This is a genomic window from Bordetella pseudohinzii (assembly GCF_000657795.2).
GTDB classification, from domain to species: domain Bacteria; phylum Pseudomonadota; class Gammaproteobacteria; order Burkholderiales; family Burkholderiaceae_B; genus Bordetella; species Bordetella pseudohinzii.
Genome location: NZ_JHEP02000007.1, coordinates 1 through 112,342 on the forward strand (window position 1 = coordinate 1; position 112,342 = coordinate 112,342).

The 112,342-nt window shown below is 66.5% G+C and carries 106 protein-coding genes, 3 tRNA genes, 1 CRISPR repeat array and 1 riboswitch (1 of these 111 cut by a window edge); of the genes, 60 read left to right on the forward strand and 49 right to left on the reverse strand.

The annotated features are described in order from the left end of the window. The 6 genes from L540_RS10470 to L540_RS10495 form a co-directional block, all read left to right on the forward strand. Positions 1–777, forward strand: a 777-nt coding sequence (locus L540_RS10470) for an HAD-IC family P-type ATPase (protein ID WP_048026267.1), incomplete at its 5' end; no start/stop codon positions are given. Between the two features lie 12 nt (positions 778–789). Then, positions 790–1,374 carry a potassium-transporting ATPase subunit KdpC gene (gene kdpC, locus L540_RS10475; protein WP_043213506.1) on the forward strand — a complete coding sequence of 195 codons (585 nt, stop codon included), beginning with the start codon at positions 790–792 and terminating at the stop codon, positions 1,372–1,374. Between the two features lie 34 nt (positions 1,375–1,408). Next, the gene (locus tag L540_RS10480; protein WP_043213504.1) at positions 1,409–4,129 is read left to right on the forward strand and encodes a DUF4118 domain-containing protein; all 2,721 of its coding nucleotides are present in this window, start codon (positions 1,409–1,411) and stop codon (positions 4,127–4,129) included. A 4-nt stretch (positions 4,130–4,133) separates the two neighbouring features. Continuing rightward, entirely contained in the window at positions 4,134–4,826 is a 693-nt protein-coding gene (gene kdpE, locus L540_RS10485) for a two-component system response regulator KdpE (RefSeq protein ID WP_043213502.1), read from the forward strand. Between the two features lie 138 nt (positions 4,827–4,964). Continuing rightward, positions 4,965–5,210: a hypothetical protein gene (locus L540_RS10490; RefSeq protein ID WP_043213500.1), complete on the forward strand. Its 246-nt coding sequence runs from the start codon at positions 4,965–4,967 to the stop codon at positions 5,208–5,210. A 10-nt stretch (positions 5,211–5,220) separates the two neighbouring features. Continuing rightward, positions 5,221–6,162 (forward strand): dihydrodipicolinate synthase family protein, encoded by a 942-nt coding sequence (locus tag L540_RS10495; RefSeq protein ID WP_068945294.1) that lies wholly within the window; start codon positions 5,221–5,223, stop codon positions 6,160–6,162. On the opposite strand, the gene icd is transcribed toward L540_RS10495, so the two are convergent. Then, positions 6,077–7,333 carry an NADP-dependent isocitrate dehydrogenase gene (gene icd / locus L540_RS10500; RefSeq protein WP_043213498.1) on the reverse strand — a complete coding sequence of 419 codons (1,257 nt, stop codon included), beginning with the start codon at positions 7,331–7,333 and terminating at the stop codon, positions 6,077–6,079. The genes L540_RS10495 and icd overlap by 86 nt on opposite strands. A 158-nt stretch (positions 7,334–7,491) precedes the next feature. On the opposite strand from icd, the gene L540_RS10505 reads away from it, so the two are divergent. Next, a complete protein-coding gene (locus L540_RS10505; RefSeq protein WP_043213496.1) occupies positions 7,492–7,917 on the forward strand; it encodes a DUF1841 family protein in 426 nt (141 codons plus the stop codon). 6 nt (positions 7,918–7,923) lie between these two features. Here L540_RS10505 and L540_RS10510 read toward each other — a convergent pair whose 3' ends face one another. Continuing rightward, entirely contained in the window at positions 7,924–8,280 is a 357-nt protein-coding gene (locus L540_RS10510; protein WP_043213494.1) for a c-type cytochrome, read from the reverse strand. Between the two features lie 12 nt (positions 8,281–8,292). Then, complete coding sequence (locus L540_RS10515) at positions 8,293–8,646, reverse strand: c-type cytochrome (RefSeq protein ID WP_043213491.1); 354 nt, start codon at positions 8,644–8,646, stop codon at positions 8,293–8,295. A 163-nt stretch (positions 8,647–8,809) separates the two neighbouring features. Here L540_RS10515 and L540_RS10520 point away from each other — a divergent pair, with 163 nt between their 5' ends. Then, positions 8,810–9,679, forward strand: coding sequence for an AAA family ATPase (locus L540_RS10520; RefSeq protein WP_043213488.1), 870 nt, complete (start codon positions 8,810–8,812; stop codon positions 9,677–9,679). A gap of 5 nt (positions 9,680–9,684) precedes the next feature. After that, a complete protein-coding gene (locus tag L540_RS10525) occupies positions 9,685–10,857 on the forward strand; it encodes a vWA domain-containing protein (RefSeq protein ID WP_043213486.1) in 1,173 nt (390 codons plus the stop codon). A gap of 9 nt (positions 10,858–10,866) precedes the next feature. On the opposite strand, the gene L540_RS10530 is transcribed toward L540_RS10525, so the two are convergent. Beyond that, a complete protein-coding gene (locus L540_RS10530) occupies positions 10,867–11,205 on the reverse strand; it encodes a hypothetical protein (protein WP_043213483.1) in 339 nt (112 codons plus the stop codon). 282 nt (positions 11,206–11,487) lie between these two features. On the opposite strand from L540_RS10530, the gene L540_RS10535 reads away from it, so the two are divergent. After that, a complete protein-coding gene (locus L540_RS10535; protein WP_043213481.1) occupies positions 11,488–14,244 on the forward strand; it encodes a M16 family metallopeptidase in 2,757 nt (918 codons plus the stop codon). Positions 14,245–14,328: 84 nt separating this feature from the next. Here L540_RS10535 and dnaJ read toward each other — a convergent pair whose 3' ends face one another. The 7 genes from dnaJ to hrcA form a co-directional block, all read right to left on the reverse strand. Continuing rightward, on the reverse strand, positions 14,329–15,447 hold the full coding sequence (gene dnaJ, locus L540_RS10540) for a molecular chaperone DnaJ (protein ID WP_043213761.1): 1,119 nt from the start codon (positions 15,445–15,447) through the stop codon (positions 14,329–14,331). A 109-nt stretch (positions 15,448–15,556) separates the two neighbouring features. Continuing rightward, positions 15,557–17,491, reverse strand: a complete 1,935-nt coding sequence (gene dnaK, locus L540_RS10545; RefSeq protein WP_043213479.1) for a molecular chaperone DnaK — start codon at positions 17,489–17,491, stop codon at positions 15,557–15,559. 88 nt (positions 17,492–17,579) lie between these two features. Beyond that, positions 17,580–17,954: a thioredoxin family protein gene (locus L540_RS10550; protein WP_043213477.1), complete on the reverse strand. Its 375-nt coding sequence runs from the start codon at positions 17,952–17,954 to the stop codon at positions 17,580–17,582. Positions 17,955–17,977: 23 nt separating this feature from the next. Then, positions 17,978–18,508, reverse strand: coding sequence for a nucleotide exchange factor GrpE (grpE, locus tag L540_RS10555; protein WP_043213475.1), 531 nt, complete (start codon positions 18,506–18,508; stop codon positions 17,978–17,980). A gap of 123 nt (positions 18,509–18,631) precedes the next feature. Then, a complete protein-coding gene (locus L540_RS10560) occupies positions 18,632–18,865 on the reverse strand; it encodes a hypothetical protein (protein ID WP_043213471.1) in 234 nt (77 codons plus the stop codon). Between the two features lie 74 nt (positions 18,866–18,939). Continuing rightward, entirely contained in the window at positions 18,940–20,040 is a 1,101-nt protein-coding gene (gene hemH / locus L540_RS10565) for a ferrochelatase (RefSeq protein ID WP_043213469.1), read from the reverse strand. A 47-nt stretch (positions 20,041–20,087) separates the two neighbouring features. After that, positions 20,088–21,092 (reverse strand): heat-inducible transcriptional repressor HrcA, encoded by a 1,005-nt coding sequence (hrcA, locus tag L540_RS10570; RefSeq protein ID WP_043213467.1) that lies wholly within the window; start codon positions 21,090–21,092, stop codon positions 20,088–20,090. Between the two features lie 109 nt (positions 21,093–21,201). Here hrcA and L540_RS10575 point away from each other — a divergent pair, with 109 nt between their 5' ends. Then, positions 21,202–22,101, forward strand: coding sequence for an NAD kinase (locus tag L540_RS10575; protein ID WP_043213464.1), 900 nt, complete (start codon positions 21,202–21,204; stop codon positions 22,099–22,101). A 17-nt stretch (positions 22,102–22,118) separates the two neighbouring features. After that, entirely contained in the window at positions 22,119–23,774 is a 1,656-nt protein-coding gene (gene recN / locus L540_RS10580) for a DNA repair protein RecN (protein WP_043213462.1), read from the forward strand. A gap of 66 nt (positions 23,775–23,840) precedes the next feature. Here recN and fur read toward each other — a convergent pair whose 3' ends face one another. Continuing rightward, positions 23,841–24,260: a ferric iron uptake transcriptional regulator gene (gene fur / locus L540_RS10585; protein WP_043213460.1), complete on the reverse strand. Its 420-nt coding sequence runs from the start codon at positions 24,258–24,260 to the stop codon at positions 23,841–23,843. A 220-nt stretch (positions 24,261–24,480) separates the two neighbouring features. Between fur and L540_RS10590 the strand changes: the two genes are divergently transcribed. Then, on the forward strand, positions 24,481–25,038 hold the full coding sequence (locus L540_RS10590; RefSeq protein ID WP_043213458.1) for an outer membrane protein assembly factor BamE: 558 nt from the start codon (positions 24,481–24,483) through the stop codon (positions 25,036–25,038). Between the two features lie 16 nt (positions 25,039–25,054). Further along, the gene (dapB, locus tag L540_RS10595) at positions 25,055–25,846 is read left to right on the forward strand and encodes a 4-hydroxy-tetrahydrodipicolinate reductase (RefSeq protein WP_043213457.1); all 792 of its coding nucleotides are present in this window, start codon (positions 25,055–25,057) and stop codon (positions 25,844–25,846) included. A 60-nt stretch (positions 25,847–25,906) separates the two neighbouring features. On the opposite strand, the gene murB is transcribed toward dapB, so the two are convergent. Continuing rightward, positions 25,907–26,926 (reverse strand): UDP-N-acetylmuramate dehydrogenase, encoded by a 1,020-nt coding sequence (gene murB / locus L540_RS10600; RefSeq protein WP_180961672.1) that lies wholly within the window; start codon positions 26,924–26,926, stop codon positions 25,907–25,909. Between the two features lie 211 nt (positions 26,927–27,137). On the opposite strand from murB, the gene L540_RS10605 reads away from it, so the two are divergent. The 11 genes from L540_RS10605 to L540_RS10655 all read left to right on the forward strand — a co-directional run bounded on the left by L540_RS10605 (position 27,138) and on the right by L540_RS10655 (position 41,723). Further along, positions 27,138–27,213 (forward strand) — tRNA-Gly (locus L540_RS10605). 288 nt (positions 27,214–27,501) lie between these two features. Further along, entirely contained in the window at positions 27,502–30,618 is a 3,117-nt protein-coding gene (cas9, locus tag L540_RS10610) for a type II CRISPR RNA-guided endonuclease Cas9 (protein ID WP_043213455.1), read from the forward strand. Positions 30,619–30,624: 6 nt separating this feature from the next. Continuing rightward, entirely contained in the window at positions 30,625–31,554 is a 930-nt protein-coding gene (gene cas1, locus L540_RS10615; protein ID WP_043213453.1) for a type II CRISPR-associated endonuclease Cas1, read from the forward strand. 29 nt (positions 31,555–31,583) lie between these two features. After that, positions 31,584–31,889: a CRISPR-associated endonuclease Cas2 gene (gene cas2, locus L540_RS10620; protein WP_043213451.1), complete on the forward strand. Its 306-nt coding sequence runs from the start codon at positions 31,584–31,586 to the stop codon at positions 31,887–31,889. Between the two features lie 70 nt (positions 31,890–31,959). Continuing rightward, positions 31,960–33,379: direct repeats of the CRISPR family, unit length 36 nt; unit sequence ATTCTAGATCACTGGGAATTGCGCTCTAGCCGGAAC. A gap of 165 nt (positions 33,380–33,544) precedes the next feature. Next, the gene (locus tag L540_RS10625) at positions 33,545–34,369 is read left to right on the forward strand and encodes a TlpA family protein disulfide reductase (protein ID WP_048026271.1); all 825 of its coding nucleotides are present in this window, start codon (positions 33,545–33,547) and stop codon (positions 34,367–34,369) included. A gap of 4 nt (positions 34,370–34,373) precedes the next feature. Then, the gene (dsbG, locus tag L540_RS10630) at positions 34,374–35,147 is read left to right on the forward strand and encodes a thiol:disulfide interchange protein DsbG (RefSeq protein ID WP_043213449.1); all 774 of its coding nucleotides are present in this window, start codon (positions 34,374–34,376) and stop codon (positions 35,145–35,147) included. A gap of 295 nt (positions 35,148–35,442) precedes the next feature. Continuing rightward, the gene (locus L540_RS10635) at positions 35,443–36,384 is read left to right on the forward strand and encodes a LysR family transcriptional regulator (protein WP_043213447.1); all 942 of its coding nucleotides are present in this window, start codon (positions 35,443–35,445) and stop codon (positions 36,382–36,384) included. 89 nt (positions 36,385–36,473) lie between these two features. Further along, positions 36,474–37,181, forward strand: a complete 708-nt coding sequence (locus tag L540_RS10640; RefSeq protein ID WP_043213445.1) for a GntR family transcriptional regulator — start codon at positions 36,474–36,476, stop codon at positions 37,179–37,181. Continuing rightward, on the forward strand, positions 37,178–39,793 hold the full coding sequence (gene acnD / locus L540_RS10645) for a Fe/S-dependent 2-methylisocitrate dehydratase AcnD (protein WP_043213443.1): 2,616 nt from the start codon (positions 37,178–37,180) through the stop codon (positions 39,791–39,793). Before L540_RS10640 ends, acnD begins: the two co-directional genes overlap by 4 nt. A gap of 54 nt (positions 39,794–39,847) precedes the next feature. Continuing rightward, complete coding sequence (gene prpF, locus L540_RS10650; RefSeq protein WP_043213440.1) at positions 39,848–41,032, forward strand: 2-methylaconitate cis-trans isomerase PrpF; 1,185 nt, start codon at positions 39,848–39,850, stop codon at positions 41,030–41,032. Between the two features lie 82 nt (positions 41,033–41,114). Then, on the forward strand, positions 41,115–41,723 hold the full coding sequence (locus tag L540_RS10655; RefSeq protein WP_043213438.1) for a LysE family translocator: 609 nt from the start codon (positions 41,115–41,117) through the stop codon (positions 41,721–41,723). Positions 41,724–41,845: 122 nt separating this feature from the next. On the opposite strand, the gene L540_RS10660 is transcribed toward L540_RS10655, so the two are convergent. From L540_RS10660 to L540_RS10680, 5 genes are all read right to left on the reverse strand, one after another. After that, the gene (locus L540_RS10660; RefSeq protein WP_043213435.1) at positions 41,846–42,871 is read right to left on the reverse strand and encodes a Bug family tripartite tricarboxylate transporter substrate binding protein; all 1,026 of its coding nucleotides are present in this window, start codon (positions 42,869–42,871) and stop codon (positions 41,846–41,848) included. Between the two features lie 63 nt (positions 42,872–42,934). After that, positions 42,935–43,687, reverse strand: coding sequence for an SDR family NAD(P)-dependent oxidoreductase (locus tag L540_RS10665; RefSeq protein WP_082149603.1), 753 nt, complete (start codon positions 43,685–43,687; stop codon positions 42,935–42,937). Beyond that, complete coding sequence (locus tag L540_RS10670) at positions 43,684–44,391, reverse strand: SDR family NAD(P)-dependent oxidoreductase (RefSeq protein ID WP_043213433.1); 708 nt, start codon at positions 44,389–44,391, stop codon at positions 43,684–43,686. The genes L540_RS10665 and L540_RS10670 overlap by 4 nt, the downstream gene beginning before the upstream one ends. A gap of 9 nt (positions 44,392–44,400) precedes the next feature. Continuing rightward, a complete protein-coding gene (locus tag L540_RS10675; RefSeq protein WP_043213431.1) occupies positions 44,401–45,294 on the reverse strand; it encodes an isocitrate lyase/PEP mutase family protein in 894 nt (297 codons plus the stop codon). 20 nt (positions 45,295–45,314) lie between these two features. After that, positions 45,315–46,037: a GntR family transcriptional regulator gene (locus L540_RS10680; protein WP_043213428.1), complete on the reverse strand. Its 723-nt coding sequence runs from the start codon at positions 46,035–46,037 to the stop codon at positions 45,315–45,317. A 297-nt stretch (positions 46,038–46,334) separates the two neighbouring features. On the opposite strand from L540_RS10680, the gene acnA reads away from it, so the two are divergent. From acnA to L540_RS10720, 8 genes are all read left to right on the forward strand, one after another. Then, positions 46,335–49,016 (forward strand): aconitate hydratase AcnA, encoded by a 2,682-nt coding sequence (acnA, locus tag L540_RS10685; protein ID WP_043213426.1) that lies wholly within the window; start codon positions 46,335–46,337, stop codon positions 49,014–49,016. A gap of 16 nt (positions 49,017–49,032) precedes the next feature. Next, entirely contained in the window at positions 49,033–50,394 is a 1,362-nt protein-coding gene (locus tag L540_RS10690; RefSeq protein ID WP_043213424.1) for a dihydroorotase, read from the forward strand. 19 nt (positions 50,395–50,413) lie between these two features. Next, on the forward strand, positions 50,414–51,136 hold the full coding sequence (locus L540_RS10695; RefSeq protein ID WP_043213422.1) for an isochorismatase family protein: 723 nt from the start codon (positions 50,414–50,416) through the stop codon (positions 51,134–51,136). Positions 51,137–51,140: 4 nt separating this feature from the next. Further along, positions 51,141–52,136: a CobW family GTP-binding protein gene (locus L540_RS10700; protein ID WP_043213421.1), complete on the forward strand. Its 996-nt coding sequence runs from the start codon at positions 51,141–51,143 to the stop codon at positions 52,134–52,136. A 53-nt stretch (positions 52,137–52,189) separates the two neighbouring features. Beyond that, a tRNA-Gly gene (locus tag L540_RS10705) sits at positions 52,190–52,265 on the forward strand. A gap of 71 nt (positions 52,266–52,336) precedes the next feature. Next, a tRNA-Cys gene (locus L540_RS10710) sits at positions 52,337–52,410 on the forward strand. Between the two features lie 283 nt (positions 52,411–52,693). Beyond that, complete coding sequence (locus tag L540_RS10715; RefSeq protein ID WP_180961662.1) at positions 52,694–53,005, forward strand: CYTH domain-containing protein; 312 nt, start codon at positions 52,694–52,696, stop codon at positions 53,003–53,005. 51 nt (positions 53,006–53,056) lie between these two features. Next, on the forward strand, positions 53,057–53,632 hold the full coding sequence (locus L540_RS10720) for a DUF2946 family protein (protein ID WP_043213419.1): 576 nt from the start codon (positions 53,057–53,059) through the stop codon (positions 53,630–53,632). On the opposite strand, the gene L540_RS10725 is transcribed toward L540_RS10720, so the two are convergent. Beyond that, a complete protein-coding gene (locus L540_RS10725) occupies positions 53,610–54,014 on the reverse strand; it encodes a DoxX family protein (RefSeq protein ID WP_043213417.1) in 405 nt (134 codons plus the stop codon). The genes L540_RS10720 and L540_RS10725 overlap by 23 nt on opposite strands. Before the next feature lie 117 nt (positions 54,015–54,131). Here L540_RS10725 and L540_RS10730 point away from each other — a divergent pair, with 117 nt between their 5' ends. From L540_RS10730 to L540_RS10750, 5 genes are read left to right on the forward strand one after another with little or no spacing between them, the layout of a single operon-like run. Next, positions 54,132–55,049: a LysR family transcriptional regulator gene (locus L540_RS10730; RefSeq protein WP_043213415.1), complete on the forward strand. Its 918-nt coding sequence runs from the start codon at positions 54,132–54,134 to the stop codon at positions 55,047–55,049. 10 nt (positions 55,050–55,059) lie between these two features. Then, positions 55,060–55,641 carry an NUDIX hydrolase gene (locus tag L540_RS10735; RefSeq protein ID WP_043213412.1) on the forward strand — a complete coding sequence of 194 codons (582 nt, stop codon included), beginning with the start codon at positions 55,060–55,062 and terminating at the stop codon, positions 55,639–55,641. After that, on the forward strand, positions 55,638–56,390 hold the full coding sequence (aat, locus tag L540_RS10740) for a leucyl/phenylalanyl-tRNA--protein transferase (protein WP_043213410.1): 753 nt from the start codon (positions 55,638–55,640) through the stop codon (positions 56,388–56,390). The genes L540_RS10735 and aat overlap by 4 nt, the downstream gene beginning before the upstream one ends. Positions 56,391–56,434: 44 nt before the next feature. Continuing rightward, entirely contained in the window at positions 56,435–57,154 is a 720-nt protein-coding gene (locus L540_RS10745; RefSeq protein WP_043213408.1) for an arginyltransferase, read from the forward strand. Between the two features lie 42 nt (positions 57,155–57,196). Beyond that, on the forward strand, positions 57,197–58,252 hold the full coding sequence (locus L540_RS10750) for a quinone-dependent dihydroorotate dehydrogenase (protein ID WP_043213406.1): 1,056 nt from the start codon (positions 57,197–57,199) through the stop codon (positions 58,250–58,252). A 181-nt stretch (positions 58,253–58,433) separates the two neighbouring features. On the opposite strand, the gene phaP is transcribed toward L540_RS10750, so the two are convergent. Beyond that, complete coding sequence (gene phaP / locus L540_RS10755) at positions 58,434–59,012, reverse strand: TIGR01841 family phasin (RefSeq protein ID WP_043213404.1); 579 nt, start codon at positions 59,010–59,012, stop codon at positions 58,434–58,436. Positions 59,013–59,366: 354 nt separating this feature from the next. On the opposite strand from phaP, the gene L540_RS10760 reads away from it, so the two are divergent. Further along, positions 59,367–60,344, forward strand: a complete 978-nt coding sequence (locus L540_RS10760) for a tripartite tricarboxylate transporter substrate binding protein BugD (protein WP_043213402.1) — start codon at positions 59,367–59,369, stop codon at positions 60,342–60,344. Between the two features lie 87 nt (positions 60,345–60,431). On the opposite strand, the gene L540_RS10765 is transcribed toward L540_RS10760, so the two are convergent. The 3 genes from L540_RS10765 to L540_RS10775 all read right to left on the reverse strand — a co-directional run bounded on the left by L540_RS10765 (position 60,432) and on the right by L540_RS10775 (position 63,001). Continuing rightward, positions 60,432–61,265, reverse strand: coding sequence for an IclR family transcriptional regulator (locus L540_RS10765; protein WP_043213399.1), 834 nt, complete (start codon positions 61,263–61,265; stop codon positions 60,432–60,434). A 109-nt stretch (positions 61,266–61,374) separates the two neighbouring features. Further along, positions 61,375–62,190 carry a competence/damage-inducible protein A gene (locus tag L540_RS10770; protein WP_043213395.1) on the reverse strand — a complete coding sequence of 272 codons (816 nt, stop codon included), beginning with the start codon at positions 62,188–62,190 and terminating at the stop codon, positions 61,375–61,377. Positions 62,191–62,209: 19 nt separating this feature from the next. Beyond that, the gene (locus L540_RS10775) at positions 62,210–63,001 is read right to left on the reverse strand and encodes an EI24 domain-containing protein (protein WP_231584772.1); all 792 of its coding nucleotides are present in this window, start codon (positions 62,999–63,001) and stop codon (positions 62,210–62,212) included. A 61-nt stretch (positions 63,002–63,062) separates the two neighbouring features. On the opposite strand from L540_RS10775, the gene L540_RS10780 reads away from it, so the two are divergent. Continuing rightward, the gene (locus L540_RS10780; protein WP_043213391.1) at positions 63,063–63,446 is read left to right on the forward strand and encodes a thioredoxin family protein; all 384 of its coding nucleotides are present in this window, start codon (positions 63,063–63,065) and stop codon (positions 63,444–63,446) included. 60 nt (positions 63,447–63,506) lie between these two features. Here the strand turns inward: L540_RS10780 and L540_RS10785 are convergent, their stop codons facing one another. From L540_RS10785 to L540_RS10795, 3 genes are all read right to left on the reverse strand, one after another. Beyond that, on the reverse strand, positions 63,507–64,946 hold the full coding sequence (locus tag L540_RS10785) for a DEAD/DEAH box helicase (RefSeq protein ID WP_109842486.1): 1,440 nt from the start codon (positions 64,944–64,946) through the stop codon (positions 63,507–63,509). 150 nt (positions 64,947–65,096) lie between these two features. Beyond that, positions 65,097–65,426, reverse strand: a complete 330-nt coding sequence (locus L540_RS10790) for an AzlD domain-containing protein (RefSeq protein ID WP_043213387.1) — start codon at positions 65,424–65,426, stop codon at positions 65,097–65,099. Further along, positions 65,426–66,097: an AzlC family ABC transporter permease gene (locus tag L540_RS10795; RefSeq protein ID WP_109842487.1), complete on the reverse strand. Its 672-nt coding sequence runs from the start codon at positions 66,095–66,097 to the stop codon at positions 65,426–65,428. The genes L540_RS10790 and L540_RS10795 overlap by 1 nt, the downstream gene beginning before the upstream one ends. A gap of 415 nt (positions 66,098–66,512) precedes the next feature. On the opposite strand from L540_RS10795, the gene L540_RS10800 reads away from it, so the two are divergent. Genes L540_RS10800 through L540_RS10810 form a run of 3 tightly spaced genes read left to right on the forward strand, consistent with a single transcriptional unit; the run spans position 66,513 to position 68,277 of the window. Further along, positions 66,513–66,716 (forward strand): zinc-finger domain-containing protein, encoded by a 204-nt coding sequence (locus L540_RS10800; RefSeq protein WP_029578974.1) that lies wholly within the window; start codon positions 66,513–66,515, stop codon positions 66,714–66,716. Positions 66,717–66,747: 31 nt separating this feature from the next. Further along, positions 66,748–67,170: a YybH family protein gene (locus L540_RS10805; RefSeq protein ID WP_043213382.1), complete on the forward strand. Its 423-nt coding sequence runs from the start codon at positions 66,748–66,750 to the stop codon at positions 67,168–67,170. 9 nt (positions 67,171–67,179) lie between these two features. Next, on the forward strand, positions 67,180–68,277 hold the full coding sequence (locus tag L540_RS10810; protein ID WP_043213380.1) for a YheT family hydrolase: 1,098 nt from the start codon (positions 67,180–67,182) through the stop codon (positions 68,275–68,277). Between the two features lie 13 nt (positions 68,278–68,290). Here the strand turns inward: L540_RS10810 and L540_RS10815 are convergent, their stop codons facing one another. Continuing rightward, positions 68,291–69,808 carry a M48 family metalloprotease gene (locus tag L540_RS10815; protein ID WP_048026276.1) on the reverse strand — a complete coding sequence of 506 codons (1,518 nt, stop codon included), beginning with the start codon at positions 69,806–69,808 and terminating at the stop codon, positions 68,291–68,293. 74 nt (positions 69,809–69,882) lie between these two features. Between L540_RS10815 and galU the strand changes: the two genes are divergently transcribed. After that, positions 69,883–70,722: a UTP--glucose-1-phosphate uridylyltransferase GalU gene (gene galU / locus L540_RS10820; protein ID WP_043213376.1), complete on the forward strand. Its 840-nt coding sequence runs from the start codon at positions 69,883–69,885 to the stop codon at positions 70,720–70,722. A gap of 13 nt (positions 70,723–70,735) precedes the next feature. On the opposite strand, the gene L540_RS10825 is transcribed toward galU, so the two are convergent. The 5 genes from L540_RS10825 to L540_RS10845 all read right to left on the reverse strand — a co-directional run bounded on the left by L540_RS10825 (position 70,736) and on the right by L540_RS10845 (position 77,597). Then, on the reverse strand, positions 70,736–71,596 hold the full coding sequence (locus L540_RS10825) for a cytochrome c oxidase assembly protein (RefSeq protein ID WP_043213375.1): 861 nt from the start codon (positions 71,594–71,596) through the stop codon (positions 70,736–70,738). Positions 71,597–71,668: 72 nt separating this feature from the next. Next, entirely contained in the window at positions 71,669–72,790 is a 1,122-nt protein-coding gene (locus L540_RS10830) for a porin (RefSeq protein ID WP_043213373.1), read from the reverse strand. After that, entirely contained in the window at positions 72,777–75,512 is a 2,736-nt protein-coding gene (gene mgtA / locus L540_RS10835) for a magnesium-translocating P-type ATPase (RefSeq protein WP_043213371.1), read from the reverse strand. The genes L540_RS10830 and mgtA overlap by 14 nt, the downstream gene beginning before the upstream one ends. 294 nt (positions 75,513–75,806) lie before the next feature. After that, positions 75,807–76,139, reverse strand: coding sequence for a hypothetical protein (locus L540_RS10840; protein WP_043213369.1), 333 nt, complete (start codon positions 76,137–76,139; stop codon positions 75,807–75,809). 459 nt (positions 76,140–76,598) lie between these two features. Beyond that, a complete protein-coding gene (locus L540_RS10845) occupies positions 76,599–77,597 on the reverse strand; it encodes a sodium:calcium antiporter (protein ID WP_043213749.1) in 999 nt (332 codons plus the stop codon). Between the two features lie 87 nt (positions 77,598–77,684). Further along, a riboswitch (yybP-ykoY riboswitch) is annotated at positions 77,685–77,809 on the reverse strand. A 97-nt stretch (positions 77,810–77,906) separates the two neighbouring features. On the opposite strand from L540_RS10845, the gene L540_RS10850 reads away from it, so the two are divergent. Continuing rightward, on the forward strand, positions 77,907–79,250 hold the full coding sequence (locus tag L540_RS10850) for an aminopeptidase P N-terminal domain-containing protein (protein ID WP_043213367.1): 1,344 nt from the start codon (positions 77,907–77,909) through the stop codon (positions 79,248–79,250). A gap of 13 nt (positions 79,251–79,263) precedes the next feature. Here L540_RS10850 and L540_RS10855 read toward each other — a convergent pair whose 3' ends face one another. Then, positions 79,264–79,713, reverse strand: coding sequence for a TM2 domain-containing protein (locus L540_RS10855; RefSeq protein ID WP_180961661.1), 450 nt, complete (start codon positions 79,711–79,713; stop codon positions 79,264–79,266). A 94-nt stretch (positions 79,714–79,807) separates the two neighbouring features. Here L540_RS10855 and L540_RS10860 point away from each other — a divergent pair, with 94 nt between their 5' ends. The 6 genes from L540_RS10860 (at position 79,808) to ruvA (ending at position 85,245) form a co-directional block, all read left to right on the forward strand. After that, positions 79,808–80,959: a UbiH/UbiF/VisC/COQ6 family ubiquinone biosynthesis hydroxylase gene (locus L540_RS10860; RefSeq protein WP_043213366.1), complete on the forward strand. Its 1,152-nt coding sequence runs from the start codon at positions 79,808–79,810 to the stop codon at positions 80,957–80,959. 142 nt (positions 80,960–81,101) lie between these two features. After that, a complete protein-coding gene (gene dusB, locus L540_RS10865) occupies positions 81,102–82,127 on the forward strand; it encodes a tRNA dihydrouridine synthase DusB (protein ID WP_043213363.1) in 1,026 nt (341 codons plus the stop codon). 41 nt (positions 82,128–82,168) lie between these two features. Then, on the forward strand, positions 82,169–82,408 hold the full coding sequence (locus L540_RS10870; protein WP_029578960.1) for a helix-turn-helix domain-containing protein: 240 nt from the start codon (positions 82,169–82,171) through the stop codon (positions 82,406–82,408). 65 nt (positions 82,409–82,473) lie between these two features. Continuing rightward, positions 82,474–84,063: a bifunctional phosphoribosylaminoimidazolecarboxamide formyltransferase/IMP cyclohydrolase gene (purH, locus tag L540_RS10875; protein WP_043213360.1), complete on the forward strand. Its 1,590-nt coding sequence runs from the start codon at positions 82,474–82,476 to the stop codon at positions 84,061–84,063. Next, positions 84,063–84,608 carry a crossover junction endodeoxyribonuclease RuvC gene (ruvC, locus tag L540_RS10880; protein ID WP_043213358.1) on the forward strand — a complete coding sequence of 182 codons (546 nt, stop codon included), beginning with the start codon at positions 84,063–84,065 and terminating at the stop codon, positions 84,606–84,608. The genes purH and ruvC overlap by 1 nt, the downstream gene beginning before the upstream one ends. Positions 84,609–84,672: 64 nt before the next feature. Then, complete coding sequence (gene ruvA / locus L540_RS10885) at positions 84,673–85,245, forward strand: Holliday junction branch migration protein RuvA (protein ID WP_043213357.1); 573 nt, start codon at positions 84,673–84,675, stop codon at positions 85,243–85,245. Between the two features lie 8 nt (positions 85,246–85,253). On the opposite strand, the gene L540_RS10890 is transcribed toward ruvA, so the two are convergent. Continuing rightward, entirely contained in the window at positions 85,254–86,012 is a 759-nt protein-coding gene (locus L540_RS10890) for a hypothetical protein (protein WP_109842488.1), read from the reverse strand. 94 nt (positions 86,013–86,106) lie between these two features. Beyond that, positions 86,107–87,024: a complex I NDUFA9 subunit family protein gene (locus tag L540_RS10895; RefSeq protein ID WP_043213353.1), complete on the reverse strand. Its 918-nt coding sequence runs from the start codon at positions 87,022–87,024 to the stop codon at positions 86,107–86,109. Positions 87,025–87,150: 126 nt separating this feature from the next. Here L540_RS10895 and ruvB point away from each other — a divergent pair, with 126 nt between their 5' ends. Beyond that, entirely contained in the window at positions 87,151–88,218 is a 1,068-nt protein-coding gene (gene ruvB / locus L540_RS10900) for a Holliday junction branch migration DNA helicase RuvB (RefSeq protein ID WP_043213351.1), read from the forward strand. A gap of 12 nt (positions 88,219–88,230) precedes the next feature. On the opposite strand, the gene recQ is transcribed toward ruvB, so the two are convergent. Together recQ and L540_RS10910 are read right to left on the reverse strand one after the other, a co-directional pair. Continuing rightward, positions 88,231–90,051, reverse strand: coding sequence for a DNA helicase RecQ (recQ, locus tag L540_RS10905; RefSeq protein ID WP_043213348.1), 1,821 nt, complete (start codon positions 90,049–90,051; stop codon positions 88,231–88,233). Between the two features lie 96 nt (positions 90,052–90,147). Then, positions 90,148–91,467 (reverse strand): fimbrial protein, encoded by a 1,320-nt coding sequence (locus tag L540_RS10910; protein WP_231584773.1) that lies wholly within the window; start codon positions 91,465–91,467, stop codon positions 90,148–90,150. A gap of 179 nt (positions 91,468–91,646) precedes the next feature. On the opposite strand from L540_RS10910, the gene L540_RS10915 reads away from it, so the two are divergent. Together L540_RS10915 and risK are read left to right on the forward strand one after the other, a co-directional pair. Further along, positions 91,647–92,348, forward strand: coding sequence for a response regulator (locus tag L540_RS10915; protein ID WP_043213343.1), 702 nt, complete (start codon positions 91,647–91,649; stop codon positions 92,346–92,348). Between the two features lie 11 nt (positions 92,349–92,359). Continuing rightward, a complete protein-coding gene (gene risK, locus L540_RS10920) occupies positions 92,360–93,826 on the forward strand; it encodes a sensor histidine kinase RisK (RefSeq protein WP_043213341.1) in 1,467 nt (488 codons plus the stop codon). Positions 93,827–93,839: 13 nt separating this feature from the next. Here risK and L540_RS10925 read toward each other — a convergent pair whose 3' ends face one another. Beyond that, positions 93,840–94,892, reverse strand: a complete 1,053-nt coding sequence (locus L540_RS10925) for a cytochrome d ubiquinol oxidase subunit II (RefSeq protein ID WP_043213338.1) — start codon at positions 94,890–94,892, stop codon at positions 93,840–93,842. Next, positions 94,889–96,226 carry a cytochrome ubiquinol oxidase subunit I gene (locus tag L540_RS10930; protein ID WP_043213336.1) on the reverse strand — a complete coding sequence of 446 codons (1,338 nt, stop codon included), beginning with the start codon at positions 96,224–96,226 and terminating at the stop codon, positions 94,889–94,891. The genes L540_RS10925 and L540_RS10930 overlap by 4 nt, the downstream gene beginning before the upstream one ends. 118 nt (positions 96,227–96,344) lie before the next feature. On the opposite strand from L540_RS10930, the gene L540_RS10935 reads away from it, so the two are divergent. The 4 genes from L540_RS10935 (at position 96,345) to minE (ending at position 100,311) form a co-directional block, all read left to right on the forward strand. Then, on the forward strand, positions 96,345–98,105 hold the full coding sequence (locus tag L540_RS10935; RefSeq protein ID WP_043213334.1) for a glutamine--tRNA ligase/YqeY domain fusion protein: 1,761 nt from the start codon (positions 96,345–96,347) through the stop codon (positions 98,103–98,105). A gap of 183 nt (positions 98,106–98,288) precedes the next feature. Further along, positions 98,289–99,125: a septum site-determining protein MinC gene (gene minC / locus L540_RS10940; RefSeq protein WP_043213332.1), complete on the forward strand. Its 837-nt coding sequence runs from the start codon at positions 98,289–98,291 to the stop codon at positions 99,123–99,125. Between the two features lie 94 nt (positions 99,126–99,219). Beyond that, positions 99,220–100,035 carry a septum site-determining protein MinD gene (gene minD, locus L540_RS10945; protein ID WP_043213744.1) on the forward strand — a complete coding sequence of 272 codons (816 nt, stop codon included), beginning with the start codon at positions 99,220–99,222 and terminating at the stop codon, positions 100,033–100,035. Between the two features lie 3 nt (positions 100,036–100,038). After that, positions 100,039–100,311, forward strand: a complete 273-nt coding sequence (gene minE, locus L540_RS10950; protein ID WP_029578944.1) for a cell division topological specificity factor MinE — start codon at positions 100,039–100,041, stop codon at positions 100,309–100,311. 79 nt (positions 100,312–100,390) lie between these two features. Here minE and L540_RS10955 read toward each other — a convergent pair whose 3' ends face one another. The 4 genes from L540_RS10955 to gadC form a co-directional block, all read right to left on the reverse strand. After that, positions 100,391–100,612 carry a glycine zipper 2TM domain-containing protein gene (locus L540_RS10955; RefSeq protein WP_043213330.1) on the reverse strand — a complete coding sequence of 74 codons (222 nt, stop codon included), beginning with the start codon at positions 100,610–100,612 and terminating at the stop codon, positions 100,391–100,393. A gap of 201 nt (positions 100,613–100,813) precedes the next feature. After that, entirely contained in the window at positions 100,814–101,347 is a 534-nt protein-coding gene (locus tag L540_RS10960) for an isochorismatase family protein (RefSeq protein WP_043213327.1), read from the reverse strand. 50 nt (positions 101,348–101,397) lie between these two features. Beyond that, the gene (gene ettA, locus L540_RS10965; protein ID WP_043213324.1) at positions 101,398–103,071 is read right to left on the reverse strand and encodes an energy-dependent translational throttle protein EttA; all 1,674 of its coding nucleotides are present in this window, start codon (positions 103,069–103,071) and stop codon (positions 101,398–101,400) included. A gap of 84 nt (positions 103,072–103,155) precedes the next feature. Further along, on the reverse strand, positions 103,156–104,652 hold the full coding sequence (gene gadC / locus L540_RS10970; RefSeq protein ID WP_048026280.1) for a putative glutamine/gamma-aminobutyrate antiporter GadC: 1,497 nt from the start codon (positions 104,650–104,652) through the stop codon (positions 103,156–103,158). Between the two features lie 347 nt (positions 104,653–104,999). Between gadC and hdeA the strand changes: the two genes are divergently transcribed. Continuing rightward, on the forward strand, positions 105,000–105,320 hold the full coding sequence (gene hdeA / locus L540_RS10975) for an acid-activated periplasmic chaperone HdeA (protein ID WP_043213323.1): 321 nt from the start codon (positions 105,000–105,002) through the stop codon (positions 105,318–105,320). Positions 105,321–105,368: 48 nt separating this feature from the next. Here the strand turns inward: hdeA and L540_RS10980 are convergent, their stop codons facing one another. After that, positions 105,369–106,247 (reverse strand): DMT family transporter, encoded by an 879-nt coding sequence (locus L540_RS10980; RefSeq protein ID WP_043213738.1) that lies wholly within the window; start codon positions 106,245–106,247, stop codon positions 105,369–105,371. A 151-nt stretch (positions 106,248–106,398) separates the two neighbouring features. On the opposite strand from L540_RS10980, the gene L540_RS10985 reads away from it, so the two are divergent. Then, the gene (locus L540_RS10985; RefSeq protein ID WP_043213321.1) at positions 106,399–106,926 is read left to right on the forward strand and encodes a hypothetical protein; all 528 of its coding nucleotides are present in this window, start codon (positions 106,399–106,401) and stop codon (positions 106,924–106,926) included. An 18-nt stretch (positions 106,927–106,944) separates the two neighbouring features. Here L540_RS10985 and L540_RS10990 read toward each other — a convergent pair whose 3' ends face one another. From L540_RS10990 to L540_RS11010, 5 genes are all read right to left on the reverse strand, one after another. Further along, positions 106,945–107,940, reverse strand: a complete 996-nt coding sequence (locus tag L540_RS10990) for an ABC transporter ATP-binding protein (RefSeq protein ID WP_043213318.1) — start codon at positions 107,938–107,940, stop codon at positions 106,945–106,947. After that, on the reverse strand, positions 107,937–108,911 hold the full coding sequence (locus tag L540_RS10995) for an ABC transporter ATP-binding protein (protein WP_043213315.1): 975 nt from the start codon (positions 108,909–108,911) through the stop codon (positions 107,937–107,939). Before L540_RS10995 ends, L540_RS10990 begins: the two co-directional genes overlap by 4 nt. Before the next feature lie 7 nt (positions 108,912–108,918). Next, the gene (locus L540_RS11000) at positions 108,919–109,833 is read right to left on the reverse strand and encodes an ABC transporter permease (RefSeq protein ID WP_043213314.1); all 915 of its coding nucleotides are present in this window, start codon (positions 109,831–109,833) and stop codon (positions 108,919–108,921) included. Then, on the reverse strand, positions 109,833–110,822 hold the full coding sequence (locus tag L540_RS11005; protein WP_043213313.1) for an ABC transporter permease: 990 nt from the start codon (positions 110,820–110,822) through the stop codon (positions 109,833–109,835). Before L540_RS11005 ends, L540_RS11000 begins: the two co-directional genes overlap by 1 nt. A gap of 61 nt (positions 110,823–110,883) precedes the next feature. Next, on the reverse strand, positions 110,884–112,342 hold the 3' portion of the coding sequence (locus L540_RS11010) for an ABC transporter substrate-binding protein (RefSeq protein WP_043213311.1). The gene runs 113 nt beyond the window's last position; the window shows 1,459 of its 1,572 coding nt (coding positions 114–1,572); its start codon lies off the right edge, out of view; the stop codon is at positions 110,884–110,886.

Below are 112,342 nucleotides of genomic sequence, written 5' to 3' on the forward strand. Positions count from 1 at the left end.
CGCCGCGGCGGCACGCCCCTGGCGGTGGCCGAAAACGGCCGCGCCCTGGGCGTCATCGAACTCAAGGACATCGTCAAGCCCGACATCCAGCCGCGCTTCGCCGAACTGCGCCGCATGGGCATCAAGACCGTGATGATCACCGGCGACAACAAGCTGACCGCGGCCTCCATCGCGGCCGAGGCGGGCGTGGACGACTATCTGGCCGAGGCCACGCCCGAAGCCAAGCTCAAGCTCATCCGCGCCTACCAGGCCGAAGGGCGGCTGGTCGCCATGACGGGCGACGGCACCAACGATGCGCCCGCGCTGGCCCAGGCCGATGTCGCCGTGGCCATGAATTCCGGCACCCAGGCCGCCAAGGAAGCCGGCAACATGGTGGACCTGGACTCCAATCCCACCAAGCTGATCGAGATCGTGGAAATCGGCAAACAGATGCTGATGACGCGCGGCGCGCTGACCACGTTCAGCGTGTCCAACGATGTCGCCAAATACTTCGCCATCATCCCGGCGGCCTTCACCAGCGTCTATCCGCAGCTGGGCGCCCTGAACCTGATGGCGCTGACCACGCCGGCCTCGGCCATCCTGTCGGCGGTCATTTTCAACGCGCTCATCATCGTGATGCTGATCCCGCTGGCCTTGCGCGGCGTGCGCTACCGCCCCCTGGGCGCGGCCGGCCTGCTGCGCCGCAATCTCCTCATCTACGGCCTGGGCGGCCTCATCGTCCCGTTCGCGGGCATCAAGCTCATCGACATGGTGCTGGCCGCGCTCGGCTGGGCCTGAACGGAGATCATCATGCAAACCAAGACCACCGCTCTCATCCGTCCGGCGCTCACGCTGTTCGTGGCGCTGTCCCTGGCCACCGGCCTGCTCTACCCCTTCGCGGCCACGGGCCTGGCGCGCGTCTTCTTCCCCGAGCAGGCCGCCGGCTCCCTGGTCGAGCGCCACGGCCAGGCCGTCGGCTCCAGGCTGATCGGCCAGTACTTCAGCGAACCGCGTTACTTCTGGGGACGGCCGTCGGCCACCGCGCCCATGGCCTATAACGGAGCATCCAGCGGCGGCTCCAATCTGGGCCCGACCAATCCGGCGCTGGCCGAGGCGGCCCGCGCGCGCGCCGAGGCCCTGCGCCAGGCCGATCCCGGCAACCCGGCGCCCATCCCGGTGGACTTGCTCACGGCCTCGGGCAGCGGACTGGATCCGCACATCAGCCCCGAGGCGGCGCGCTACCAGGCCGCTCGCGTGGCGCGCGAACGCGGCCTGCCGCTGGCCCGGGTGCAGGCCCTGATCGACCGTCATGTCGAACGCCCCTGGCCGACCATCCTGGGCCAGCCTGTCGTCAATGTGCTGGCCCTGAATCTGGCGCTGGATGCCGGCGTATAGTAGGCGCGTTGCCTCTGAACAATCTCCCGACCCCATGGCCGAACCCGGCGCCGAGCGCCCCGATCCCGACCGCCTGCTGCAATCGCTGCGGCAAGCGGAACAGGCAGCGCGCCGTGGCCGCCTGCGCATCTATTTCGGCGCCTCGGCCGGCGTGGGCAAGACCTACGCCATGCTGGCCGGCGCGCATGCCCAGATGGCCCAGGGCGCCGATGTGCTGGCCGGCGTCGTCGAGACTCACGGCCGCAAGGAAACCCGGCAGCTGCTCGAAGGCCTGCCGCAGCTGCCGCCGCGGCAACTGCCCCACCGCGGCCGCATGCTGGCCGAGTTCGACCTGGAAGGCGCCCTGCGCCGCCGCCCCGGCCTGGTGCTGCTCGACGAGCTTGCCCACAGCAATGCGCCGGGGGCCCAGCACGCCAAGCGCTGGCAGGACGTGCAGGACCTGCTGCACGCCGGCATCGACGTCTGGACCACGCTCAATGTCCAGCATCTCGAAAGCCTGAACGAAGCCGTGGGCGGCATCACCGGCGTGCGGGTCTGGGAAACCGTGCCCGACGACATCTTCGACCAGGCCGACGAAATCATCCTGGTCGACCTCTCGGCCGATGAATTGCTGCGCCGGCTCAAGGACGGCAAGGTCTACGTGCCCGAACAGGCGCGCCACGCCACGCGCAACTTCTTCCGCAAGGGCAATCTCATCGCCCTGCGCGAGCTGGCCCTGCGCCGCACCGCCGAGCACGTGGACGAGGACGTCCAGGCCTATCGGCGCGACGCGGCCATCCAGCCGGTGTGGCGCACGCGCGAAGCCCTGGCCGCCTGCATCGGGCCAGACAACGACGCCGAACACCTGGTGCGCAGCGCGCACCGCCTGGCCCAGCAGCTCGATTGCGAATGGCATGCCATCACCATCGAGGGACTGCGGGTGCAGCCGGCGCCCGACGGCCAGGCCCGGCGGCTGGAACAGGCGCTGGCCTTGGCCGAAAGCCTGGGCGCGCATTGCGAAACCCTCGCCGGCGCCGACATGGTGGAGGCCACGGCGCGCTATGCGCGGCGCCACAACATCACCAAGATCGTGGTCGGCCGCGCGCGGGGCGGCTGGGCGCGCGCGCCCTGGCTGGACCGCCTGCTCACCCCCGGCCGCCTGTGGCACGGCCGCGGTTTTGCCGAGCAGCTGGCGCGCGCCTGCCCCGATATCGACATCCTGCGCGTGGCCGCGCCCGCCCATGCGCCGGCGCCGCCGACCGGGCGCGAAGCGCCGGCGCGCACCGCGCCTCGCCGCGGGTCAGGCTATGGCTGGGCCCTGGCCTATTGCGCGCTGGCCACCGCCGCGTCGCAGGCCGCCTTTCCGCTGCTGCACCAGACCAATATCGTCATGTTCTACCTGCTGGCCGTGGTCGGCGTGGCGCTGCGCCACGGACGCGGCCCGGCCGCGCTGGCCTCGGTGGTGAGCGTGGCTTTGTTCGACTATTTCTTCGTCCAGCCCATCTCCTCCTTTGCGGTCTCCGATGTGCAGTATGTGCTGACCTTCGCCGTGCTGCTGGGCGTCGGCCTGCTCATCGGCCAGCTCACCGCGGGGCTGCGCGCGCAGGCCGAGACCTCGGTCAAGCGCGAGGCCGATGCGCGGGCGCTCTATGAGTTCGCCCGCGAGCTGTCCTCGGCCCTGCAATCCGAGCAGATCGTCCAGGCGGCCGACACCTTTCTGAAGGCGGCCTTCGACGCCGACAGCGCGCTCTACATCCTGGGCCTGGACGACCGGCTGCACCTGGCCGCCGCCTCCGGCGCGGCCGTCCCCGAGCCCGCGCTGGCGCAATGGGTCCAGGACCACGGCCAAGCCGCCGGCGCGGGCACCAGCACGCTGGCCAACAGCCCCCTGCTCTATCTGCCACTGACCGCGCCCATGCGCGTGCGCGGCGTGCTGGTGCTGCGCACCGCGCGGCCGGTGGCCGCCTCGCCCACGGCCTGGCGCCAGGCGCAGGCCTATGCCACCCTGATCGCCATCGCCGTCGAACGCCTGCACTATGTGGAAGTCGCCCAGCAGGCCCTGCTCAATGTCGAATCCGAGAAGCTGCGCAACTCCCTGCTGGCCGCCGTCTCGCACGACCTGCGCACGCCGCTTACCGGCCTCATCGGCATGACCGAAACCCTGGCCCGAGGCTCGCCGGACGCGGCCACGCAGGAGCAGGCGCTGGCCATCCGCGACCAGGCCCGGCGCATGCACCTGATGGTGGTCAACCTGCTGGACATGGCGCGCCTGCAAAGCCATGGCGCGCCGCTCAAGCGGGAGTGGCAATCCATCGAGGAGCTGGCCGGCGCCGCGCTGGCCGCCATGCGCGAGACCCTGCGCGCGCATCGCTTGCGGGTGCTCCCGCTGTCGGACCTGCCGCTGGTCGAATGCGACGGTATCCTCATCGAGCGCGTCCTGTGCAATCTGCTGGAAAATGCCGCCAAGTACAGCCCGCCCGGCGGCACCATTACGCTGGAAGCCCAGGTGCGCGGCGAGGCCCTGCAAGTCAGCGTCACCGACCAGGGCCCGGGCATCGCGCCCGGCCGCGAAACGCTCATATTCCAGAAGTTCACGCGCGGCGAGCGCGAGTCGCCGCTGCCGGGAGTCGGCCTGGGCCTGTCCGTCTGCCGCGCCATCATCCAGGCGCACCACGGCCGCATCTGGGTCGAACCCGCGCCCGGCGGCCAGGGCGCGCGTTTTGCCTTCGAGCTGCCGCTGGGCCAGCCGCCCGCCATCGAGATCGAGGTCCCTTAAGACCATGTTCGACTACCAACCCACCGTATTGATCGTCGAGGACGATCCCCATATCCGGCGCTTCGTCCGTCAGGCCCTGGAGTCCGAAGGCTGCGCCGTCTTTGAAACCGAGACCGTGCAGCGCGGCCTGGTCGAGGCCGGCACGCGCCAGCCCGACGCCATCGTGCTCGACCTGGGCCTGCCCGACGAAGACGGCATGACGCTCTTGCGCGAGCTGCGCGGCTGGACCGAAGTGCCCGTGCTGGTGCTGTCGGCCCGCGCGGAAGAAAGCGACAAGATCGCCGCCCTGGATGCCGGAGCCGACGACTACCTGAGCAAGCCTTTCGGGGTAGGCGAGCTGTTGGCGCGCCTGCGCGTGCTGCTGCGCCGCCACGCGCGCGGCGGCGCCGGCCAGGCCGCCGAGGCGCGGTTTGGCGACGTCCACGTCGATCTGGCGCGCCGCCTGGTCACGCGCGGCGGCCAGCCCGTCCATCTGACACCGATGGAGTACCGCTTGCTGGCCGCCCTGCTTTCGCGGCGCGGCAAGGTCGTCACCCACCGCGAGCTATTGCGCGAAGTCTGGGGCCCCTCGCATGTCGAGAGCAACCACTATCTGCGCATCTACATGGGCCATCTGCGCCAGAAGCTGGAGGCCGACCCGGCCCAGCCAGCCTATCTGCTGACCGAGGTCGGCGTGGGCTATCGCTACGCGGGATAGCAGGCCGGCCTTTTGCGCGTTCTTTGCGCGCCACGGTCATCCATGCGGTCAATCGCGGCTTCTGATGTTGACGGCATTTTTACGCGCATCGCGGCGCTTTATGCGCGCCGTTTACGCGGAGATTCCTATAGTGCGGCCATGTCCCACTCTTTCCTGAACACCATGGCGACCCCCTGCTTGCTGATCCGCGTGGAAACCCCGCAACTGCCCTTGCTGCGCCGCGCGCTGCGCCTGTGCGGCGCGCCCAGGGGCGATTACCGCCTGGTCGAACATGGCCCGCGCATCGGCATCGCCCTGGCCGCGCGCGACCGCGCGCGCATGGAGACCCTGATGACGGGTCTGATGCGCCAGCTGCCTCGCGCCGAATTCGGCCCCCTGTGCTGAGCGCCGCCTCATGGACAAGACATTGCAAGGCATCTGGCTGCCCCTGGTCACGCCCATGCGCGCCGGGCGCGTCGACCTGCGGGCCCTGCAGCGGCTGGCGGCCTACTACCAGGATGCGGGCCTGGACGGTCTGGTGCTCTTCGGCTCGACCGGCGAGGGCAATCTATTGAGCGTGTCCGAGAAAGTGGACATGATCAGCGCGCTGCGCGCCGACCCCGGAGGGCTGCCCCTGGCCTTCGGCGTGGGCGGCGTGGACACCCGTGGCGTGGCGGCGCTCATGCAGCGTCTGGAGAAATATGCGCCGACGGCCTGGCTGGTCGCGCCGCCCTACTACCTCTGCCCCGGCCAGCAGGGCATGCTCTGGCACTACCGCGAACTGGCCTGGGCCACGCGGCATCCCATCATTGCCTACAACGTGCCCAAGCGCACCGGCAGCGCGCTGACCGTGGCCACGCTGGAGCGGCTGCACGCGGAGCTGCCCGCCGTGATCGGCGTCAAGGAGTGCGATCCCGTGGCTCTGGCGGCGCTGCGCGGCCGCGGCAGCATGCCGGCCATCTGCGGCGAGGACATGGCGCTGCTGGAACACTGGACTGCCGGCGGCCAGGCGGCGATCCCGGCCAGCGCGCATCTGTTCCCGGAACTGCACGTCGCCCTGCGCCGGCAGGCGCGGCAGGGCGACGGCCAGGCGGCCGGCGCGACCTTCGCCACGCTGCGGCACCTGATCCGCCTGCTGTTTGCCGAGCCCAATCCCGCGCCCCTGAAGAAAGCGCTGGCCTTGCAGGGCTGGATCGAGGACGAGCTGCGTCCGCCCATGATGCCGGCCAGCGAGGCGCTGGCCGCCCGCCTGCGCAAGGCCTTGTGCGGCCTCACATATTCCGGATCATCTGCTGGCCGAAGCCCGAGCACGACACCTGCACGGCGCCCGGCAGCAGACGCGCAAAATCATAGGTGACATGCTTGGACCGGATGGTCTTCTCCATGCTGGAGATGATGAGGTCGGCGGCCTCGGTCCAGCCCATATGGCGCAGCATCATTTCAGCGGACAGGATTTCCGAACCCGGGTTGACGTAGTCCTTGCCCGCATACTTGGGCGCCGAACCATGCGTGGCCTCGAACATCGCCACGGAATCGGAGAGATTGCCGCCCGGCGCGATGCCAATGCCGCCGACCTGGGCGGCCACCGCGTCGGAGATATAGTCGCCATTGAGGTTGAGCGTGGCGATGACATCGCACTCTTTCGGGCGCATCAGCACTTGCTGCAGGAAGGCGTCGGCGATGCTGTCCTTGATGAGGATGTCGCGCCCGGTCTTGGGGTTCTTGAACTTGCACCACGGCCCGTTGTCCACCAGCTGGGCGCCGAATTCGCGGCGCGCCAGGGCATAGCCCCAGTCGCGGAAACCGCCTTCGGTGAACTTCATGATGTTGCCCTTGTGCACCAGAGTGACCGAGCCGCGGTCATGATCGATGGCGTACTGGATGGCTTTGCGCACCAGGCGCTCGGTACCCTCGCGCGAGACCGGCTTGATGCCGATGGACGCGCTGTCGGGAAAGCGGATCTGGGTCACGCCCAGCTCGTCCTGCAGGAAGTCGATGAGCTTCTTGGCCTCGGGCGTGCCGGCCATGTATTCGATGCCGGCGTAGATGTCTTCGGAGTTTTCGCGAAACAGCACCACATCGGTGTTCTGCGGCTCGCGCACCGGCGACGGCACGCCCTCGAAATAGCGCACCGGACGCACGCAGGCATAGAGGTCCAGCTGCTGGCGCAAGGCCACGTTCAGCGAGCGCATGCCGCCGCCCACCGGCGTGGTGATGGGGCCCTTGATGGACACGAGGTATTCGCGCACCACCTCCAGCGTCTCTTCGGGCAGCCAGGTGTCGCCACCATAGACGCGCGTGGCCTTCTCGCCGGCATAGACTTCCATCCAGTGGATGCGGCGCTTGCCCTGGTAGGCTTTGTCGATGGCGGCGTCCACCACCTTGAGCATGACGGGCGTGATGTCGGCGCCCGTGCCATCGCCTTCGATATAGGGGATGATGACCTGGTCCGGCACGTTCAGGCTGAGGTCGGGGTTGACCGTGATCTTCTGTCCCCCCTGGGGGATCTTGATATGTTGATACGACATCGTGCTTGCTCCACTCTCCATTGACGCGCGTGCCCGCGGGCGCTGCGGCGCCGCCGGCGAACATGGAGTCATTCTATAGTGCAAACCGGGGGCCGGTCCGGCACGGCCCGCGCCAGGGGTAAAATATGGGCCTGCAAGCACTTTTCCCTGGCGTAACGATGTTCAATCCCTCGCGCGACCAAGTTCGCGAATTCTTTATCGAAACCTGGCGCAAGCATCGGGCGAGCGAGGTCCTCACGCCGCTGGAGTCGATGGCGCTGGATTGGATGCTCGAACACCCCGAGTACCACGGCGATCTCGAGAGCCCGGAGGCCATGACGGCCGAATACCCGGTCGAGAAGGGGCGCACCAATCCCTTTCTGCACCTGTCCATGCATTTGGCCATCGCCGAGCAGCTGTCCATCGACCACCCGCGTGGCATCCGCGACGCCTACCAGAGGCTGGTGCGCCGCATGGATGCGCACCAGGCCGCCCATGAAATCATGGAGTGCCTGGGCCAGGTGGTCTGGGAAGCGCAGCGCCTGGGCGCGGCGCTGGACAGCGATGTCTACATCGACCTCATCCGCCAGCGCGCCGAGCGCTGAACCGCCTTATTTGTGCACGCTCAAGGGGCCGGGCAGCGAAGCCAGCCAGACCGTGACATTGGCGATGTCCTGATCCGATAGCTGGGCCGCGAACGCCCCCATGATGGGGTTCTTGCGCACATTGGCGGTGGCCGCGCTGCCCGCCGCGCCGCGCTTGTAGGCCTTGAGCGCGTGAGCAAGATAATCCGCATGCTGGCCGGCCAGCACCGGATACTCCGGCTGCACCGAGTTGCGCGCATCCGCGCCATGGCAGGACGCGCAATTGAACTTCTCGAACACCGCGCGCCCGGCGGCCAGGTCCTGGGCCTGCGCGGAGGCGGCCAACAAGGAAGCGCCCGCAAGGGCAAGCATCAAGCGTTTCATGGTTTGCCCCGTTTATTTGAGTTGGGAGTAGTACGCGGCCAGATCAGCGATATCCTGATCCGACAGGCTGCCCGCGATGGCGTCCATCGTCGGGTGGCTGCGCGCGCCTTTCTTGTACTCATTGAGGGCCGCCTCGATGTACTTGGCGTTCTGGCCCGCAATCATGGGGACGTGGTACAGCTCGGGGAAAGAGGCCTTGTATCCGGGGATGCCGTGGCACCCTATGCACATCGAGATCTTGTCCCGGGCATTCTGGACATTGCCGGCCGACGGCGCATCGGCGGCCCACGCGGGGCCTGAGATCGCACAGGAGGCTACTACGGACAGCACATACAACTTGCACTTCATCGAGGTTCGCGACTTCATTGGAGTGACTCTTGGAATGGCTGAAACGGGGCTGTGAAAGGCTTCGGGCCAAGCCCGGCCGCAAATCCAGGCGATTGTACGATAATTGTTGCGAAACCAAGCCTTTCGTCTTTCCGCCGCACAGGCGGGCTAACCCGCATAGCCTAAACCGAGTTTCGTCTCCATGCCCCAATCCTCCACCGCCGCAAGCCCCGAACGCTTCGAAGGCACCGACCGCTACGTTGCCACCGATGACCTCAAACTTGCCGTCAACGCGGCGCTGACGCTGCAGCGCCCGCTGCTCATCAAGGGCGAGCCGGGCACCGGCAAGACCATGCTGGCCGAAGAAGTCGCCCGCGCGCTGGGCCGGCCCCTGCTGCAATGGCACATCAAGTCCACCACCAAGGCTCACCAGGGGCTTTACGAATATGACGCGGTCTCGCGCCTGCGCGACTCGCAGCTGGGCGACGAGAAAGTCCGCGACATCCGCAACTACATCGTGCAAGGCACTTTGTGGCAGGCCTTTGAAGCCGAGGAGCCGGTCGTGCTGCTCATCGACGAGATCGATAAGGCCGACATCGAGTTTCCCAACGACCTGCTGCGCGAACTGGACCGCATGGAATTCCATGTGTACGAGACGCGCCAGACCATCGCCGCGCGCCACCGTCCCCTGGTCATCATCACCTCCAACAACGAGAAAGACCTGCCCGACGCCTTCCTGCGCCGCTGCTTCTTCCACTACATCCGCTTCCCCGAGCGCGAGACCATGCGCGACATCGTCGCCGTGCATTTCCCGCAATTGCGCGAGGATGTGCTGCGCGCGGCGCTAGACACTTTTTTCGCGCTGCGCGAAGCGCCCGGCCTGAAGAAAAAACCGTCCACCTCCGAGCTGCTGGACTGGCTGCGGCTGCTGCTGGCCGAAGGCATTGAGGCCGAGCGCATCGACGCCCACGCCGCCGTCCCCATCCTGGCCGGCGCGCTGCTCAAGAACGAGCAGGATGTCCAGCTGCTGGACCGCCTCGCCAGCATGGCCCGCAACGCGCAACGCCGCTGACCGACATGCTGACCGACTTCTTCTATCACCTGCGCGCGCACCGGCTGCCGGTCTCGGTCAACGAATACCTGACCTTGCTCGAAGCGCTGCGCGCCCAGGTGATGCCGCCGACGCTGGACGATTTCTACTTTCTCGCCCGCACCACCCTGGTCAAGGACGAAAGCCTGTTCGACCGCTATGACCAGGCCTTCGGCAGCTATTACAAGAAGATCGAGGCCGTTCTACCAGCCGACCGCGAGATCCCGCTGGACTGGCTGATCAAGCAGTTCGAAAAAAGCCTGACCGACGAAGAAAGGGCCGCCATCCAGCGCCATGGCTGGGACAAGCTCATGGCGCTTTTCAAGCAGCGGCTGGCCGAACAGCAAGAGCGCCATGCCGGCGGCAACAAATGGATAGGCACCGGCGGCAGCTCGGCCTTCGGCAATGGCGGCTACCACCCCGAGGGCATCCGGGTGGGAGGGGAGTCGGCGGGCCATCGCACCGGCGTCAAGGTCTGGGACATGCGGCAGTTCCGTGACTACGATGACCAGGTCGAGCTGGGGACGCGCAACTTCAAGGTCGCCCTGCGGCGCCTGCGCCGCTTCGCGCGCGAAGGCGCCGACCTGGAGCTGGACCTGGACGACACCATCGCCAGCACCGCGCGCAATGCCGGCTATCTGGACCTGCGCCTGGTGCCCGAGCGGCGCAACAACGTCAAGGTGCTGATGCTGCTGGACGTGGGCGGCAGCATGGACGACCACATCGCGCGCGTCGAAGAACTATTCTCGGCCGCGCGCAGCGAATTCCACAACCTGGACGTCTATTACTTCCACAACTGCCCCTACGAGTCCTTGTGGCAGAGCAACGCCCGCCGCAAGAACGAGCGCTTCGACACCTGGGACGTGCTGCGCAAGTACAACCCCGACTGGCGTCTCATCATCGTCGGAGACGCCACCATGAGCCCATACGAGATCCTGCAGCCCGGCGGCTCGGTCGAACACTACAACAAGGAGCCGGGCGCGGTGTGGATGCGCCGCCTGCTCGATGCCTGGCCCAAGGCCGTCTGGCTCAATCCCGAGCCTTCGGCCTATTGGCAGTACCGGCAGTCCATCGCCCTCATGCGCGACATCATGCAGGAGAGGATGTTCCCGGTGACGGTGGCCGGCCTGGAGCAGGCCATGCGGCTGCTGGCGAAATAGGCCGGCGCCTCAGGCCACCCGGCCGCTCGCCCGAGAGGCTGGGCAGCCCCGCCAGGCGATTTCCTCGGCATCCATGTCCAGGTCGAACAGATCATTGGCCGCGATGCCGCGCGCGATCTCGACCTCAAGCACATGTCCCGAGAAGCCGCAAGGCTGCACGCCGGGCTCAAGGTGGTAACGCTCGCCGTTGACATCGACCACATAGGTGGTGGCATCGTGCGTGAATATGGCGACATAGCGGCCGTCCTCACTGGCATAGGCATAGCGGAACTGGCCGCGGATATGGTCTTGCGTCAGGGAACGGCCAAACAGGAAAGAAAGGGCTCGCGTGACGGTATCGGTCAACATGGGAAACATCCTCCGGAGGGGCGTGGCGGCAGCGGCCGGCCACGGCAGGGAGCGCGATCTGGCAAGCGCACGCGCCGGCAAGGCAGCGGCGTGGAGGCGATGGACGGGTAGCCGGGGAGCTGTCGCACAACCCGTCGGGGGTGGGCGGCGATGCGCCCACCGTGCCCAGCGTACTGCGGCGGCTGCGTCCCCTACAAGCGTCTCCTTCTGGCGAGGGGGACGGGCTGAACCCTTTCCAGCGTATACACTCAAAGCACTTCGCCGTTGCAAAGGATCCTCAATATGCGTCTCACGCTGACCGGTTTCGCCAGCCGCCTGAGTGCCGTGCTGGTCGCCTCCTTCCTGGGCCTGCAGGCCGGGGCGGCTCCGTCCCCCAAGGCCACCGAGGTCGCCTCCATCGAAGGCATCACCGAATACAGGCTGGACAACGGCTTGCGCGTGCTGCTGGTGCCGGACGCCTCCAAGCCCACAACGACCGTCAACATGACCTATCTGGTCGGTTCTCGCAACGAAAACTACGGCCAGACCGGCATGGCCCACCTGCTGGAACACATGCTCTTCAAGGGCACGCCCACCACGCGCAATGCGCTGGGCGAATTCTCGCGCCGCGGGCTGCAGGCCAATGGCTCGACCTCCACCGACCGCACCAACTACTTCGCCAGCTTCGCCGCCAATCCGGAAACGCTGCGCTGGTACCTGGGCTGGCAGGCCGACGCCATGGTCAACTCCCTGATCGCCAAGGAGGACCTGGACTCCGAAATGACGGTGGTGCGCAATGAGATGGAAAGCGGCGAAAACAATCCTTTCCGCATTCTCATGCAGAAGATGCAGGCCGCCGCCTACCAGTGGCACAGCTACGGCAAGAACACCATCGGCGCGCGCTCGGATGTCGAAAACGTCGATGTCGGCCAGCTGCGCGCCTTCTATCATGAGTATTACCAGCCGGACAACGCCGTGCTCATCGTCGCCGGCAAGTTCGACCCCAAGACCGTGCTGACCGACATCGAGGCCACCCTGGGCAAGCTGCCCAAGCCCAAGCGCCAGCTGCGGCGCGAGTACACCGTCGAGCCGGCCCAGGATGGCGAGCGCTCGGTGACGCTGCGGCGGGCCGGCGGCACGCCGCTGGTGGCGGCCATGTACCACATCCCGGCCGCCGGCAGCCCTGATTTCATTCCCATGGACCTGGCCACCGTCATGCTCTCGGACACGCCGTCCGGACGCCTGTATCACGCCCTGGTGCCCACCAAGCTGGCCTCCGACGTATTCGGCTTCACGATGGACCAGCGCGATCCCGGCGTGGCCATGTTCGGCGCTCAATTGCAGCCCGGCATGGACCAGGACGCGGCGCTCGCCGCCCTGACCAAGACGCTGGAGACCGTCTCCAGCCAGCCCTTCACCGGCGAGGAGCTGGAGCGCGCCCGCAACAAATGGCTGACCGCCTGGCAGCAGACCTATAGCGACCCGGAAAAAGTCGGCGTGGCCCTCTCCGAGGCCATCGCCACGGGCGACTGGCGCCTGTTCTTCCTGCAGCGCGACCGTGTCCGCGAAGCCAAGCTGGCCGACGTCCAGCGCGTGGCCGATACCTATCTGCGCCAGAGCAACCGCGTCGCCGGCCGCTACATCCCCACCGACAAGCCGCAGCGCGCGCCCCAGGAGACCCGCCCCGACCTCAGCGCTGTTTTCAAGGACTACAAGGGCGACCCGGATTTCAAGGCCGCGGACGCCTTCGACCCCACCCCCGCCAATATCGACAAGCTGACCCAGCGCCGCCGCCTGGACCTGCCCAACGGCCCCGTCGAGCTGGCCCTGCTGCCCAAGGCCACGCGCGGCAACCGCGTGCAGGCCGACCTGCTGGTGCAGTTCGGCGACGCCGACAGCCTGCGCGGGCAGCGCACCGCCATCGGCGCCGTGGCCGACCTGCTCGCCCGAGGCACGCCCGCCCTGACGCGCCAGCAGATCAGCGACCGCATCGACCAGCTGCAGGCCGATGTCTCCATCAACGGCGCCGGCACCGACCTGTCCATCAGCATGTCGACCACCGGCCAGAACCTGCCGGCGCTGGTCGAACTGATGCTGGACATCACCCGCAACGCCAGCTTCCCCCAGGAGCAGCTTGACGAATACAAGCGCCAATCGGCCACGGCCATCCAGAGCGCGATGACCGAGCCCACGGCCCTGGCCTCGCGCGCGCTGGCCCGCCACAACAACCCCTGGAAGCCCGACGACATCCGCTACGTGCCGACCTTCGACGAAGCGCTGTCCAATATCCGCGGGCTGACCCGCGAGGCCGTGGTCCAGGCCCATGAGCGTTTCTACGGCGCGGGCCAGGTCAAGTTGTCGGCCGTGGGCGATTTCGACCCGGCCGCCGTCGAGGCCGCGCTCAAGAAAGGCCTGGATGGCTGGAAGCGCGCCCCGGCCTATACCCGCATCCCCGACCCCTTCCGCCAGGTCAAGGCCGAGCGTTTCACCATCGAAACGCCGGACAAGGCCAATGCCTTCTATATCTCGCGCATGCCCCTGCAACTGCAGGACACCAACCCGGATTACGTCCCGCTCTACCTGGCCAACTTCCTGCTGGGCACCTCCGAGACCTCGCGCCTGTGGCATCGGGTGCGCGAAACCGATGGGCTGTCCTATAACGTCCGCAGCAACCTCTCGATCTCTTCCTATGAGCCCAGCTCCAGCTGGACGGTCTACGCCATCTACGCCCCCGAGAACCGGACGCGCCTGGAAACGGCCATTTCCGAAGAGCTGGCGCGCGTGCTGAAAGAAGGCTTCAGCGACAAGGAAGTGCGCGACGGCATCGCCGCCCTGCTCAACTATCGCAGCCTGGCGCGCGCCCAGGATGACGTCCTGGCCTCCAACTGGATGACCTATATGCGCACCCAGCGCAGCTTCGCCTGGTCGGCCGAGGTCGATAAAAAGCTCGCCGCGCTCACGCCGGCCGCGGTCAATGCCGCCCTGAAGAAATACCTCAAGCCCGAGGGTTTCAGCACCGCGGTGGCGGGCGACTTCGCCAAGCAGAAAGCCGCGCCCTGAGCAATCCAAACAAAAACCCCGCAGGCTGGACTCGCGTCCAGCTTGCGGGGTTTTTCACATCGGGACCGCGGCCGGGCGCCGCGATCAGCTGAAGAATTCCTTCACGCGATCGGTCCAGGACTTGCTTTGCGGCGAGTGGCGATCACCCCCGTCATTGAGCGAAGCCTCGAACTGACGCAGGATGTTCTTTTGCTCGTCGCTCAGGCGCACCGGCGTCTCGACCACCACATGGCAATACAGATCGCCCGGGTAGGAGGAGCGCACGCCGCGTATGCCCTTGCCGCGCAGACGGAAAGTCTTGCCCGACTGCGTGCCCTCCGGGATGGAGATCTCGGCCTTGCCGCCCAGCGTCGGCACCTGCAGCTCGCCGCCCAGGGCCGCCGTGGTGAAGGGGATGGTCAGCTCGCAATGCAGATCATCGTTGTCGCGCTGGAAGATGCGGTGCTGCTTGATATGGATCTCGACGTAGAGATCGCCCGCCGGGCCGCCATTGACGCCCGGCTCGCCGTTGCCGGCGGAGCGGATGCGCATGCCGTCATCGATGCCGGCCGGAATCTTGACCTGCAGCGTCTTGTTGCGGCGCGTGCGGCCCACCCCGTCGCAGCTCGGGCAGGGATCGGTGATCTCCTTGCCGCTGCCATGGCAGGTCGGGCAGGTCTGCTGCACGCTGAAAAAGCCTTGCTGCATGCGCACGGCCCCCGAGCCGCCGCAAGTGCGGCAGGTCTTGGGCGTGGTGCCGGGCTTGGCGCCCGAGCCGTGGCAGGTATCACAGTTTTCCCAGCTGGGAACGCGGATTTCGGTTTCGAAACCGCTGGCGGCCTGCTCCAGCGTGATCTCCAGCGCGTACTTCAGGTCCGCGCCCCGGTAGACCTGGGGCCCGCCGCCGGCGCGGCGCCCGCCGCCGAAAATCTCGCCGAAGATATCGCCAAAGGCGTCGGCAAAACCGCCGCCCATGCCGGCCCCGCCGGCGGCATTCGGGTCCACGCCCGCATGGCCATAGCGATCATAAGCGGCGCGCTTTTGCTCGTCGCCCAGGACTTCGTAGGCCTCCTTGGCTTCCTTGAATTTTTCCTCGGCTTCTTTGTTGCCCGGATTGCGGTCCGGGTGGTACTTCATGGCCAGCTTCCGGTAGGCCTTCTTCAGTTCGTCGTCCGAGGCGTTCTTGGCCACACCCAGGACTTCGTAAAAATCGCGTTTTGCCATGATCAATCAGGGCTCCGGAAAGAGCCAATTTTCGGGGGACGGATGAAAAACATCCGCCCGATAACCAGAGTCCAGTTACCGGGCGAAGCCTTGCATCATAGAACGAACATCAGTTGTCGCGCTTGACTTCCTTGAAGTCGGCGTCGACGACATTGTCATCCACCGGCTTGGCGTTGTCGGCCGCCTGCTGGTGAGCCGCCTGTTGCGCGGCCTGCTGGGCCTGGGCATCGGCGTACATCTTCTCGCCCAGCTTCTGCGAAGCCTGCGTCAGCGCCTCGACCTTGGCGTCGATTTCGGCCTTGTCGCCCGACTTGAGCACGTCTTCGACGTCCTTCAGGGCCTTTTCGATGCTTTCCTTCTCGGCCACTTCCAGCTTGTCGCCGTACTCGGTGAGCGACTTGCGCGTCGCATGCACCAGGCCGTCAGCCTGGTTGCGCGCCAGGGCCAGCTCGGCGATGCGGTGATCTTCCTCGGCATTGGCCTCGGCATCCTTGACCATGCGCTGGATCTCGTCTTCCGACAGACCGGAGTTGGCCTTGATGGTGATCTTGTTTTCCTTGCCCGTGCCCTTGTCCTTGGCCGAGACGTGCAGGATGCCGTTGGCGTCGATGTCGAACGTGACTTCGATCTGCGGCATGCCGCGCGGCGCCGGCGGGATCCCTTCGAGGTTGAACTCGCCCAGGCCCTTGTTGCCCGCGGCGATTTCGCGCTCGCCCTGGAAGACCTTGATGGTCACGGCCGGCTGGTTGTCATCGGCGGTCGAGAAGGTCTGCGAGAAGCGGGTCGGGATGGTCGTGTTCTTCTGGATCATCTTGGTCATCACGCCGCCCAGGGTTTCGATACCCAGGGAGAGCGGGGTGACGTCCAGCAGCAGCACGTCCTTGCGGTCGCCCGACAGCACGGAACCCTGGATGGCGGCGCCGGCGGCGACGGCCTCGTCGGGGTTGACGTCCTTGCGCGGCTCGCGGCCGAAGAACTCCTTGACCTTCTCTTGCACCTTGGGCATGCGGGTCATGCCGCCGACCAGGATGACATCATCGATGTCCGAGACCTTGACGCCGGCATCCTTGATGGCGACGCGGCAGGGTTCGATGGTGCGCTCGATGAGCTCTTCGACCAGGGCTTCCAGCTTGGCGCGCGTGATCTTCAGGTTCAGGTGCTTGGGACCCGAGGCATCGGCCGTGATGTACGGCAGGTTGATCTCGGTCTGCTGGCTGGAGGACAGCTCGATCTTGGCCTTTTCGGCGGCTTCCTTCAGGCGCTGCAGGGCCAGCACGTCCTTGGACAGGTCCACGCCCTGTTCTTTCTTGAACTCACCGATGATGTAGTCGATGATGCGCTGGTCGAAGTCTTCGCCGCCCAGGAAGGTGTCGCCGTTGGTCGACAGCACTTCGAATTGCTTTTCGCCATCGACATCGGCGATTTCGATGATGGAGATATCGAAGGTGCCGCCGCCCAGGTCATAGACGGCGATCTTGCGGTCGCCCTTCTCGGCCTTGTCCAGGCCGAAGGCCAGCGCGGCCGCGGTCGGCTCGTTGATGATGCGCTTGACTTCGAGACCGGCGATGCGGCCGGCGTCCTTGGTGGCCTGGCGCTGGCTGTCGTTGAAGTAGGCGGGCACCGTGATGACGGCCTCGGTGACCGGCTCGCCCAGGTAGTCCTCGGCGGTCTTCTTCATCTTGCGCAGCACTTCGGCCGACACTTGGGGAGGCGCTTGCTTCTTGCCGCGCACTTCGACCCAGGCGTCGCCGTTGTCGGCCTTGACGATGCTGTAGGGCATCAGGTGGATGTCCTTCTGCACCGCTTTTTCGTCGAACTTGCGTCCGATCAGGCGCTTGACCGCGTACAGGGTGTTCTTGGGATTGGTGACCGCCTGGCGCTTGGCCGGGGCGCCGACCAGGATTTCGCCGTCTTCCATGTAGGCGACGATGGAGGGCGTCGTGCGGGCGCCCTCGGCGTTTTCAATGATCTTGACCTGGCCGCCGTCCATGACTGCCACGCAGCTGTTGGTCGTACCCAGGTCGATGCCGATGATTTTGCTCATGGTAGGAGTACCTTGAAGAATCAGTTATTGATCGAATTAGTCGAAAAAATCACAGTCCCAGCCTAACTGGGGATGACCGCAGGGTTTTTCAAGATCCGATTTGCAGCCGCCGGATGGCCCCGCTGAATTGCGGCAGGCCGGGCCAGCCGGTGATCCGGCCCAGGCGCTTGCCGCCACGGAACAGCACAAAAGTCGGCACACCATGCAGACCGAAACGCTGGCCAAGCCCGGGATCCGCGTAGACGTCCGCCTGAAACCAGGACAGGCCCAGCTCCAGCAGGGCGTCGCGGTGCAACAGCGCCGTCTGCTTGAAAATATTGCAGTTGTAGCAGTCCTCGCCCCAGAGAAAGACGCAGCGCAGATCATCACCCGCCGAATTAACGACGATTTCGTCGAAATTAGCGCTCGATACCGGCGACATGCCGAAGGTTTCGAACACCTGGCTGGGATCAAAGCCGCTCATGGCCGCGTCTTCAACAGGGAGGGTCAACCCGCCGACACCACCACCAGCGCGGGGCGCAGGGTCCGGTCGGCAATGACATAGCCCTTTTGCAGCAGCTGCACCACGGTATTGGCCGGCTGCTCGGCAGGCACCGAGGAGATCGCCTGGTGCAGATGCGGATCGAATTTGTCTCCCGGAGCCGGCGCGACCTCTTTCAGGAGATTGCGCTCGAAGGCGGATGTCAGCTGCCTGAGGGTGACTTCCACGCCTTCGCGCAGGGCGGCGACGGTCTGGTCGGGCTGGGCCAAGGCGGCCTCCAGGCTGTCCTTGACCGGCACGAGGCTCTCGGCGAAGGATTCGATTCCGAATTTGCGCGCCTTGGAGACATCCTCCTGGGCGCGGCGGCGAACATTCTCGGCTTCGGCCATGGCGCGCAGCGCCTGTTCTTGCTGGGCCTGGGCCTGGGCCTGGGCGGCGGCCAGTTCGGCGCGAACGGCGGCCAGTTCGGCCTGCAGGTCATCAGCGGGCAGATCGGCGCCGGCGTCTTGGTCGACAGGCTCTTGGGGTGCCGTCATGAGAATCCTCCAGAATAGGGAAAGTGCGGTATCAGCCCCTAAATGAGGGCCGCTTCCCTGGTTTCAAGGGGGGTACGGGTCAAAAAGGACCAAGGCCCGCCGCATCGCGAACGGGCCCGGGGTTTACTTCTTGCGGGGCTGGGCCGGCGCCGGAGGGTCGCTGGCCGGGAAAGACTCCTCCAGGGCTTCGTCGATCAGGTCCGGACGGTCTTCCTCGGGCGTGATGGCGATGGGGTCGCTGGCCGGAAAGGTCTCCATCAGCGCCTCGTCGAGATCCCGTTCGACCTCGTCTTCCTTGAGATCGCCGTGACCGGGCGCGCCGGAGGTGCCCACGCTGGGGCGGGTGGGGGGTGTCATCTTGCCGTCTCCTTGAAAAGGCTTTCGCGGAATAGACAATGCCTGGGCACGCAGGCGTGCCAGCCGACTTCAGTTTACGCGATTGGCCGGCGCGTGGCCGGCCAACCTTGCAACTGGTTCTGGACCAGGTCGGCCAGGCCCGCCACCCACAGCGGGCTGTCATTGAGCGCCGGGATGTAACGGAAGCGCTTGCCGCCGGCCTCCATGAATGCGTGGCGGCACTCCTGGTCGATTTCTTCCAGGGTTTCCAGGCAGTCGGCCACGAAACCGGGGCAGACCACATCGACCTCGGTCACGCCCTGGCGGGCCAGCTCCCTGAGGGTGGGCTCGGTATAGGGTTCCATCCAGCGCGCCGAGCCAAAGCGGCTCTGGAAAGCCACCTCGACCTGCTCGGGCGCCAGGCCCAGACGTTCGCGCAGCAGCCGGGCGGTCTCCAGGCAATCGCGGTAATAAGGATCGCCCAGTTCGATGGAGTAGCGGGGCAGCCCATGAAAACTCATCAGCAGCTTCTGCGGCCTGCCCTGCGCGTCCCAGAAAGCGCGGATGCGCTCGGCCTGCGCGTCGAGATAGGCGGGGTCGTCGTAGAAGCGCTTGACGAAGCGCAGGGCCGGCTGGTCGCGCAGGCGCGCGGCATGGCGCGTGACGGCGTCCACCGCGGTCGCGGTCGTGCTGGCCGCATACTGAGGATAAAGGGGCAGCGCCAGGATGTGGTCGCAGCCCTGCTCGCGCAGGCGCGTGATGCCCTCGGCCACCGAAGGCTGGCCATAGCGCATGGCCAGGGCCACCGGCACGTCCAGGCCGCGCTCGGCAAGCGCGGCGGCCAGGCCCTCGGCCTGCTGGCGGCTGTACACCATGAGCGGCGAGCCGCCTTCCAGCCAGATGCCCGCATAGCGCGGCGCCAGTTTCTTGGGCCGCAGCGTCAGCACCAGCCCGTGCAGGATGGGTTTCCAGAGGTAGCCGGGGATCTCGATGACGCGCGGATCGGACAGGAATTCGCCCAGGTATTTGCGGATATCGGCCTTGGACGGCGTCTCCGGGGTGCCCAGGTTGACCAGCAGCACGCCGGCGCGGCCCGGGCCGCGGGGCGGCGGATGGTCATCGAACGGGTCTTCGCCGCGCGCCGGCTCCGCCAGAAAGCGCTCGGGCCACAAGTACTTGAACAGCCGAAGAAACACAGACCTCTCCCGGGGGCACCCCCCGCGGGATGCCGTTGTTGTTGGAATTATTGATTGTGGCTGAGCGCGTTGGACAGCAGCCGGGCGGTGATATCGACGATGGGTATCACGCGCTCATAGGACATCCGGGTCGGGCCGATCACGCCCAGCGTGCCGACGATCTGGCCGTCCACGCCATAAGGCGCCGTCACCACGGTGACTTCGTCCATGGGCACCAGCTGGGAATCCCCGCCGATATAGATCTGCACGCCTTGGGCACGGCTGGAGACGTCCAGCAGCTGCAGCAGATCGGTTTTCTTTTCGAACAGCGCGAACATCTTGCGCAGCCGGTCCATGTCGGAGGCGATGTCGGTCACATCCAGCAGCTTGCGCTCGCCCGAAATGACCACGGAATCTCCCTCGTCGGCGGCCTCGGCGCCGGCCTCCACCGCCGCCTGCATCAGGCGCGAGATATCCTCGCGCAGCTGGGTCAGCTCGGTCGACAGCGTGCGGCGCACCGCGTCGAAGGACTTGCCGGAGAAGTGCTGGTTGAAGAAATTGGCCGCTTCGACGAGTTCGCTCTCGGCGTAGTCGCGCTGCACCTGCATGATGCGGTTCTGCACGTCGCCATCGGGCGTGACGATGATGAGCAGCACCCGCTTGTCGGTCAGGCGCACGAATTCGATCTGGCGAAACACCTGCGCCCGCTTGGGCGTGAGCACCACGCCGGCGAACTGTGTCAGGTTGGACAGCAGGGCCGCGGCCGCGTTGACGGCCCGGCTGGGCTCGACCATGGGCAGCAGCTCGCCCATATTGGCCGGCTCGAACTGATAGGGATGGACGGCCAGCAGGGAATCCACGAACATGCGGTAGCCCCGCGGAGTGGGCACGCGGCCGGCCGAGGTGTGGGGGCTGTGGATCAGACCCAGCTCCTCCAGGTCGGCCATCACGTTGCGGATGGTGGCCGGAGAAAGGTCGAATACCTTTGAAAGCGTGCGCGAACCTACCGGTTGCCCGTCGGCGATATAGCGTTCAATCAACGCTTTCAACAAAGCTCGTGCGCGGTCGTCCATATGTGTATTTTATGGAAAGTTTTGCCAGGAGGCGATTTTTGTCCTCCGACATGATATGCGGCCCCATATAATCGCCTGATACGCCTCACGAATCCACTGAAACCCGCTCATGCACTTTCCTATCGTCGCCCTGATCGGACGCTACCAGGACACCGGCCTGGACGCTCCCCTGCGCGCCCTGGCCGACATGCTCACGCAGGCAGGCCGGCGCGTCCTGGTCGACGCCGATACGGCGCGCAACACCGGGGTCCATGAGTTCCCCGAAGCCACGCTGCAGGAAATCGGCGAATCCGCCTCCCTGGCCGTGGTCATGGGCGGCGACGGCACGGTGCTGGGCGCGGCCCGCCACCTGGCGCCGTATGGAGTGCCGCTGGTGGGCATCAACCACGGGCGCCTGGGCTTCATCACCGATATCCCGCTGCAGGACGCCCGCCAAGCGCTGGCGCGCGTGCTGGACGGCAACTTCCAGATCGAAGAGCGCATGCTGCTGCAAGGCAGCGTGTGGCGCGGCGACGCGCAGATGTATTCCGCCTCGGCGCTGAACGACGTGGTGCTCAACCGCGCCGGGCGCGGCGGCATGATCGAGATGCGCGTCGAGCTGGACGGCGTCTATATGTATACCCAGCGCGCCGACGGCCTCATCATCGCCACGCCCACGGGGTCGACGGCCTATGCGCTGTCGGCCGCCGGCCCCCTGCTGCATCCGGGCCTGAACGCCATGGTCCTGGTGCCGGTGGCGCCGCAAAGCCTGTCCAACCGGCCCATCGTGATTCCCGACACCGGCGTGCTCAATATGACGCTGACGGCCATCGGCCGCGTCGAGACCGGCGCCTCGGTGCACTTCGACATGCAGACCTGGTCGGATCTGCAACTGGGCGACCGCATCACCGTGCAGCGCGCCCCGCATACCGCCCGCCTGGTTCATCCCCAGGGCTACAGCTTTTTCTCCACCCTGCGCCGCAAGCTGCATTGGAATCTGATGCCGCAGGCCACCGACAACATCGAGTAATCCCGGCAGCGCCCGCCATGTTGCGAACCCTGCATATCCGCGACTTCGTCATCGTCGAACAGACGGAAATCCATTTCGGCGCCGGTTTCACCGTATTCACGGGCGAAACCGGCGCGGGCAAATCCATATTGATCGACGCGCTGGCCCTGGCACTGGGCGAGCGCGGCGACGCCAGCGTGCTGCGCGAAGGCGCGGCCAGGGCCGATATCACGGCCATCTTCGACACGCCCGCGCACCTGTCGGCCTGGCTGGCCGAGCGCGAACTCGAGCCCGCCGAAGAGCTGTCGCTGCGCCGCGTCATCGATGCCCAGGGGCGCAGCCGCGCCTATATCAACGGCATGCCCGCCACCGTCACACAGCTGCGCGAACTGGGCGACACCCTGGTCGACATCCATGGCCAACATGCTCACCAAAGCCTGATGCGCCCCGACGCGCAGCGCGAGCTGCTGGACGCGCATGGCGGGCATGGCGAGCTGCGCCAGGTCGTGGCGCAGGCCTGGAAGCACTGGCGCGGCCTGGCTCGCCAGCTCGAAACCGCCGAGCAAGACGCCGAAGCGCTGGCCGCCGAGCGCGAACGCCTGCAATGGCAGACCGAAGACCTGGACCGCCTCAACCTGGCCGAAGGCGAATGGGACGCGCTGCAGGCCGAACACAGCCGTCTGTCGCATGCCCAATCGCTGCTCGATGGCGCCAGCCAGATTCTCGAAGCCCTGGATGGCGAACAGGACTCGGCGCTGTCGCGCCTGAACGCGGCCAGCCATCGCCTGCAACAGATGCAGCGCCACGACAGCGGCCTGGGCGGCATCGCCGAAGAGCTGGAATCGGCGCGCATCGCCATGAGCGAAGCCGTCTCCGACCTGAACAACTACCTGAGCCGCGTCGACCTGGATCCGGACCGCCTGAATGCGGCCGAGGCGCGCCTGAGCGCCGTCTTCGAAACCGCGCGCAAGTTCAAGACCGAGCCCGAGCACCTGGCCGCCCTGCACGGCTCGCTGCGCGAGCAGCTGGCCCAGCTGCAGGCCGCCGGCGATGTCGACGCCCTGCGCGCCCAGGCCGAGGCCGCGCGGGCGCAATATGACAGCGCCGCGGCGCTGCTGACCGAGGCGCGCCGCAAGGTCGCCCGCGACCTGGGCAAGCAGGTCACCCAGGCCATGCAGACCCTATCCATGAGCGGCGGCCGCTTCGAGGCGGCCCTCGCGGCCGGTCCGGCCAGCGCCCAGGGCAATGAAACCGTCGAATTCCTGGTCGCCGGCCATGCCGGCACCACCCCCCGGCCGCTGGCCAAAGTGGCCTCTGGCGGCGAACTCTCGCGCATCTCGCTGGCGCTGTCGGTGATCGCCAGCCGCGCGGCGCGCGTGCCCACCCTGATCTTCGACGAAGTCGACAGCGGCGTGGGCGGCGCAGTGGCCGAGGTCGTGGGCAAGCTGTTGCACGAGCTGGGCGGGCGCCATCAGGTGCTGTGCGTCACCCACCTGCCCCAGGTGGCGGCCTGCGGCAACCACCAATTCCGCGTCAGCAAGACCGAAAAAGGCGGCGTCACGCGCTCGCGCATCGTCGAACTCGACGCCGACGAGCGCATCGAAGAAGTGGCCCGCATGCTGGGCGGCATCACCATCACGTCCACCACGCGCGACCACGCGCGCGAGATGCTGCAGAACACCCGCGCGGCCTGATCGTCCGGCGCGCGGACAAAAAAAGCCCCGGCCTGGGCCGGGGCTTGAGTGCTGCGCTGGGCGCGATCAACGGGCGCGCTGGCAGTCCGAGCAAATACCATACAGCACCATGGCATGGCTTTCGAGCACAAAGCCATTGTCCTTGGCGACCTTGTGCTGGCGCTTTTCGATGTCGACATCGGAAAACTCCACCACCTTGCCACAGTTGGTGCAGATGAGGTGATCGTGGTGATCACCGTCGTTGAGTTCAAACACCGCCTTGCCCGTGTCGAACTGGCTGCGGCTCAGGATGCCTGCCTGCTCGAACTGGGTGAGGACGCGATACACGGTAGCCAGGCCGATTTCGACGCTCTCGCCGATGAGGGCGCGATAGACGTCTTCGGCGCTGAGGTGGCGCTGGTCCGACTTGCGGAAAATGTCGAGAATCTTGAGGCGGGGAAACGTCGCCTTCAAGCCCATGTTCTTCAATTCGCTTTGGTCGCTCATGTAGTCGCTCTCCGTCCACTGAGGCGCGGCGCCGGAGCCCGGCCCAACCTGGGTCTAGTAATGCGGCCCCATTTCCGCACCGCCGCCTCGCATGATGAAACGGCCTACAAGACATTGGCTGGCAGAGCCCCAATTCCCGCTGCCTTGCGGAACTATCCGTTATTTAAACCTTTATGATAACGGTTTTGTCCGTTTCCAATAATAGGGGCGCGTAGTGTCCATGATTGCTCGTAATCCCTCCCGGCCCATCAAGGCAGTGCTGGGAACCCTGGTACTGGCCGCGGCCCTGGCCGGCTGCTCTTCCGGCAAATGGGGCTTCCCCTATCGCGCGGACATGCAGCAAGGCAACTGGATCACCCGCGAACAGGTCGCGCTGCTGCAGCCCGGCATGTCGCGCGAACAGGTGCGCTTCGCCCTGGGCAGCCCGACGCTGACCAGCGTGCTCCACGCCGACCGCTGGGACTACCCCTATTACTTCAAGCCCGGCTATGGCAAGGCCGAAGAACGCCACTTCACGGTCTTCTTCGAGAACGACCGCCTGGTGCGCTGGAGCGGCGACGAGCAGCCCGAGCTGCAGCCTTTCCAGATCAACAAGGTCGACGCCGAGCGCGCCGAGAAAGCCGCAAACACCGAAGACACCGCCGAGAAGCGCGAAGAGCAGGCCGAGAAGGCCGAGAAGGCCGAGCAGGCCCGGCCCCACATCCAGGTGAACTCGCCGGTCTCGCCGACCAATGCCTACCCTGGCCTGCCCGGCAATGCGCCCGAACCCCTCAAGTAAGCTCCAAGGAAAGACAATGCGTATTGCAATCGCCGGCGCCAGCGGCCGCATGGGCCACATGCTGATCGAGGCCGTCCTCAACACCGAGGGCGTCGAACTCGCCGTGGCGCTGGACCGCAAGGGCTCGCCGTCGCTGGGCCAGGATGCCGGAGCCTTCCTGGGCCGTGATACCGGCGTGCGGATCACCGACGACCTGGACAGCCTGTCCGGCGCCGACTGCCTGATCGACTTCACCCGCCCCGAAGGCACGCTGGAGCACCTGCAGGCCTGCCTGCGCCATGGCACCCGCATGGTCATCGGCACCACCGGCTTTGACGATGCCGGCCGCGCCGCCATCGAAGTGGCCGCGCAAAAAATCGCCGTGGTGTTCGCGCCCAATATGAGCGTGGGCGTCAACGCCACGCTCAAGCTGCTGGACATGGCCGCCCGGATCCTGAACAGCGGCTATGACGTCGAGGTCTTCGAAGCGCACCACCGCAATAAGGTCGATGCGCCCTCGGGCACCGCGCTGGCCATGGGCGAAGCCGTGGCCTCGGCCTGGAATGTCGCCCTGCCCGACGTGGCCACCTGGACGCGCCACGGCGACACCGGGCCGCGCAAACCCGGCACCATCGGCTTTTCGGTGGTGCGCGGCGGCGACATCGTCGGCGACCACACGGTCTACTTCTGCGGCACGGGCGAGCGCATCGAAATCACCCACCGCTCCAGCAGCCGCGCCACCTATGCCGAGGGCGCGGTGCGCGCCGCCAAATTCCTCGACGGCAAGCACAACGGCCTGTACGACATGCAGGCGGTGCTCGGGCTCTGAGCCGCGCCGCCACCCTGCATGAAAAAGCCGGCTCGCGCCGGCTTTTTCATGCAGGGTCCCTTAACGCACCACGATGGGCTCGGGCTCCAGCCGCACGCCATAGCGCGCCATGACATCATCCTGGATGGCGGCCGCCAGCGCCAGGATATCGGCCGCCCGCGCCCCGCCCCGGTTGACCAGCACCAAGGCCTGACGGTCGTGCACGGCGGCGGGCCCCAGGCCGCGCCCCTTCCAGCCGCACTGGTCGATCAGCCAGCCGGCGGCCAGCTTATAGCGCCCGTCGGGCTGCGGATATGACACCAGGCCGGGAAAGCGGGCCTGCAGACGCTCGCGCGTGGCGGCGTCGACCAGGGGATTCTTGAAGAAGCTGCCGGCATTGCCGACCACGGCCGGATCGGGCAGCTTGGCGCGGCGGATATCGCAGACCGCCTGGAAGATGGCGCGCGCATCGGCCGGCCCTTGCTGCAAGGCCGGCCAGCGCTGCAGGTCCGGATACTCCAGCACGGCGCGCCAGGGGCGCGGCAAGGCAAAGCGCACCCGGGTGATCAGCCAGCGGCCGGGCTCGCGCTTGAAGACGCTGTCGCGATAGGCAAAACGGCAATCCGCGGCCGAAAAGCGCACGGCGCGCGCCTCGCGCAAGTCCCAGGCGGTGAGGCTGTCGAAACGATCCGCCAGCTCCACCCCGTAGGCGCCGATATTCTGGACCGGCGCGGCGCCCACCGTGCCCGGGATGAGCGCGAGGTTTTCCAGCCCATCCCAGCCCTGCTCGACGCAATGCGCCACAAAATCATGCCAGCGCTCGCCGGCGGCCGCCTCGACGATCCATGCATCGGGACGCGCCTCGACCAGACGTATGCCGCGCAAGGCCACCCGCGCCACCAGGCCGTCCACGGTCTCGCCCAGCACCAGATTGCTGCCGCCGCCCAGCACGAAACAGGCGGGATAGGCCGCCGCCAGCGCCGACAAGGCAGGCAGCTGGGCCTCGTCCTCCAGGGTGACGAAAGCGTCGGCGCGCGACGCCAGGCCAAAGGTGTTCAAACCGCGCAGATCCTGGGCCGCGGGCGCGAGGGATATTGACATGGGCACGAAAAGCTATGCTATAGTTTCTGTCTTCGCTCATATTACTTGAACGATTGATGGGTCTGGCGCCAGCCTGCGACTCGCGGATTCGAGACCGCGGCGCGGCACGGCAAAAAAAGCCGCAGCCAGCACAAATCAAAATTTTCATGTATAATGCGCGTCTTTCGTGAATACAGCGGTGCGTCAAACCACTGCCAAAAACGAAACCCAAGCGGGAATAGCTCAGTTGGTAGAGCGCAACCTTGCCAAGGTTGAGGTCGCGAGTTCGAGACTCGTTTCCCGCTCCAAATTTTGAATTCATGGCTGATAAACATTCACCCATGAAGCCCCATACAGAAAGGCCGAAACCTTGAGTTTCGGCCTTTTTCTTTTTCTCCCACGCAACAAACACGCGCGCCCCGTCCGCAGGGTCTCCGAAGAAATGACGAAGGCCCCGCATGCGGGGCCTTCCATTTGGTGCATCTTTCTGCTTGTTAGCGTCCAGAGCGCAATTCCCAGTGAACTGTTCACAACGTTAGCATACTTTGCTACAAATTAAAATTAATTCGAACAGGCACAAATAAATAAGGGACATCATGGCAAAGCAAGTCAGATACCGCTTATCCCTCGACCTGGGCTCCACGTCCCTGGGCTGGGCAATATTCCGCCTTGATGCCGACGCCCACCCCACGGCCATTATCAAAGCGGGCGTGCGCATCTTCAGCGACGGCCGCAATGCCAAGGATGGCTCATCCCTTGCGGTGACGCGCCGCGCGGCGCGCAGCATGAGACGGCGGCGGGATCGATTGCTGCGCAGAAAAACCCGCATGCTGGATGCGCTGCTCGAGTACGGCTTTTTCCCGCAAGATGCGGCCCAGCGTAAAGCGCTGGAGCGGCTCAATCCCTATGCCTTACGCGCTGAAGGTTTAGCGCGCCCACTGACGCCCGGTGAATTCGCTCGTGCGATATTTCACCTCAATCAACGCCGAGGCTTCAAGAGCAACCGCAAGACAGACAAAAATGACAATGACAGTGGCGCGCTAAAGACTGCCACCAGCCAACTGCGACAAGACATACAGGCCAGCGGCTGTAGAACCGTCGGAGAATGGCTGTGGACACAGCGCCTGCAGAAGAAACCGGAGGGTGTTCCTCATCAGGGCGTAAGAGCCCGATACCGGGAAACACCCCACATCAACAGCGAGGGCAAAAAACGCATAGAAAAAAAGTACGACCTCTATATCGATCGAAGCATGATCGAGGCAGAGTTCGACGCACTCTGGAGCGCACAGGCAACCTTCAATCCCGTGGTCTTCCATGCCACGGCACACGAAAAACTGAAGGACATCTTGCTTTACCAGCGGCCATTGCGGCCCGTAAAGCCTGGTCGTTGCACGCTCTTGCCCGAAGAGGAACGCGCGCCATTGGCGTTGCCCAGCACCCAGCGATTCCGGATCTACCAAGAACTAAACAATCTGCGCCTTCTTGTCGATCAGCTCAATGAACAGCCCCTGACACTTGCACAACGCGACACGATTGCCACCCTGATGGAAGGTCGGGCAAAGATATCATTCGACCAAATCCGCAAGGCGCTCAAACTCGGGAGCATGACCAAGTTTAATCTGGAAGACGACAAACGAAACGAACTCAAAGGAAACGCCACGGGCAGCCAGCTGGCAAAGAAAGAGTTTTTCGGCCCGGCCTGGCATCAGTTCGACGAAGCGCTGCAGGATGACATCGTCTGGCACCTCTTGTCCGAGGAGAACGAGAGCGCGCTTATCTCCTGGCTACAAGACCGGACAGGTATCGACGCCGCCACCGCGCAGGCCGTTTCCAACGCATCCCTGCCGGAAGGATATGGAAGCCTCAGCCGAAAAGCGCTGGAGGTCATATTGCCCAGGCTTCGGAGTGAAGTCATCACCTATGACAAGGCCGTGCAGGCAGCCGGCTTTTCTCATCACAGCCAGCTTGGCTTCGAATATGATCCGGACGACGTTGAGGATTGGATCGACCACGCGACAGGCGAAGTAAAACCCATATTCAAGCGACTGCCTTACTATGGCAAGGCCTTGCAGCGACACGTCGCTTTTGGCAGCGGCAAACCCGAAGACTCCCAAGAGAAACGTTACGGAAAAATCGCCAACCCGACAGTGCATATTGGCCTGAACCAGGTACGAGTCGTCGCCAATGCCTTGATCGCCCGTTACGGTCGTCCGACGGAAATCATCATCGAATTGGCGCGCGACCTGAAACAAAGCCGGGAGCAACGGCAACAGGACCAAAGGCGACAAGCCGACAACCAGAAGCGCAATGCCCGGATCCGAAATTCCATCGCGCAAGCCCTGGGTATCGCCGAAGCGCGCGTACGCCGAGAAGACATCCAGAAATGGATCCTCTGGGAGGAGCTCGACCCCGGAGACGCCATGCACCGTTGCTGTCCATACAGCGGCGTGCCCATCAGCGCCTCCATGTTATTGAGCGAACAGGTGGAAATCGAACATATCCTCCCGTTCTCAATGACTTTGGACGACAGTCTGAACAACCGAACCGTATCCCTGCGCCAGGCGAACCGCATCAAACGCAACCGTTCCCCGTGGGACGCCAGGGAGGACTTCGAAGCACAGGGCTGGCACTACGATGGCATCTTGCAGCGCGCCGGGCTCATGCCCGTCCAGAAGCGCTATCGTTTCGCCGCCGACGGGTATCAACGCTGGCTGCGGGACGACCAGGACTTTCTCGCTCGGGCGCTCAATGACACCCGGTATCTTTCGCGCATCGCGGCGGAATACTTGCGGCTGGTATGCCCACAGGGTACGCGGGTCATCCCTGGCCAATTGACCGCGCTTCTGCGCAGACGATTCGGCCTGAACGATATCCTCGGCTTGGAGGGTGAAAAAAACCGCAACGACCATCGTCATCACGCCGTCGATGCCTGCGTCATCGGCATCACCGATCACGGTCTGATGCAACGCTTTGCGCGGGCCAGCGCACAGGCCCGCGAGCAAGGTTTGACACGGCTGGCCGAAGAAATGCCGCTGCCCTGGCCGACCTACCGTGATCATGTAGACCGTGCGGTATCTCTTATATGGGTCAGCCATAAACCCGATCATGGCCACGAGGGCGCCATGATGGAAGAAACCGCCTATGGACTCATGAAAGACGGGACCATTCGTCAACGCCACAAGGCGGACGGAACCAAGGGACGCGAGGTCGCCAATGTGATTCGCATAGCGGAGCCCGCGCAACCCACCCGGCACGGCGTCGATGATCAAGGCCGCCCCCTCCCCTACAAAGGCTACATTGGCGGCAGCAATTATTGCATCGAGATCACCCGCGGCGCTCAAGGCAAATGGGAAGGCACGGTTATCTCCACTTCTGACGCCTATGGCATCGTGCGCGCTCGCGGCATAGCCGGATTGCGGAACACATCGCAGGGCCAAAATGGTCATCCACTTGTCATGCGGCTTGTCATTGGAGATAGCCTACGGCTCCGAATCAACGATGCGCTGCAAACCATGCGGGTAACCAAGATCTCCGGCAATGGGCAAGTTTTCATGGCTGGCGTACACGAGGCAAACGTGGACGCCCGCAACCGGGATAAATCCCAGGCATTTGCCCTGGTGTCGAAAATGGCGGGTTCCTTGCAGGCCGCCCAAGCCCGGCAAGCGACGATATCGCCGATAGGCGAAATCCGCGATCCTGGATTTCCGGGCTAGGACGCCATGATCGGCCGCATCGTCGAAATTGCGGATGACCGGCGCCATTTGTACGTCAACCGTGGATTCCTCGTCGTCAAGGATACGGAGGGCGAACGCAAGGAGCTTGGGCAGATCCCGCTGGACGACATCGCGGCCGTTGTCGCAAATGCGCACGGCCTGAGCTACACCAACAACCTTTTGGTCGCGCTGGCGGAACGAGGCGCTCCCTTCGTGCTTTGCGGATCAAACCACAATGTAATCGGCATGCTGCTATCCGTGGATAGCCATCATATCCAGGCCAAGCGTATCGAAGCGCAGATCGCCGCCGCCCTTCCCACGCACAAACGCCTGTGGGCCACCGTCATCAGAGCCAAGCTCGCTCAACAGGCAGCAACCCTAATAGCAACCGGAGCGCCTAGCGCTCCTTTGCTCGCACTTGTACGCAAAGTCAAAAGCGGCGATCCTGAAAACATCGAAGGCCAAGGCGCGAGACGCTACTGGACTTTGCTATTCGGGCCGGATTTCCGGCGAGACATCGATGGCGGCAGCCTCAACGGCCTTCTCAATTACGGCTACACCATTCTGCGGTCCGCTACCGCGCGGGCCATCATCGCCGCCGGTCTACATCCCAGCATCGGGCTGCATCACAGCAACGATGCCAACGCCATGCGTCTAGTTGACGATCTCATGGAACCGTTCCGCCCCATCCTGGACTTAAAGGTATGGCAACTACGCAAGGCGGGCGAGACTCACGTCACACCAGAGACCAAACGCAGCTTGGTGCACGTCCTGCATGACGACATGCAGACAAAAACTGGAGTGACGCCGGTCATGGTATGCATGCAAAGGCTGGCAGTATCGTTGGCCCAGGTCTACCTGGGAGAACGAAAAGACCTCGAACTGCCTCTGCCCGGCCTGCCAATTTCTCTGGCCAATAGCCTGAACGGCGACTGATTTTCGACATGCTTTCGGGATATCGACTAATGTGGATGCTGGTGATGTTCGACCTGCCCGTCCTTGAAAAAGCCGAACGCAAAGCCGCCTCGGCTTTTCGCAATACCCTGCTGGATCTAGGGTTCGAGATGAGCCAGTTCAGTGTTTACCTGCGGTTCTGCACCAGCCAGGCCCAGCTTGACACTTTGTGCAAATCGGTCGAACAATGCCTTCCGGAAGGCGGCAAGGTCCACGTACTCCAATTCACGGATAAACAGTACGAGCGCACGATCACCTATCAAGGAAAATCGCGCCAACCCTCGAAAAAAGCCCCGGATCAGTTCGATCTTTTCTGACAATGAGCACTCTTTTTTTACTCAGAGAATTGAATAACCCCCTGATAAATCAGGGGGTTATGGGAACAACATTCTAGATCACTGGGAATTGCGCTCTAGCCGGAACATGTTTATCGTGATCACGATTTTGTCGTGGATTCTAGATCACTGGGAATTGCGCTCTAGCCGGAACGCGGTGGTTCTGCGCCGATTAACATTAATATTCTAGATCACTGGGAATTGCGCTCTAGCCGGAACAGTGATCTTCTTCGTAACATAACGCGCTACATTCTAGATCACTGGGAATTGCGCTCTAGCCGGAACACTAGCGTTGTAGTTATGTTGCGTGATTGCATTCTAGATCACTGGGAATTGCGCTCTAGCCGGAACCGCATCGACGGACCGCAGATCAGATCATCGATTCTAGATCACTGGGAATTGCGCTCTAGCCGGAACAAGTCGAAGTACAGCATGTTGAGGGACTAGATTCTAGATCACTGGGAATTGCGCTCTAGCCGGAACGTATGCCGTATTCGATGCGCCCCCAGCAGATTCTAGATCACTGGGAATTGCGCTCTAGCCGGAACTCTTTCACGTCCTTTCCTTGAGAGAGTCCAATTCTAGATCACTGGGAATTGCGCTCTAGCCGGAACGGTCGTCACGCCTTCCCGACCGCCGCTGTCATTCTAGATCACTGGGAATTGCGCTCTAGCCGGAACAGTGGCGTTTCAGCTGTCATTCCCGTACCTATTCTAGATCACTGGGAATTGCGCTCTAGCCGGAACATCAGTCGCATGAAGCTGCCGCCGTACTGAATTCTAGATCACTGGGAATTGCGCTCTAGCCGGAACGGGTGAGGGCGTAGAGGGGAATGTTCATGGATTCTAGATCACTGGGAATTGCGCTCTAGCCGGAACACGTGTTACGACGCGATTTCGCTTCCAATAATTCTAGATCACTGGGAATTGCGCTCTAGCCGGAACTGGAACAAGAAGTGATCGCACCGCCGGAAGATTCTAGATCACTGGGAATTGCGCTCTAGCCGGAACTATTTGGATTGGTGCAAGTTCTATCTGGAAATTCTAGATCACTGGGAATTGCGCTCTAGCCGGAACTTGCCCGTCATGGACGTGACGGCGCCGTCGATTCTAGATCACTGGGAATTGCGCTCTAGCCGGAACATCCATCCGAATTCACTACGGGCCAAGCTGATTCTAGATCACTGGGAATTGCGCTCTAGCCGGAACATAGCGATGCAGGGACGGCGCGCGTTGACTATTCTAGATCACTGGGAATTGCACTCTAGCCGGAACGGCCGCTCCAGTACCACTCGTGACGAAACTATTCTAGATCACTGGGAATTGCGCTCTAGCCGGAACTCAGATGCACTGCTACATCCGCCAGTCCGAATTCTAGATCACTGGGAATTGCGCTCTAGCCGGAACCCTACGCGGGTTCGACTCCCGCAGCCCGCTATTCTAGATCACTGGGAATTGCGCTCTAGCTGAAAAAAATTGGCAGACTACCCCACACGGCAGAACGTGAACCTCTTAACGCTCCATTAATCCAAGTCCTGGATCCTTGATTGTCATTGTGAGCGCAGGCGGAGTGGATGGGGTTGGATTACCGGTGTTTGTCAGTGTTTCCGGGCGTGTGTCCGTCCTGGGCGGCAAGCCATGCATAGCGTCGGCCCATTTTCCGTCCAGGTGATCGCCGTGGCGCTTGCCGCCGTCCTGGCCTGGCTGGCCGCGCGGCTGCTGTGGCGCAAGGACGGCACGGGCAAGCGCGCCGCCGCCGTGCTGCTCGACGCCCTGCTCATCGGCCTGCTGGCCGCCCGTGCGCTCTATGTGCTGCGCTGGTGGCCGGATTACAGCGCCGCGCCGCGGGCCATCGTGTCCGTCGGCGATGGCGGTTTTTATTGGTGGGCCGGTCTGCCGGCCGGCCTGGCTTATCTGGCCTGGCGCACGCGCGGGCTGCCGCCGCTGCGGCAAGCCGCGCTGGGCAGCGCGGCCATCGGCATCGCAGTGTGGACTTTCGCCCAGGGCTATATCGTCCAGGCGCGGCGGGCGTCCCTGCCCGCCCTGGCGCTGGAGACGCTGGATGCGCGCCCGGTCTCGCTGGATCAATACGCCGGGCAGCCGCTGGTCATCAATCTGTGGGCGTCGTGGTGCCCGCCCTGCCGGCGCGAAATGCCGGTGCTGGCGCAGGCCCAGGCGGACTATCCCGGCGTGCGCTTTCTCTTGATCAACCAGGGCGAAGACGCGGCGACCGTGCGCGATTTCCTGGCGCGGCAGGGCCTGGCGTTCAAGGATGTGCTGCTGGACCCGGCTTCGCGCGCCATGCCGGCGCTGCGCACCCGCGGCCTGCCCACGACGCTGTTCTTCGATGCGCAAGGACGGCTGGCCCAGGCGCATATGGGCGAACTGACCGCCGCGCGCCTGCGCCAGACGCTGCAAGATCCTCTCATGTCACCGCCGGACGCAATCAGGCTCCAGGAGTAGCGCCATGTTCTCAACAAAATCCCTTGTCTCCGCCCTGTTGGGCATCGCCGCCCTGGGCGCCGCCGCGAACGGCTTTGCCGGCGAGCCGGAGCGTCCCGCCGTGATCCGCGCGCTGGAGCGCCAGGGCCTAAGCCACGTCCAGGAACTGGGCAAGGTCAGCGGGCTGCGCGGCTACGCCGGCATGGCGGGCCAGCAGCCCATCACCATCTATGTGGCCGACGATGGCAATGCCATCGTCGGCAGCCGCATCAGTCCCGAGGGCGAGAACCTGGACGAGGCTCGCGTGCAGGAACTGGTCGCCAAGCCCATGGGCGAGGCCATCTGGAAGCAGCTGGACGAGTCGACGTGGGTGGCCGATGGCAAGGCGCGGGCGCCGCGCGTGGTTTATGCCTTCAGCGATCCCAATTGCCCCTACTGCAATCGCTTCTGGGAAGCCGCCCGCCCCTGGGTGGACGCGGGCAAGGTGCAGCTGCGCCACATCATCGTGGGTGTCATCCGTGCCGACAGCAGCACCAAGGCCGCCGCCATTCTCGGCGCGCCCGACCGGAGCGCCGCGCTGCTCGAGAACGAACGCCATTTCCGCCAAGGCGGCATCAAGCCCGCGGCCAGCGTGCCGGCGGCCATCCGCGACAGCCTGGATAACAATCAGATCCTGATGGCGGAGCTGGGTTTTCGCGGCACGCCCGGCATCCTCTACAAGGACGAGCAGGGACGGGTGCAGCGCGTCAATGGCATGCCGCGCCCGGAGGCCCTGGAGCGCGTGCTCGGCCCACGCTAGGCGCGCCCCGCGCCGCTATGTCTTGAGCGCATCCAGCAAGGCGGCTTCGAGGCGGTCCACATCGACCTTGCGGTTGTGGCCATGAAAGCTGATGCGCAGCCGCTGGCGGCGCGGACATGGTTCGGCAAGGGGATGTCCGGCGATGGGAGCCTGGGCATGACCGTGAGCGCGCGGACTCAGGCCCAGTTTAGGGCTTGGGCATGGCCCGGTTCCGGGGGGATCCGCTACTATCAGCCATGCATTATCTGCATAGCTTGATGCGTATTATTTCCGTGGCTGACGCCGCGGCCAGACGATGAATACCCAGCAGCTCGACTACCTCAAGCAGGCCGTCAAGGCCGGCAGTTTTTCCCGCGCGGCCGATATCCTGGGCCTTAGCCAATCCCGCTTGAGCCGGCAGGTGGCGGCCCTGGAGCAGGAAATGGGCTGCCCGCTGCTGAGGCGCCATGGCCGGGGCGTCGCCGCCACCGCCGCCGGCGAACGTCTGCTGGCGCTGGCCGAGACCTTTCTGCAGGAAGTCGCCCGCCTGAAGTCGGCGGGCGCCGGGCGCGGCTTGCAGGGCGAGTTCAAGCTGGGCGTGCCCATGTTCTTTTCGCAGTCCCTGGCGCCAGACCTGATGGCGGCCGTGCGCAGCCGTTATCCCGGCTTGAGTTTCACGGTGCGCGAAGGGCCTAGCGGCGATCTGCACGATTGGCTGCTGGCCGGCGAGCTGTCGGCGGCGGTGATCCACGAGTCCAAGCGCCCGCGCCAGCTGGAAGGCGATGCGCTTTTCCTGGAGCCGGTTTTCGTGGTCGGCACGCGCGAACTGGCGCGGCGCCACGGCCTGCCCCTGGACCGGGGCCTGAGCCTGCGCGAACTGGCCCGACTGCCCATCCTGGTGCCGACCCGCCGCCATGGCACCCGCCTGGATTTCGATGCGCTCATGCGCCGGCACCGGCTGACGCCCGACATCGTCCATGAAGTAGACGCGCTGGGCGCGCGCATGCTGCTGGCGCGCAGCGGCGCCGGCGTGACGATATTCGAGTCGGCGGGCCTGCTGGCCGAAAGAAAAGACCCTTCGCTTTTTGTGCTGCCCCTGGCCGACCCGGCATTCTTTCACCGGCTGGTGTGGGTGGATGCGCGCGAACCGGAGCGCGGCGCCCAATGGCGCGGCCTGCTGCGCTTCCTGAAGCGCGGCATTGTGCGGCTGCGCCAGGATCTGGGTGATGGCGGCCCGGCCAAGCTCTTGCAGTCCTAGGCATTCGGGGCTACATTGTCGACAATCAGCTCACCAAAGGCGAATAAATCGGGCAAACACCGACCAAACGTCTCAGGATTGTCAACACGATGGACCAACCCATCCTGCCCTCAGATCTCCCCGGAGACAGCGAGACCCTATCCGACCAGCTGTTCCGCAAGCTGCAGTCCGCCATCATCAAGGGCGAGATCGCGCCGGGCAGCAAGATGTCGGAACCGGAACTGGCCCGCGCCCATGGCGTGAGCCGGGGCCCCTTGCGCGAGGCGCTGCACCGCCTGGAAGGCCAGCGCCTGCTGGTGCGCGTGCCGCACGCCGGCGCGCGCGTCGTGTCCCTGAGCCCCAAGGAGCTCAGCGAGCTCTACGAAATCCGCGAGTCCCTGGAAGGCATGGCCTGCCGCCTGGCGGCGGCCCGCATGCCGGCCGCCGAAGTCCAGCAGCTGCGCGATGTGCTGCATGCGCATGAAAAAGACGCCGCCTTCCAGGCCGGGCTGGGCTATTACCAGCAAGAGGGCGATTACGACTTCCACTACCGCATCGTCAAGGGCAGCGGCAATGAGATGCTGTTCCGCATGCTGTGCGACGAGCTCTACCAGCTCGCCCGCATGTACCGCATCCAGTACTCCAACACCCCCAACCGGCCGCGCCAGTCGTATGCCGAGCATCACCGCATCCTGGACGCCATCGCCGAGGGCGACGGCGAACTGGCCGAACTCCTGATGCGGCGGCATATCCGTGCCTCCCGTCTCAATATCGAACAGCAAATCACCCAAGGCAATCAGCCCGAGAGCGAAGCATGAACCATTCCTACCGCAAGCCCCTGCCGGGCACCCGCCTGGACTATTTCGACGCCCGCGCCGCCGTGGAAGCCATTGCTCCCGGCGCCTACGATGAACTGCCCTATACCTCGCGCGTGCTGGCCGAGAACCTGGTGCGGCGCTGCGACCCCGCGCTGCTCAACGATGCGCTCAAGCAGCTGATCGAACGCCGCCGCGACCTGGACTTCCCCTGGTATCCGGCGCGCGTGGTCTGCCATGACATCCTGGGCCAGACGGCTCTGGTGGACCTGGCCGGCCTGCGCGATGCCATCGCCGACAAGGGCGGCGATCCGGCCAAGGTCAATCCGGTGGTGCCGGTGCAATTGATCGTCGACCACTCGCTGGCGGTGGAATATGGCGGCGACGATCCGGATGCCTTCGCCAAGAACCGCGCGGTCGAAGACCGCCGCAACGAGGACCGCTTCCATTTCATTGACTGGACCAAGCAGGCCTTCCGCAATATCGATATCGTGCCGCCGGGCAATGGCATCATGCACCAGATCAATCTGGAGCGCATGTCGCCCGTCATCTATACCCAGGACGGCGTGGCCTATCCGGATACGCTGGTGGGCACCGACAGCCATACGCCCCATGTGGACGCGCTGGGCGTGATCGCCATCGGCGTGGGCGGGCTGGAAGCCGAAAACGTCATGCTGGGCCGTGCCTCCTGGATGCGCCTGCCCGACATCATCGGCGTGGAACTCACCGGCCGCCCCCAGGCCGGCATCACCGCCACCGACATCGTGCTGACCCTCACCGAATTCCTGCGCAAGGAGAAAGTGGTCGGCGCCTACCTGGAGTTCCATGGCGAAGGCGCCGCCGCGCTCACGCTGGGCGACCGCGCGACCATCTCCAACATGGCGCCCGAGTACGGCGCCACGGCGGCCATGTTCGCCATCGATCAACAGACCATCGCCTATCTTCGCCTGACCGGCCGCGAAGAAAGCCAGGTCGCGCTGGTGGAAACCTATGCCAAGACCGCCGGTCTCTGGGCCGACAGCCTGACAACCGCGCGCTATGAGCGCGTGCTGCGCTTTGATCTCGGCAGCGTGGTGCGCACGCTGGCCGGCCCGTCCAACCCGCATCGCCGCCTGCCCGTGTCGGCGCTGGCCGAGCGCGGCATCGCCGGCAAGGTTGAAAACACCCCGGGGCAGATGCCCGATGGCGCGGTCATCATCGCCGCCATCACCAGCTGCACCAACACCAGCAATCCGCGCAATGTGATCGCCGCCGGCCTGCTGGCGCGCAATGCCAACCGCGCCGGCCTGAAGCGCCAGCCCTGGGTCAAGAGTTCGCTGGCGCCCGGCTCCAAGACGGTCGCGCTCTACCTCGAAGAAGCCGGCCTGCTGCCCGAACTCGAAAAACTCGGCTTCGGCGTGGTGGCCTTTGCCTGTACCACGTGCAACGGCATGTCCGGCGCGCTCGACCCGGCCATCCAGCAGGAAATCATCGACCGCGATCTCTATGCCACCGCCGTGCTGTCAGGCAACCGCAATTTCGACGGCCGCATCCACCCCTACGCCAAGCAGGCCTTCCTGGCCTCGCCGCCCCTGGTCGTGGCCTACGCCATCGCCGGCACCATCCGCTTTGACATCGAGCGCGACGTCCTGGGCGTGGACGCCCAGGGACGCGAGATCCGCCTGGCCGACATCTGGCCCAGCGACGAAGAGATCGACGCCGTGGTGAGCTCGGCCGTCAAGCCCGAGCAGTTCCGCAAGGTCTACGCGCCCATGTTCGGCATCCAGGACGACCGCAAATCGGCCGTGGACCCGCTGTATCCCTGGCGCCCGATGAGCACCTATATCCGCCGTCCGCCCTACTGGGAAGGCGCGCTGGCCGGCGAGCGCACGCTGCGCGGCATGCGGCCGCTGGCGGTGCTGGGCGACAACATCACCACCGACCATCTCTCGCCGTCCAACGCCATCATGCTCGACAGCGCGGCGGGCGAATACCTCGCCAAGATGGGCCTGCCCGAAGAGGATTTCAATTCCTACGCCACGCACCGGGGCGACCACCTCACCGCGCAACGCGCCACCTTCGCCAATCCCAAGCTCTTCAACGAAATGGTGAAGAACGAAGACGGCAGCGTGCGCCAGGGCTCGCTGGCCCGCGTGGAGCCCGAAGGCAAGGTGATGCGCATGTGGGAAGCCATCGAAACCTATATGGAACGCAAGCAGCCGCTCATCATCGTGGCCGGCGCCGATTACGGCCAGGGCTCTTCGCGGGACTGGGCGGCCAAGGGCGTGCGCCTGGCGGGCGTGGAGACCATCGTCGCCGAAGGCTTCGAGCGCATCCACCGCACCAACCTGATCGGCATGGGCGTGCTGCCGCTGGAATTCAAGCCGGGCGTCAATCGCAAGACGCTGGGGCTGGACGGCACCGAGACCTATGATGTGGTGGGCCAGCGCAAACCCCGCGCCGACCTGACCCTGGTCATTCACCGCCGCGACGGCCGGCGCGAAGAGGTGGCGGTCACCTGCCGCCTGGACACGGCCGAGGAAGTCTCCATCTACGAGGCGGGCGGCGTGCTGCAACGCTTCGCCCAGGACTTCCTGGAGGCCGCCTCGGCCGCCGACGCCCGGCAAGCCGGCTGATTCATCGGGCGGGCATCCCGCCCCAACCTTTACTCTCCCTACCAGGACTGCGACATGGCACATGCCCCCCAGATCCGCATCCCCGCCACCTATATGCGCGGCGGCACCAGCAAAGGCGTGTTCTTCAAACTGGACGATCTGCCGGCGTCCGCCCGGGTGCCCGGCCCCGCGCGCGATGCGCTCCTGATGCGCGTGATCGGCAGCCCCGACCCCTATGGCAAGCAGATCGACGGCATGGGCGCGGCCACCTCCAGCACCAGCAAGACCGTCATCCTGTCCAAGAGCAGCCGGCCCGGCCATGATGTCGATTATCTGTTCGGCCAAGTCGCCATCGACCAGCCCTTCGTGGACTGGAGCGGCAATTGCGGCAATCTGTCGGCCGCGGTGGGCCCCTTCGCCATCACCAATGGGCTGGTGGACGCCGACCGCGTGCCGGCCAACGGCATTGCCGTGGTGCGCATCTGGCAGGCCAATATCGGCAAGACCATCGTGGCCCATGTGCCCATGACCGATGGCGCGGTCCAGGAAACCGGCGACTTCGAGCTCGACGGCGTGACTTTCCCCGCCGCCGAGATCCAGCTGGAATTCATGAATCCCGCCGAAGAGGGCGACGGCGGCTCGATGTTCCCGACCGGCAACGTGGTCGATGAGCTTGATGTGCCAGGCGTGGGGCGCTTCAAGGCCACCATGATCAACTCCGGCATCCCGACCATCTTTCTTGATGCCGAAGCGCTGGGCTACAAGGGCACGGAGCTGCAGGACGACATCAATGGCGACCCGGCCGCGCTGGCCCGTTTCGAGACCATACGCGCCCACGGCGCGCTGCGCATGGGCCTGATCGGCAAGCTTGAAGAAGCCGCCTCGCGCCAGCACACGCCCAAGGTCGCCTTCGTGGCGCCGCCGCGCGAATACCTGGCGTCCAGCGGCAAGCGTATCGCCCAATCCGATGTCGACGTGCTGGTGCGCGCGCTTTCCATGGGCAAGCTGCATCACGCCATGATGGGCACGGCCTCGGTCGCCATCGCCACGGCCGCCGCCGTGCCGGGCACCCTGGTCAATCTGGCCGCCGGCGGCGGGCAGCGCGACACGGTGTGCTTTGGCCACCCTTCGGGTACGCTGCGCGTGGGCGCCAAGGCCGAGCTTGTCGACGGCGAATGGACCGTCACCAAGGCCATCATGAGCCGCAGCGCGCGCATCCTCATGGAAGGCCGCGTGCACCTGCCCCGCGACGGCTTCTGACCTCGGCGCGGGCGGGCGCGGCTTGCGCCCGCCCACCCGCCGGCTCTAGACTGGCCGCTTTCCTTCTCCGGCTTTTATCGTCATGGCGCTGCACAGCTGGCTGATCTATCTGGTCGCCGTCACCGGCCTGTCCCTCACCCCCGGCCCCAACACCCTGCTGGCGCTCACGCATGGCGCCCTGCATGGCCACCGCCGCGCTCTGTGCACCATCGCCGGCGGCGCCGTGGGCTTCATCGCCCTTATCGCGCTGTCCATGCTGGGCATCAGCGCGCTGCTCAAAGCCTGGGCGCCGGCGTTGACGCTGCTCAAGTGGGCGGGCGGCGCCTACCTGGTGTGGCTGGGTTTGCAGCTCTGGCGCGCGCCGGGCGTGCAGCTGCAGCCCACCCCCGGCATGCCCGGCCTGCGCGCCACGCGCATGTTCAGCCAAGGCTTTCTATCGGCCATCTCCAACCCCAAGGCCCTGCTCTTCTACGGCGCCTTTCTGCCGCAATTCATCGATCCCGCGCGCAGCCTGCTGACCCAGTTCGTCGTGATGGCGGCCACTTTCGCCGGCATCGAGTTCGTCGTCGAATACCTGCTGGCCCGCCTGGCGCACCGCGTGCGCCCCTGGCTGGAGCGCAGCGGCCGCCGCTTCAACAAGCTGTGCGGCGGCCTGTTCGCCGCCATGGGCATCGCCCTGCCCACGACATAGCGGCCCCCAGGCCCGCGCCGGCACAAAAAAAAACCAGGCCCGCCAAGGCCTGGCTTGAAAGCAGCGCGGCGCTGCCGGCGACCGGCGAGACGCCAGCCACGCCGCGCCGTTGCTACCGGTACTCAGTCGACGCTGGCGCCCGAGATCTTGACGGCCTCGGCCCACTTGGCGATTTCCTTTTCCACGAAGACGCCGAATTGCTCGGGCGTGGATGGCGTGAACTCGCTGCCGGCGGCGATCATCTTCTGCTTGGCCGCCGGGTCGGCCATGACTTCGCGCATATCGGCCGAGATCTTTTCAACCAACGCCTTGGGCGTGCCCTTGGGCGCGAAAAAACCCGACCACGGCGGGGCGGCAAAGCCCGGGAAGCCCTGCTCGGCCACCGTGGGGTAATCCGGCGCGCTGGCAAAGCGCTCGCCGGTCGTGAGCGCGATGATCCGCAGCTTGCCGCTCTTGGCATAGGCCTGCACGGCCGGCAGGCCGGTGATGCCCACCTGGATCTGGCCGCCCAGCAGGTCGGTGACCATGGGCGCGCTGCCCCGGTAGGGGATATGGGTCAGGGCGAACTGCCCCCGGTTCTTCAGCAGCTCCATGCCCAGATGCGAGGCCGTGCCGTTGCCGTCCGAACCATAGGAGTACTGCACCACGCCTTTTTTCAGCAGCGCGATCAGCTCGGTCAGGTTCTTGGCCGGCACGTCGTTGTTGACCACGATGGCATTGGGATAGAGCGTGGCCTGGGTGATGGGCTCGAAGTCCTTGCGCGGGTCATAGCGCATGTTCTTGTACAGCGAGGTGTTGATGCTGTGCGAACCGGTCACGCCCAGCACCAGCGTATAGCCGTCCGGCGCGGCGCGGGCCACGTACTCGGAGCCGAGGTTGCCGCCGGCGCCAGGACGGTTCTCGACGACAACGCCCTGGCCCCACTTCTTGGACAGGCCCTCGGCCACCAGGCGGGCCGTGATGTCGGTCGCGCCGCCCGCCGGGAAGGGCACGATGATCGTGACCGGACGCGACGGATAGGCGTCGCTGGCCATTGCGCCGGCCATGGCCGACATGCCCAGCACCCCGGCCAGCAGAGGCAGGGCGGCGCGCTTGAGCAGGCTGCGGCGCAGGCTGGCGCCGGCAGTGGAGAAAATCCCCGTATTCATATGTCTATCCTTCTGTGCTCGAATCAATGCAAACATCAACTACAAACCACAAACCGGCCACCGCTATATTGCGGTGTACCCCCCGTCCACGCGCACATCCGTGCCCGTGATGAACGCAGCGTCCTTGCCCATGAGGAACAAGGCCGTGCGCGCAACTTCTTCGACTTCGCCCAGACGCCCTAGCGGATAGCGCGGGGCCAGCGCCTGGCGCGCCGCCTCGGCATTGCCATAGCGGCGCAGCACGCGGCCGGTCAATACCGCGCCGGGCGACAGACTCAGCGCCCGGATGCCTTCATCGGCATGATCGACCGCGATGGCGCGCGCCAGGGCGATCATCCCCGCCTTGCTCGCGCCGTAGGCGCCACGCCCCGCCGCGGCCACGCTGCCCAGCTGCGAAGCCACATTGATCACCACGCCGCGGCGGGCCCGCCGCATGGGCGCCAGCGCCCACTTGCTCATCAGCCAGGCGCCGGTCAGATTGATGGACAGCGCCTGGTGCCAGTTCGCGGCCGACAGATCGCCGATCTTGTCGCCGGGCGTCACCACCGCCGCGTTGTTGACCAGCACATCGATGCGGTCCCAGCGCGCCAGCACCGTGTCGACCACGCCGCGCGTCTGGATGGGGTCCGCGACATCGCATTGCAGCCGCAGAAGGCGCTCATCGCCCGCTTCGCCCAGCCGGGCCAACGCATCGGCGTCAAGGTCGATCAGCGCGACGCGGGCGCCAGCGTCCAGGCAGGCGCGGGCCATGCCCCAGCCCAGATCGCCGGCCGCGCCGGTGATCACCACGACCTGTCCGGAAAGATCTGTCGTCATACCGCCATGGCCCCCAGCGAAGCGCCACCGCAGACATAAAGCGTCTGCCCGGTGACGGCGCCGGCTTGCGGCGCCAGAAAGAAATCAATCGCCGCGACGACTTCATCGGGGCGTATTAGGCGGCCCAGCGGCAGATCCACCTTGGGCGGCGCGCCGCGCCGGGGATCATTCAGCATGGGCGTATCGACCGCGCCGGGCGCCACCACATTCACCGTGATGCCGCGCCCGATCAGTTCGGCGGCCAGACTGCGCGCCATGCCGATCTGGGCCGCCTTGGTGGCGGCGTAGGCCGCGCGCTGCGCGCGGCCCAGCACGGCGCGGCTGGACAGCAGGACGATGCGGCCCAGCGCCGGCGTCAGCCGCGGTCCGAGCAGGCCCACCAGCGCCAGGGGCGCCGCGCCGTGCAGGCGCCACAGCAACTCCGTATCCTCGGCGCGGGAATCCCCGACGCCGCCACTGCGCATGACGCCGGCGCAGTGCACGAACGCCCGCAGCCGCGCCGGCAGCGCATCGGCCAGCCCGCTGATGCCCGGGATGTCCGTCAGATCGCGCAGATGATGGGTATAGCCCGCGTGCGCGCCGGCCGGCCAGGGCTGCCGGTCGATGCCGTGCACGCGCCAGCCCGCATCCAGCAGATGCCGGGTCAGGGCCAGGCCGATGCCCGACGCGGAACCCGTGATGACGGCGGCGCGGTCAACGGACATCGGCCTGCCTCACTCGTCCAGCGTGGTCAGGCGCTTTTCAAGCGCGCGCATCTGCTCATAGCCCATGAGCTGCATGATGTCCTCGATGCCCACCAGGAGGTCGGGCCGGTCGGCCGGTTCGCCCGTGGCGATCACCTCCTGCATGACGCCCAGGGCCTGGCGCATGCCGTGGATGGCAGCGGCCGGCAGCATGCGGGGCAGGCTGATGCGCTTGACGCCGATCTCCTTCAGGCGCGCCAGCGGAATCAGCGGCGTGGTGGGACGATTGCGGATGCCGAAGCCCATGTTGATGGTCAACGGCACGCCGGCGGCGTCCACCAGGCGCTTGATGTCGTCCTCGGTGCGCACCGCGTCGGGGAAGATCATGTCGGCGCCGGCCGCCGCATAGGCGCGCGCGCGCCGCACCGCGCCCTCGATGCCTTCGACGGCGATCGCGTCGGTGCGGGCGATGATCACAAAGTCATCGTCGCGGCGCGCCAGGCAGGCCGCCTCGATCTTCTTGACCATCTCGGCCTGGCTGATCACGTCCTTGCCCGGCATATGGCCGCAGCGCTTGGGGCTGACCTGGTCCTCCAGATTGACGCCCGCCACGCCCGCCTCTTCGAACATCTGCACGGTATGGAACACATTGACCGGATTGCCGTAACCGGTATCGGCGTCGGCGGTCAGCGGAATGGACACCGAGCGCGCCAGATTGCGGCAATGCGCGACGTTCTCGGCCAGGCCCATCACGCCGATATCGGCGATGCCCAGCAGGGCATTGGATACTGCCGCCCCGCTGGTGCAGGCGGTCTTGAATCCGGCCGCCTCGACCAGGCGGATGCTGTAACCATCGTAGACGCCCGGCGACACGATGAAGGGCTCGTTCTTCAGCAGTTGCCGGAATTTATTGCGCGGATTCATATCTTGCTGCTCCAGGACTTTCAGGCGGCCGTGACCGGATACCCCGAAAGATGGGGTGTCTCTTCGGCCAGATGATCAAAAAGGTGCTGCGCCGCCCGCTCGATGTGTGAACGCATGAGCGATTCGGCCAGTTCGGGGTCGCGCGCGCGGATGGCGCGCAGGATTTGCCAGTGCTCCGCGTAGGCATCGTCCTTGCGTTCGAGCACGGTGCCCGAATGCCGGCGATAGACGCGCAGCAGGTGATAGAGGTCGCCGCACAGGCTGTTGATGATGCGCTGGTTGCCGCTGGCGAGAACGATGCGCTCATGAAAATCGAAGACCCGGGGATTGGGAGCCTGGCCTTGGGCGGCCTGTTGGCGCCGCAGGCGATCCTCGTCGAGCTCGGCAAGCAATTGTTCGATGTCCGCGTCGCTCATGCGGCGCGTGGCCAGGTTGCAGGCCACGCCTTCGAGCGCCATGCGCATCTGAAACAGCTCCAGCGCGGACGCCGCCGACAGGGTGACGACGCGCGCCTTCATATAGGGTTCGCGCGTGATCAGCTGGATGCCTTGCAGGCGGCGCACCGCCTCGCGCACCGGACCGCGGCTCACCCCGAACTCCTGCGCCAACGCCACCTCGTTGATGACGCTGCCAGGCGCCAGGCGGCCCTGATAGATGGCATCGAGCACCTGGTCGAACACCACATCGGCCAGCGGGCCGGCGGCGTCTTCCTTGATGGCGAGGACGGACGAAGAATGGCTCATAGTGTTGACAGACTAGCAAACCCAAGAGAAAAGTGTCAACTCTTTTGCCGTCAAAAGGACGCGCACGGAATATCGATAACCCCAGCCACCGCCAAAGCGTGTCACAACAAATCGGGTCAAAATACCAGGGAAAACCCCAGGACGGTTTCCGATCGTGCGCTTAGACACTTCGCTGTAAACCGCGGAAAACTGTCTGGATCCATACCCCTGAATCTGTGCACTCTCAGCCATAGTGTTGACACTATACTAAGATCAGTCTTAAGATGGCCTCAGCCTGGAATTTCTTCTTTCGCCACCATGATTCATGTTTTATCCAGCGCCGGCCGGTCGCTGCACTATATGGACCTGGCCGGCGCGGCCCGAGCACAGGGCCGCGACCTGCAAGCGCAGCCTTACGTCATTCGCATCCTGCTGGAGAATCTTTACCGTCATCAGCACTGGGGCGACGCCGTTTCCGCCGAGGAGATCCAGCGGCTGTGGCATTGGCGCGACCACGTGGGCGCCGACCTCGCCCTGCACGTGGCGCGCGTCATCCTGCCGGACTCCAGCGGCCTGCCCGTGCTGCAGGACCTGGCGGCCCTGCGCGACGCCGTCGCCCGCCATGGCGGCGACGCGGCCCGCGTCGACACCCGCATCCCGGTCGATCTCATCGTCGACCATTCGCTGCAGGTGGACCACTGGGGCGACGCGCAGGCGGTCTCGCGCAACCTGAGGCGGGAGTTCGAGCGCAACGACGAGCGCTACCGCTTCCTCAAATGGGCGCAACAGGCCTTCAAGGGTCTGCGCGTGATTCCGCCCGGCATGGGCATCATTCACCAGATCAACCTGGAGTATCTCGCGCCCGTGGTGGCCACGCGCGAGCGCGGCGATGGCAGCTGGGCCTATCCCGATTTCGTGATCGGCGGCGACTCGCATACGCCCATGGTCAACGCCCTGGGCGTGCTGGGCTGGGGCGTGGGCGGCATCGATGCCGAGGCCGCCCTGCTGGGCCAGGCCTATACCTTCCCCATCCCCGATGTGGTGGGCGTGCGCCTGAGCGGCCGCATCCGCCCGCCCGCCTTGACCACGGACGCGGCGCTACTCATCACCCAGCGCCTGCGGCAAGCCGGCGTGACCGGCCGGATGGTGGAGTTCTTCGGCCCCGCGGCGGCCGAACTCAGCATCCCAGAACGCGCCACCATCGCCAATATGGCGCCCGAGTATGGCGCCACCTGCGGTTTCTTTCCGATCGATGCCCAAAGCCTGGCCTACGCCCGAATGACGGGACGGCCCGAGACTCAGGTGCAGCTGATCGAAGACTACGCCAAGGCCAATCATCTCTGGCGCGATGCCGGCACGCCCGCGCCGCAATACAGCCGCGTCATCGATATCGACCTGTCCGAAGCGCTGCCCAGCATGGCGGGCCCGCGCCGGCCGCAGGACCGCATGCCCTGGCAGGACGTGCCGGCGGATTTTCGCGGCCGACTGACCCGGCCGCTGAACGAAGGCGGCTTCGGCCTGCCCGCGGCGCCGGCGCCGGCCACGCGCGACACGCCGACGCACGGTTCGATCACGCTGGCGGCCATCACCTCCTGCACCAATACCTCCAATCCGGCCGTCATGCTGGCCGCGGGCCTGGTGGCCAAGAAGGCGCTGGCCTTGGGGCTGACGCCGCCGGCCTGGCTCAAGCGCTCACTGGCGCCCGGTTCGCGCGCGGTCACCCGCTATCTGCAGGATGCCGGCCTGCTCGAAGCCTTGCAGGGCCAGGGGTTCGAGGTCATCGGCTATGGCTGCACCACCTGCGGCGGCAAGTCCGGCCCGCTGACGCCCGCAGCCACCGAGGCCATCGGCGAGCAGGGCCTGGTCACCGCCGCCGTGCTGTCGGGCAACCGCAATTTCGAAGGCCGCATCCACAAGCTGGTGCGCGCCAACTACATCGGCTCGCCCGCCATGGTCGTCCTCTACGCCCTGGCCGGCCGCATCGACATCGATCTCGAACGCGAAGCCCTGGGCCGGGGCCATGACGGCCGCCCCGTCTACCTGGCCGATGTCTGGCCCACGCCGCAGGAAATCCAGGCCCTGCTGCCCTACGCCGCCAACCCGCGCATCTTCGCCGAGGTGTACGCCGCCGAAAGCCTGGACAGCGCCATCTGGCGCGAGCTGCAGGCCCCCGCCGGGCTGCGCTTTCCCTGGGACCCGTCGTCGGACTACCTGGTCGAGCCGCCCTTTTTCCAGGACGGCCCGCGCCAGCCGCTGCAAGATCTGGCAAGCAGCCTGCGGCAGGCCCGCGTGCTGGCCGCTTTCGGCGATTCGCTCACCACGGACCATATTTCGCCCAGCGGCGAAATCCCCGCGGACACGCCGGCCGGCCGCTACCTCGCCCAGGCCGGCCTGGCGCCGCGTGATTTCAATACCTATGTGGCGCGGCGCTGCAACCACCATGTGATGACGCGCGCCACCTTCGGCAATATCCGCATCAAGAACGAACTCGTGCCCGGCACCGAGGGCGGTTTCACGCGGCACTTCCCGGATGGCGCCCAGACCACCATCTTCGAGGCCGCGGCCGCCTACCGCCAGGAAGGCGCCGCCGCCATTGTGCTGGGCGGCAAGGACTATGGCATGGGCAGCAGCCGCGACTGGGCCGCCAAGGGGTCGGCGCTGCTGGGCGTGCGCGCGGTGATCGCCGAATCCTTCGAGCGCATCCACCGCGCCAACCTCGTCGGCATGGGCGTGCTGCCGCTGGCCTTCGAGGACGGCCAGGGCTGGCGCCAGCTGGGCCTGGACGGCAGCGAACAACTGGCGCTGCGCAATGTCGAGGCCGGCATCATGGCCGCCGAACCCATCGAAGTCACCGCCCGGGCCGCCGACGGCAGGACAACCCGCTTTACCGTGCGCGCCCAGGTGCTGACCGAAGCCGAGCGCCACCTCATGGCCGCCGGCGGCATCCCCGCCAGCGTGCTGCACAGTTTCTTGAATGAACCGGCCGCCAACCCCGCTTGAGCAGGAAATGACAACCATGCTGGACCTCGTACTTATCAATGCAAGACTGATGCTGCCCGGCCAGGGCCTGACCGAAGGCGTCCTGGGCGTGCGCGACGGGCGCATCGTGCTGATCGCCGAACCGGGCGATGCCCCCGCGGCGCGCGAAACCATTGACTGCCAGGGCTTGTGGGTGCTGCCCGGCCTGATCGATCCGCATGTGCATTTTGGTTTCGGCTCGCCCGAGACGGACTTCGAGACCGAATCGCGCTTCGCCGCGCTGGGCGGCACGACCTCGGTGCTGTCCTTCCACCGTTCGGCCGATATCCGCGAGTCTTTCGATGCCGTGCGCGAACGCGCGCTGGCCCAGAGCTGCGTGGACTTCGGCTTTCATTTCGGCATCACCAGCCACCTGCATGTGGAAACGCTGGAGGACATCTCGCGCCGCTTCGGCGTGTCTTCCTACAAGCTCTATATGATGTACAAGGGCGCGGCGGGGCTGTCCAAGGGCTTTACCGACATCGACGACGGGCTGCTGTACTCGGCGCTCAAGACCACGGCGGCCATTCCCGGCGCCATCATGGGCGTACACTGCGAGAACGTCGAAGTGATCCCCGTGCTGCGCGATCCGCTGCGCGCGGCCGGACGCGACGACCTCAAGGCCTGGAACGAGCAAAGCCCCGATTTCCTCGAGGCCGAGAACGTGCACCGCGTGTGCTACTTCGCCAACAAGGTGGGCGCGGCCGTCAACATCGTGCACCTGAGCAGCCGCGAAGCCCTGGACGAGGCGCGCCGCCACCGCCGCACGCCCGGCGCGCCCCCCATCTATGTCGAGACCTGCCCGCACTATCTCTTCCTGAATGACGAATCGCCGGCCGGCGCCTATGCCAAGGTCAATCCGCCGGTGCGCGGCCAGGATGACGTCGAAGCCATGTGGGAAGGCGTGCTCGACGGCTCCATCACCACCATAGGCACCGACCATGTCCCGCGCAAGCGCGCCACCAAGGACAAGGACATCTGGGCGGCCAGCAACGGTTTCCCGGGCACCGGCCTGATGCTGCCCATCCTGCTGCATGAGGGCTATCACCGCCGCGGCGTGCCGCTGGAGACCCTGATGAAGGTCGCCGCCGGGAACAGCGCGAGCCTCTATCGCATGCCTGGCAAGGGCAGCATCGAGATCGGCAAGGACGCCGACCTGGTCGTGGTCGATCCCGACCTGGAGCGCGTGGTCGATCCGGCCACGCTGGAGTCGAACTCCGACTACTCGCCCTATGAAGGCATGACCCTCAAGGGCTGGCCGGTGCGCACCCTGGTGCGCGGCCGCACCATCGCCCTGGACGGCCGCATCACCGACCAGGCGCGCGCCGAGCCCGGCGGCCGCTATCTCAACCGATTTTGATTCTTCCGCAGGAACCGACATGAGCGAAACCAAGAAACGCATCTGGGACGACTTTCTGACCGAGCGCGACAAGCAGGTGCTGGCCCAGGCCGGCTATGGCAAGCGCGGCGGCTTCGGCAAGCGCCCCGCCCTGTTCATCATCGATGTGCAATACAACTTCTGCGGCGACACGCCCCAGGACATACTCGAAGGCCTGAAGCAGTACCGCACCCATTGCGGCCGCGAAGCCTGGGAAGCCGTCGAACATATCGTGCCCCTGCTGGAACTGGCGCGCGACAAGAACATTCCGGTGTTCTATACCGAAAGCGGCCGCCGCGCCGACCTGCTCGACAGCGGCGTGCAAGTGGGCAAGAACCACCGTGGCGGGGAAAAAACCGTGCTGGCCGACACCCATGCCACGCAAACCGTCGAGCCCCTGGCGCCGCGCCCGCAGGACATCCGCATCACCAAGCAGAAGCCCTCGTGCTTTTTCGGCACGATCTTCATGAGCCACCTGAACTTCCTGGACGTGGACACGCTGATCCTGGTGGGCTGCACCTCCTCGGGCTGCCTGCGCGCCACCACGGTCGATGCCTATTCCTATAATTTCAAGGTCATCATCCCCGAGGAATGCGCGTTCGACCGCTTCCAGTCCAGCCACGCCATGAGCCTGTTCGACCTGAACTGCAAGTACGCCGACGTCATTCCCAGCGTCGAAGTGCAGGACTATCTGCGAGCCCTGCCCGCCCCCAAGGCCGATTGATGCCATGAACACGGCGACCGCCCTGCCGGTCTATCTGTTGACCGGCTTTCTGGGCAGCGGCAAGACCACCCTGCTCTCGCGCCTGGTGCACAGCCTGGCCTTCCAGGACACCGCCGTCATCATCAATGAGTTCGGCGAAGTCGGCCTGGACCATCTGCTGCTGGGCCAGGCCGATGACAGCGACGTGGTGCTGCTGGATTCGGGCTGCCTGTGCTGCGCCTCCAGCAGCTCGCTGGCCGACACGCTGGAGTCCTTGTACTACCGCCGCCAGCGCGGCGAATTGCCGCCGTTCGCGCGTGTCGTGGTCGAGACTTCCGGCCTGGCCGACCCGGGGCCGGTGATCAACACCCTGGCCTCGGACACGCTGATCGCGCGCCACTACCGCTTTGCCGGCGCGGTCGCCACGCTGGACGCCGTGCATGGCGCGCAAACCGTGCAGGACTACCGCGAGGCGGCCACCCAGATCGCCATCGCCGACCGCATCGCGCTCACCAAGACCGATATCGCCGCGCCCCAGGCGGCGGCCGCCGCCCGGCAGCTGCTGGCCGAGCGCAACCCCACCGCGGGCGTACTGGCCACGACGCCGGACAATATCGACCGCAGCGCGCCGGCCCTGTTCGAGGACCTGCAGGCCGGGCACCTCGACGCCGTGCCCGCGCAGGCCGGCGGCCCGGCCACTCCCATCGCGCACGTGCTGCGCTACGGCATCGCCTCCTATGTGTGGCGGCAGACCGGCCCCATAAGCTGGGAGGCCTATGCGCGCTGGGTGCGCTATCTGCAACAGCACATGGGCGAACGCCTGCTGCGCGTCAAAGGCCTGCTGCGCTGGAGCGACGGTTCGCTGCGGGCCGTCCATGGCGTGCATCACCTGTTCAACACCCCCGAACCCCTGGCCGGCCAGGCCGCGGCGCCGCAGGCCGGCGCCCTGGTCGTCATCGCCCGTGAGCTGTCCGCTGAAGAACTGGCCCAGGCCATGCGCCACCTGGAGACGCCCGCTTGAACATGCGCGAAAAAAATGTGTATAATCCTTTTCTTCGTTGAACACGAAGCCCTGCGGGAATAGCTCAGTTGGTAGAGCGCAACCTTGCCAAGGTTGAGGTCGCGAGTTCGAGACTCGTTTCCCGCTCCAAATTCAAAAAGGGAAGCTTAAGGCATCTAGCCCTTGCTTCCTTTTTTCTTGCAGCAGCGTTTTGCACTGCCGGCGCAATGGCAGAGTGGTTATGCAGCGGATTGCAAATCCGTGTACGTCGGTTCGATTCCGGCTTGCGCCTCCAAATTCAAAACCCCGTTCCGGTCTTTTCCGAACGGGGTTTTTTCATGTGGGCCCGGCAAGCGGCGGGACTTGCGCCGCCGCCCTGTGGGCCCAGGCCAGCCCCGGGCCCCATCCTCGGCCCCGCGATCCCACGGCTTTAACCGGCGTTCAAGCAACCAGGCGTAACAGCCGGGCACGCCAGGGCCGGTTTGTCCGCATTTGCTTACGGTTGCCTACCGCTGGCAGTGAGAAATTGCCTTCCGCCTTGCTATGGTGGGCGCATTACTGACAATAACTTGAACCCTATGAAAATCACCAAGCCGACCTGGCGCCGTGCCCTGCCCGGCGCGCTGCTGGCCATGCTGGTCTCGCTTTCGGCCGCGCCCGCGCTGGCCGACGGCCATCGCCACCATCGCGGCGGCGAGTACAAAGAAAAATACTGGGATGGCGCCTGCAAGGTGGAGCGCAAATGGAAGCGCAACGGCGAGTACAAAGAAAAGCGCAAGTGCCAGCCGGCCTATGCGCAGCCGGTCTACCCCCAGGCCGTCTATCCGCAGCCGGCCTATATGGCGCCGTCCATCGTCATCCAGCCCCCGCCCATCGTCATCCGCCCCTGAGCGCTTGCCTATAATGACCCGGCGCGGCCTGTTGCCGCCTGGCCGCTCATCATGGATCAAGCTGTATTAGACGCCCTGCAACGCTGGCCGGATGTCCCCGCCGTCTATGGATGGCTGTCGCTGGACAAGCGCGGGCGCTGGCGCCTGCATCCCGACCAGGGAGCGGCGCAAGCCATCACCAATCCGCAGATTCTGGCCTTCATGGACCGCAACTATGCGGCCGATGCGGCCGGCTGCTGGTTTTTCCAGAATGGCCCGCAACGGGTCTATGTCGACCTGCTGGGCGCGCCCTACATCCTGCGGCTGGACGACAGCGCCCAGGGCCTGGTCAGCCACAACCGCCTCGCGGTCCGTGCCATCCGGCATTGGTGGCTGGATGACAGCGGCCAGCTCTGGGCCGAGACCGATCTGGGGCCGGGGCTGCTCGATGACCGGGATCTGCAAGCCGTGCTGGATCGCCTGGTCCTGGACGACGGCCGCGCCTTGCTGGATGCACCCGAGGCGCTGCAAGCCCCGCAGTCCCTGCGGGGCTTGGGCAGCCGGGCGCCGCTAGGCCAGGCCGAGGCGGCCGGCCTGCCCGGCCGGCTGGGCTTCGTGGCCCGGCCTAGGCCCGACGGCAGCTCCTGACCAGGGCGAACTTGCCATCGCCCAGCAGCGCCAGCACCACGGCCGACAGGGCCAGGAACACCGGGTACTCCCAGCCGCCGCCCGGGTTGCCAAAGCCCCAGCCATTGCCGAAATGCACCGTGGCGGCCACCAGCAGCTGGACGGCGCCAGCCGCGGCGACCCAGCGCGGCACAATGCCCAGGATCAGGAAGATGCCGCCCACGATTTCAAAAAACGTCACCGGGTAGGCCAGCCAGCCCGCAAAGCCGATCTTGGCGAAGAACTGCGCGGTGCCGGGCAGGGTGAACACCAGCAATTTGGTCAGGCCATGGGCCAGATACATCACGCCCAGCATCAGGCGCAGAAGAAACGCCGCATACGGCGCGCTGCGGTTATCGATCATTGTTATCTCCAGGAAACCATCGAATCGCCGTCAAAGGCGATGCAGGCATTTTGTCCATTCCAAAACCGGAGATAAACCGCGAAAATCGCAAATGGTTATTGCCGATTCAGGAACAATATGGACACTTACGGCGCCATGCAGACCTTCGCCAAGGTCGTGGAATTGGGCTCGTTTGCCGCGGCGGCCGACCGCGCCGGCCTCGCGCGATCCGTCGTCACCCGCCAGATCGCCTTCCTGGAAGAAAAATATGGCGTGCGTCTGCTCAACCGCAGCACCCGCAAACTCAGCCTGACGGACGCGGGCCGCGCCTTCTATGAGCGCGTGCGTCCCCTGCTCAATGAACTGGCCGAGCTGGACCTGGCCTTGCAGGCGCAGGGCAGCCAGCCCACCGGCAGGCTGCGCATCGCCGCGCCGGTCTCGTTCGGCACCCTGCATCTGGGGCCGGCCATCGCCGATTACCTGCTGACCTATCCCCAGGTGGTCATCGACCTCGACCTCAACGACCGGGTCGTGGACCTCGTGGAGGACGGCTATGACGTCGCGGTCCGCATCGGCCCGCTGACGGACTCCTCGCTGGTGGCCCGCCCGCTGGCTCCCCAGCCGCTGCACGTCTGCGCCGCGCCGGCCTATCTGGCCCGCCACGGCACGCCGGCCCACCCGGAAGACTTGCGCCAGCATCGCTGCCTGCACTACAGCTATGCCAGCGGCGGCAATGACTGGACCTTCGAGAAAGACGGGCAGACCACGCTGGTGCGCATCAATCCCGCGATGCGGGCCAACAACGGCGACGTCCTGCGCACCGCCGCGCTGGCCGGGCATGGCGTCATCCAGCAACCCGAGTTCCTGGTGGGCGAGGATTTGCGCGCCGGCCGGCTGGTGCCGGTGTTGCCGGAGTATGGCCGCCCGCCCATCACCATGATGGCCGTCTACCCGCATCGCCGCCTGCTCTCGCCCAAGGTGCGCTCCTTTGTCGAGCACCTGGAAACGCATTTCGGCAAGCAAACTTCCCCTGCCGGCGGCGGACGCAACCGGTAGAATCAAACCCATGACCGCGCCCACCCATTACTTTCCGGCCCCGCGCCGCGCCAATTTCTGCAGCCAATGCGGCTCGCCCATCCGCCACCGCGTGCCAGAAGGCGACAACCGGGAACGGGACGTCTGTGACCACTGCGGCGCCATCCATTACCAGAACCCGCGCATGGTGGTCGGCACGGTCCCGGTATGGGAGGGCCGCATCCTGCTGTGCCGCCGCGCCATCGAGCCGCGCTACAACACCTGGACGCTGCCGGCCGGCTTCATGGAGCTGGGCGAAAGCACCGCCCAGGGCGCCGGCCGCGAAACCCTGGAGGAATCCGGCGCGCGGATCCGCCTGGGCCAGCTCTACACCATCATCGACGTGCCCCAGATCGAGCAGGTGCATATCTTCTATCTGGCCGAGGTGCTGGGCCCCGAGCTGGATCCCGGCCCCGAAAGCCTGGAAGCCCGTTTTTTCGACGAAGCCGAGATACCCTGGGATGACCTGGCCTTCCGCACCGTGGCCACCACGCTGGAACGCTATCTGCAGGACCGCCGCGCAGGCAGCTTTCCGACGCATCACTACACGCTAGAGTCCCACCGCCCATCTTGAAGCTGCCCTGGCTGCACGCCGACACCCCGTTTCCGCCGGCCGACACGGCGCTGGCCGAACCCAACGGATTGCTGGCCGCTGGAGGGGAGCTGACGGTCGCCCGGCTGCGCGAGGCCTATTCCCAGGGCATCTTCCCCTGGTATTCGCAAGGCGAGCCTATTCTCTGGTGGAGCCCCGACCCGCGCATGGTGCTGGCCTGCGCGGATTTTTCCCCCTCGCATTCCCTGCGCAAGAAGCTGCGCGGCCTGGCCCGCGCCGAACAGGCGGCCTCGCCCCGGATCACGGTGCGGGTGGACACGGCCTTCGGCGAGGTGATCGCCGCCTGCGCCGGCACGCGCCAGGGCCAACCGGGCACCTGGATCACGGCCGAGGTGCAGGCCGCCTACCGGGCCTGGCACGCGGCCGGCCAGGCGCACAGCATCGAAACCTGGATGGACGGCCGATTGGCCGGCGGCCTTTATGGCGTCAGCCTGGGCGGCATGTTCTTCGGCGAATCCATGTTCGCCCATGCCACCGATGCCTCCAAGATCGCGCTGGCCTATCTGGTCGGCCTGCTCAAGCGCCACGGCGTGGCCTGGATAGACTGCCAGCAGCAGACACGGCATCTCGCCAGCCTGGGCGCGCGTCCGGTGCCCCGCCCCCGCTTCCTCGGACACGTGGCGCAAGCCATCACCCTGCCCGCGCCGCCCTGGCGCCCGGGCATTCTGCTTCAGACGGGCGAGATCATCGACGCGGCCGATCAGCGTTAATATGGGGACTCGGCCGCGCCTCTATGCGCCGGCTGCCGACCCGGATGAGCCAGCTTAAAGAACTCCCTTTTTCAACGCTGCAGTTCTATGCCACCGCGCCCTACCCGTGCAGCTATCTGCCGGGCCGCCAGGCGCGGTCGCAGGTCGCGGCGCCCGGCCATCTGATCAACGCCGGCACCTATTCCCAACTGGTGCAGCAGGGCTTCCGGCGCAGCGGCCTGTTTACCTACCGCCCGCATTGCGACAACTGCCGGGCCTGCACGCCGGTGCGGGTGGATGCCGCCCGCTACACGCCCAACCGCAGCCAGCGCCGCGCCTGGAAGGCCCACCAGGACCTGCGCGCCTTCGTGGCCGAGCTGGCCTGGTCGCCCGAGCACTACGAGCTTTACACGCGCTACCAGCAGGGCCGGCATCCGGGCGGCGGCATGGACGACGACAGCCGCAGCCAGTATGCGCAATTCCTGCTGACCTCGCGGGTCAACACCCGGCTGGTCGAGTTCCGCCGGCCGGACGGCGCGCTCGTGATGGTGTCCATCATCGACGTCCTGGAGGACGGCCTGTCCTCGGTCTACACCTTTTACGACCCCGAGGCGGCCGGCAGCCTGGGCACCTACAGCATCCTCTGGCAGATCGAACAATGCCGCATGCTGGAGCTGCCCTGGCTTTACCTGGGGTATTGGATCAAGGACAGCCGCAAAATGGCCTACAAGGCCGGCTTCCAGCCCCAGGAAATCCACGTCGACGGCCAGTGGCGCGCGCCCTGAGGGCGCTTGGCGCGAGCGCCGTCTCGCTTACAATTCCGCCTCATGTCTATCCTCTTCAATGCCTACCCCCTGGCCCGCCCGGCGCTGTTCGCCATGGACGCGGAAACCGCCCACGAAGTCACCCTCGCGGGCTTGCAGCGCGCCTATGACTGCGGCGCGACGCGGCGCTGGCTGCATGATCAGCCCCGCCTGCCGACCACGCTGATGGGCATGTCGCTGCGCAATCCCGTGGGATTGGCCGCGGGGCTGGACAAAAACGGCGCCCATATCGACGCCCTGGGCAATATGGGTTTCGGTTTCGTGGAAGTGGGCACGGTCACGCCGCGCGCCCAGCCGGGCAACCCCAAGCCGCGCATGTTCCGGCTGCCCAGGGCCAACGCGCTCATCAACCGCCTGGGTTTCAACAACCAGGGCCTGGATGCCTTCCTGGCCAATGTCGCGCGCAGCCGCTTTCGCAGCGAAGGCGGCATCCTGGGCCTGAACATCGGCAAGAACGCCGACACGCCCATCGAGCGCGCGGCCGATGACTATCTCATCGGCCTGGCCGGCGTATATCCGCATGCCGATTACGTCACCGTAAATATCTCTTCGCCCAACACCAAGAATCTGCGCGCCCTGCAAGGCGGCGACGAACTCTCCCAGCTGCTGGCCGCCCTGCGCGACAAGCGCGCCGAGCTCGCGCAGCAGCACCAGCGGCAGGTGCCCCTGGTGGTCAAGATCGCCCCCGACCTCACGCAAGAACAGATCGACGTCATCGCCGACACCCTGCTGGCCAATGGCGTGGACGGCGTCATCGCCACCAACACCACCCTGTCGCGCGAGGCCGTGCAGGGCATGCCCCATGCCAATGAAGCCGGCGGGCTGTCGGGCGCGCCGGTGCATGAATTGTCCCTGGCCGTCATCGAGCGCCTGCGCCAGCGGGTCGGCACGGCGCTGGCCATCATCGGCGTGGGCGGCATCGTCTCGGGCCAGCAGGCGCGCGAGAAAATCGCCGCCGGCGCCGACGCCGTGCAGCTCTACACCGGTTTGATCTACCGCGGCCCCGGCCTGGTCGGCGAGTGCGTGGGCACGCTCAAAAATACGGCCCCTGCCCGTTAAAGCGCGGCGGCCGCAAGCGGCCGCGCATAAAAAAAGGCCACCCCGTTACGGGTGGCCCTAATTCCAGCTCTGCTCTGTCACTCAACAGTACTACAGACACGGCCACAACAACAAGCCCGCCGCGCGAAAAACCGGCGGCAAAAGCGCCAGCGGGCCCTGGACCGTCAATCAGCCACTGACATCAGGCGGCGCGGCGCGTGCGACCGGCGGCCTTCGTGGCGACTTCAGCGGCGTCCGAGGCCGCCTTGAACGTGGCGTTGGCCGCGGCGTTCAGGTTGGACTCGGCGACTTCGGCGGCCTGCTTGGCGGCCTTGGTCAGCGAATCGTAGGCGCTGTTGGCGGTCGCCAGCGAGGACTTGATCAGGGCAACAGCGCTTTCGGAGCCGCTCGGCGCGTTCTTGGAGAACTGCTCGACGGCTTCCTGGATCTGCTGTTGGCCTTCGGCGATCTGTTCTTCAGCCAGCTTGGCCAGGTCGGCCTGCACCGTGTTGATGATGTCGTAGACATGCTTGCCGTAGGCCAGGGCTTTTTCGGCGCTGGGCTGCACCAGGCCGGAGGTGAAGGAAGCCGCATCCTGCGCATCCTTCAGATCGACCGCTTGCTTGGACTTCTGGGCAACCTCATCCAGCGTGGCCTTGACCACCTTCAGGTTCAGGTCGACCAGCTTCTCGAAACCGCCGAAAAGGGCGGTCTGGGCGGCGACCAGGGACTGGATGGCGGATTTCTGGCGAGCCAGGACGTGTTGGGGGATGGCGCTCATAGGGGTTCTCCTTCACAGTAATTAGGATGGGCCGGCCTCATGGGCCGGTGACCTACCACCAAACGGGCGCGGACCTGGTGCAACGACCGCCGGCTCGTTTGCTGCAATGCACAATTGGTATTGTAGGTCGGGAAAAAAGGCTGTCAAGCTTTTTTTGTGCATTGCAACAACCCGGACAAATCCTTGTCCGGCAAGCATTTTTTGACGGTTGTCAGGAATTTCCCCAGGGTGACGCATGGACCAGAGTTTTCTACACTTGCCCCCTCACCCGACGGATAACAATCCATTACAAGTCAGGCGAAGACCAATCCATAACAAGTCATTCGCAGCGTTTTTCCCTGCATTGGAGACCCCATGACCCGCCTTTCCCGCACGCTTACGGCAGCCCTCGCCGCCGGCACGATGCTCGCCGCCGGCAGCGCCCTGGCCGCCTACCCGGATCACCCCGTCAACATGGTGGTGCCCTTCGCCGCTGGCGGCCCGACGGATAACGTCGCGCGCTCCCTGGCGGAAGCGATGCGTCCCGCGCTGGGCGAAACCATCGTCGTCGAAAACAAGGGCGGCGCAGGCGGCACCATCGGCACCAACCAGGTGGCCCGCGCCCCGGCCGATGGCTACCAGGTGCTGCTGATGCACGCAGGCTTCTCGACCGCGCCGTCGCTGTACAAGAACCCCGGCTACGATCCCTACACCAGCTTCGCGCCGATCGGCCTGGTCGTGGACGTGCCCATGACCATCATCGCCCGCTCGGACTTCCCGGCCAACAACATCAAGGAACTGGCCGAGTACGTGAAGAAGAACCACGACAAGATCTCGCTGGCCAATGCCGGCATCGGCGCGGCCAGCCATCTGTGCGGCGTGATGCTGGCCGAAGCCTTCGGCGTGAATCTGCTGACCATCCCGTACAAGGGCACGGCGCCGGCCATGAACGACCTGCTGGGCAAGCAGGTGGACCTGCTGTGCGACCAGACCACCAACACGACCCAGCAGATCACCTCGGGCAAGGTCAAGGCCTATGCCGTCACCAGCCTCAAGCGCGTGCCGACGCTGCCCGACCTGCCCACGATGGACGAATCCGGCTTCAAGGGCTTTGAAGTCGGTATCTGGCATGGCATGTGGGTGCCGAAGGCCACGCCCCAGCCCGTGCAGGACAAGCTCATCAAGGCCCTGCAGGCCGGCCTGGCCGATCCCAAGTTCCAGGAACGCATGAAGCAGCTGGGCGCCACCGTGCTGGGTTCGGAAGCCAACCCCCAGGCGCTGGACGCCAAGGTCAAGCAGCAAGTCCCGCAATGGGAGAAGCTGTTCTCGAAGGCGGGCGTCGAAAAGCAATAAGCCCGGCCAAGCGCCTGTCCTGATGGACGGGCGCTTTCAAGACAAATGCCCCCGGCTGGGGGCATTTGTCTTTGCGCCTGGCCGGATTCAGGCCGCGGCCACGCTGCTGGGATGGCCGTCGGGCTCGAATCCCAGGGCTTCGGAGATGGTCGCCGCGGCATCGATGAGCAGGCGCACCCATTCGTCCTGCAGGCGTTCGGCCGGCGCGGAAATGGACAGGCCCGCCACCAGGCGGCCGGTGTCGTCGCGGATGCCCGCGGCGATACAGCGCACGCCCAGCTCCAGCTCCTCGTTGTCGCGCGCGTAACCATGGCGGCGCACCAGGGCCAGTTCGCGCTCGAGGCGGTCAGGCTCGGTCAGGCTGTTGCGGGTATGGCCGGCCAGGCCGGTGCGCAAGGCGTACGCGCGCACCTGGCGCTGGTCCCAGGTCGACAGGAACAGCTTGCCGGTGGACGTCAGGTGCAGCGGCGCGCGGCCGCCGATGGCCCGCACGACCTGCATGCCGGAGCGCTCGCTCCAGGCGCGGTCGATGTAGACGATCTCGTCGCCCTGCTGCACGGAGAGGTTGATGGTCTGCCCGGTGGAACGGTGCAGATTGCGCATGATGCCGATGGCGGCTTCGCGCACGTTGAGGCGGCCCTTGACCAGCGAACCCAGTTCGAGCAGGCGCATGCCCAGCTGGTACAGGCCGTTGTCCACCCGCTCGACATAGCGGCCGATGACCAGGTCGTTCAGGATGCGATGGGCCGTGGAGGCATGCAGGCCCGTCGTGGCCGACAGTTCTTTCAGGGTGACCGGCTCCGGCTGCGCGGCCAGGGCGTCAAGCAGACTCATGGCGCGCTCGATCACCTGGATGGCGATTTGCGGCTGACCGGCATCGGAGTCCGGCGTGGTGACAGAGGCGGAAGGCAGACGGGACATGGTCTCAGGCGCGCGCCCAAATGCGGCAACGCAGCATCATTTATTTATCGTATTGTGAAATTCAGCCGGCGATTTGGCAACCGTTATTTGTAACCCAGCCTGGCTGACATCAGCCTTTGACGGGCGGCACGAACTGTCCCCCTAAGCGCAGGACCTCGGCACGCAGGAACTCCAGCGCTTCGGCCGCCGGCTCGGGCTCGCCCTTGACGCCCAGCTCGATATGGCCCGGCGCCCCCGCCTCGCCCACACTGGGCAGGCTGAAGGCCTTGACGGCCGGCCACCGGGCTTCCAGGGCCTGCAGGGACAGCGTGATGCGCGACTCCGGCATGTTGAACGCCAGGAAAGAATGCTCGCTGTGCCGCTGGGTGTGCTGCAAGTCGCGGTAGCGGGTGTCCAGCGTCCATTCGAGCATGGGCCAGGCCATGACCGGGAAGCCGGGCACGAAGCTGTGTTCGCGGATATAGAAGCCCGGGATGCGGTTATACGGATTGGGAATAATCTCGCAGCCGGCCGGAAAAACACCCATCTGCAGGCGCTGCTGGTTCTCCGGCGTGCTCATGTCCACCGTGCCCTGCCCCTTGGCGGCCAGATCGTGGGTGCGCTGCACGATGGCTTCTTCGGCGGCCGGGTGCAGCGCAAGCGGAACACCCAGCGCCTCGGCGGCCGCCTGGCGGGTATGGTCGTCGGGCGTGGCGCCGATGCCCCCGCAGGAAAACACGATGTCGCCGCTGGCAAAGCTGCGCCGGTAGGCCGCCACCAGCGTGTCGCGCTCGTCCGGCAGGAACTCGGCCCAGGACAGCTTCATGCCGCGGGCGGCCAGCATCTCGATCACTTTCGAAAAATGCTTGTCCTGGCGGCGTCCGGAAAGGATTTCGTCGCCCACGATGACAAGACCGATGCGGCGGGAAGCAGTATCTGCGGCCATGGGGATTCCTGAAGGGGGATTAGTTGTCGATCACGAGCGGCTGGCGCGCGCGCAGGCGCTGCAGGCTGTCCAGGCCGTAGTGGGCATACACCAGGCTGGAATAGACCGGCAGGATGATCCAGGCCGGCGGCAGCAGGTTGAGCAGCGCGCAGATCAGGCCGATGATCCAGAAGCCGATGTTGTTGCGGGCCAGCAGCCAGCGGCGTTCTTCGGGGCTGGCGTGTTCGACGATGGCGTCGACCCGCAGCATGCGCGAGAAGGCGAAGGCCCACCAGAACACCGACAACAGCAGCGCCATCGGCGGCACCAGCCAGAAAGGCAGGGTCAGCAGCCATCCGAGCGCGAAGATCACACTGACCCAGATGGCATTCCAGACGCTCACGACCGTCGCATTGCGGCCCAGCCGCGAAAGACCGGCATACTCGCGCTTGCTCACATGGCGCAGCACCAGCGGCATGACGAAGACCGCGGCGATGGCCAGGCCCAGAATGCCCGAGACAGGCAGCAGGATGGCGGCGGCCAGCAGCGGGACAAGATAGAGCTTGAGCGAGAACAGGCCGACAGTCACCAGCCAGTCGTCGACGCGATTGACCATCTCCCATTGCGAGGCTTCGACGCGCAGCCAATCGGTCAGCGGCGTCCAGAACAGCCACAGCAGCAGGATGGCGCCGACCAGGGCGATCAGAAAGGGCAGCAGCACCGCGAACAGCATGTTCGGATGCATCTGGGAGACCAGGGCGCGCTTGAAGGCGCGCGCGACATCGGCCCCGGTGCTGGCGGCGGAAGCGGGCGGTTGGGAGGGGAAGGTCATGGGCGCTGCCGGAAGAAATGCATGCCGGGTATGATAGTCAAACACGCTGCGATTTGCCCACATGCCTCTACTACTGCCCGGAACCGACTCCGAAAGCCTGCGCCAGGCCCTGGCGCGGCCCGACAGCTGGCTGGTCGCCTGTTTCTGCGCCGCCTGGTGCGACACCTGCCAGCAATACCGTCCCAAGCTCGAAGCCCTGGCGCAAGCGCGCCCGGAGCATGTCTTTGCCTGGATCGATATCGAGGACCACCCCGATCTGCTGGGCGACGAGGATGTCGAGAATTTCCCCACCCTGCTGGTGCAGGCGGGAGGACGCACGCTTTTCTACGGCACCATGCTGCCGCACATCGGCCACCTCGAACGCCTGCTCGACAGCCTCGCGGCCGACGCGCCGGGGGTCAAGACCGCGCTGCCGGATGTCCCTGCCCTGTTGAGCCGGGCCTGATCCGCGCGCCATGCGCGGTCATGCCCGATGGGATGCGGCCGCGCCAGAAGAGGCGCCCGGTCAGTTGGGCTTGCGGCTGCCGCCCAGCAGCACGGCCAGCTGGCGCTTGCCCGTGGCGGGCGCGCGCGGCGCCTCGGCCTCGGCTTCGGCGCTCGACGCGGCGGGCACATAGGGCTTGTAGAAAAAATCATCGACCGGCTGGCGCGGCGCGCGGCGGTTGCTGTCGCGTCCGCCTTCACGGCTTTCGCGATGGCCGCCCTCGCGGCCTTCGCGGCTGCTGCCGCGTTCGCCGCCCCGGCCATGGCTGTGCGCCAGCAATTCGGCCGGAATCTCCAGCTTGCCGCGCGGCACCTGCCGCTTGATCAGCTTCTCGATATCCAGCAGATAGCGTTCTTCTTCGGGCGTGAACAGCGCGATGGCCTCGCCGCTGGCCCCGGCGCGGCCCGTGCGGCCGATACGATGCACATAGTCTTCGGCGTTGTACGGCAGGTCATAGTTGATGACGCAGGGCACGCCCGCGACATCCAGACCGCGCGCGGCCACATCGGTGGCCACCAGGACTTCCAGCTCGCCGGCCTTGAAGGCTTCGAGCGCCTTCATGCGGTCGGCCTGCGACTTGTCGCCGTGGATGGACTCGGCCTTCACGCCGTCGCGCTCCAGCTGGCGCGCCAGGCGGGCCGTGCCGATCTTGGTATTGGAGAACACGATGACCTGCTTCAGGCCACGCGACTTCACCAGATGCACGACGGCGGCGCGCTTGGCTTCGCCCGACATCTGGTAGGCGATCTGCGTGACCGTGTCGGCGGTGGCATTGCGCGCCGCCACCTCGATCTCGATCGGCTGGTTGAGATAGGAGCGGCCGAGCTTGCGGATCTCGTTGCTGAAGGTGGCGGAAAACAGCAGGCCCTGGCGTTGCGGCGGCAGCAGACGGATGATGCGTTCCAGGTCGGGCAGAAAACCCATGTCCAGCATGCGGTCGGCCTCGTCCAGCACGAGGATGCCGACCTGGCCCAGATTGACGTTTTTCTGCTCGACGTGGTCGAGCAAGCGGCCAGGCGTGGCCACCAGCACTTCACAGCCGCGGCGCAAGGCCTCTTTCTGCGGACCGATATCCACCCCGCCAAAGACCACCGCCGAACGCAGCGGCGTATGCAGGCTGTAGCGCTTGACGTTTTCGTAGACCTGGTCGGCGAGCTCGCGGGTGGGCGTCAGGATCAGGGCGCGCACCGGATGGCGGGCGGGCGATGCGCTGCTATTGGCCAGCGGCATCAGGCGATGCAGAATGGGCAGCGTGAACGCGGCCGTCTTGCCGGTGCCGGTCTGCGCGGCTCCCATGACGTCGCGTCCTTCCGCGACGACCGGAATCGCCTGCGCCTGGATAGGCGTGGGGCTGGTGTAGCCCGTCTCGGCAATGGACTTGAGCAGTAACGGATGAAGTCCGAATTCGGCGAAAGTGCGCACCTCTGATGAGGGCGCGGCGGAGGAGGTAGATTCAGTCATCGGGATAGGCAGATACCGGGGCCACGGGAAAAGAACAAAACGGATTGCGGCTCGCCCGGATTGCTGTGGATAACTTTATTTTAGCGCAGCCGCGCGACAGCCCCCCGGAGGGGGTCCCAAGGGGGCCTGGATGGGCCCGGCCGGCGCCGCTCAGGCCGCCAGCCAACGCAGGCCCCAGAGGGCCAGCATACCGGCCACGATGACCAGCACGGCGCTGCGGGTGCGCAGGAAAACAATGACGCCCAGCAGGCCGGCGACCAGTTTGTAGTCGAAAACCGGCCCCAGGCCCGCTTTCCAGGGCAGGAAGTCCGGCACCACGATGGCCGTCAGGGCGGCCACCGGCGCATAGCGCAAGGCGCGGCGCACCGAGTCCGGCAGCGGCAGGTAGTCGCCAAACAGCATATAGCCGGCGCGCGTGATCACGCTGCACAGGGTCAGCAGCAGAATGGCGCTGTAGATATAGGTTTCGTGGTCGTTCATCAGCGTGCCGGCCGTTTGAAATACCGCTCGGCCCAGATGCCGGCGACGATGCCGGCGATCACGGCGGCGGCCAGCCCCAGGCGCAGCGGCAGCATCTGCCCGACCCAGGCCACCAGGCCGGCGGCCAGCACCGACACCACCATGGGCCGGGAATTGACCAGCGGCACGGTAATCGCCATCAGCGCCAGCACGGCGGCGAAATCCAGCGACCAGGCCGAGGGCACCATGCTGCCCAGGAAAATGCCGACAATGGAGGACGTCTGCCAGACCACCCAGCCCGGGCTGATGGTGCCCAGGAAGTACCAGAGCTGCTCGCGCGTGCCGCGCACGCTGGCCTCGCCATAACGCGGCATGAACAGCACGAACCCCATGTCGGTCGTGAAATATCCCAGCCCCAGCCGCTTGGGCCAGCTGAGATGGCGGAAATAGGGCTGCAGGGCCGCGCCGAAAATAATAAAGCGCAGATTGACCACGAAGCCGGCCGCGAAGACCAGCCAGAGCGGCGCGCCGGAGGCGATCAGGGGCAGCGAGGTCAGCTGGGCCGAGCCGGCATACAGCAGCAGCGTCATGGCCAGGGCCATGGACTCGGTCAGGCCGGACTTGACCATGGCCACGCCGGTCACCAGGCCCCAGGTGCCGGTGGCGATCAGGGCCGGGATGATCGCATGCACCCCTTGGCGGAATGCCTCGATCCGCTCGCGGCGGGCCTGCTGGGTCTCTTCAAGCGTACAGTCGGAAGAATCAGAAGCCACGGCCTGGCCTCTGGCGGAACGACGACATGGGGCTCACGGGAATAGGATGAAAGCGGGGCTTGCGCCCCGGCACAGGACCAAGGCACGATTAGACCCTTATTGTAACCTTCCTGCTTGATACAATACGGCGCACTGGAAGGAGGAAGGCATGCCGATGGCTCATCGCAATGGATTCATCCGGACGGCCCATGCCGCCGGGCGGGCCGTTTTCGCCGGCCGCACCGTCGCTGGCCGCCCCTTCCGCGCCCCCTCCCGTGCCATGCCGCCGGCCACGTCCCGGCGGCGATGAACCTTTCCCACGATTGATCGTCTTACGTTTTTTTAGGAACGTCCCATGACCGCAGCTGCCCAAGCCGCGCAAAACGCCATCGAAGTCGGCGCCGAAGATCTCCCGGTGTACTGCCCCGGCCCCAAGGCCCCCCTGTGGAGCATGCATCCGCGCGTCTTCCTCGACGTCGCCCACACCGGCAGCGCCCGCTGCCCCTACTGTGGCACCGAGTACCGGCTCAAACCCGGCACGGTCGTCCACGGCCACTAACCCCCGCGCCACGCGCGCTAGCCCCGCAGCCATGTTCGCCACCCCCGACGAAGCCGAGCACGCTTTCTACGAAGCCCTTGAGCAGGCCGATGCAGACCGGCTCATGCAGATCTGGGCCGACGACGAAGAAGTCGTCTGCATCCATCCGGGCGGCCTGCGCATCGTGGGTCATACCGCCGTGCGCGACTCCTGGCAGCAGGTCCTGGCCAATGGGCCGCTGCACATCCGCCCCCTGCGCCCGGTCGTGGTGCAGAGCATGATGTGCGCGGTCCACATCCTGGTCGAACAAATCACCGTCCTCACGCGGGAAGGCACCCAGTTCGCCAACTGCTACGCCACCAATATCTATCACAAAGGGCCGACGGGCTGGCGCATGGTCATGCACCATGCCTCCCAGGCGCCGGCTGAAGCGGGCGTGCTGGATCTGCATGACGTCCCCGACCGGTTGCACTAGGTACTCTCCTTGGCTGCAACACGGATAGACCTCACCGCCTGCCCCGTCCCGTCCTGGCTGCCCGATGGCCATAGCCAGACGCTGTACGCGGCCTCGCTGGCCCAATATCACCGCATCGCCTTCGTGCGCGAGCGGGTGGATACGCCGGACACCGATTTCGTCGACTTCGACTGGACCGGGCCGGGCCTGTTCCCGCACAAGGCGGCCGACGGCCGCGCCGTCACGGGCGATGCGCCAGTCAACGGCAAGACCGCCGCGGCGCGCTGGATGCAGCCCGAAGACTGGAACTCCCTGCCCCGCGGCGCCGAGACCCAGGCGCTGGTGCTGTTCCATGGGCTGGAAGGCGGCAGCGACAGCCGCTATGCCCAGTCCATCGCCCATCACTTCCGCGCGCGGGGCTGGATCGTGGCGATCGCGCACTTCCGCGGCTGCTCCGGCGTGCCCAACCGCCTGGCGCGCGCCTATTACTCCGGCGATTCCGAAGAAGTCGGCTTCATGCTGGAGACGGTGCGCGCGCGCATTCCGCAGGCGCGCTGGCACGCCGTGGGGGTGTCATTGGGCGGCAATGCCCTGCTCAAATACCTGGGCGAACACGCCGACCGCACGCAATGGCTGGCGGGCGCGGCCGGCGTGTCCGTGCCGCTGGACCTGGTGGCCGGCGGCAAGGCGCTATGCCAGGGTTTTTTCGGCCGGCGCATTTACACGCCCTATTTCCTGCGCACCATGAAACACAAGGTGCTCGAAAAGGCCAAGCGCTTCCCGGGCGCCATCGATGTCATGCGCATCGCGCACGCGCGCGACCTGCGCGACTTCGACGACGCCTATACCGCGCCCATGCATGGCTTTCGCAACGCGCTCGATTACTGGACACGCGCCTCGAGCAAGCCCTGGCTGGCCAAGATCGCCGTGCCCACGCTGGTGCTCAATGCGCGCAACGATCCTTTCCTGCCGGAAAGCGCGCTGCCGGTGCCCGCCGAGTGCGCCGACGCCGTGCTGCTGCACCAGCCGGCCGCGGGCGGCCACGCGGGTTTCCCGACCGGCCCCTTCCCGGCCCACCTGAACTGGCTGCCGCAGCGGCTGGGCCGCTTCTTCGAGACCGGCAAATAGGCCGCCGCGCCGCCTAGCCAGAGCGGAAACGCTCCAGCAGCGCGCGCTCGTCGGCCAGCTTCTGCTTGACCTCCCGGATCTGCACGTCGATCTGGGACTGCTCATAGAAATCCGTGGACATATTGCGCGCCTGCTGCAGCTGCGACTCGGCCGCGGCATAGGCGCCCGTGGCCACATAGAAGCGGGCCATGTCGCGGCGCGCCTCGACCGGCCGGCCGGTGCGCTCCAGGCTTTGCGCCAACAATTGATAGAGTTCGGGCTCGTCGCTGCCCCATTGCTGGATGCGCTGGCGCAGATAGGCCTGGGCCTCGGGATTGCGGCCGTTGTCCTGCAAAGCCTGGGCATAGGCCATGCCCAGGGCGCGGCGGTCGGGCCACTGCTTGATGGCGGCCTGCGCCAACGCCAGCTGGCGCGCACTGTCCTTGCGCGCGGCGGCGATATCGATGGCGAGCTTGGCCATCTGCGGCGAGGTCCGCCCCTCGGCCGAGGCCTGATCCAGAAAACTCTGCGCCTGAGCCAGGTCATTGCGCTGGAAGTTGTAATAGGCCAGGCCGTACTGCGCCGCCGCGCGGCGCACACCCGACAGCGCCCGGCTCTCGTCCTGCAACTGCTGCTGGGCCGTGCGCAGGCCGGCGGTGTCGCGTCCCTGGACCACGCGCATCTTGGCCCGTATGAACCAGAAATCATCGCTGTCGATATAGCGTGAGGCGCGCTGCTCCCGGATGCGGTTCTGCACATCCGACATCCGCTCGATGGACAGGGGGTGGGTGCTGGCCCAGGCCCCGCCGCCCATGCCCTCGTTCAGGCGCGAGGCGTTCATGAGGCGCTCGAACATCCGCGCCATGCCGGAGGGGTCATAGCCCGCGCGGGAGAGCATTTGCAGCCCGGTCCGGTCGGCTTCGCGCTCGGCATCGCGCGAGAACCCCAGCTGCCGGTTGATGGCGGCCGCCTGGCCGAAGGCGGCCACGCCCATGGCCAGGTTGCCGCCCCCGCCGGCCAGCGCGGCCAGCAAGGCCGCCGCCAGGCTGGCCATCATGACCACGCTGTTCTGGTTTTGCTGCGTCATGCCGCGCGCGATATGGCGCTGCACGACGTGGCCGATTTCGTGGGCCAGCACCGCGGCGAGCTCGGACTCGCTGGCCGAGGAGACGATCAGCCCGGTATTGACGCCGATGAAGCCGCCCGGCATGGCGAAGGCGTTGATCTCGGGATCGCGCACCCCGAACATCTCGACCTCGGGCACGCCCCCGGGCGAAAACGAGGCCAGCTTGCGCCCCATGGCGGTGAGATATTGCGCCAGCTCCGGGTCATTGACGTAGGTGGGATCGCGCCGCCCCTGCGCCATGATGGCTTCGCCCAGCTGCCTTTCCAGGGCGGGAGACAGGTCCGCCGACGAGGCCGCGCCCATGGAGGGCAGCCCCATGGGCTGGGCCATGGCCGGCGCCACGGGCAAGCCCAGCGCCAGGCAAAGAAGCGCGGCCAATGAACGATTTCCAGCCTTGAGCGAAAATAAGCGGATATGGCGGTTCATGGTTCTATGATAGCCAGAGCCGGAAAAAGTTTTTGCCATCAACCTATCTATCGATCAATTTTGTTGGAGTCTCGATGAAAACCGTGCGAAAGGCCGTCTTTCCCGTTGCTGGCATGGGGACGAGGTTTTTGCCCGCCACCAAGGCCATGCCCAAGGAAATGCTGCCCGTGGTCGACAAGCCCCTGATCCAGTACGCCGTGGAAGAAGCCGTGGCCGCGGGCATCACCGACCTGATCTTCGTCACCGGCCGCAATAAGCGCGCCATCGAGGATCATTTCGACGCGGCGCCCGAGCTTGAAACCGACCTCGAGAAAAAAGGCAAGAACGAACTGCTCGCCCTGGTGCGCGATATCCTGCCTCCCCATGTCAACTGTATCTATATCCGCCAGTCCGCCCCGCTAGGCCTGGGCCACGCCGTGCTCACCGCCGCGCCGGCCGTGGGCGATGAGCCGTTTGCCGTCTTGCTGGCCGACGACCTTATCGACGCCGACACGCCGGTGCTGTCGCAACTGATCGCCTGCGCCGCGGAACACGAGGGCAGCGTCCTGGGCGTGCAGGAAGTCCCGCGCGAGGACACCCGCAAGTACGGCATCGTGGCCGCCACCGAAGTCGCGCCGCGCACCGAACGTGTCTCCCACATGGTGGAAAAGCCCGCCCCCGAGCAGGCGCCGTCCACGCTGGCCGTGGTGGGACGCTATGTGCTGGAGCCGGAGATCTTCGATCATCTACGCGCCACCCAGATGGACAAGAGCAATGAAATCCAGCTCACCGACGGCATCGCGGCGATGATGCGCGACCGCCCGGTATTCGCCTATCGCTACGAGGGGCGCCGCTTCGATTGCGGCAGCAAGGCCGGGATGTTCCAGGCCACGGTCGCCTTCGGCCGCAAGTACCACGGCCTGATCCCCGACTAAAGGAAGGCGGGCCTCAGGCCCCGCCCTGGGCCGGGCCCGGCGCCTGCCGGGCCATGCGATCGACGCGCCGCAGGCGCCCCTTGGCGGATAGCCGCATCAGCGTGCCCAGGGCCACCAGCAAACCCACCACCTCGACCAGCGCCGCGGGAATCCACATCGTGAGCCCGCCTATGGTCTGGTCGGTCTGGGCCGACATGGCGATCGCGCGCCCGCACAACTCAAACAGCGGATAGATATCGCTCTCGGTAAAGGCGATGACCGCGCCCGCCACCATCTGCGGCGCCATGGTCAGGATGGGAGACAGCACCCGCCCTCCCGGTGACATGGCGGCCGGCGGGCTGGGACGGCGGTCCAGGATGAGGTTCCAGTACATGAAGCCGCTGATGACCACGGACCAGTTCATCAGCCGGTACAGCCGCCAGTCCAGCATGGAATAGAACTGGACGGCGGGCAGCAGCCAGACCAGCACCAGGAAGACAAACAGCACGGGCACCAGGATACGGTGCGTGAGCAGGCCCACGAGCGCCCTGCCCCAGGCCGTGGCCAAGGCGTCGCGCAGGCGGCGGCGCCAGGCCAGGGGCAGGCCGGCGCGCATCACCGAACCCGGAAACGCGGCCATGACCAGCAAGGGCCCGAGATGATGCAGAACCAGGTGTTGGGCGCGATGGATGAAGAACATGCGCTCGGCGTAATAGTCCAGCCGAGTATGCAGGGACAGATAGAGCAGCGCCATGCCGCTCCAGAAACATAATTGGCGCGCCAGCGTGACGCGATGCACGCGCTGGCCGCGCACGAAGAGCACGATGGCCGCGGCAAAGGCCAGCACCAGCGTAGGAGAGAACTCCCAGGGAATGAGCCAAGCGAGAACATCCATGCCGCGACCGGACCTCCAGGAAACCTGAACGCTGCGCCAGGCCGCAGGGCGGCCGCCTGGATCCGATTGTAGCTAGAACCGCTGAGTCAGTCCCACGGCGACGCGCGTGGTGCTGCTGGCCTCCGGCGTGAAGCTGTCATCCAATGTGCCGTTGAGCAGGCGGCCGACAAAGGCGTAGACACTGGTGCGCGCCGACAGATCCTGGCGCCACCCCAGGGTGTAGAGCTGCACGGTGCGCGCGCGCTGGCCGTTGTCCCAGTGCCAGTTCGGGCGCGCCAGCGATGCCTGCAGGAGGACGGCCGAGGCGGCACCAACCGGCAGCTCGGCTCCCAGCAGCCAGGCATCGGCCCGGCCGCCCTGGACAAAAGCCAGCGGCCCCAATCCCTCGACCCCGCCGCCATCCTGCCCGACAAAGCCGTCGCGCTGGCGCGACCAGGCCAGAGAGACCTTCCAGTCCTCGGCCTGATAGGCCAGGCCGGCCTGCCAGGCCGTGGGCGCGCGCCCGGCCGCCGCGCTGCCGGCGCCCGGATGCAGGCGATCCCAGGTCAGCACGGCCAGCCAGGGCTCGGCCTCGTACTTGAGGCCGGCGCTCCAGGCATGGCCTCGTCCCCGCGGCGAGGGGCCGTCAGGCCCGGCCGCATCGAAGGCATAGCCCAGGCCGGCCTGCCAGCCGCCCCATTGCGGCGTGTAGACATTGAGCAGGTTGTCGCGGCGATAGTTGTCGGATGCCTTGAACAAGGCCCCCATGCCCATCTCGCGCCAGGAGGCGACCTCCAGGGCGCTGCCATAGTCCATGCCGATGGTGGACTGCCGCCCCAGGCGGAGCTCGCCCAGGCTGTCGCTGGCCAGCCCCACCCAGCTGCCATAGTTGAACAGCTGGCCAGGGTTGTCGGACTGCCCGTTGCCGGCGTCAAAGCCGCTTTCGAGGCCGGCATTGACCTGCCAGCCATTGCCCAGCGGCTCGGTCAGGCGCAGGCCCCAGAGGCTGTCGGTCTGCCCGCCCGAGAGGACGCCGCCGCGCGTGCCGGCCGACTCGCCGCCGCCGCTGACATGGGTGCTGGAGACGGCGGCGTCCACCACGCCATAGAGTTGCAAGACGGTTTCATCGGCGTGGACGCCGCCCGCCCAGGCCGAGGCGGCCAGGAGCAGGCCCAGGGCCCGGCGCGGGCCGCAAGCTCTCTTATTGCCAGCCATGGCGCCGCACCCATACGTTTTTGAGAAGCTGGGTCAGGCCGGCATAACCCAGCAGGATGACCGCGAGCAAGGGGAAATACATCCAGGATAGAGGCTGCATGTCGAAATAGGCCGCGAGGGGCGTAAAGGGCAACAACAGGCCGGCAAGCATCACCAGTGCTGTCATGACAAGCAGGGCGGGCGCCGCGCGGCTTTGCACGAAAGGAATACGGCGCGTGCGGATCAGATGCACAACCAGGGCTTGTGACAGCAGGCCTTCGACGAACCAGCCGGACTGGAACAAGGACTGATGCGCCGGAGCATTCGCGCCGAAAACGTACCACATCAATGCAAAGGTCAGTATGTCGAAGATCGAGCTGATGGGGCCGAAGAACACCATAAAGCGGCCGAGTCCGGCGGGATCCCAGCGCTGCGGGGCTTGCAGCTGCTCGGCGTCCACCCGGTCGAAGGGAATGGCGGTCTGCGAAAAATCGTAGAGCAGGTTCTGCAGCAGCAACTGGATGGGCAGCATGGGCAGAAAGGGCAGGAAGGCGCTGGCCACCAGCACGGAGAAGACGTTGCCGAAGTTGGAGCTGGCCGTCATCTTCAGGTATTTAAGCATGTTGCAGAAAATGCGGCGGCCCTCCACCACCCCGTCCTCCAGCACGGTGAGGCTTTTCTCGAGCAGGATGATGTCGGCGGCTTCCTTGGAAATATCCACGGCCGAATCCACCGAAATACCGACATCGGCCGCGCGCAGCGCCGGCGCATCATTGATGCCGTCGCCCATGAAGCCGACCGTGGCGCCCTGCGCGCGCAACGCGCGCACCAGACGCTCCTTGTGGGCGGGCGTGAGGCGCGCGAACACGCTGCCGCGGCGGGCGGCCTCGGCCAGCTCCGCGTCGTCCATGGCGTCCAGATCGGCGCCCAGGTAGCCGCGCTCGACGTCCAGGCCCACTTCGCGGCAGACCTTCCGCGCCACGGCCAGCACGTCGCCGGTCAGCACCTTGACCGCGATGCCCGAGGCCATGAGCGCGCGCAGCGCGGGCGCGGCCGACTCCTTGGGCGGATCCAGGAAGGCGATATAGCCCGCCAGCGTCAGCCCGTTTTCGTCGGCGACCCCGTAGGGGCCATGATCGGCGGCCAGGCGCTTGATGGCCACGGCGATGACGCGCAGGCCTTCGGCGTTGAGCTCGTTCGTGCCGCGCCGGATCGCCTCGCGGGCCGCCTCGTCCAGCCAGGCCTCGCCATCGGCGGTGCTCACGCGCGCGCATACCGACAGGATTTCCTCCAGGGCGCCCTTGCAGATCAACTCATGGCTGCCGTCGCCGTCGCGCGCGCTCACCACCACCGACATGCGCCGGCGCGAAAAATCAAAGGGTATCTCGTCGATCTTCTGGTAGTTGGCCGCCGGGTCGAGCTGGCGGCCGATCTCGGCATGCTCCAGCACGGCGACGTCCAGCAAGTTCTTCAAGCCCGTCTGGTAGTGACTGTTGAGATAGGCATAGCCCAGCACGGCGTCGCTGGGCGCGCCATCGACGTCGATATGGCGCTCGAGCACGATGCGGTCCTGGGTCAGCGTGCCGGTCTTGTCGGTGCACAGCACCGTCATGGCGCCCAGGTTCTGGATGGCGTCCAGACGCTTGACCACCACCTTTTTGCGCGACATGGCCACCGCCCCCTTGGCCAGGGTCGAGGTCACGATCATGGGCAGCATTTCAGGGGTGAGGCCCACGGCCACCGCCAGCGCGAACAGCAGCGCCTCAAGCCAGTCGCCCTTGGTCAGGCCATTGATCAGAAAGACCAGCGGCGCCATGACAAGCATGAAGCGGATCAGCACCCAGCTCACGCGATTGATGCCGCGCTGGAATTGCGTGGGCGCGCGCGTGGTGGCGGTGACCGTGCCGGCCAGCCGACCGAAACTGCTTTGCCCGCCGGTGGCAAGCGCCAGGGCCAGGGCCGAGCCGCTGACGACATTGGTGCCCATGAAGACGATGTTCTCCAGCTCCAGCGCATTGCGCAGGCCGGGGCGCGGCTGCGCGGATTTTTCCACGGGCAGCGATTCACCGGTCAGCGCGGCCTGGGCCACGAACAGGTCCTTGGCCGTCAGGATGCGGCAATCGGCGGGCACCATGTCGCCGGCCGACAAGGCCACCACATCGCCCGGCACGAGGTCGCGCAGGGGCAGCTCCAGGCCGCGGGCCACGCCGGGACGCAGGACCGTCGCGGTGTTCTGCACCATGGCCCGCAGGGCGTCGGCCGCGCGGTTGGAGCGTCGCTCCTGGGCAAAGCGCAGCACGGTGGCGATCAGCACCATGCCGCCGATGATGACGACCGAGGCCCAGCTGCGCTCATCGGGCTGCGCCAGATACACATCGGTGAGCCAGGACAGCGCCGCCAGGGCGGCGAGCAGCAGATTGAAGGGGTTGCGGAAAGACAGCCACAGGTGCATGGGCCAGGACAGCGGCCGCTCGTGGTCGACCTGGTTGGGCCCATGCCTCAGGCGCGCGGCCTCGGCCTGGGCCTCGGTCAGGCCCAGGGGGCTGCTGCCCAGATCGGCATAAAGCGCATCCAGCGGCGCATAGGCCAGCGCCAGCGTGCGCCCGCCTTCGCGGCGGGCCATGTCGGCGGCCGCGCCGGGGTCGGCGCCGATCTGTTCGAGAATGGGATCGCGGCGGAAATAGCGGCCAATATGGCGCACTTGCGCCGCCGAGGAAAACAAGGCTTTGAGTACGTGCAGCATCGGAATTCTCCGAGGGCGGGCGCTGACGACGGACGTGCGTCAGCCCCGGGGTTCGACCGGAAGAAAATCGGCGATGCGCCGGGAAAACGAAGCGTCGACGAGCGGCCGGCCAGGCGGCCGGCTTATCCAGGAGACGTCAGATCCGCCCCCTCCGGCGGCGGAGGGAACGGATATCGCGTCGCGCGGGGTGGCGTCGCGCCTTGCGCGCCCGGCGCCATCGAGGCTCGGGATCGGCGGTAGCGGGCATGGACGGACGCTCCAGGGAAAAGGTGGAAGAGATGAAGACGCGGGGCCTCAGGCGCCCGCGGGATGCGCGCCGAAACGCACTTGGCGCACGACCGGGTTGGCGCTCAGGCGCTTGGCCTGCGACATCAATTCGCCGCGCAGTTCGGGCGGACACTTGACGGTGACGCAGGCCGAGGCCAGATCGGCATGCTGGGAGCTGTCCACCTGGAAATGCGCCACGCTCAGGCCGGCGGCGGAGAAGTCCAGGCAGATCTGTTTGCGCACATCGCCCAGCGCATCGCGCGGGCATACCACGGTCAGCCGCGACGTCCCTTGGCGGCGGTTCTGGGCGCCGGCACGGTCCACACCGGCGCGACGCAGGAACAAGTCGAAAAAGCGCATGACGACCTCCGTACAGCAAGGCGGAGACGCGCTGCGAGCACACACACCGGCTCTCGCGGCACGCGCTTGCGCAAACAGACGGCGCAAGACGGGCACGCGCGATAAAACGGCGGTTCTGGCGTGAGTGTTGAGGAGACTGCCCAGTCCGATCAGCTTGCTGCTGAAAAGCTCGCCAGCACATCGGCCGTGTTACGTCGGGGACGCATGGGCCGTTTTACCGGAGCGTTTGGGCGGGACGCCGCAACCTGCATGGCTTAACAGGCGCGGCAGAGAGGTTCTGCGTGATCCTGTTAAGCAGCGATGTCGATGCAAGATCGACTACTACTGTCGCCGGAATCGGTGTTCACAGAACAACTCCTGAGATTGAAAACAGCAAGATTTTACGCGGGTTTGTACTGATGGACAAGGTTTTGGGCAAAAAAACCCGGCGCGCCTGCGCCGGGGTGCTCACGCCGCGGGTCAGGCGTAGAAATACCAGCCCAGATAGGCGGCGAAAACGCCATACAGGCCGCCCACGGCGGCCAGGGCCGGCACGCTCATGCGCGCCTGGCGGAAGCGCAGCCACAGCAGCATGATGGCCACCAGCGTCATCAGGCCGGCGACCAGCAGCGGGCCGTCGAGCAGCCAGGGCGTCATGAAGATCCCCAGCGCGCTGGGGATGGTGGCCTGGATCATCATGGCGCCGGAGATATTGGCCAGGGCCAGGCGTTCCTTGCCCTGCCGCACCCAGATCAGGGCATTCATGATTTCGGGCAGCTCGGTGGCCACGGGGGCCAGCAGCAAGGCGGCCAGATGCGGCGATGCCCCCATGGCAACGCCCAGGAACTCGATCTGGCGGACAAACACATGAGAGGCGACGCCGATCACCACCAAGGCGAGCAGCGTCTGCGTACAGGACCAGAACAGCGAGGGGTTGGCATCGCGCGGACGCAGCTTGAGCGGTTCGAGGTCTTCGCAGTCCAGGCACTCCTCGTCGTTGGAGAGTTCGCGCTTGACGTAGAGCGCGTAGGTGCCCAGAAAGAGGATGCCCAGCCAGGGCTTCCAGGCAAAGGCCAGCAGGCCCAGGCCCACCTTGAACACAAAGATGCCCATGAACCAGGCCTGGTCGCGCGCCAGGCGCGGCTGGTCGGCCTGGATGATCAAGGCGCGACCCGTGCCGTGGGCGCGCAGCAGCGCCAGGCCGACCACGGCATAGGCCAGGGTCGCCAGCACCAGGGGCCCGCCCATGGCGGCGCCCACGCCGATGTCTTTCTGCTCCGGGGTCTGGCCGAACACCACGGCCATGAAAGTCACCGCGCTTTCCGGCAGGGCCGTGCCGAATGCGGCCAGGACGGTGCCGGTGGCGGTGGCGCCGAGGCGGAAATGGTGTCCGACCCATTCGACGCCATTGACGAAGAACTCACAGGCGAAATAGATGATCGCCGCGGCCAGCAGAAACAGGAATATCGAGAGAAACATGATGGGCAGCCGAGCGAGCAGATAACTTTGGCGCGACAACGCGGCTCGCCCGGCTGGGGTGAACGCGATGTGGCCAAAGGTCTCGCCGGGCGCTTGCGGTGGCCGCCAAACGGCGCCGCAAGGCTATCAGCGCCATGGGGATGAACCACCAAGTTTGTTGACGCTGACTCCTTTGGGGATACAAAGGATGGCTACTCCCCAATGACAGTGGCGCGATTGTAGCAGCGCCGCGGCAAAAGGCCAGCGATGCCCTGGGCGCCTTACGGTACAGTAGGCGGGTTTCCCGTCTGTCTGTTACGAGCCCGCCCCATGAGCCTGCCCGCCGACGATATTTCTCCCTTCGCGGCACGCCGCCGCCGCGTCCTGGACTGGATGCAGGCCCAGGGCGGCGGCGTGGCCGTCATCGCCACCGCGCCGCAAGCCATGCGCAACCGCGACGCCGACTATCCCTATCGCCACGACAGCGATTTTTACTATCTGACGGGTTTCATCGAACCCGAGGCCTGGCTGGTGCTGATCGCGGGGGCCGACCCGCGCGCCGTGCTCTTTTGCCGCGCCCGCAATGAAGCGCATGAGATCTGGGAGGGCTTGCGCGTCGGCCCCGAAGCGGCCGCCGGGCGGTTCGGCATGGACGATGCCCATCCGGTGGACAGCCTGGACGAGCTCTTGCCCGAATGGCTGCTGGACCAGCCTTCGCTCTGGCTCTCGCAGACCGCCAACGAGGCCACGTGCAAGCGCGTGCAGGCCTGGATGCAGACCGCGCGCGGCCTGGGACGCAGCGGCGCCCGCCCGCCTTCGGCGCTGCGGGACATCAATCCGCTGCTGGCCGATATGCGCCTGGTCAAGGATGCCGCCGAGATCGCCTCGATGCGGCGGGCCGCGCGCATTTCGGCCGGCGCGCATGCGCGCGCCATGCGCCATGTGCGGCCCGGCATGCGCGAATACGAGATCGAGGCCGAACTGCTGCATGAGTTCCGCCGCCATGGCGCGCAGGGCGTGGCCTACAACAGCATCGTGGCCTCGGGCGCCAATGCCTGCATCCTGCACTACCAGGCCGGCGATGCCGAACTGCGCGACGGCGAGCTGGTCCTGATCGATGCCGGCTGCGAGTACGACAGCTATGCCTCGGACATCACCCGCACCTTTCCGGTCAACGGCCGCTACAGCGGCGCGCAGCGCGCCCTCTACGACCTGACGGCGGCGGCGCAGGAGGCGGCGGCCGCCGCCACCGCGCCGGGACGCAGCTGGGATGACGGCCACCAGGCGGCGGTGCGCGTGCTGGCCCAGGGCATGCTGGACGAAAAACTGCTGCGCGGCAGCCTGGACGGCGTGCTGGAGTCAGGGGCCTACACCCGCTTTTACATGCACCGCACCGGCCACTGGCTGGGGCTGGACGTCCATGATGTCGGCGACTACCGCGCCGCGGCGCCCGCCCCCGGCGCGGCCCGTCCCTGGCGCACCCTGGAGCCCGGCATGATGCTGACCATCGAGCCCGGCATCTATGTGCGCCGCGCCGATGACGTGCCGGCCCGGTTCTGGGATATCGGCATCCGCATCGAAGACGATGCCCTGGTCACGGAGACAGGCTGCGAGCTCATCACCCGTGGCGTGCCGGTCGACGCGCGCGAAATCGAAGCCCTGATGCGGGAATGACCCGCCCCGCGGGCTAGAACACGTAGCCGTCGAGCCAGCCCATGGCCGTCCACACATAGACCACCACCATGGCGACGGCGAGCATGGAGACAATGCCGCCGGCCAGGCAGGACAGGAGCGCGACCAGGACGGCGGGCCAGCCGGTGCGCGACACCGGGCCCAGGCCGGGGTTGTAGCGCCGGTCGAATTTCTGGTCGGCCATGAGACTGTAGACGGCGGCTTCGATGAAGCCGGCGATCATGGGGATGAAGAGCAAAAAGAAAGCCGGGTTGTCCCACCACGACTCGAAGGCCAGCGTGCCGGCCAGGCACAGGGCGGCATACAGCGTCACGACCCAGGCATGGCGGCGCCCCAGATACCAGCCCTGGGCGCCGATCACGCCCAGCAGACAGGCCAGCAGCCCCGCGACCACCTTGCTGCGCGGGGCGCGCGGCGGCGTTGCCAAGGTCTGGGCCTGCGTCATCATGAGCCTCCGGAGCGGGCGGGCGCGGCCCGCGGGTCGAGCCACATTCTAGGGCCGGCGCGCGGCAAGTTGAACCCCCGGTAAAATCCCGGCTATGAATCTATCGGTGTATGACGTCGCGATCCTGGGAGCGGGGCCGGTGGGCCAGGCGCTGGCGCTGCTGCTGGCGCGCGTCTGGCCGCGGCCCGAACGCATTGCGCTGCTGGCCGGCCAGCCCGTCCAGGCCCGGGCGCTGCCGGCGGCCGACCCGCGCGTGCTGGCGATGAACCATGGCAGCCGCGTCCTGCTCCAAAGCCTGGACGCCTGGCCCGCGCAACATGCCGACATCCGCCACATCCATGTGTCGCAGCGCGGCCGCCTGGGCCGCACCGTCATCGATAGCGAGGATTTCGGCGTGGCCCAGCTCGGCAGCGTCGTGCCCTACGCCGGGCTGCACAGCCGCCTGGCCGAGCGCGTGGCGCACAGCGGGGTGACCGTCCTGAACGGCCCGGCGGCCAGCGTCCGCGCCCAGGGCCCGGAGGGCGTGCTGCTGGCCCAGGGCGAGGCCGACCTGTCCTGCCGGATCGCCGTGCAATGCGATGGCGCCGGCGGCACGGACCTGCGGCGCGACTATGACCAGCATGCCGTCATCACCAGCGCCCGCGCCAGCCTGCCCCGCGCCGGCTGGGCCTGGGAACGCTTCACCGCCGAAGGCCCCCTGGCGCTCCTGCCGCATCCGCAGCTGGCCGATACCTATTCCGTGGTCTGGTGCGTGGCGCCGGCGCGCGCGCAGGCGCTGGCCGCCCTGGACGACAGGCAGTTTTCCGCCGCCTTGAGCGCCGCGTTCGGCCAGCGCCTGGGCCGGCTGCACAGCCAGGCCCCGCGCCATATTTTTCCCTTGGAGCTGAAGGCGCGCCACGCCCTGGCGCAGGGGCGGGTCGCCACCATAGGCAACGCCGCCCAGACCCTGCATCCCGTGGCCGGCCAGGGGCTGAACCTGGGCCTGCGCGATGCCGCGCAATTGGCCCAATCCCTGCAGGGCTGGCGCGCCGGCGATGATCCGCGCGCGCGCCTGGCCAATTTCGCGCGCGCCCGCCGCGCGGACCGCTGGATCACGGCCGGCCTGACCGACCTCATGCCGCGCATCTTCGCCACCGGCCTGGCGCCGGTCGAGCATGCCTGCGGCCTGGCCCTGCTCGCCCTGGACCTGGCCGCGCCCCTGCGCGCGCCGCTGGCGCGCCATCTCTTGCAGGGGTTGCGCGTCTAGGCTGTCCCCAAGGGGCGCGGCTTCCGAAACGCCCCTCGCAATCGGCCTCTTCAGAGGGGTCTGGCGCCGCCGTTGCCTCCGGATTCATATTCCGCGAGGCAAGGCAAAATGGGGCCAGGCCCAAGACGGTTAAAATGTGAGCATGCGCATCGGCCCCTGGTCTCTTTCCAACAACGTTTTCGTCGCCCCCATGGCCGGGGTGACGGATCGTCCTTTCCGCCAGCTCTGCAAGCGGCTGGGCGCGGGCTACGCCGTCTCCGAGATGGCCGCGAGCAACCCGCGCCTGTGGGACAGCGTCAAGACCTCGCGCCGCCTGAACCACGACGGCGAGATGGCGCCGATTTCGGTGCAGATCGCCGGCGCTGACCCCGAAATGATGGCCGAAGCCGCCGTATTCAACGTGAATAAAGGCGCGCGCATCATCGACATCAATATGGGCTGCCCGGTCAAAAAGGTCTGCAACCTGGCCTCCGGCTCGGCGCTGCTGCGCCATGAGGATCTCATCGCCCGCATCCTGGATGCGGTGGTGGGCGCCTGCGCGCCGCTGGGCGTGCCGGTCACGCTCAAGACCCGCACCGGCTGGGACCGCGAAAGCCGCAATGCCCTGCGCGTGGCCAGGCTGGCCGAGCAAAGCGGCATCGCCGCCCTGACCCTGCATGGCCGCACCCGTTGCGACCTGTATACCGGGCAGGCCGAATACGACACCATTCGCGCGGTCAAGGCCGAGATCGGCATTCCGGTCGTGGCCAACGGCGATATCGACAGCCCCGAAAAAGCCCGCCAGGTGCTGGACTACACCGGCGCGGACGCCGTGATGATAGGGCGCGCCGCCCAGGGCCGCCCCTGGATCTTCCGCGAAATCGATCATTTCCTGCGCACCGGCCAGACGCTCGCCCCGCCCACCTACGCGGAGATGCGCGATCTGCTGCTCGAGCACCTGGACGATCACTATCGCTTCTATGGCGAACACACCGGCGTGCGCACGGCGCGCAAGCACATCGGCTGGTATATCGACGCCCTGCCCGGCGCGCATGCCTTCCGCGCCCGCATGAATCTCATTGACAACACCGCCGAGCAATTCCGTGCGGTGGCCGAGTGGTTCGATCACTCGCTTATGGGTGGCGGCAATCCAAGCCCTGCCGTCACCTCGAACTTGCTGGCGGCATAAGCGCCAGCCCCACCATAAAAATATCTGTACTCAAAACCAAAATGAGCAAAAAAGATGTCCTGGAAGAATGCGTGCGCGCCAGCCTGGAGCGCTATTTCGAAGACTTGGGTGATTCCGAGCCCCACGATATGTGGGACATGGTGATGCGCTGCGTCGAGCGCCCCGTCCTCGAAGTCGCCCTGGAACGAGCTGGCGGCAATCAATCGCGCGCTTCCGAAATGCTGGGCATCACCCGCAATACCCTGCGCAAGAAGCTGCTGGCGCACAACATCCAGCCCTGAACGGCGGATCGATAGATTTCCCTGTATCCGCGTCCCTGACCGGACGCCCCTGACCCACCACCATCATGAAAATCGAAACTGCCCTGCTTTCGGTGTCCGACAAGACCGGCATCGTGGAATTCGCCCGCGCGCTGGCCGCGCGCGGCGTGCGCCTGCTCTCTACCGGGGGCACCGCCCGCCTGCTGTCCGAATCCGGCCTGACCGTCACCGAGGTGGCCCAGCACACCGGCTCGCCGGAAATCCTCGACGGCCGCGTCAAGACGCTGCACCCGAAGATCCACGGCGGCCTGCTGGCGCGCCGCGACAGCCAGGAGCACATGGACACGATCGCCGCCTCGGGCATCGACCGCATCGACATGCTGGTGGTCAACCTCTATCCCTTCCGCGAAACCGTGGCCAAGCCCGGCTGCACCTTCGCCGACGCGGTCGAGAACATCGATATCGGCGGCCCGGCCATGCTGCGCGCCGCGGCCAAGAACCACGGCACCGAGGCCGGCGGCGTGACCGTCGTCATCGACCCGGCCGACTACAGCCGCGTGCTGTCCGAAATCGACCAGGGCGGCGGCACTTCCTACGCCCTGCGCCTGGAGCTGGCCACCAAGGTCTACGCCCACACCGCCTCTTATGACGGCGCCATCGCCGCCTACCTCAGCAGCCTGGCCGAGCCCGCGCCGGCCCAGGACGCCGTGCCGGCCCGCAATGAGTGGCCGCGCACCCTGACCATCCAGGTGCAGCAGGAACAGGCCCTGCGCTATGGCGAGAACCCGCACCAGACCGCGGCCTTCTACGTGGATCCGCAGCGCCCCTCCGGCCTGCTGGGCAATTACCGCCAGCTGCAGGGCAAGGAGCTTTCGTACAACAACATCGCCGACGCCGACGCTGCCTGGGAATGCGTGCGCAGCTTCGACACCCCGGCCTGCGTCATCGTCAAGCATGCCAACCCTTGCGGCGTGGCCGTGGCCAGCGGCAACCTGGAGGCCTACCAGAAGGCCTTCAAGACCGACCCGACCTCGGCTTTCGGCGGCATCATCGCCTTTAACCGCCCGGTCGACGCGGCCACCGCCGAAGCCGTGAGCGGACAATTCCTGGAAGTGCTGCTGGCGCCGGCCTATGACGGCGCCGCGCTGGCCATCCTGGCCGCCAAGAAGAATGTGCGCGTGCTCGAGGTGCCGGCCGGCGCGGGTCAGAACGCCTTCGACGTCAAGCGCGTGGGCGGCGGCTGGCTGGTGCAGACCCCGGATGCCTTCCAGGTGCCGCGCGACGCCCTGAAGGTCGTGAGCAAGCGCCAGCCGACCGAAGCCGAGATGAATGACCTCGCCTTTGCCTGGAAGGTCGCCAAGTACGTCAAGTCCAATGCCATCGTCTTCGTCGGCGGCGGCATGACCCTGGGCGTGGGCGCCGGCCAGATGAGCCGCATCGATTCGGCCCGCATCGCCTCGATCAAGGCCGAGAACGCCGGCCTGACGCTGCAAGGCTCGGCCGTGGCCTCGGATGCCTTCTTCCCCTTCCGCGACGGCCTGGACGTGGTCGTGGCCGCGGGCGCGACCTGCGTGATCCAGCCCGGCGGCAGCGTGCGCGATGATGAAGTCATCGCCGCGGCCGACGAGCATGGCATCGCCATGGTCCTGACCGGCACCCGTCACTTCCGCCACTGATGCGCGTCCTCGGCATCGACCCCGGCCTGCGCCGCACCGGCTTCGGTGTGATCGATGCCGAAGGCATGCGCCTGCGCTATGTGGCCAGCGGCACCATCGTGGTGCCGCCCGAGCTGGCGCTGGCGCAGCGCCTGAAGGTCATCCTCGACAATCTGCGCGAGGTGGCCCGCGAGACGCGGCCCGATGTGGCCGCGCTCGAAATCGTCTTCCTGAACGCCAATCCGTCCTCCACCCTGCTGCTGGGCCATGCCCGCGGCGCGGCGCTGTGCGCGCTGGCCGAAAGCGCGCTGGACGTGCACGAATACACGGCGCTGCAGATCAAGAAATCCGTGGTCGGCACCGGCCGCGCGGCCAAGGAGCAGGTGCAGATGATGGTCCAGCACCTGCTGTCGCTGGACGGCACGCCGGCCCCCGACTCCGCCGATGCGCTGGCCTGCGCCATCTGCCACGCCCATACCGGCCCGCTGCAAAGCCGCCTGGCTCCCCTGTCCACCGTCTCGCGCACGGGCAAGACGCGGGTGCGCAACGGGCGCCTGCTCGGCTGAACGTATAGAATCGCGCCATCGGGGCCGCTCCACCGGCGCCCCCTCTTCAGGCAAGATTCTCCCCATGATAGGTCGCATCACCGGAACCCTGATCGAAAAAGCGCCGCCCGTGGTCTGCGTGGACGTCAACGGCGTGGGCTATGAGATCGACGTGCCCATGAGCACGCTGTACGCGCTGCCGGACAACGGCGCGCGCGTCACGCTCTTCACGCACCTGGTGGTGCGCGAGGACGCGCATCTGCTCTATGGTTTCGGCACCGCCAGCGAGCGGGCCGCCTTCCGCGAATTGATCAAGGTCAGCGGCATCGGCGCGCGCACCGCGCTGGCCGTGCTGTCCGGCATGTCGGTGGCCGAACTCTCGCAGGCCATCACCCTGCAGGAAAGCGGCCGGCTGACCCGCGTGCCCGGCATCGGCAAGAAGACGGCCGAACGCCTGCTGCTGGAGATGCGCGGCAAGCTGGGCGCCGACATCGGCGCCACCCCGCATGCCGTGCCCGACAGCCAGAGCGACATCCTCAACGCCCTGGTCGCGCTGGGCTACTCGGAGAAAGAATCGCTGGCCGCGCTCAAGACGCTGCCCGAAGGGGTCAGCGTCTCGGATGGCATCCGTCAGGCGCTCAAGGCCCTGGCGCGCTAGGCGCGCCGCTACTGGAACTGCGCGCTCTCGTATTCGGTGGCATAGACGCCGTTGGGCGTCTTGCTGCTCACGCTCAGCGCCAGCTTGTAATCCACCAGCCAGCCATAGACGACTTCGCGCTGCGTGACGGCATTCTCGTTGGCGTCGACGCAGGTCATCTCGATGGCCCGGCCGGCCAAGGCGGGCAGCAGCTTGCTGGCCGGATAGGCCGCGCCGGTTTTGCAGGCGCGCGTCCAGGGCCGTCCCGTATCCAGCGGATCCTTGGTGCTCTCGCGCAGCTCGAAGCGGTATTCGCTGTTTTCCTTGATGTCGGCCAGGCTGCTCCAGGCATTGGCCGCGCGCGAATAGCGCGGCGGCGCGGTCCATGTCCGGCTCGGGCTGGCGCTCTGGCTGCCCAGGGCCACGGCGCCGTGATAGACAGCGGCAAAAAACCGGTTGACCAGCAGGCCGTTGGCCTCGCTCTTGCCGATCTGGCGCAGCATGCCGTCATCCCGGTCATTGATGAAGAGGGTTTCGAACGCCAGCTTGTCCTCGGGTTTTCTCTTGTCGAAGCTCCATCCCTTGATCACGGCGCGCTTGAAGGGATAGGGTTCGGATCCCGGCGGCTTGAGCAGCGCCTGGGTGGCGACGGGCAAGGCGGCGTAGGAAAACGCATTGGCGGAATAGCCTTCCGGGTCGGCCGTCATGGGCTGGACTTTCATATTGCCCGCGCAACCGGTCAACGCAATACTGGCCGCGACAGCGGCCAGGCGCAGCTTGTCATGCATCACCAAGCACCTCTGGATTCGACGAAAGTGCAGGCCCGGCGCGAGAACCGCCCCAGGCAAGGCTCAAAGGGAAAAAATACGGCAGGCGATGATACTACTGCCGCGCCAGATAGGCGGGCGCGACGGCCTCCAGCGCCGTGGGCACCAAATGCAGCGCCGCATCGAGCGGGCCGCTGGCGATGTTGTCGCGCGAGAGCGAATCCAGGTTGTCGCGTGAAATCAGGGGCTCGCCCGGCAGGCATTCCAGCATGGCCGCCTGCAGGCGGGCCAGCGCGCCCGGCAAGGCCATGACCGGCCGGGGATGGCCGCTCCACAGGGCGCAGCGGCCGGCCAGTTCGGCCAGGGTATAGATCTCGGGCCCGGCCAGCTCATAGCAGGCGCCGGCGGCCCCGGGATCGCGCAAGACGGTGACGATGGCCTGGGCGACATCGCCGACAAACACAGGCTGCACCCGGCTGCGGGCGCCCGGCACCAAGAGCACCGGCAGCCAGCGCGCCAGCCGCGCGAACAGATTGGTGAAGTTGTCTTCCGGCCCGAACACCACCGAAGGACGCAGCAGCGTCCAGCCCGGCTGCGCGGCCCGGGCGTAGGCCTCGCGGATGGCGGCCTCGCCATCGCCCTTGGATCGCGCGTACATGCTGGGGCCGTTGCTGTCGGCGCCCAGGGCGCTCACGTGGACCAGCCGCGACACCCCATGGCGCAGGCAGGCCTGAGCCAGCCGCCGCGGCAGTTCGACATGCGCGCGCGCGAAGCCCGCGCCATAGGGCCGGCCGCGGCCGCCATGCAGCACGCCCACCAGGTTGATCGCGGCATCGCAATCCCGCAGCAAGGCGTCCAGGACGGCGTCGTCGTAGACGTCACCCTCCTGCACGGTAACGGTGGGCAACACCAGCAGCTCACGGCCATGGGCCAGCCGGCGCGTGGGCACACGGACGCGATGCCCGGCGCGCGCCAGGCGCGCCGCCACCCGCCGACCGATAAAGCCCGTGCCGCCCATGACCAGGATACGCATCACCGCCCCTCCCCGCTGTCTTCCCGGCATTCTGCCCCGCCCGGCGGGGCCACCGCAAGCCGCTGGAGCCCGGCGGCCGGACATGGGACAATGCTGTACAAGCAACCAGTTCCGGCGCTTTCACTTATGGCAATCCAGTCCGATTCGCTCTCCTCCCGCCCCGATGCCCACCGCCTGGTGACACCGGCGCCTGTCTCGCCCAACGAAGAATCCATCGAGCGCGCCCTGCGGCCCAAGGCCCTGCAGGAGTACGTGGGGCAGCAGCGCGCGCGCGAGCAGCTGGAGATCTTCATCGCGGCGGCGCGCAAGCGCGGCGAATCGCTGGACCACGTCCTGCTCTTCGGCCCGCCGGGCCTGGGCAAGACCACGCTGGCCCACATCATCGCCCACGAGATGGGCGTGCAGCTGCGCCAGACCTCCGGCCCCGTGCTGGAGCGCCCCGGCGACCTGGCCGCGCTGCTGACCAATCTTGAACGCAACGATGTGCTGTTCATCGACGAAATCCACCGCCTCTCGCCGGTCGTCGAAGAAATCCTCTACCCCGCGCTCGAAGACTTCCAGATCGATATCCTGATCGGCGAAGGTCCGGCCGCGCGCAGCGTCAAGCTGGACCTGCAGCCGTTCACGCTGGTGGGCGCGACCACGCGCGCCGGCATGCTCACCAACCCGCTGCGCGACCGCTTCGGCATCGTGTCGCGCCTGGAGTTCTACAACACGGACGACCTGGCCAGCATCGTCACGCGCAGCGCCGGCCTACTCAATGCCGATATCACCGCCGACGGCGCGCGCGAAGTCGCCCGCCGCGCGCGCGGCACGCCGCGCATCGCCAACCGGCTGCTGCGCCGGGTGCGCGACTACGCGGAGGTCAAGGCCAACGGGCGCATCGATACCGACGCCGCCAGCCAGGCCCTGGCCATGCTCGAAGTCGACCCCCAGGGCCTGGACCTGATGGACCGCAAGCTGCTGGAAGCCATCGTGCATAAATTCGATGGCGGCCCGGTGGGCGTGGACAGCCTGGCCGCGGCCATCGGCGAAGAACGCGACACTATCGAAGACGTGATCGAGCCCTATCTGATCCAGCACGGCTATCTGCAGCGCACGCCGCGCGGCCGCATGGCGACCCAGACCACCTGGCGCCACCTGGGCCTGCAGCCCCCGGCCGGCAGCCAGACCGCCTCGGGCGATCTGTTCTAGCGCCGGCCGACCCTAGCGGGGCCGCGCCACGCAGCGCAGGATTTCCTCGCCATAGGCTTCGAGCTTGCGCGCGCCCACGCCGCTGATGTGGCCCAGGGCCTCTTGGGTTTCGGGCAAGGCCAGCGCGATCTCGCGCAGCGTCGCATCATGGAAGATCACATAGGCCGGCACGCCATGATTGCGCGCCACCTCGGCGCGCCAGCCGCGCAAGGCCTCGAAGACCGGCATGCGGTCGGCCGGCAGGTCGATGACCGGCGCCTTGGCGCGCGTGCCGCCGCGGCTGCGGGGTTTTTTCTCGGATTCGCGGCGCAGCATCAGCTGCACCTCGCCGCGCAGCACCGCCCGGCTGTCCTCGGTGAGCGCCAGCGTGCCGTAGCCCTCGTGGTCCACCATGAGCAAGCCCTTGGCGAGCAACTGGCGCAAGACCCCGCGCCAGGCGCTTTCCGACAGATCCGCCCCGACGCCGAAGACGCTGAGCGACTCATGATCGTGCTGCCGCGTGCGGTCGCTGCTCTTGCCGCGCAGGATATCGATGATGTGGCCCGCGCCGTAGCGCTGGCCGCGCTCCTTGCCCAGGCGGTAGATGGCCGAAAGCGCCTTCTGGGCGGCCACCGTGCCGTCCCAGGCCTCGGGCGGCTCCAGACAGACATCGCAGTTGCCGCAAGCCGTGATGGTCTGGCCAAAATAGGCCAGCAGGCGCACCCGGCGGCACTCCACCGTCTCGCACAGGCCCAGCATGGCGTCGAGCTGCTGGCCCAGGCGGCGCCGATAGCTCTCATCGCCGGGCGACTCGTCGATCATGCGGCGCTGCTGCACCACATCCTGCAAACCGTAGGCCAGCCAGGCCGTGGCGGGCAGGCCGTCGCGGCCGGCGCGGCCGGTCTCCTGGTAATAGCCCTCCACCGACTTGGGCAGGTCGATATGCGCGACGAAACGGACGTCGGGCTTGTCTATCCCCATGCCAAAGGCGATGGTCGCCACCATGACCACGCCGTCCTCGCGCAGAAAGCGCGCCTGGTTGCGGGCCCGGACCTGGGCGCTCAGGCCCGCGTGATAAGGCAAGGCATTGATGCCCTGGCTGCACAGAAACTCGGCGGTTTCTTCGACCCGGGCGCGCGACAGGCAATAGACCACGCCCGAGTCGCCCTCGTGCTCGCTGCGGATCAGATCCAGCAGCTGCCGGCGCACCTCGCTCTTTTCGACGATGCGGTAGCGGATATTGGGGCGGTCGAAACTCGCCACGAAGTGGCGCGCCTGGTCCAGCGCCAGGCGCTGGGCGATCTCGCTGCGCGTGGCCGCCGTGGCCGTGGCCGTCAGCGCGATGCGCGGCACATCGGGCCAGCGCTCATGCAGCATGGACAGGCCCAGGTATTCCGGCCGGAAATCATGTCCCCATTGCGATACGCAATGCGCCTCGTCGATGGCGAACAGGGCAATGCGGCCGCGCTCCAGCAGTTGCAGGCAGCGGTCGGTCAACAGCCTTTCGGGCGCCACATAGAGCAGGTCCAGCTCGCCGGCCACGAAGGCGCGCTCGACCTCGCGCACCTGCTGCCACTCCTGGGTCGAATTCAAGAAGGCGGCGCGCACGCCCAGCTCGGTCAGGGCATCGACCTGATCCTGCATGAGGGCGATAAGCGGCGAGACGACGATGCCGGTCCCCTCGCGCACCAGCGCAGGCACTTGATAACACAGCGATTTTCCGCCGCCGGTCGGCATCAGCACCAGCGCGTCGCCGCCGCCGATCACATGCTCGACAATGGCCTGCTGGTCGCCACGAAAGGATTCGTATCCGAAGACGCGCTGCAACACGCCAAGCGCGCGGGGATCAGACATGAGAGACGGGAAGGAAGACTTGAATCATGGAGGGGCATTTTAAGGCGCATCGGGGAAACCGTGCGCGGCCTTGCGGAACCGGCGTGGTGACGGGCGCTAGAACCCTAGCCAATGCCCGCGCATAAAAGTATCCACCGGCATCGACAGCCTCGCCTTCCATTCGTAATCGCCCGAGAGCAGGTCACGGTCGGCGCCCAGCGCGAACCGGACGGTGGGCGCCAGTTCCATACTGTGCTCCAGCCCCACCCGCCTGTCGTTCGGGTCGCCCCGCCCCATGACATCGGAGGAATAGGTGCCGCTCAACGTGCCCATGCCGCGCAGCGGCACGCCGGCCGACAGCGTGCTGCGCATCTGGCGCGTGGCCGCGGCCCCGGCGCTGTAGGAACTCAGATCGCCGAAACCGGCGCCGATGTCCTCGCCCGTCACGCCCAGCTGGACGGCGTCGGCCATGGTGACGTTGTAGCCGAAGCGATAGCGCCAGGCGTTGACCGAATCGAAGCTGCTTTGCGTGACGCCCGCCTCGAAGGTGCCGATCTCCCCGGCGTTGTAGCGCGTGCCCAGGCCGCGCGCGGTCAGACCGCGCGTGGTCTGCACCTGGCCCTCCAGGGTCATGGCGCTGGTCAGGCCGTAGCGCAGCGTGCCGCTGCCGGCGGCGGCGCCGTAATCCATCGCGCCCTCGGTCGCCGCGGGGTCCATGAGATTGAGCCGCCCGACCGAGGAGGAATAGCCAAGCTTGCCCGCGCCGATATTGCTCGCGCTGTCGAACTGGTCGGAGACCTGGACGCCGCCCAGCGGGGCGCTAGCGCCCCAGGCCGGCGCCTTGGCCGTCAGATTGCCGATCCCGACCGATGGCCCTTCGGCGCTGCGATAGAGCCAGTTGCGGTCGCCGTAACTCAGGCTGGGCCGGGCGTTGATGGCGGAGAACAAGCGCGGCCGGGGCAGGATCACGCTCTGGTTCAGGACCGGGCGCGTGCGGGCCAGCTCGTTGCGCTCCAGGTCCAGGGCATAGGAGGGGCTGACCTGGGGCACCTCGTAGTCCGGGAAAGGCCGTTGGCACCCCCCGGGCGCCTCCTGCCCCGGCGCGGCCTCCAGGCCCGGGGGCGCGGGCGGCCCGGCCCATTGCGCGCAAGGATCGGGTTCGGGAGACAGAGCATAGCCGTCGATGGGGCCGGACAGCTGCACCGCCTGCGGCATGGCCGGCGCGAGCACGCCGATGCCGTAGCGCGCCGCCTCCTGGGGAGCGCTCGCCACGGTGGGCGAGGCGGCCCGGGGCGCGGCAGGCTGGGCGGCGGAATTATCAGGGACGGATTGATCATCGCCAGGCATGGCGCAGGCCCCGAGGACCATATTGCCCGCCAGCGCGGCGGCCAGCACCGTGCGCGATATCCGTTTACGCTCGCGTTCGCGGTTCACCATAACGCGAATCAGTGTAGGAATTCCCGGGCGCGGCATCTGTAAACGAAGTTAATAAAACGGCACGGGATCCCCCCGTGCCGCCAAGCAGCCCGCTATTCTAGGACCAAATTTGCCAGGGCCTATTTCAGATCGTTTCTTTCCCCTTGTCGGAACCGGCCCAGCCCGGGCACTATCTGGTCATGGACAGCCCTCACACCAAGCTGCTGGTCGTCGACGACGATCCGGCATTGCGGCAATTGCTGGCCGATTATCTCAATCGGCACGGCTACGACACCTTGCTCGCCCCCGATGCCAATGATCTGCCGGCGCGCATCACCCGCTACGCCCCCGATCTGCTGGTGCTGGATCGCATGCTGCCGGGCGGCGACGGCGCCGACGCTTGCCGCCGCCTGCGCGAGCAAGGCGAAGATATCCCCGTCATCCTGCTGACCGCGCGCGACGAGGCGGTCGACCGCATCATCGGCCTGGAAGCCGGCGCCGACGACTATCTGGGCAAACCCTTCGACCCGCGCGAACTGCTGGCCCGCATCGAGGCGGTCCTGCGCCGCAAGCGCGGCCCCTCGGCCCTGGTCAAGGACCAGCCGGTCAGTTTCGGCCCCTTTGTGTTCGACCCGACCACCCGCCAGCTGCTGCGCGAGGGCGCCGCGGTCAAGCTGACCGGCGGCGAAATCAATCTGCTCGAAGCCCTGGTGCGCAATGCCGGCAAGCCCCTGTCGCGCGAACGCCTGCTCGCGCTGGCGCGCGACGACGACAGCGGCGAGCGCAATGACCGCGCCATCGACATCGCCATCCTGCGCCTGCGCCGCGCCATCGAGGACGATCCCAAGCAGCCGCGCTGGATACAGACCGTCTGGGGTATCGGCTATCGGTTCGCGCCCTGAGCCGCGCCACGATGAAAATCCCGCTGTCCCTGGCCCTGCCGCGCTCGCTGCGCGCCAGGCTTATCCTGCTCGTGCTGGGCGCGGTGCTGCTGGCCCAGGCGGCCACCTTGGCCACCGTCTCCTATTACCGGCATAAATTCATCGAGGACGTGGCGATCGGCTATATCGCCACCACCATCCGCACGCTGCGCGCCGCGCTGGCGCAAGTGCCCAGCGAAGACCGGGCGGAGTTCGTGCGCGTCGCCTCGCAGAATCAATGGCGCTGGTGGGCGCGCGGCCTGCCGGCCGAGGCCCGGCTGCAGCGCCTGAATCATCCGCCGCCCGAGCGCATGGGACCCAGCGGCATGCCGCCGCCTGACAGCAGCCCCGGCCCGCACCGGCGCTTCGATGAGGCTGAAGGCCGCCGCCGTCCGCCGGCGCCGCCCAGCGACGACGTGCGCCGCGACCTGCGCCGCCTGGTCCAGGAACTCAACCTGCGCCTGAACGACGGCACCCGCGTAGCCCTGTCGCGCGGCCCGCGCCCGGAAATCTTCATCTCGCTGGCGCCCAATACCGCCAGCGAGGATGTCCCCGCCCTGCGCGAATGGCTGGTCATCCCGCTGGACCGGCTGGATCCGCCCGTGGCCACGCCCATGATCGTCTTCTGGCTGGGCGGATTGGGGCTGGTGCTCTTGCTTGCGGCCGGATTCTCCTGGCACATCACGCGGCCGTTGACGCGGCTGGCCGATGCCGCCGACCGGCTGGCCGCCGGCCAGCCGCAGCGCGTGGAACCCTCCGGGCCGCACGAAACCCGCGTGCTGGGCGAGCGCTTCAATGCCATGCTCGACGCCCTGGCCGAATCCGACTCCGTGCGCCGCACCCTGCTCTCGGGCCTGCCTCATGACCTGAAGGGCCCGCTGTCGCGCATGTGGCTGCGCATCGAGCTGGCCGACGACTCCGCGCTCAAGGAAGGGCTGCGCAAGGACCTGCAGGACATGCAGCACATGGTGGACCAGTTCATCGGTTTCGTGCGCGGCACCGACCCGGCGGCCTACCGCTATGCCCCGCTGAACCTGAACGAATGGATCAGCGAACGGGTGCAGAGCTGGAAAGGCGCGGGCACGGCGATTTCGCTGGCCGCCGCCGACGACGACGGCCTGAGCATCCAGGGCGACGCCGTGGCCCTGGGCCGGCTGCTGGACAACCTGATCGGCAACGCCCTGCACCATGGCGCGCCGCCCATCGAGGTGCGGCTGCGCGGCGACGCGGGCCACGCCATCATCGAAGTGGCCGATCACGGCAGCGGTATCGCGCCCCAGCGGCGCGCCGAGGCCCTGCGGCCTTTCGCCCGGCTGGACGACGCCCGCACCCGCACCGGCAATGTCGGCCTGGGCCTGGCCCTGGCCGACGCCATCGCGCGCGCGCATGGCGGCTCGCTCGAACTGGACGCCGATAGCGGCGGCGGCCTGCTGGTCAGGATACGCCTGCCGCGCGCCTGAAGCGGCCGGGCGTTCAGCCCGGCGGCGGGAGCAAGGCCGCGGGACGGCGCTCCCGGCCAAAGACCGAGCGATAGGCCAGGATATTGAAGACCAGCACCACCGGCACGCCGATGACCACGCCGGCCAGCACCAGTCGCATCGAGCCCAGCGCCCCGCTGCCGTCCCAGATCGTCATGTCGTCCAGGATGAGATAGGGAAAGAAGCTGTAGGCCAGGCCGGCCAGCATCAGCAGGTAGAGCGCCACGCACAGCACGAAGGGCAGCCAGGCGAAGCGGTCGGCCTTGCCCGGCAGGCGCGTCAGCAGCATCTCGGCCGCCACAAAACCCAGCAGCATCACGGCCCAGACGCCCGCCGCCGCGCCCAGGTGGGCGGCATTGCTCCATTTGTAGAAGATGCCGGCGTTGGCCAGCCCCAGCGTCACGGCGATGGCCACCATGCCGGCCGCCGTCCAGCGTATGCCGTGGCGCGCCCATGAGGCGGCGCGGCGCTGCAGCTCGCCGTCGATGCGCATGACCAGCCAGCAGGCCCCCAGCAGCGCATAGGCGGCCACGGCGCACAGCCCCACGAACAGAGAGAACCAGCCATAGCCGGCATCGCTCTGGTAATCGGTGGCGATCCGCCCCAGCACCATGCCCTGGCCGATGGCGGCCAAGAGCGAACCCACCCAGAAACCGACGATCCAGGCCGGCTTGTGCTCGGTGCGGGCGCGGATGCGGAACTCGAAGGCCACGCTGCGCAGGACGATGCCCAAGGTCATGACGACCAGGGGGCCGTAGAGCTTGCCCAGGATGATGCCCCAGGCAAAGGGAAAGGCCGAGCCGAACAGCCCTATGCCCAGCAGGGGCCAGAATTCATTGGCATCGCGCCACGGACTCAGAAGCCCCATCATGCGGCCGCGCTCCTCGGCCGGCGCGAATTGCAGCAGGATGCCCACGCCGATATCAAAACCGTCGAGCACGATGCCCGCGGCAATGAGCAGCAGCAGCAGGCCCATGAAGACCATGGGCATCCAGAAGGTCGGATCTTCGGGGCTCAGGCCCAGCGAAGCGGCCAGGGTGGCGATCATGACGAGCCTCCGATCTTGCGCACGGGCACGACGCCATAGCGCGCGGCGTGGAACAACATGCCGATGAAGGCGCTCAACAGCAAGGCATAGAGCGCGCCGTAGCCGGCCAGCCCCCACCACAGGGTCGAGGCCGGCACGGCGCCGAGCACTTCGGACTGGGTGATCGTGCGGTTGACGATATAAGGCTGCAGCCCCACCTGGGCGACCCAGATGCCCAGCACGACCGACAGGCCGCCGCTGAACATCATCGCGGTGAGCGTGCGCAGCCACCAGCGAGGCATGGCCGCCGGGTCGTAGCCGCGCCGGCAGCTCAGGCAGAAAGACAGCACCGCGGCGATGAACATCAGGCCGCCCAGCAGCCACATGGCGCGCAGCGACAGAAAGACGAAGGCCACCGGCGGCTGCATCCCCGAATACTTGTCCAGGCCGATATAGCCCGCGTCGGTGTCCCGGGCCAGCCAGCGGCCGCCAGCATCATGCCAGGTCCAGGCGCCGAGATTGCGCTGCGAGGCCGGATCGGGCAGGCCGAGGATGACCACCGAGGGCGTCGTCCCGCTATGCCAATACCCCGCCAGCGCGGCCGCCTTGGCCGGCTGCAGGCGGGCCGTCACCTCGCCCAGGCCCCAGGCGGCCGGCGCCTGCAGCAGGCTGGCGGCCAGGGCCAGCACCAAGGCGGTCTTGTAGGCGTGGCGCTCGCCGTCGTCCAGGGGGCGCCTGAGCGCCTGCAGGGCGGTCACCCCCAGGATGAGAAAGGCCGCGGCCAGGAGGGCGCCCAGGACCGTCAGGCCCATGCGCCAGCCGAAAGAGGGGTTGAAAATCACGCTTACCCAGTCATAGATCTGGTAGCGCCCGTCGATGATGGCCGCGCCGTCCGGTGTCTGCAGCCAGGATTGCAGCGAAACGACCCAGCCGACGGCGACGACCTGGCCGATGGCCACCATCAGCACCGCCAGGGTATGGGCCAGGTCGGAAACCCGGCGCTGCCCAAAGAGCATCACGCCCAGGAAGCAGGATTTGAGGACAAAGACGGACAGCACGCCGAAACCGACCAGGGGCCCGGCCACATTGCCGATCTTGTCCATCAGCCCGGGCCACAGGCTGGCCAGCTGCACGAGCACCGGCATGGCGCTGGCCAGCGCGAGCACGAAGGACAGCGCGAAAATGCGCACCCAGAACCGGTAGGCGGCGACCCACCCGGCCTGGGTGCCGCGGGCGCGCAGCTTGAAAAACAGCAATATCCAGGCCAGCGCCATGGAAAACGCCAGGAACAAGGCCAGGAAGCTCAGGCTTGCCGTGAACTGGGTCCGGGCCAGCTGGAGAGGGGCGATATTCATGATGGGCGGTAGTGTAGAGCCAGTTTCCTGGGCGTGGGGGTCGGGTTTGCAACGGAAGTCTCTCCCGATCGTGGCAAAATGGGTCTTTTGTGGCCGCATTTTTCGACTTCGCCCCAGAATGACCCAAACCCCCACGCCTCACGCAGCCAGCAATTACCTGCGCAACATCATCGAAGAAGACCTGGCGGCCAACCGCTTCCAGGGTAAGCGGTGGGCCGGCAAGCCCGGCCCGGCTTCCGTGCAGGCGGCGGGCGCGCCCGACCCCGCGCGCATCCGCACCCGCTTTCCGCCCGAGCCCAACGGCTACCTGCACATCGGCCACGCCAAGAGCATCTGCGTCAATTTCGGCCTGGCCAAGGAGTTCGGCGGCGTCTGCCATCTGCGCTTTGACGACACCAACCCCGAGAAAGAAGACCAGGAATACGTCGACGCCATCATCGAGGCGGTCCATTGGCTGGGTTTCGACTGGACGGCGGACGGCAATGACAACCTGTTCTTTGCCAGCGACTACTTCGAGTTCATGTATGAGTTCGCCGAAGCGCTGGTCGAGGCCGGCCATGCTTTTGTCGACGAACAAAGCGCCGACGAGATCCGCGCCCAGCGCGGCACGCTGACCGAGCCCGGCGCCAACTCGCCCTTCCGCGACCGTCCGGCGGCCGAATCCCTGACCCGGCTGCGCGAGATGCGCGATGGCCTGCATCCGGACGGCAGCCTGGTGCTGCGCGCCAAGATCGACATGGCCTCGCCCAATATCAATCTGCGCGACCCGGTGATGTACCGCGTGCGCCACGCCACCCATCACCGCACCGGCAACAAGTGGTGCATCTACCCGATGTACAGCTGGGCGCACCCGGTCGAGGATGCGCTCGAAGGCATCACGCACAGCATCTGCACGCTGGAGTTCGAAGACCAGCGCCCCTTCTACGACTGGATCCTGGCGCGCCTGGCCGAACTGGGCAAGCTGGCCCGGCCCCTGCCCCACCAGTACGAGTTCGCGCGCCTGAACCTCACCTATATCGTCACCAGCAAGCGCAAGCTGCTGCAGCTGGTGCGCGAAGGCTATGTGGACGGCTGGGACGACCCCCGCATGCCCACGCTGTTCGGCATGCGCCGCCGCGGCTATACCGCCTCCGCCATCCGCCTGTTCTGCGACCGCACGGCCGTCTCCAAATCCGATTCGCGCATCGACTACAGCCTGCTGGAGCAGGCGGTGCGCGACGACCTGGACCCGGGCACGCCCCGCTCGGTGGCCGTGCTCGACCCGATCAAGCTGGTCATCACCAACTATCCCGAAGGGCAGACCGAGACCTGCACGGCGCCGAGCAATCCGCACGACCCCGCCGCCGGCCATCGCGAGTTCCCCTTCTCGCGCGAGCTCTGGATCGAGCGCGACGACTTCCGCGAAGAGCCGCCGAAGAAGTATTTCCGCCTCTTCCCCGGCAACCAGGTGCGCCTGAAATACGGCTATGTGGTGCGCTGCACGGGCTACACCAAAGACGAAGCCGGCAATGTGACCGAAGTCCAGGCCGAGTACCTGCCCGACACCAAGAGCGGCACGCCGGGCGCCGACAGCGTCAAGGTCAAGGGCAACATCACCTGGGTGAGCGCCGCGCACGCGGTCCCCGCCGAAGTGCGCCTGTATGACCGCCTCTTCGCCGATCCGCACCCGGACGGCGGCGACAAGGACTTCCTGACCTGCCTGAATCCCAACTCCATCCAGACCGTGCGCGCCTGGCTGGAGCCGGGCACCCGGATCGAGCCGGGCGCGACCTGGCAGTTCGAGCGCCTGGGCTATTTCACGGTCGATAGCCAGGACTCGCGGCCCGAGGCGCCGGTGCTCAACCGCATCGTCACGCTCAAGGACTCCTGGGGCGCCTGAGCCCCTGCCGCCGGTCCGGACAACGCCCCCGCCCTGGGGGCGTTGTCGCATCCGGACGCCGGAGGTCACAAAGGCGCGGCAAACCCCATTTCGGAGGCGACCGAAGCGGGTCAGCCGGGTTATCATGCCCGACATTCCCGACCGGTCCGCGCCCGAGCCCGGACCGACCGCAAGAAAGCCCTGATGAACACCGAACCCCTCGCCCTGGATTTCAAAAGCGCCACGCTCTATGCCATCCGCGTGGTGCTGCATAGCGCCGATCTCGAACAATTGCGGCAGGCCCTGGCCAGACGCATGGCCGACGCCGGCAGCTTTTTCGAGAACGAGCCCGTGGTGATCGACGCCAGCCGTCTCGACGAAGCGATGGATTGGCCGGCCCTGGTCGACGCGCTGGTCTCCCACAACCTGCCGCCCATCGGGGTGGTGGCCGAAGGCGCCAACCTGCAGGCCGCGCGCGACGCCGGTCTGACGCCGGTGGAGCTCTCGGCCACCGCACCGCGCGCGCCCCAGGTGGTTGACCCCGCTCCGCCCAATCATGTGTCCACGCCCGTGCCGGCGGCCCCCGAGGCCAGCCCGGCGGCCAAGGAGCGCACCAAGTCCAACGGCGATGCCGAGGCCGTGCCCACCCGGGCCGCGCGCGAGACCACCGAGGCGGCCAACCACACGGCGGCCGCGCCGCAATCGTCGACCGCGCTGGTCATCACCAAGCCGTTGCGTTCAGGGCAGCGCGTCTACGCGCGCCACACCGACCTGGTGGTGATCGGCATGGTGAGCCAGGGCGCGGAGGTCATCGCCGACGGCAATATCCATGTGTACGGCCCCTTGCGCGGCAAGGCCATGGCCGGCGCGCGGGGCGATACCTCGGCGCGCATTTTCACCACGCACCTGGACGCCGAACTGCTCGCCGTGGCGGGCGTCTACCGCGTGGTGGAAGACCGCCTGGACCGCAATCTGCATAATCAACCAGCGCTGGTCCGGCTCAACGGCGACACGCTGCACATCGAAGCGCTAAAAGGCTGACGCGAGGCGCGGCGGCCATACAGTTGTAAGAAGCCATTAAGGGCTTTTTGCTTTACGATAACGCGATTTATACGAACATAAGGGTTTGATCGTCATGACACGTATTGTTGTGGTGACTTCCGGCAAAGGCGGGGTGGGCAAGACCACCACCAGCGCCAGCTTCTCCTCGGGCCTCGCCATGCGCGGCTTCAAGACCGCGGTCATCGACTTCGACGTCGGCCTGCGCAATCTCGACCTCATCATGGGCTGCGAGCGCCGCGTCGTATACGACTTCGTCAACGTGATTCAAGGCGAGGCAAGCCTCAAGCAAGCCCTCATCAAAGACAAGCAGCTGGACAATCTCTTCATCCTGCCGGCCTCGCAGACGCGCGACAAGGACGCGCTGACGCAGGAGGGCGTGGGCAAGGTGATCGAAGACCTCAAAGAGATGGGCTTCGACTACATCGTCTGCGACTCGCCGGCCGGCATCGAGACCGGCGCGCTCCTGGCCGCCTATTTCGCCGACGACGCCCTGGTGGTCACCAACCCCGAGGTGTCCTCGGTGCGCGACTCCGACCGCATCCTCGGCATCCTGGCCGCCAAATCGCGCCGCGCCGTCGAAGGCGACGAGCCGGTCAAGGAATACCTGCTGCTCACCCGCTACAACCCCAAGCGCGTCATCGACGGCGAAATGCTGTCGCTGGGCGATATCGAAGACATTCTGCGCATCAAGATGATCGGCGTCGTGCCCGAGTCGGAAGCGGTGCTGCAGGCGTCCAACCAGGGCCTGCCCGCCATCCACCTCAAGGACAGCGATGTCTCCGAGGCCTATAAGGACGTGGTGGCCCGTTATCTGGGCGAAGAACGCTCGCTGCGCTTTACCGAATACGAAAAGCCCGGCTTCCTGAAGCGCCTGTTCGGAGGAAAGTAAGCAATGTCCTTCCTGTCGTTTCTGCTCGGCCAAAAGAAGTCCTCGGCCAGCGTCGCCAAAGAACGGCTCCAGATCATCCTGGCGCATGAGCGCTCGGGCCGGGGCGACTCCCCCGATTACCTGCCGCAATTGCAGCAGGAGCTGGTTGCCGTGATTTCCAAGTACGTCAAGATCAATCCCGACGATATCAAGGTCAACCTTGAGCGCCAGGACACCCTGGAAGTGCTCGAAGTCAAGATCGAAATGCCGCAGAGCGAAACGCAGGCGTCGGCCTGATCCCACAAAGGCCGGCCGCGTCCGGCCACAAAAGCAAAAAGCCCTGCTTGCGCAGGGCTTTTGTTTTACGGCTGGCGGTTTACTTGCCGATCTGGTCGCCGATCACGCCGCCGATGGCCGCGCCGCCGACCGTGCCGAGGATGCCGCCATTGGTGATCACGGCGCCGGCCACGCCGCCCAGGGCCGCGCCGCCGACCGTGCTCTTCTGGCGACGGCTCATGCTGTCCCAGGAGGAGCAGCCCGCCATCGAGGCGGCCAATAGCACCGCCAGGCACATCTTAGAAATCGTCTTTACCTTCATGATAGTTCTCCTGTTGTCGTGCCTGGGACCGCGCACCAGCAGCAGGTCTTCCTTGCCACGCGCGACATGCGCGTCCCTTCCTGGGTCTACATGCCCAGGATGACAAAAATCGTCGCCATATGCTGTGAGGTTTGCCCAATTTTTGTGTCAAGGGATTGGAAAACCCTTACACCTCGGGCGAGATGTTGCTTGCCAGCGCCTTTACTTGACCAAACGTAACACGTCGCGGAAACGCGGATGTTCGCAGGTCTCCATCCACTCGAAAATCGCCATTTCGCTGGTGACGATGTCCGCGCCGGCGGCGCGCGCGCGACGCAGCGCCGCATGGTGGTCGGACGGCTTGCGCGAGCCGGCGGCATCGGCCACCAGCACGGCATGCCAGCCCTGTTCGCGCAGGCCCAGCACGGTCTGCAGCACGCAGATATGCGCCTCGCAGCCCGTCACCAGCACCGTTTTGCGCGCCGGCGGCAGCCAGGCCTCAAACCCCGGCTCGCGCATGGCCGAGAAATGCATCTTCTGGAAAGTCGCCTGCACCTGCTCGCGCAAGGGCGCCACGGTGGCGCCCAGCATGCGGCTGTGGTGCTCGGTGGCCACCACGGGCACATCGAGCAGGCGCGCCGCGCGCGCCAGCTTATCGGCCGTGGCCAGCACCTGCTCGCCGCGATCTATCACCGGCATGAGGCGCTCCTGCATGTCGATCACAAGCACAATGGAATGGTCAGCGCGCAGCAGCATGGCGGATCTCCGGAGGACGGAAGGCCTCGCGGCCTTCCGTTCGGGCGGGTTTACTTGAGGGCCTTGTAGCGCAGGCGCTTGGGCTTGGCGCCCTCCTCGCCCAGGCGGCGCTTCTTGTCGGCCTCGTACTCCTGGTAGTTGCCGTCAAAGAAGACGACCTGCGACTCGCCTTCGAAGGCGAGGATGTGCGTGGCGATACGGTCCAGGAACCAGCGGTCGTGGCTGATGACCATCACGCTGCCGGGGAATTCCAGCAAGGCGTCTTCGAGCGCGCGCAGGGTTTCGACGTCGAGATCGTTGGACGGTTCGTCCAGCAGCAGCACGTTGCCGCCGGCGATCAGCGTCTTGGCCAGGTGCAGGCGGCCGCGTTCGCCGCCCGAGAGCTGGCCGACGATCTTGTTCTGGTCGCCGCCCTTGAAATTGAAGCGGCCCAGATAGGCGCGCGAGGGCATTTCGAACTTGCCCACCGTCAGCAGGTCGGCGCCGTCGGCCACGGCATCGAAGACCGATTTGTCCGCGTCCAGCGAATCGCGCGACTGGTCCACATAGGCCAGCTTGACCGTCTGGCCCATCTTGACCTCGCCCGAATCCGGCTGCTCGCGTCCGGCGATCATGCGGAACAGCGTCGACTTACCGGCGCCGTTGGGGCCGATGATGCCGACGATGGCGCCCGGCGGCACCTTGAAGCTGAGGTCATCGATCAGCAGACGGTCGCCATAGGCCTTGCTGACATGGTCGAACTCGATGACTTCATTGCCCAGGCGGTCGCCCACCGGGATGAAGATTTCCTGGGTTTCGTTGCGCTTCTGGTATTCGTAGGAAGACAGTTCCTCGAAGCGGGCGATACGCGCCTTGGCCTTGGCCTGGCGGCCCTTGGGGTTCTGGCGCACCCATTCCAGTTCTTTCTTGATGGTCTTCTGGCGGGCCGATTCGCTGGCCTCTTCCTGTTTGAGGCGCGCCTCTTTCTGTTCGAGCCAGGAGCTGTAATTGCCCTTCCAGGGAATGCCGTGGCCGCGGTCGAGTTCGAGAATCCACTCGGCCGCGTTGTCCAGGAAGTAGCGGTCGTGGGTCACGGCCACGACCGTGCCCGGGAATTTATGCAGGAACTGCTCCAGCCACTCGACGCTTTCGGCATCCAGGTGGTTGGTCGGCTCGTCCAGCAGCAGCATGTCGGGCTTGGACAGCAGCAGGCGGCACAGCGCCACGCGGCGCTTTTCGCCGCCCGACAGATTCCCCACCGTGGCGTCCCAGGGCGGCAGGCGCAGCGCATCGGCGGCGATTTCCATCTGGTGATCGATATCGTCGGCGCCGCTGGAAGCGGCGGCGGCGATGATGGCTTCCAGCTCGGCTTGTTCGGCGGCCAGCGCATCGAAATCGGCGTCCGGCTCGGCATAGGCCGCATACACCTCGTCCAGACGCTTCTTGGCGTTGAACACGGCGCCCAGGCCCTCTTCCACGGATTGGCGCACGGTGTGCTCGGGGTTGAGCTGCGGTTCCTGCGGCAGGTAGCCGATATTCAGGCCCGGCATGGGGATGGCTTCGCCTTCAATCTCCTTGTCCACGCCGGCCATGATCTTGAGCAGCGTCGACTTGCCCGAACCGTTCAGGCCCAGCACGCCAATCTTGGCGCCGGGGAAAAAAGACAGGGAAATGTCGCGCAGGATCTGCCGCTTGGGCGGCACGATCTTGCCGACGCGATTCATGGTGTAGACGTATTGGGCCATGGGCTCGAGTCAGAATAATGCGGATGAACCCTGGATTGTAGGCCGTAACCGTCCTGCCCGGGGGCGAGACGCCCCCGGGCCCGTTCAAGCGCCTTTCCCCTTATCGCCGCCCGCCGCCGGTTCCCAGCTGAAGGGCGCGAAATCGCTGTCGGGGCTGCGCCAGCCGTCTTTTTTGAGCGCGTAGATCACAAAGGGGCAGATCACGAAAAACACCGCCAGCGCGACCAGGATGCCGACATAGGCCACGGGGCTGCCGACGGCGATCTGGGCCGGCGGGATGAAGCTGAACAGGAAAGCCAGCAAGGCCGCCAGAAAACCCACGCCGCCCAGCAGCCACATGCCCGCCTTGCCGCCCGGAATGCGGTAGGGCCGCGGCCGCGCGGGCTGGCTGTAGCGCAGACGGATGGCCGCGGCGAACATCAACAAATACATGATGAGATAGAGGATGACGGTGAGCTGGCTCATGATCTGATAGGCCGCCTGCACCGAAGGCAGCACCACGAACAGGATCGCCAGCAGGGAGACGATGCCGGCCTGGACCAGCAGGATGTGCGTGGCCATGCCGTGCGGATTCTGATGCTGCCACCAGCGCGGCAGATAGCCGGCCTTGGCCACCGACAGCAGGCCGGTGGACGGACCGGCCACCCAGGTCACCACGCCAGCCAGCACGCCGACGGCCAGCGCGATGGCAAGCAGCGGCCCCAGCCAGGCCAGGCCCGCCCAGCGCAGCATGTCGCCATAGGCCACCAACAGGCCTTGCGTCAGGCTGATGCCCTGCTGGGGCACGACGATGGCGATCGCCAGCGTACCCAGCACGAAGATCAGCACCGTGCCCAGCGCGGCCAGCATGATGGCGACCGGATAGTTGCGCGCGGGATTGTCGATCTCCTGCACATGGATGGCGTTCATTTCCATGCCCGCATAGAACAAGAAAATGCTGGCCGCCAGGACGATGTTGCCGAAGTGGCTGAAGTCGGGCACCAGCGTGTCCCATGCCATGGAGATCTGCGGCCTGCCCCCGGCAAAGAGGTAGGCGAAGCCCAGCACGATCAGGATGACGGCGGGGATGATGGTGCCGATGATGCCGCCCCACTTGGCCACGCGGGCAAAAGCGTCCACCCCCTTGAAGGCGATGAAGGTCGCCAGCCAGTAAACCGCCAGCACGACTATGAGCACGAACTCCTTGTTGGCCGATAGCGCCTCGTCCCAGCGCTGATCCGGCCCGACAAAGGCCAGCGACACCGCCGCGAACGTCAATGCCGTGGGAAACCACACGGTGACCTGTATCCAGAGCATGAACATGGCCAGGAAGGCCGCCTTCGGGCCGAATGCCTCGCCGACCCAGCGAAACACGCCGCCCTTCTCGGGCCAGCCCGTCGCCAGCTCCGCGGCGACCAGCGAGACCGGCACCAGGAAAGCCAGGGCGGCAAACACGTAATAGAAGATCGCGCTCAGGCCGTATTCGGCCTCGGCCGGCAGACCGCGCAGACTGACCACGGCCACGATATTCATGATCGCCAGCGTGCCTATCGTCAGTTTCTTTGCCGCGGGCCTTGGGGGATTCGATGCAGATGTCGACATGGTTTTCCTCAGAGGAAGCCGAGTACGAAGAAGCCGCCCGGCGAGAGCGGCCTGGACGGACCTATCATCAACGCCGTGCCTAGCCTACACCCTGCCAGCGACCCAGGCGGCAGTGATCGCCAATCAGCAATTTCCGCCAAGCATGCGGGAAATCCCAACCGCCACGGCAACAGCGAGATGCCGCCCTGCCGCTTGTCCGGGAATACCGGGCCCGCGGCCGCGCCGGCCGGCGCAGCGCCGATGATGATCCGGAGATGTGACACCACATTTCAGTAGCCCGCCGGCGACCGCTCCGCGCCTGCCGGCTGCCCTCTCTCCGGAGCTTGACCATCAAAAGGAAATCCGCAATGAGAAAAGCCGTCATTGTCCTGGCCATGGCTTGCGCCGCCAGCACCAGCGCATATGCCAAGGAGGCGTCCATGCAAGCCCCCGCGGCAGGCGCCAAGAAGGCCCTGCCCTTGTGGCTGTGCAGCGATTATGTCGGGCTCGACGAATCCTACCGCCCGATCGCCCTGGGCTTTGCCGAAGCGCTTGGGCGCGGCGGCAAACCCGAAAGCGAGGTGCTCGATGTCGAAGGCATCGCCAAACTCACGCCGACCTTGCTCACCTATTGCCAGGAGAATCCGAAGGTCGCCCTGCGGGACGCGCTGACCCAAGTCAAGCAATAAGCCGCCAGGCCGCGCCCTGCCCGGCGCCGGGCAGGGCGGCTTGCCGCGCTAGGACGCCGCGGCCGCGCGCGGCCGGCCCGGACGCAGCTGCGCCAGGCTGACCCCGGCCAGGGCCAGCAGGCCGCCGACGACGTGATAGGCATGCGGATGCTCGCCCAGTGTCAAGGCGGCGATGGCCACCGTCGCCACCGGCATGAGGTTCAGGAAAATACTGGCGCGGTTGGGGCCCAGGTGGCGCACGCCCTGCATCCACAAAAAGGGCGCGAAAAGCGATGGAAAAATCGCCGCGTAGAGCACCAGGGGCAGATTCTGCGCGTTCAGCGGCGAGGGCGCGGCCAGCCAGAAAAAGGGCAGTTGAAACAGGACCACGAAGGCCGCCTGCATGAACAGCGATTGCCAGACGCCAATGGGCAGCCGCCATCTGCGCAGCAGCACGCCATACAGGGCGTAGGACAGCGAGGCCAGCGCCATCAGGCCGTCGCCCAGGCTGCCGCCGATGGCCAGCAGGCGGGACGGATCGCCCTCGCCCATCAGGATCCCCAGCCCGAAAAGCGCCACCAGCGCCCCCAGCACGGCCATGATCGTTGGCCGCTCGCGCAGCAGCAGCGAACCGACGGCGATGGTCATCAGCGGCACGGTGGAGGTGATGATGCCCATATTGGTGGCCGTGGTCGTGGCCGCCGCGACATAGGACAGCCCCTGGAAAACCGCCATGCCCAGGGCGCCCAGCGCCGCCAGGCGCCACAATAGGGGCCGGATCTGCCCCCATTGCCGCAGCACGCCCGGCAAGGCAAAGGGCGCCAGTAACGCCAGCGCAATCAACCAGCGGTAAAAACCGATGGCCGCGGGCGAAATCACGCTGGCGGCCATCTTGGTCACCACCATATTGACGGACCAGATAAGCGCGGCCAGCGCGGGAAAGGCCATGTAGCGGGCAGAGGCGGGGGGCATAGCGACTTCGGATTGGGGGAAACCCCAGGATATTAGCGCGTGCCTCCCCCGGCGCCGCTTCCGCCCCTGCCGCCGTCGCGGGAAAGCGCGACAATAGGGTTTTCGCAATCCGACTTCCAGGTTTCCTATGTCCGCTTCCGCCAAACCGCCCGCCGCGCTCGCCCGTTTCAGCGAACCCGAACTCGAGATGCTGGCCAAGACGGCCGACGCCCTGAGCGCTTATCTGGGCCAGCCGGTGCTGGCCGAAGTCGCCGAAGGCGAAGAAGGCACGGAGTGGGTGGCTTTCGGCGTGGCGCTGGACGAGAGCGACGCGGATGAGGACGAGCGGCCCCATATGCAGATGGGCGGCGCGGGCGCCCGCATCCTGGGCGGCCGCGGCGGCCTGCCCGATACCGCCACCCAGGCCTATGACTGCCTCTATCTCTGGGCCATCCAGATCTCGCTGGCCGAGGGCGAACGCTTCATCAAGATCGACCAGGAAGGCGAGGAATGCGCCTGGTCGGACGTGCTGTCAGACGTCCTGCCCTTCGATCTCAATGAAAACGCCGAAGACGTGCTGGACGACGACGAGGATGAAGACGAAGACGAGGACGAGGACGACGGCGGCGGCCACGAGGATCATCACGACCACGGGCATCGCGGCCACCGACACTGACAGGCCCCGGGGCCTGCCTCAGTCCAGCCTGCCCTCCTGCACGGCGTGGCAGGCCACCGACACCCCATCGCCGGCCGGCAAGGCCAGCGGCGCTTCGCGCTTGCAGCGCGCATTGGCTTGCGGACAACGCGGATGGAAGGCGCAACCCGAGGGCGGATTCAGCGGGTTGGGCACCTCGCCGGCGACGGCCGTGCGCGGCTTGCCCGTGCCATTGAGGTCGGGGATGGCCTCCAGCAGCATGCGGGTGTAGGGATGCCGGGGCCGCTGGAACAGCGCATCGCGCCCCGCCACCTCGACGATACGGCCCAGGTACATGACGCCGACCCGGTCGGCCACGTGATGGACCACGGCCAGGTTGTGCGAAATGAAGAGATACGTCAGGCCCAGCTCCCGCTGCAGGTCCTTCATCAGATTGAGCACCTGGGCCTGGACCGACACGTCCAGGGCCGAGGTGGGCTCGTCGCACACCAGGAATTCCGGCCGCACCGCCAGGGCCCGCGCGATGGAGATACGCTGGCGTTGCCCGCCCGAGAACTGATGCGGATAGCGGTTCTGGTCGGCGGGATCCAGGCCGACCTGGGCCAGCAGCTCGGCCACGCGCTGTCCGCGTTCGGCCGGCGTCATGCGGGTGTGGGTGAGCATGGGCTCGGCGATGATGCGCCCCACGCGCCAGCGCGGGTTCAAGCTGGCATAGGGGTCCTGGAAGATCATCTGCAGCCGGCTGCGCAGCGCCCGGCCCGCCCTGCCCTCCATCCGCGACAGCGGCTGGCCGTCGAAGGTGATGCTGCCGCGGGTCAGGCCGTACAGGCCCACCAGCATGCGCGCCACGGTGGACTTGCCGCAGCCCGACTCGCCCACCAGCGCCAGCGTCTCGCCCCGCGCGATCTCGAAGGACACGCCATCGACAGCCCGCAGCATGACACGGGGCTTGCGCGCCAGCGCGCGCTCCAGCCAGGGCGGCGAGACGTCGAACCAGCGCGCCGCGTCATTGACTTTCACGAGTGCGCCGCTCATGCCGCCACCTCCTGCTCCAGCAGCCAACAGGCCGCGCGGGACGCGCCGGCCGGCATCAATTCGGGGCGCTCCTGGCCGCAGCGCGCCATGCGCCGCCCGCAGCGCGGATTGAACGCGCAACCCGGAGGAATGGCGTTCAGGCGCGGCATGCTGCCGTCGATCTGGACCAGGCGCTCGGCGCCGCCGTCCAGCGTGGGGATGGAGCCCATCAGCCCCGTGGTGTAGGGATGGCGGGGACGATGGATGACATCGGCCACCGGGCCGATCTCGGCCAACCGCCCGGCATACATGACGGCCACGCGGTCGGCGGTCTCGGCGATCACGCCCATATCGTGGGTGATCAGCATGACGGCCGCGCCCTGTTCGCGGCAGAGTTTTTTCAGCAGCTCGATGATCTGGGCCTGGATGGAGACATCCAGCGCGGTCGTCGGCTCATCGGCCACCACCAGCTTGGGCTCGGCCGCCAGGGCCAGCGCGATCACCACGCGCTGGCGCATGCCGCCCGAGAACTGATGCGGATAGTGGTCGATGCGCTCGCGGGCGGCCGGGATGCCGGTGGAGGCCAGCAATTCGATGGCGCGCTCGCGCGCCTGCCTGGCCGAAAGCGGCAGGTGGGTGAGGATGGTCTCGACCAGCTGGCGGCCCACGGTATAGAGCGGGTTGAGGGAAGTCAGCGGGTCCTGGAAGACCGCGCCGATTTCGCGGCCCCGCACACGCCGCATCTGCTCTTCGGGCAGCGTGTCGATGCGCCGGCCCTGCAGCAGGATCTCGCCGCCGCTGATACGGCCGGGCGGTTCAAGCAGACCGATGATGGCCGCGCCGGTCAGGGACTTGCCCGCGCCGGACTCGCCGACCACGCCGAGCACTTCGCCCGGCGCGATGGAGAAGGACACATCGTCCAGGGCCTTGAGGACGCCCCGGCGGGTGGGGAATTCCACCGAGAGATGATTCACTTGCAGCAATGCGCTCATGGTTGCCTCAATTCAGCCGCGGGTTGAGCGCGTCGCGCAGCCAGTCGCCCACCAGGTTGACCGACAGCACCAGCAACACCAGCGCGGCGCCGGGGAAGATGGTGATCCACCATTCGCCGGAAAACAGGAAATCGTTGCCGATACGGATCAGGGTGCCCAGCGAGGGCGCCGTGGGCGGCACGCCCACGCCCAGGAAGGACAGCGTGGCTTCGGTGATGATGGCCGTGGCCAGATGCACCGTCGCCAGCACCAGCACGGGGCCGGTGACGTTGGGCAGCACATGGCGGAACATGATGACCGGCGAGGCCACGCCGATCACGCGGGCCGCCTGCACATACTCGCGGTTTTTCTCGACCAGGGTGGAGCCGCGCACGGTGCGCGCATATTGCGGCCAGCCGGCCAGCGCGATGGCGCCCACCAGCACCGGGAAGGCGATGACCTCGTGCATCTCGCGCGGCACCACCGCGCGGGCCACGCCATCGATCAACAGGGCGATCAGGATGGCGGGGAAGGACAGCTGCACATCGGCCACGCGCATGATGAGCGCGTCGATCCGGCCGCCGGCATAGCCGGAGACCAGCCCGAGCACCACGCCGATCAGCATGGACAGGGCGACCGAGGCCAGGCCGATCAGCAGCGACACCCGCGTGCCGTAGAGGATGGCCGAATACAGGTCGCGCCCCTGGCTGTCGGTGCCCAGCAGATACTTGGCCAGCCCGTTGCTCTCCCATGCGGGCGGCAGCAGGGCGTCGAGCAGCTCCACCGAGGTCAGGTCGAAAGGATTATGCGGCGCCACCCAGCCGGCCCCGAAGGCGCCCACCAGCATGAGCGCCAGCAGGATGCTGGCGACGATGGCCACCGGCGTATGGCGCCAGGACCAGCACAGGTCGCTGTCCCACCAACGTTTGAGCATGGCTGTCATCAGTGGCCTCCTCCTTGGCGCGACTGTCCGGTGCGCAGGCGCGGATCCACCACGAAATACAACAGATCGACCGCCAGGTTGATGATCACGAAGATCAGGGCGATCAGGCAGAGATAGGCCGCCATCACGGGGATATCGGCGAACTGCACGGCCTGGATGAAGAGCAGCCCCATGCCCGGCCACTGGAACACCGTCTCGGTGACGATGGCGAAGGCGATGATGCCGCCCAGCTGCAGGCCGGTGATGGTGATGACCGGCACCATGGTGTTCTTCAGCGCATGGCCGAAGTGAATCGCGCGGCGCTTCAGGCCCCGGGCGCGCGCGAACTTGATGTAGTCGGCGCGCAGCACTTCCAGCATCTCGGAGCGCACCAGGCGCAGCACCAGGGTCATCTGGAACAGCGACAGCGTGATCGAGGGCAGGATGAGATGCTTCCAGCCGGTGGCCGTCAAGAGCCCGGTGCTCCACCAGCCCAGGCTGACCGTGTCGCCGCGGCCATAGCTGGGCAGCCAGCCCAGGTGCACGGAGAACACCAGGATGAGCAGGATGCCGATGAGAAAGGTGGGCAGGGACACGCCGAGGAGGGATCCGGCCAGCACCATCTGCGCCAGGAAACCCTTGCGGCGCAAGGCGGTGTAGACACCCAGGGGCAGGCCGACCACCAGGGCCAGACAGGCGGCGATCAGGGAGAGCTCAAGCGTGGCGGGCAGGCGGCTTTTGATCAGGCTGGAGACCGGCTCGCTCTGGCGCAGCGAAATGCCGAAATCGCCCTGGACCGCATTGCCGATGAAGCGGGCGAACTGCACGGGCGCGGGATCGTCCAGGCCCAGCTTGTGCCGCAGCTCGGTGCGCTCGGCATCTGTGGCATCCTGGCCCAGCATGATGGTGACGGGATCGCCCACGTACTGGAACAGCACGAAAGCCAGCAAGGCAACGGCGACCATCACCGCGGCGGCCTGCAATAGCCGTCGAAGAATGAATGCAAACATAAAGGCTCACTGCAAGGCGCGGCGGCCCGTGGGCCGGCCGCCGCGCGTGAAACAGGACAGGTCAGTCGACCTTGACCCAGTCGGCCACCAGGCGATTGTCGGCGCGGTGGATCACGCTGACATTCTTGCGCATCGCCCACGGAATGACCTGATCATGCAGCGGAATATGACCGAACTCCTTGGCGTGGATTTCCAGCGCCTTGTGGATGTCGGCGTCGCGCTTGGCGACATCGGTTTCGGTCTTGACGCGGTCGATGATGACATCGACCTCCTTGTTGCTGTAATTGCCGAGGTTGTACATGCCGTCGGCGCCCTCGCCCTTGCTGCGGATGAGGTTTTGCAGCGTGTACATGGCGTCGAAGGTCGGCACGCCCCAGCCGAAGAGATAGACGCTGGTGTCGTGGTTCTGCACCTTGGGGAAGTAGGTGGCGCGCGGCATGGCGTTGAGCGAGGCCTTCACGCCGACCTTGGCCCACATGCCCACGACGGCCTGGCAGATGGCCTCGTCGTTGATGTAGCGGTTGTTCGGACAGTCGAGGGTGAAATTGAGCGTGCCGTCATAGCCGGCTTCCTTGAGCAGGGCGCGGGCCTTGTCGGCATCGTAGGGAACGCGCTTGTGCAGCTCGGCCGTCCAGCCATGCACCTGGGGCGCGATCATGGTGCCGGTGGGCGCGGACAGGCCGCGCATCACGGCGCGCTTGATGGCCTCGACGTCGATGGCGCGGTACAGCGCCTCGCGCACGCGCACGTCCTGGAAAGGGTTCTTGCCCTTGATGCTGGAGTACAGCAGCTCGGGGCGCTTCTGGTCGTAGCCGATATAGATGGTGCGGTACTCGTTGCCCTCGACGACCTTGGCCTGCTGGCGCAGGCGGTCCAGGTCCTGGGCGGCCGGATCGAGCACGAAGTCGATCTCGCCGGAGAGCAGCGCGGCCGTGCGCGTGGCGTTCTGCTTGATGGGGGTGAAGACGACTTCGGTCACGTTGCCGACCTTGTTCTTCTTGTTCCACCAGTCGGGGTTTTCTTCGAAGGTCGTGCGCACGTCGACTTCGCGCGACTTCAGCTTGTAGGGGCCGGTGCCATTGGTGTTGCGCGCCGCGAAGGTTTCTTCTTTGTTGACGAAGTCCTGCGGCTTGGCGACGTTGTGCTTTTCGGACCAGGCGCGGCTCATGATGAAGACGTTGGGCAACTGGCGCAGCAGCACGGGGTTGGGCGCCGTGGTCTCGATCTCGATGGTGTGATCGTCGATCTTGCGGGCTTCTTTGATGCCGGTGGTGTAGGCCTTGTAGTTCGAGGTCGGGGCCATGGCGCGATGCACCGAGAACACCGCGTCGTCGGCGGTGAAGGCCGAGCCGTCATGGAACTTCACGCCTTCGCGCAGCTTGAAGCGGTATAGCGTGGGCGAGACCTGCTCCCAGGACGTCGCCAGGCGCGGCACCACCTTGAAATCCTTGTCGTAATCGACCAGGGGCTCATAGATATAGCTGTTGGCCGCGATGGTCATGCCTTCGTTCTGGGAGTGC

Excerpts from the sequence above, each read along its gene's own strand:
- dapB (WP_043213457.1), top strand. The coding sequence starts at position 25,055 with ATGCGTATTGCAATCGCCGGCGCCAGCGGCCGCATGGGCCACATGCTG.
- L540_RS10515 (WP_043213491.1), bottom strand. The coding sequence starts at position 8,646 with ATGAAGTCGCGAACCTCGATGAAGTGCAAGTTGTATGTGCTGTCCGTA.
- L540_RS11005 (WP_043213313.1), bottom strand. The coding sequence starts at position 110,822 with ATGTTTGCATTCATTCTTCGACGGCTATTGCAGGCCGCCGCGGTGATG.
- L540_RS10625 (WP_048026271.1), top strand. The coding sequence starts at position 33,545 with ATGCATAGCGTCGGCCCATTTTCCGTCCAGGTGATCGCCGTGGCGCTT.
- ruvA (WP_043213357.1), top strand. The coding sequence starts at position 84,673 with ATGATAGGTCGCATCACCGGAACCCTGATCGAAAAAGCGCCGCCCGTG.
- L540_RS10480 (WP_043213504.1), top strand. The coding sequence starts at position 1,409 with ATGGCCGAACCCGGCGCCGAGCGCCCCGATCCCGACCGCCTGCTGCAA.
- L540_RS10690 (WP_043213424.1), top strand. The coding sequence starts at position 49,033 with ATGCTGGACCTCGTACTTATCAATGCAAGACTGATGCTGCCCGGCCAG.
- L540_RS10770 (WP_043213395.1), bottom strand. The coding sequence starts at position 62,190 with ATGGCCGCAGATACTGCTTCCCGCCGCATCGGTCTTGTCATCGTGGGC.
- ettA (WP_043213324.1), bottom strand. The coding sequence starts at position 103,071 with ATGGCCCAATACGTCTACACCATGAATCGCGTCGGCAAGATCGTGCCG.
- prpF (WP_043213440.1), top strand. The coding sequence starts at position 39,848 with ATGGCACATGCCCCCCAGATCCGCATCCCCGCCACCTATATGCGCGGC.
- L540_RS10910 (WP_231584773.1), bottom strand. The coding sequence starts at position 91,467 with ATGGTGAACCGCGAACGCGAGCGTAAACGGATATCGCGCACGGTGCTG.
- L540_RS10855 (WP_180961661.1), bottom strand. The coding sequence starts at position 79,713 with ATGACGCAGGCCCAGACCTTGGCAACGCCGCCGCGCGCCCCGCGCAGC.
- L540_RS10660 (WP_043213435.1), bottom strand. The coding sequence starts at position 42,871 with ATGAATACGGGGATTTTCTCCACTGCCGGCGCCAGCCTGCGCCGCAGC.
- L540_RS10935 (WP_043213334.1), top strand. The coding sequence starts at position 96,345 with ATGACCCAAACCCCCACGCCTCACGCAGCCAGCAATTACCTGCGCAAC.
- L540_RS10635 (WP_043213447.1), top strand. The coding sequence starts at position 35,443 with ATGAATACCCAGCAGCTCGACTACCTCAAGCAGGCCGTCAAGGCCGGC.
- L540_RS10700 (WP_043213421.1), top strand. The coding sequence starts at position 51,141 with ATGAACACGGCGACCGCCCTGCCGGTCTATCTGTTGACCGGCTTTCTG.
- L540_RS10535 (WP_043213481.1), top strand. The coding sequence starts at position 11,488 with ATGCGTCTCACGCTGACCGGTTTCGCCAGCCGCCTGAGTGCCGTGCTG.
- hrcA (WP_043213467.1), bottom strand. The coding sequence starts at position 21,092 with ATGGACGACCGCGCACGAGCTTTGTTGAAAGCGTTGATTGAACGCTAT.
- ruvC (WP_043213358.1), top strand. The coding sequence starts at position 84,063 with ATGCGCGTCCTCGGCATCGACCCCGGCCTGCGCCGCACCGGCTTCGGT.
- L540_RS10735 (WP_043213412.1), top strand. The coding sequence starts at position 55,060 with ATGACCGCGCCCACCCATTACTTTCCGGCCCCGCGCCGCGCCAATTTC.
- galU (WP_043213376.1), top strand. The coding sequence starts at position 69,883 with ATGAAAACCGTGCGAAAGGCCGTCTTTCCCGTTGCTGGCATGGGGACG.
- cas9 (WP_043213455.1), top strand. The coding sequence starts at position 27,502 with ATGGCAAAGCAAGTCAGATACCGCTTATCCCTCGACCTGGGCTCCACG.
- L540_RS10590 (WP_043213458.1), top strand. The coding sequence starts at position 24,481 with ATGATTGCTCGTAATCCCTCCCGGCCCATCAAGGCAGTGCTGGGAACC.
- kdpC (WP_043213506.1), top strand. The coding sequence starts at position 790 with ATGCAAACCAAGACCACCGCTCTCATCCGTCCGGCGCTCACGCTGTTC.
- L540_RS10695 (WP_043213422.1), top strand. The coding sequence starts at position 50,414 with ATGAGCGAAACCAAGAAACGCATCTGGGACGACTTTCTGACCGAGCGC.
- acnD (WP_043213443.1), top strand. The coding sequence starts at position 37,178 with ATGAACCATTCCTACCGCAAGCCCCTGCCGGGCACCCGCCTGGACTAT.
- L540_RS10800 (WP_029578974.1), top strand. The coding sequence starts at position 66,513 with ATGACCGCAGCTGCCCAAGCCGCGCAAAACGCCATCGAAGTCGGCGCC.
- minC (WP_043213332.1), top strand. The coding sequence starts at position 98,289 with ATGAACACCGAACCCCTCGCCCTGGATTTCAAAAGCGCCACGCTCTAT.
- L540_RS10960 (WP_043213327.1), bottom strand. The coding sequence starts at position 101,347 with ATGCTGCTGCGCGCTGACCATTCCATTGTGCTTGTGATCGACATGCAG.
- L540_RS10640 (WP_043213445.1), top strand. The coding sequence starts at position 36,474 with ATGGACCAACCCATCCTGCCCTCAGATCTCCCCGGAGACAGCGAGACC.
- L540_RS10805 (WP_043213382.1), top strand. The coding sequence starts at position 66,748 with ATGTTCGCCACCCCCGACGAAGCCGAGCACGCTTTCTACGAAGCCCTT.
- L540_RS10510 (WP_043213494.1), bottom strand. The coding sequence starts at position 8,280 with ATGAAACGCTTGATGCTTGCCCTTGCGGGCGCTTCCTTGTTGGCCGCC.
- L540_RS10550 (WP_043213477.1), bottom strand. The coding sequence starts at position 17,954 with ATGAGCGGCTTTGATCCCAGCCAGGTGTTCGAAACCTTCGGCATGTCG.
- L540_RS10845 (WP_043213749.1), bottom strand. The coding sequence starts at position 77,597 with ATGTTTCTCTCGATATTCCTGTTTCTGCTGGCCGCGGCGATCATCTAT.
- L540_RS10790 (WP_043213387.1), bottom strand. The coding sequence starts at position 65,426 with ATGAACGACCACGAAACCTATATCTACAGCGCCATTCTGCTGCTGACC.
- L540_RS10985 (WP_043213321.1), top strand. The coding sequence starts at position 106,399 with ATGTCCGCTTCCGCCAAACCGCCCGCCGCGCTCGCCCGTTTCAGCGAA.
- L540_RS10505 (WP_043213496.1), top strand. The coding sequence starts at position 7,492 with ATGTTCAATCCCTCGCGCGACCAAGTTCGCGAATTCTTTATCGAAACC.
- fur (WP_043213460.1), bottom strand. The coding sequence starts at position 24,260 with ATGAGCGACCAAAGCGAATTGAAGAACATGGGCTTGAAGGCGACGTTT.
- L540_RS10750 (WP_043213406.1), top strand. The coding sequence starts at position 57,197 with ATGTCTATCCTCTTCAATGCCTACCCCCTGGCCCGCCCGGCGCTGTTC.
- gadC (WP_048026280.1), bottom strand. The coding sequence starts at position 104,652 with ATGTCGACATCTGCATCGAATCCCCCAAGGCCCGCGGCAAAGAAACTG.
- L540_RS10915 (WP_043213343.1), top strand. The coding sequence starts at position 91,647 with ATGGACAGCCCTCACACCAAGCTGCTGGTCGTCGACGACGATCCGGCA.
- phaP (WP_043213404.1), bottom strand. The coding sequence starts at position 59,012 with ATGAGCGCCATCCCCCAACACGTCCTGGCTCGCCAGAAATCCGCCATC.
- acnA (WP_043213426.1), top strand. The coding sequence starts at position 46,335 with ATGATTCATGTTTTATCCAGCGCCGGCCGGTCGCTGCACTATATGGAC.
- minD (WP_043213744.1), top strand. The coding sequence starts at position 99,220 with ATGACACGTATTGTTGTGGTGACTTCCGGCAAAGGCGGGGTGGGCAAG.
- L540_RS10495 (WP_068945294.1), top strand. The coding sequence starts at position 5,221 with ATGGACAAGACATTGCAAGGCATCTGGCTGCCCCTGGTCACGCCCATG.
- L540_RS10530 (WP_043213483.1), bottom strand. The coding sequence starts at position 11,205 with ATGTTGACCGATACCGTCACGCGAGCCCTTTCTTTCCTGTTTGGCCGT.
- L540_RS10680 (WP_043213428.1), bottom strand. The coding sequence starts at position 46,037 with ATGAGCCATTCTTCGTCCGTCCTCGCCATCAAGGAAGACGCCGCCGGC.
- L540_RS10825 (WP_043213375.1), bottom strand. The coding sequence starts at position 71,596 with ATGGATGTTCTCGCTTGGCTCATTCCCTGGGAGTTCTCTCCTACGCTG.
- ruvB (WP_043213351.1), top strand. The coding sequence starts at position 87,151 with ATGGCAATCCAGTCCGATTCGCTCTCCTCCCGCCCCGATGCCCACCGC.
- L540_RS10760 (WP_043213402.1), top strand. The coding sequence starts at position 59,367 with ATGACCCGCCTTTCCCGCACGCTTACGGCAGCCCTCGCCGCCGGCACG.
- grpE (WP_043213475.1), bottom strand. The coding sequence starts at position 18,508 with ATGACGGCACCCCAAGAGCCTGTCGACCAAGACGCCGGCGCCGATCTG.
- L540_RS10490 (WP_043213500.1), top strand. The coding sequence starts at position 4,965 with ATGTCCCACTCTTTCCTGAACACCATGGCGACCCCCTGCTTGCTGATC.
- L540_RS10765 (WP_043213399.1), bottom strand. The coding sequence starts at position 61,265 with ATGTCCCGTCTGCCTTCCGCCTCTGTCACCACGCCGGACTCCGATGCC.
- L540_RS10980 (WP_043213738.1), bottom strand. The coding sequence starts at position 106,247 with ATGGCCTTTCCCGCGCTGGCCGCGCTTATCTGGTCCGTCAATATGGTG.
- L540_RS10560 (WP_043213471.1), bottom strand. The coding sequence starts at position 18,865 with ATGACACCCCCCACCCGCCCCAGCGTGGGCACCTCCGGCGCGCCCGGT.
- L540_RS10655 (WP_043213438.1), top strand. The coding sequence starts at position 41,115 with ATGGCGCTGCACAGCTGGCTGATCTATCTGGTCGCCGTCACCGGCCTG.
- recN (WP_043213462.1), top strand. The coding sequence starts at position 22,119 with ATGTTGCGAACCCTGCATATCCGCGACTTCGTCATCGTCGAACAGACG.
- L540_RS10850 (WP_043213367.1), top strand. The coding sequence starts at position 77,907 with ATGAGCCTGCCCGCCGACGATATTTCTCCCTTCGCGGCACGCCGCCGC.
- L540_RS10675 (WP_043213431.1), bottom strand. The coding sequence starts at position 45,294 with ATGAATCCGCGCAATAAATTCCGGCAACTGCTGAAGAACGAGCCCTTC.
- L540_RS11000 (WP_043213314.1), bottom strand. The coding sequence starts at position 109,833 with ATGACAGCCATGCTCAAACGTTGGTGGGACAGCGACCTGTGCTGGTCC.
- dsbG (WP_043213449.1), top strand. The coding sequence starts at position 34,374 with ATGTTCTCAACAAAATCCCTTGTCTCCGCCCTGTTGGGCATCGCCGCC.
- murB (WP_180961672.1), bottom strand. The coding sequence starts at position 26,926 with ATGTCAATATCCCTCGCGCCCGCGGCCCAGGATCTGCGCGGTTTGAAC.
- dnaK (WP_043213479.1), bottom strand. The coding sequence starts at position 17,491 with ATGAGCAAAATCATCGGCATCGACCTGGGTACGACCAACAGCTGCGTG.
- L540_RS10665 (WP_082149603.1), bottom strand. The coding sequence starts at position 43,687 with ATGACGACAGATCTTTCCGGACAGGTCGTGGTGATCACCGGCGCGGCC.
- L540_RS10785 (WP_109842486.1), bottom strand. The coding sequence starts at position 64,946 with ATGACTGAATCTACCTCCTCCGCCGCGCCCTCATCAGAGGTGCGCACT.
- cas2 (WP_043213451.1), top strand. The coding sequence starts at position 31,584 with ATGTGGATGCTGGTGATGTTCGACCTGCCCGTCCTTGAAAAAGCCGAA.
- L540_RS10720 (WP_043213419.1), top strand. The coding sequence starts at position 53,057 with ATGGATCAAGCTGTATTAGACGCCCTGCAACGCTGGCCGGATGTCCCC.
- L540_RS10840 (WP_043213369.1), bottom strand. The coding sequence starts at position 76,139 with ATGCGCTTTTTCGACTTGTTCCTGCGTCGCGCCGGTGTGGACCGTGCC.
- L540_RS10725 (WP_043213417.1), bottom strand. The coding sequence starts at position 54,014 with ATGATCGATAACCGCAGCGCGCCGTATGCGGCGTTTCTTCTGCGCCTG.
- L540_RS10925 (WP_043213338.1), bottom strand. The coding sequence starts at position 94,892 with ATGATCGCCACCCTGGCCGCTTCGCTGGGCCTGAGCCCCGAAGATCCG.
- L540_RS10780 (WP_043213391.1), top strand. The coding sequence starts at position 63,063 with ATGCCTCTACTACTGCCCGGAACCGACTCCGAAAGCCTGCGCCAGGCC.
- L540_RS10930 (WP_043213336.1), bottom strand. The coding sequence starts at position 96,226 with ATGAATATCGCCCCTCTCCAGCTGGCCCGGACCCAGTTCACGGCAAGC.
- L540_RS10830 (WP_043213373.1), bottom strand. The coding sequence starts at position 72,790 with ATGGCTGGCAATAAGAGAGCTTGCGGCCCGCGCCGGGCCCTGGGCCTG.
- recQ (WP_043213348.1), bottom strand. The coding sequence starts at position 90,051 with ATGTCTGATCCCCGCGCGCTTGGCGTGTTGCAGCGCGTCTTCGGATAC.
- L540_RS10520 (WP_043213488.1), top strand. The coding sequence starts at position 8,810 with ATGCCCCAATCCTCCACCGCCGCAAGCCCCGAACGCTTCGAAGGCACC.
- L540_RS10525 (WP_043213486.1), top strand. The coding sequence starts at position 9,685 with ATGCTGACCGACTTCTTCTATCACCTGCGCGCGCACCGGCTGCCGGTC.
- dnaJ (WP_043213761.1), bottom strand. The coding sequence starts at position 15,447 with ATGGCAAAACGCGATTTTTACGAAGTCCTGGGTGTGGCCAAGAACGCC.
- L540_RS10815 (WP_048026276.1), bottom strand. The coding sequence starts at position 69,808 with ATGAACCGCCATATCCGCTTATTTTCGCTCAAGGCTGGAAATCGTTCA.
- L540_RS10775 (WP_231584772.1), bottom strand. The coding sequence starts at position 63,001 with ATGACCTTCCCCTCCCAACCGCCCGCTTCCGCCGCCAGCACCGGGGCC.
- L540_RS10575 (WP_043213464.1), top strand. The coding sequence starts at position 21,202 with ATGCACTTTCCTATCGTCGCCCTGATCGGACGCTACCAGGACACCGGC.
- hdeA (WP_043213323.1), top strand. The coding sequence starts at position 105,000 with ATGAGAAAAGCCGTCATTGTCCTGGCCATGGCTTGCGCCGCCAGCACC.
- L540_RS10670 (WP_043213433.1), bottom strand. The coding sequence starts at position 44,391 with ATGTCCGTTGACCGCGCCGCCGTCATCACGGGTTCCGCGTCGGGCATC.
- L540_RS10715 (WP_180961662.1), top strand. The coding sequence starts at position 52,694 with ATGAAAATCACCAAGCCGACCTGGCGCCGTGCCCTGCCCGGCGCGCTG.
- L540_RS10990 (WP_043213318.1), bottom strand. The coding sequence starts at position 107,940 with ATGAGCGGCGCACTCGTGAAAGTCAATGACGCGGCGCGCTGGTTCGAC.
- cas1 (WP_043213453.1), top strand. The coding sequence starts at position 30,625 with ATGATCGGCCGCATCGTCGAAATTGCGGATGACCGGCGCCATTTGTAC.
- L540_RS10955 (WP_043213330.1), bottom strand. The coding sequence starts at position 100,612 with ATGAAGGTAAAGACGATTTCTAAGATGTGCCTGGCGGTGCTATTGGCC.
- L540_RS10730 (WP_043213415.1), top strand. The coding sequence starts at position 54,132 with ATGGACACTTACGGCGCCATGCAGACCTTCGCCAAGGTCGTGGAATTG.
- kdpE (WP_043213502.1), top strand. The coding sequence starts at position 4,134 with ATGTTCGACTACCAACCCACCGTATTGATCGTCGAGGACGATCCCCAT.
- L540_RS10745 (WP_043213408.1), top strand. The coding sequence starts at position 56,435 with ATGAGCCAGCTTAAAGAACTCCCTTTTTCAACGCTGCAGTTCTATGCC.
- L540_RS10860 (WP_043213366.1), top strand. The coding sequence starts at position 79,808 with ATGAATCTATCGGTGTATGACGTCGCGATCCTGGGAGCGGGGCCGGTG.
- L540_RS10870 (WP_029578960.1), top strand. The coding sequence starts at position 82,169 with ATGAGCAAAAAAGATGTCCTGGAAGAATGCGTGCGCGCCAGCCTGGAG.
- L540_RS10995 (WP_043213315.1), bottom strand. The coding sequence starts at position 108,911 with ATGAGCGCATTGCTGCAAGTGAATCATCTCTCGGTGGAATTCCCCACC.
- mgtA (WP_043213371.1), bottom strand. The coding sequence starts at position 75,512 with ATGCTGCACGTACTCAAAGCCTTGTTTTCCTCGGCGGCGCAAGTGCGC.
- dusB (WP_043213363.1), top strand. The coding sequence starts at position 81,102 with ATGCGCATCGGCCCCTGGTCTCTTTCCAACAACGTTTTCGTCGCCCCC.
- minE (WP_029578944.1), top strand. The coding sequence starts at position 100,039 with ATGTCCTTCCTGTCGTTTCTGCTCGGCCAAAAGAAGTCCTCGGCCAGC.
- icd (WP_043213498.1), bottom strand. The coding sequence starts at position 7,333 with ATGTCGTATCAACATATCAAGATCCCCCAGGGGGGACAGAAGATCACG.
- risK (WP_043213341.1), top strand. The coding sequence starts at position 92,360 with ATGAAAATCCCGCTGTCCCTGGCCCTGCCGCGCTCGCTGCGCGCCAGG.
- L540_RS10895 (WP_043213353.1), bottom strand. The coding sequence starts at position 87,024 with ATGCGTATCCTGGTCATGGGCGGCACGGGCTTTATCGGTCGGCGGGTG.
- L540_RS10890 (WP_109842488.1), bottom strand. The coding sequence starts at position 86,012 with ATGCATGACAAGCTGCGCCTGGCCGCTGTCGCGGCCAGTATTGCGTTG.
- purH (WP_043213360.1), top strand. The coding sequence starts at position 82,474 with ATGAAAATCGAAACTGCCCTGCTTTCGGTGTCCGACAAGACCGGCATC.